We start from the raw sequence: 115,011 nt of genomic DNA, 5'->3' as shown, positions 1-115,011 counted from the left end.
CCAGAAGCGCAGGAAGTTATCAAATGCTACCGTCTCAAGGGGCAACGCCGGCAGCGACTGCATAAAGGGGGGATGCGCTTTGCCGCTGCCGGTTGCCGCGGGAAGCCATTCACTGGCGTAGCTGGGCCAGGGATTATCCGGCATAAAATTCTGCCTGGCAAAAGGCGTACGCCCGTGCAGGAAATGCAAATACTTCATCAGGTTACGCGCGCTGTCGTCCGGCTCCAGCTGGCTATCACCAGTCAGTACAAAGCTTTGGCCAATATATTCCAGCAATTCGCTCAGCAGCACCGAGGGGAAGCGCTCGCTGTTGTCCTGAATCGCCCGGCCAATATAGCTGATATAAAGACGTTGCCGCGCAGAAAGCAGCGCCTCAAGGAATAAATAGCGATCGTCATCGCGCCGGCTGCGATCGCCGCGTCGGCTCTGCTGACTCATTAAGTCGAAGCCCAACGCGGGCAGAGTTCGTGGATAAACGCCGTCGTTCATCCCCAGCAGACAGACAACCTTAAACGGGATTGAACGCATTGGCATCAGAGTACAAAAGTTTATCGGACCGGCCAGAAAACGCTGGCTAATCCGCTCGTTATCGAGCCGGCTGTTGAGATCGTCACGCAACAGCGTAATGGCAACGTCTTGTGGAAAGCGTGCCTGCAGGCCGTAGCTAATCATCTGCTGCCACTGCGATTCAATCAGAGTAAGGGCCGCCTCGCTGTCAGCATCCGTGATGAAGAAATCATCCAGCAGCATACGGCATAAAGGTAGCCATTCACTGAGTGAACGCACCGTTTTTAACCGGGATCGCCAGAGGCTGAGTTTTTCCAACAGGCTTGCCAGATTTCCCGCCAGTTCGGCCACCAAACCGCTGGATTCATCATAGGGCAATATGCCCTGCCATTGACCGGCTTCGCTATCCATTGCATAGCCTAACAGCATGCGCGTCAGGCCAAACTGCCAGGTGTGCTGGCCGTCTGGCGGAAGCTGGAGGTCGGCAACGCTGCTGTCATCCAGCCCCCAACGTATCCCGGACTCTTCCACCCACAGGCGCAGACGACGCCGATCCGCTTCCTCGATAGAAAAGCGCGCTGCTAACGCCGGAACCTCCAGTAGCGCCAGCACCTCTTCACTGCAAAAACGGCTCTCCGGCAGGCTGAGCAGCGAGAGAAATGCCGGAATAACCGGATGCGCCTGGCGCGCGCGCCGGTCGGAGATCGCAAAGGGTAAATAACGCTCGCCCGGAGCATTGCCAAACGCCGCCTGGATGAAGGGCGCATAGCTGTCAATATCGGCCACCATCACGATAATATCCCGTGGGGCAAGGGACGGGTCCGCATCCAGCAGCTGTAACAGGTAATCCTGTAGCACTTCAACTTCACGCTGTGGGCTATGGCAGAGGTGCAGCGAAAACGATTGGTCGTCAGGCGCCAGAACACGCTTCGCCTGACTGTTTTGCAATGCTGCGGCATCCATGCCGATGACCGCCCTGTCCTCCAGCTCCAGCAGGTCGTGCTGTAAATGGGTTAACAGACTATCCGCATCGATATCAACGAAAGCAGATACCTCGTTTGGCTCCAGTCCGGCCAGCAGATAGAGGTTATCGCGCCCCAGCTTGCCCCAGGATGCCAGTAGCGGGTTACTCAGGTTTTGTTCGCCGTCAGGATTGAATAGTGTGGTCGCGGCTTCCGGCTGGCGAAACTGCGGTATTTGCTGCTGGTTAAGGTAGTGACGGCGATGACGCTGCTGCAGGCGCGCCAGAAAAGCATAATCCTGAATATCGCCCCAGTAATGACGGCAGGGGTTAGTGAACATAAGATGCACATCAATATGGTTACCCAGCGCTTTTAACGCCTGCAGATAAACCGGAGGAAGCGCGGAAATCCCGCAGATAAACACCCGGTCTGGCAGCCCTTGCGGTCGCGATGCGCCGGGGGCGAGTCGCTCGATAAAGCGCTGATATAAATTGGCGCGATGCCAGCCTGACTGTTCCAGATCTGCGGTATAGGCAACCAGCTTGCGCCACAGGCTGGCCTGCCACTGCTGGGTCTGGTCGTCACTCAGATTAACGGCCAGCTCCCCTTTTTCCCAGGCGTTCAGCCAGTCCGGACGATAGACCAGATACTGGTCAAATAAATCCGCAACGCGGGTTGCCAGCTGAAACAGCTTGCGCTGGTCCTTATCATCGGTCAGATAATGCTGCAGCTGGCTAAAAGCAGGCTGCGTCAGCATCTCAGGCAGGATAGCCATCAATTTCCAGCTCATGCTGGATTTATTAAATGCGCTTTCCTCCGGGATACCAGACAGCACCCGGGTAAACATATCCCAGATAAAAGTCGCGGGCAGGGGAAACGTGATATTTGCCGCAATATCCAACTCCTGCGCCAGTGCCATCTGTAGCCACTGCGCCATACCGGGGCTTTGCACCAGCACCACTTCGTCGGCCAGCACGTCGGGCAGCGGTTGGGCCGCCATGATTCGGGCCGTCAGGGTTTTGAGCAAATCCAGCTGGTTGGAGTGATAAACGGTGAACATACCTTTTCCCGCGATGACTTAGTTATTTTTGCGCTGGCGGCTGCGCGGCGATGTCAGACCCTGCGCCTAAAGCAACCCCGGCGTTGACCAGCCCGCCAATAGACTTCGCCAGATCGGCGGGCATGGCAATAACCTTGCTGTTATTGCTGGTTGATAACGCCGCGAGGGTATCGACATAGCGCGTGGCCAGCTGATAGTTCAACGCCTCCTGTCCACCAGACATGCTAACGCTGTCAGCCAGCAGCTGGTTGGCATGCTTGGTCCCTTCGGCAAGAGAAACCGCAGCGGCAGCCTGGCGAACCGCCGCTTCCTGATCCGCTTCCGCCTTCAGAATGGTCGACTGCTTAACCCCTTCAGCCTCGAGAATTGCCGCGCGTTTTTTACCTGCTGCACGCGTTTCAATGGCTTTTCTTTCACGCTCTGCCGCCGCCTGCTGCTCCATCGCGACCTGCATCGAGGCGGAAGGATTAATGTCCTGGATCTCAATTGAACGAACGATAAGTCCCCAGTCGGTCATTTGATCGGCCATCATCCTCAGCAGTTCGCCCTTGATGACGTCCCGTGACGACAGGCTTTCATCCAAATCCATCTTACCAATGGTGGCACGCAGCGACGTCATGCCAAGATTCACCGTCGCTATCTCAAAATTCTCTACGCCGTAAGCCGCTTTCTGCGGATCGGCTATTTTCACAAAGCAGATAGCATTAACGCTGACCACCGCATTATCGCGAGTAATGACTTCCTGGGTTGGAATATCAAACATCTGATCTTTGGTTGACAGTTTATAAGCAACGTTATCAAGGTAAGGAATGAGAATATTCAAACCGGCGCTTAACGTAACGTGATACTTACCTAAGCGTTCAACGATCCATTGCTGTCCCTGCGGGACGATGCGCACGCATTTAAACAGCGTGACCAGTACGACGATTAATAAAATGACTATGGCAAATAATCCCACCTGCATTACACACCTCCACTTTGTTGATGTAATGACTGCGTGCGCGCAACGCGCACCAGATATTTTTCAAGCTGCTCTGTTACCACCACCCTGGTATCCGCCGGCAGGGGCTCATCAGAGACGCAGCGCCATTCGCTGGCGCCCATAACGGGTTTTTGCAATAACAAAAGCCCCTGTTGGGTTGAGGAACATCCACGCGCCAGCACGCCGATTTGCCCTGATAGCGAATCTTCTAATGCCTCGGGAGAATTATATTTTCTGTTATAGCGCGACCATAACCAACCACATAGCAACATGGCGATAATCCATAGTCCCAGCTGCCATTCAATGCTTAGTTCGGGCCAGATTAAAGCGACCAGTGCGGGCACTAACGCCGCAATCGCCATCCATAGGCCAAAAAAGGTCGTGGTCATTAATTCAACCAGTAAAAACAGGCCGCTGACGATAATCCACGCCCACCAGATAATGCTTATATCCATACCCCACCTCCGGCGATCTTCTGCTTTTAGCCCGAGTATATCGGCGACCCGCCGCGCAGAGAAGCCTTATCTTTTATTTTTCAGGGTGTTAGTTTGTCGCAAATCAGCTGATTAAGGCGGATGTTTTTTTGCCGCCAGCGCGTTGAAGCCTGATAGAGCTGACAACCTTGCGGCCCGGGACGACGCTGTAGATAAATAGCACGATCGCTGGCAGACAGTCCTTGTAAGCTCTGGCGCAGCGCCTGCCAGCGCTCCCGCTGCTGCCATTGCCCGGCGAACCCCTGACTCATCGCCTGCTGTCCCTGTAGTACTGCGCAAAGCGTCATATTCATTAACAGCAGCGCCAGCAGTACCTCCGGCAGGCTGAATCCATCCTGAGAATAGCTCACGGCTGGCAATCCTGCGTCAGAGGACAGTAATCTATCCAGCCGCGCGGCTTCGGCCTGAGCAGCCCCCGCCGCAGTTCAATCCAGCGCCAGACGCTGAGCGACCCCGCGCCGCTGTCGCCACGAATTACGCCCTCATTGCCCTCGCCGTTCATTAGCAGGCAGGCGCGCCAGGACAAGTGTGGGTAGAACTGGCAGTGCCAGCCCGCCGCAGCCCGCCAGTGGCGACGGATGCCCCACGCCAGCGCCGAACTGGCCGCCACCTGCTGACGAATAAAATGCTGCTCGCCCACCACGCTGAACCAGCCGGCAGAAAGCTGCCGCAGATTACCGTGCATCACCAATATCGCGGCCAGCATCAATATCATCACCATGCCAGAAGCACTACTACCCCTTTGTCGCAGCATCGCCGTTCTCCCTGGTCACCCATCTTTGGACCTCAACTTCAAGCGCTGGCCATCGCACCGAGCGCATTCTGAGACGAAACCACACGCGATCGCCCTGTACTTGCAAATTAAACGCAGTTATCCGCACGTTATGGGGATCGTTCATTTTTTCCCAGCCACTGCCATTACAGTCAGCGACCCCGCGCTGTGTTTCAAGATTGCCGGCGCGCAGACGGTAACCGTAATAGTCGCTGTATGCCGATGAGGGCGGTTCCCAGCGACCATCGCTGTTCTCATCCCAACGTATCAGCAGGCAATGCGCAGCGCTGAGGGTTAAGCCAGTGCCGGCACAGTCGCCATGACAATATCCCGCACGGCGCACGGCCTTCTCCAGGGAAAAAGCCAGGTAGTAGGCCTCATCGTGCAGCTGCGCCAGCATGGATTGCTGCAAATTGGCGGCAGTCAGCGCCGATAAAAATCGCCCGGCAAGCGGGAATAAAATAGCCATTAGCAGCAGAGCGATCAGCATTTCAATCAGCGTAAAACCCCGCTGATTGATCAGCCGCACGCCGTATCACCATCAGCACAGATACGAATTCGCCCGCGCGATGCCACCACGACACGCATCGAACCGGCGGCATTTTGCAGGATAAAGCTTCCCGGCCGCGCCACGTCGCGGCGTCCATAAAAACCAACGTCGGCAGTGGTAGCCTGCAAATGAACGTCCTGCCAGGGTGCGCACAAACGCTGTTCCGCCACCAGGTCGCTGTCTTCAATCCCCTCCAGACACCAGTCAGCGCCGGTTCGCCCCCGGATAAGCCAGTTGCTATTGTGCCAGCTCGCCGCCGAGCGCAGCCCGAGTAAAAACTGCCGCAGTTGGCTGGCGCTGTCCTGAAGGTGCCACTGCTGCTGCCAGCGTTGCCATCCCTGTACCGTGCCGACGGCAAGCAGGCTGGATATCAGCATCACAATTATCATTTCCAACAGAGTGAATCCGCCGCAGGTTAATTTACGCATGCCATTATTGTGACTGGCGAAGAACGTAAGCCCAGCGCCTGATAACGTTTTTGCGAGCGTGGCCGAAAGGAAAATACGTGCGGTTGAAAATGGCGAGGCTGACGCGGTGCAAGGCCGATAAATAGCCTGTATCTCAGTCTGAAAGCGATCCGGGAAGGAAAAAAAGGTATAACGTATTGATACGACTGATGCAGCAAAAAGCCAGCGCACGGTTACTCATGGCTGATTTAACCGCGCCGCGCAGTCGGATACACTCAACGCCGCGAATTAAACACAGGAAAACGCATGTCGCATCAAACCCAGCTGGTTGATATCAGCCAGCGCGTGCCTGGCGCCCGCATCGAACTTAAATACGCCAGCGATGATAATATTACCGGCAAGCCAATTTATCGGCATCCACGCGCCCTGCTACACGCTGACGCCGCGGAAAAATTAGCCCGCAGCGCCGCGATCGCCCGCCTCGCCGGGTTTACCCTGCTGATCTATGACGCTTACCGCCCGACGCAGGCCCAGGCTCATCTCTGGCACGCCTGCCCGGACCCGCAGTTTGTGGTGCCGGTAGAGATTGGCTCCAATCACAGCCGCGGTACGGCAGTGGATTTAACCCTGCTTGATGAGAGCGGCGAGGCGCTGGAGATGGGCGCAGGTTTTGATGATATGCGGGCTATTTCCCATTCATATAATCCCGATGTGCCTGTTGCTGCCCAGCGTAATCGTCTGCTGCTGAATGCGATTATGTTTGGCGCCGGCTTTGTCGGCATGGCAACGGAGTGGTGGCACTTTGAACTGCCCAACGCCCGCGACTATCCGCTGCTTGATGACCACTTTGACTGTTATCCGCTAACGCGGTAAAACCTCAGCGCCGCTGGCGCAGCCACTCATCGAGACCGGAGGCGAACAGCTGCCGGTCACGCTGGCTCAGCGACGCGGGACCGCCGGTCTGGATGCCGCTGGCGCGCAGGGTATCCATAAAATCACGCATCGTCAGACGCTCGCGAATGGTGGCTTCGCTGTAGCGTTCGCCGCGCGGGTTAAGCGCTACCGCGCCTTTTTCCAATACTTCAGCGGCCAGGGGAATATCGGCGGTTACCACCAAATCACCCGCCTCAACGCGACGGACGATTTCATTGTCTGCCACGTCAAAACCAGCAGCCACGCGCAGCGTGCGCAAAAAGCGCGATGCCGGCACCGTCAGCGGCTGATTAGCAACAAAGGTCACGGTGACCTGCTCACGATCGGCTGCGCGATACAATACCTCTTTGATGACTTTCGGACAGGCATCGGCATCAACCCAGATAGACATAACGTTTCCTTTACTGCGCGCTGGTGGGAATGATGGAGATTTTGCCGTTCTTTTCCAGAATGGCAAATTTAATCTGATCAATCCGCTCCAAACCCTGTGTGCTGCGCGCAGTATGCAGAATATCCTCTTCAGTAATTCCCGCCCGGCGGGCGCGCTTCGGTAGCAGCTTGCCGTGCTCAACCAGAATCAAGGCGCTGCCGTCAATTAACAGCTCCAGCCGTGGAAACCATCCTTTCAGCCTGCCAAAAGCGATATCAATGGTGATTAACGTTACAATGGTCAGCGACGCTCCGGTCACCGAGAAATCGTCGCCGAGCAGCGCCTGCTGCGTCGCCTCGCTGATAATCAACAGCAGGATTAAGTCAAACGAGGTCATTTCCAGCAGCGGACGCCGTCCGGCGATCTTCAGAACAATCATCAGCACAAAATACATGCTGGCAGCGCGTAGTACCGTTTCCATCTCAGCTCCTAAGGATAGATCCACTGGGAAAACTGCACTCTGGAACCTTCAGAGGTGCTTATCGTAATCGGATAATAGCCCGGCTTCTGGGGCTGCAGGCCTATCCATACCGAAGCGCCGTTTTCTACGCTGTCGCGCGGCCAGCTGATAGTCATTTGGTGATGCGTACTCACGGCCCGCAGCGGTTGAGGTTGCAACGTTTGAATCTGAAAGTTATCCATGGCTTCACTACTTAAGGTAAGCACCAGCGGCCCATTTCCAGTACGCAGCTCGCGGATAACCATCGACATGTCGCTATCGAACAGGCCAAATCGCTGATATTCCACCTGCAGGCGGCCATCGTCAGAGGTCAGAGTACGGTTACTGAGAAATCCCTTAGAAAACAATCCACAGGCACCCGCTAGCACAATAATCATCAGCAGGACTGCGCCAATACGCTGTATGCGCCATTCCAGCTGCTGCCAGGACATATTTTCCTGTACCGGGGAATGGCGGCTGCGTTCTTCATCAGGCTGATTGCGGCTCATTTTTTCTCCCATGCGCTGTCGTCTAAGTGTAGCCAACGCTGGCATCCAGCGCAGAATGACGTAAGCTGTCAGGCAATATTGCGCATGACAGAGAACTTCACGATGGAAAAGAAAATCGGTTTTATTGGCTGCGGCAACATGTCAAAGGCGATCATTGCGGGCCTGGTTAACGGCGGCCGTTTCGAGGCCAAAAATATTCTGGTGTTTGACCGTAAGGCAGCCACTAACCGGGATATGCAGCAAAAGTTCGGCATCACGCCGGGTAACAGCGCGGCACAGGTAGCGGCCAATGCCGATATTCTGATCGGCGCCGTAAAACCTAACGTGATGCTGTCGGTAATCAGCGATCTGACGTCCAGCATGAAACCCGATGCGCTGTTTATTTCGATTGCCGCCGGGGTCACGATTGCAACCCTGGCCTCGGTGCTGGGCGATGAGCGTAAGATAGTTCGCGCTATGCCGAATACGCCGGCGCTGGTTGGCGAAGGAATGACCTCGCTGACGCCGAATACCCACGTCAGCAGCGAAGAGATGCGGCAGGTACAGGAAATTTTCACTAGCTTCGGTAAAGCTGCCGTGGTGCCCGAATATCAGATTCACGCCGTGGTCGGCGCCAGCGGCTCCGCGCCAGCCTACGTTTTTATGCTGATTGAGGCGATGGCCGATGCGGCGGTGCTAGGCGGATTGCCGCGCGCGCAAGCGTATCAGTTCGCGGCGCAGGCGGTTAAAGGCGCCGCTGAGATGGTGCTGGAAAGCGGCAAGCATCCGGCAGAGCTGAAAGATATGGTCTGTTCTCCTGGCGGCACGACCATTGAAGCGGTAAGAACACTGGAAGAGAAAGGCTTACGTTCGGCGGTAATCGAAGCCATGCAGCGCTGCATGGCAAAATCTGAAGCGATGAGCCGTAATTAATCTCCGGCGCTGCGCCGCTTTCCGGGCACAGCGCAGCGCATCATGTTGCCAGAATATGCTCTTTGGCCTGTTCCATGGTCATTGGGTGCTGCATACGCTGTACCATATCCGCCGTCAAAGTATAGCGGCCGCATGAAGCCAGCGCTTGCAGATGCCCTTCCTGGCCATAAAGAGCGATAAAGTCTTTTTCTTGCAGCGAACCAAACAACCTGAACTCATCCCAGTCATCACTGCTGCCGAGATATTCATAGCGGGTGCCAAACTGTGTGGTCCAGAAAAAGGGAACCCGGTCAAACGAATGTTGCTGTCCCAGCATATTCAGCGCAGCAATTCGTCCCTGCTGCTGCGCGACGCGCCAGTGTTCGATATGCTGTTTTCCCTGCGAACCCGTCCAGGTGATGCAGTCGCCGACTCCCCAGATATCGGGCGCAACCTGTAAATACCGATCGGCTAACAGGCTGCCGTTATCCTCCAGTGGCAGATCATGAGTAAAATCACACGCCGGCGCGACGCCGGTTGCTAACAATACGGTATCTGCGTTAATGGTTTTTCCATTCGTCAGACGTACCGCCGTTACCCGATTATCGTCACCCTCCAGCGCCGCGATATCACCAGTAATAAAGCGCACACCGTTTTGTTCATGCAGATCGCGGAAATAACTGGCTATCTTATCGCCAAATATTTTCCTGAACGGTAGGGGATCGCGAGCAATCACCTGTACATCAATTTCCTGATTGCGCAGGGCAGAAGCTAACTCCATGCCGATAAAGCTATTACCAATAATGACCAGATGCTGAGAATCCTCAACCTCGCTGAGCAAGCCGCCAGCCTGTTCAATATTGCGTAAAATATGCACACCCGCCAGCTCAACGCCGGGAATTTCAGGTCGCACCGGCATACCGCCGCTGGCAATCAGCAGACGGTCGAACGGCAGGGATTTCCCGTCGCTAAACCACAGCGTTTTCTGTTTTGCATCCAGTCGTACGACACGGGTCGTACGACGCTCAACGTAGCGCTCGAAGTCAGCTTTCAGCAACCCTGGTACTTCATCCAGCCGCATTTTTCCGGCGGGAACAAACTTGGTTAACGCAGTACGATCATAAGGCGCCTGCGGCTCTTTATCGACAATGATCAGCTTACCGCCAAAACCTTCATGGCGTAGCGTCCAGGCCGCCGCGCTGCCCGCTGCGCCTGCGCCGAGTATAACCCAAACCGGCCAGTCACCGGGATCGGCCATCTGATTGCCCTTAGTAACAGCATCAATGTCCACTTCAACCTGTCCATGAGTAATGCGAACCTCATAACGCTTAAGATCGCTCAGCGCCAGCGGCTCCAGCAGCTGGCCACTATGGCTGTCGAACATTGCTTTATGCCAGGGGCAAATCAGCTTACCATCACACACTGCGCCTTCTTCAAGCGGCGCGCCTGCATGAGGGCACTTAGCCTGAAAAGCGCGGATATGCTCACCGTCACGCAGCAAAATAAAAGCCGTTTCGCCCAGTTGTTTCCTGACCGGTTTACCCTCCGACAGCGCGTTAAGCGCAATAACCTGTTTATAGCTCACGATATTGCTCCTCTTTATTCCCCGGCTTTACGCCAGATGCTTATGCTGACTATTAAGCCTGGCATTTATGGGGTTACTCGCAATCAGTGAGGTAAAAAAAGGCGATTAACCTGATGATTAATCGCCTGAGAGAACCCGGCTAGATGGCATCTATCCCTGTCATTGCACAACGGTAATCAGGCCTGTCAGGACGACAGGCCATGGAAAAATTAACTTTTCTTCAGACAACTGCTCATAAAGGTTTTACGGGCATCGCCTTTAAGCGCTTTTTTGCCCGCTTCGTTATTGCAGGTTTTCATTTTCATTTGCTGCGGCGTCATGCCAGCCATGTTGCTGTCTTTCTTCAGGCAGCCGCTCATAAAACTTTTACGGGCATCGCCTTTAAGTGATTGCTTCGACGCCATGGAATTACACTGGGTCATTTTTTCCTGCTGGGCGGATTTCTCCGCTGCTGCGGCGCTGCCTGCTGCCATCATCGCGCACAGAGCGGCCATTGCCAGTATTTGCATTTTCATCACATGTTTTCCTGTAATTGAGATAAAGCAATATTAATTGCAGGCTGGAATTGGCAATTTAGCAAGGTAATCAGATAAAAAATGCCGGCAGCCCGACATTCGTGGCGGCCGGCACAGCTGAAAGCCAGCGTGCGGAGCAATAATTTAAGCCGCCGCCGCCGCGCTTGTCATTGCGGTTAGCGCGGCCCCATAAAGAACCCGTGCGGACCACCATGGCCACCATGACCTCCGCCGCCCGGAGGCGGGAAAATACAGCCGCTTAACGCGCTGACCAACGCAACCAGAACTACCGCCTTTAATACACGACGCATATTGATGACCTTCAATGGAAAAGTTGCGCTGAGTGTAGGGAGGGCGGCAGACGGCTACAATGCAGAATACGCTGAGATCGTGCGCTATTAATGGCAGGTAACCATGCTTAACATTTCCCTGCTATAAAACTGGCGGCAAGCTGCAATACGGCGGTGAAGCAACATAATAGCGAGCGAAATTCCCTTTACTGTTTTGGGCGCTCGTTGCAATGTTAGCGCAACACATCAAAAGGATATGCCCATGGGTTTTCCCCCTACTCTAACGCTGCAACAGTGCCTCGCCCGTCGTGACTGGGAGAATCCTGGCGTATTGCATATTAATCGTCTTGCCAGCCATCCACCGTTCTCCAGCTGGCGCGATGAAACCCAGGCAAGGCAGGATACAGCCAGCGACCGCCGCCGTTCACTTAACGGCGAGTGGCGCTTTCTGTGGTACCCGCGCCCGGAAGTGGTGCCGGAAGGTTGGCAACACAGCGAATCAGAAGATAGCCAGCCGATTACGGTGCCAGGCAACTGGCAGCTGTCCGGCTATGACCAGCCGATTTACACCAACGTGCGCTATCCCTTCGCGGTTAACCCGCCGCGGGTGCCGGAGCTCAATCCAACCGGCTGCTACAGCAAGGCGTTTTCGCTACCAGAGGCGTGGCTGGCGTCAGGTCAGACGCGGGTTATTTTTGATGGAGTCAATGCTGCGTTTTATCTGTGGTGCAACGGCCAGTTTGTCGGTTACTCGCAGGACAGCCGCCTGCCTGCGGAGTTCGATCTTAGCGCGCATTTGCACGCCGGGAAAAATCGACTTGCAGTGATGGTATTACGCTGGTGCGATGGCAGCTACCTTGAGGACCAGGACATGTGGCGCATGAGCGGTATTTTCCGCGACGTTACGCTGCTGCATAAACCCCGGATACACCTGAGCGATATCCAGATTGAAACGCAGCTCAGCCCCGAATTAACCAGCGCTAATTTGCAGGTCGTTGCCTGCTGTTCCGCCGCGGTGCCAGCCGACTGGCGGATTCATGTCGCCCTGTGGCGTGACGATAAGCGCATTACCAGCCTGCAGCAACCATTGGGCAGCGCCATCATTGATGAACGCGGTCGCTATGACGACAGAACAACGCTTTCTGTAGCGGTAGAAAATCCCTTACTGTGGAGCGCTGAAACGCCCTGGCTTTACCGCGCGGTGGTCTCCCTGTGGGATGAACGACAGCAGCTGGTTGAAGCGGAGGCTTACGACGTTGGCTTTCGTCAGGTAACGATTGAAAATGGCCTGTTAAAACTCAACGGCCAGCCGCTGCTGATCCGCGGCGCTAACCGCCATGAGCATCATCCGCAGCACGGTCAGGTGATGGATGAAGCCACGATGGTGGCTGATATCCGACTGATGAAGCAGCATAACTTTAATGCCGTGCGCTGCTCTCACTATCCGAATCATCCTTTGTGGTACAAGCTGTGCGACCGCTACGGGCTGTATGTGGTGGATGAAGCCAATATTGAAACGCACGGTATGCAGCCAATGCGGCGTCTGGCCGACGATCCGCAATGGTTTGCCGCCTTCAGCGAGCGGGTAACGCGCATGGTGCAGCGCGATCGTAATCACGCCTGCATTATTATCTGGTCACTGGGTAACGAATCGGGGCACGGCACGACCCACGATGCACTTTACCGCTGGGTGAAAAGCAGCGATCCAACCCGGCCGGTACAGTATGAAGGCGGCGGTGCGGATAGCGCAGCAACCGATATTATCTGTCCGATGTATGCGCGGGTCGATCAGGATCAGCCATTTGCGGCGGTGCCGAAATGGGCGATAAAAAAGTGGATCGGTCTGCCGGGCGAAACCCGACCGCTGATTCTATGTGAGTATGCACACGCGATGGGCAACAGCCTTGGCGGATTCGATCGCTACTGGCAAGCGTTCCGGGCTTTTCCCCGCTTACAGGGCGGCTTTATCTGGGACTGGGTTGATCAAAGCCTGACCCGCGTTGATAGCAGCGGTAACCAATGGCAGGCCTATGGCGGCGACTTCGGCGATACGCCTAATGACCGCCAGTTTTGTATGAACGGCGTGGTATTTGCCGATCGCACGCCGCATCCGGCGCTGTTTGAAGCGCAGCGCGCCCAGCAGTTTTTCCAGTTTTCACTGGTCAACACCGCACCGCTGACTATCAGTATCACCAGTGAATATTTGTTCAGATGCAGCGACAACGAACGCCTGTGCTGGCGGATAGAACATAACGGCAATCCGGTCGCCAGCGGTGAAGTCGCGCTGGCGCTGGCAGCGCAGCAGACCGCAACCCTGACGCTGACAGAAGCGCCCGCGTTAAGCGATGAGCTGTGGCTGCACGTCAGTATTATCCAACCCGAAGCAACCACCTGGTCTGATGCCGGCTGCTGCGTGGCCTGGGACCAGTGGCGGCTGCCAGCCGCGCTGATGCTGCCGGAGAAGTCATCTGCCAGCATCGCTCCTACGCAGGAAAGTAATCACAATCTGTTGGCGATAGACGCTGGCAGCAATCGCTGGCACTTCTGCCGCCAGAGCGGCGACCTGCTGCAGTGGTTCCGGCACGATGAAGCGCTGTTGTTAACCCCGCTTCGCGACTGTTTTATTCGTGCGCCGATCGATAACGACATCGGCACCAGCGAAGCGGCGAACATCGATCCAAATGCCTGGGTAGAGCGCTGGAAGGCGGCGGGATATAACGCGCTCAGCAGCCAGCTGCTGGATTTTCACAGCGAGAGAACCAGCGGCGGGGTGATAATCAACAGCACCCAGGCCTGGCAGTCAGCGGGCAAAACGCGCTTTCTCAGCCGCAAGCGTTGGTTTATTGACGGCGAGGGAACCATTCAGCTGGAGGTTGACATAACCCAGTCCGGCGATCAGCCTCCGCCGGCGCGCCTGGGTATGCGCTGCCAGCTGCGTGAGGTGCCGGAGTCAGTCAGCTGGCTGGGCGCCGGACCGGAAGAAAACTATCCCGACCGTAAGCTGGCCGCGCGTTTTTCGCGCTGGCAGCGTCCGCTGAGCGCCATGTATACGCCTTATGTTTTCCCCAGCGAAAATGGCCTGCGCTGCGACGTGCAACAGCTCAGTTTTGGCCCCTGGCAGGTCGAGGGCAACTTTCATTTTTCCCTCAGCCGTTTCAGCCTTGAGCAGCTGCGCGAAACCAGCCATCGCCACTTGTTGAGTGAAGAACCGGGCTGCTGGCTGCATCTCGATGGTTATCATATGGGAATTGGCGGCGATGATTCATGGAGCCCGTCGGTTCATGACGACTACCTGCTTAGTGCTCCGCGCTATCATTACCGCTTTACCATCAGGCGGCTTCAGGACTAGATGGGCTGGCGCTGACGTTTACGGCGGCGCCAGCTAACCGTCAGCTGAATAAGGTTGATCAGCACCACCAGCGCCGTGGCGAGAAAGACCCAGCGAAAGCCGCCTACGGCAGAGACGGCCGAGCCGATAAGCGGTCCGGCGACGTTCCCCAGATACATAAACGACTGGTTGTAGCCAAATATGCGCCCGGTGACCTGATCGCTGGAAAAGCGCAGTAGCAACGCCTGCACGGCGGGCATCATTGCCCCATCAGCAAAGCCGAGGAGAAAACGCAAAATACCCAGTTGCCAGGCATTGCTTACCTGCGACATCGCCACGAACAGCACCGTCGTCAACGCCATGGCGGCAATCAGGATGCGCTGGGCGCCAATTCTGTCACCGATTTTGCCCAGCCCGGAGGCGGAAAGCAGCGCCGCTACGCCGGGAATGGCGGCGATCATGCCGCTGACAAAAGCGATGTTTTCTACCTCAGGTTCCAGCTGACGCACAAATAGCGTCAGGATTGGGCTGACAGAGCCGTTACATAGCTGAATAACCAGGGTGCTGAAAAATAAGCTGAACATCAGCACCGGATTGCTTAATGAACGAAATACCGCGCTGCCGCTGAGCTTTTCGCCTTTTTTAACCGGATGAAAATTGCTCTCTTTTATCAGAAAAAGCGTGACCAGAAAGGTAATCAGCAGCAGCCCCGCCGTCAGCAGGAAAACCGCTCGCAGCCCTACCCAGTCGGCCAGTAAACCGCCCATCAGCGGCCCCATTATCACGCCGCATATCTGGCCGGTTGATACGGTGCTTAGCGCCCAGTTACTGCGCTCGCGCGGCACCTGGGCGGCAACCAGCGCCATGGCGTTAGGAATATAACCGGAGGTCAGTCCCATCAAAGCGCGCAGCGCAAACAGCTGCCAGACGTGGGTTACAAATGCCTGCAGAAAAATGACCAATCCCATACCCAGCGCCGCGCGCAGCAGCATCAGCTTGCGTCCTTTACTGTCGGCCATGCTTCCCCACAGCGGCGACACAATCGCTGAAATAATAAAAGTTACGCTAAAAATTAATCCTGACCACAGAGGCAGCGACTGCGGGTCGGTTACGCCCAGCTGTTCAACATAGAGGGGCAAAAAGGGGATTATCTGACTGATCGCCAGACCGGTGAAGAAACAGCCAAACCAGATGGAAATAAGGTTAACTTTCCAGGATTCCATAATGGGCGCGGGAAATCAGCTTCAGAACAAATCAATAGGAACCTGAAGTGTACAATGATTAGCGACCGCATTATTTGCAAAAAAAGTTCCCAGCTAAACTTCAGTTTTTTATGCTGGCTATTTACTTTAAACCAAACAAAGGACCAGTAAAAACCGCGAATACCCTATTGCAGCACTTCATGGTCTGTCACGAGGTCAACATTTCAGCTCAACAGCTCGGCCGCCAGCTTTGCGACCAGCGTATTGGTTAGCAGGACCGGTATTCCCAGCAGTTTTTGCAGGAAATCACGGTGCTGCTGATGATAACCAAGGCAGTCGAGCACCACCACATCCGCCCCCTGCTCTTGCAGCAATAGCGCCGCATCCGCCAGCACGCCTTCGTCGTCTTGCCAGGGATTAGCCACCGCAAAACAGGGGCGCTTATTCAATCTGCGCCATTTACTCTGCTGATGTTCCAGACGCAGTTCATCAGATATAACGATGCCAACCTGATGCCCGTCAACGATGGCTTTTACCAGCGGCGGAAGAACGCGGTCGGGTTCCAGCACAATCGCCTGCCGGGTAACCAGCTTAAGCGGATAGCTATGGCAAAGTAGCAGGATCGTTTCTGCGCCCTCATCTTCCAGCGTGGTGATTTTTTCCTGCAATAAGTGGGTGATCTTTTTAGCGGAAAGCACCGCCAGTCGACTGACGTTTACCCGTACGCAAATCACCGGTTCACTCTCAGCGGCGGCATAACGCTGTTCGATTGCACTTTCACTCAGGCCGTCCAGCAGGCTGACATGGCGGATTGAAATCTCAGGCAGGTACTCCAGCAGCAGCGGATGAATATCACTGGCTGGCTCCGCGCCCAGACCAAGCGTTATCAGTTGTTGTGTCATGACAATATCCGCTGTTTCATCATGCAGACCAGCACGGGCGCTGACGTTAAAGGGTAATGATCAAGCGTAGCACGTCCTGCTATGCCGGCAGCGCTACAGACCGCCCAGCGGTGGAGCAACAAGGGGGGATGAAAAGCGTTTCAGTGGGTTAGTGGATAATTGTGATGAAAAAAATTTTATTACTGGCATCCCTGCCATACGAAATCAGATTTTATCGGCGTCTTCGTAGCGATCTTTGGCGTCCTGCGCTTCCCGCTCTGTTTCATGTTCGCTGATCAAGGAATCCGGTTTCGGATGATCCGCTCGCAGCTCATACCAGGTTACCGTTTTACCCGGCGGCCCCTTCTCAACGGGTACTATGCGCGCTTCACGGGGGTAAGGGGGTCTGCCCGGCATATGTCTCTCCTCTCGATTAGTTTCATCTGCTTGCTTCACAAAAGTGTCAACACTTCGGTGGCGCAGAGAATAAGTATAGACAATGAGAGAACGTTGAATCCCTGAGCGGAATTTTCCTGGCGCAGCAACGCTGCCGAGTCAGACCGCCCGCGCCGGTGACAGCGCATCCAGAATTTGCTGTACCACCTTTTCCGGTGGATGACTGGCATCAATCACATGATGCGCCGTTTGCTGGTACAACGCGTCGCGCTCGGTCAGAACCTGCTCAATCTCTTCAGCGATGGGACGCCCGGTCAGCGTCGGACGCTGCGCATCATGCGGGAAGGCCTGCAACCGCGCGGCCAGCGTTCCCGCCCCCGCATTAAGATACACCACCGTTCCTGACTGGCGCATAAAATGGCGATTGCGCTCTGCCAGCACCATGCCGCCGCCAGTGGCGACCACCGTCGAGGGGGCGCTCACCGCTATCAGCGATTCACTCTCCCGCAGACGAAACCCCTGCCATCCCTCAGCCGCAACGGTTTCCGCAACGCTGCGCTGCGTGACGTGTTGCAGATGATGGTCGGTATCGACAAAAGCATACCCCAGCGCCGTTGCCAGAGCCTGCCCTACCGTTGTCTTGCCGCAGCCGCGGGCGCCGATAAGATAAATGGGTGAGGTCATGATCGTGACTTCCTGTATTTCAAAACGATGATGCTGTTACAGCCGCCATAAGAGCGTCGCATGATACCGATATTTCTTACGCATCACCACCAGTAACGATAGTTTTACAATCTGTCGCCAGAGCTTAAAAAAACATGTTTAAAAACAGTCATCAATACGCGTTCAATTAACTTTACAACGGCGATATTAATGGTGAAACGGCAGTGCAACATTTGCTTACGCGCCGACAATTTACTTTCTTCACGCCATACTGAAAATAGGATGCTTAATGCCTGACCCGGAGGTTTATATGCAGAGCAACGAACAGCAGTTGATCGAGAGCCTTTTTACCCGTATTAAGCAAGCGGCGGCACAGTCCAGCCCGCGCGATGCAGCGGCAGAGCAGCTGATTGAACAGCATGCTCAGCAGGTTCCGGCAGCGCCTTACTATATGGCGCAGGCGCTTATTATTCAGGAAGCGGCAATGAAGCAGCTCAATGGACGCGTTGCCGAGCTGGAAGCGCAGCTTGCCCAGGCTCAACAGGCTCAGGCCCGACCGCAGCAAAGCGGCGGCTTTTTGTCTGGCCTGTTTGGCGCCGGCAATCGCCAGAATGCGTCCTCTGCGCCGCCGGCATGGGCCGCCCAACAGCAACAGCAATCAGCTTATAATCCGCCGCCGCAGCCTGCTCAGGCCGCCCCGCGTGGGACTGGCTTTTTGGGCGGTGCGCTGCAAACCGCCGCCGGCGTCGCCGGCGGGGTGGTGATGGCCGACATGCTGACCAGCATGTTCCATCATTCGCAGCCGCAGGAGATCGTGAATATCATTAATGAGCCACCGCTACCTCAGCAGGATTTTAACGCGGCTGATACCAGCTTTCTCGACCAGGGCCAGGGCGCAGACTGGCAGAACGCCAGCTATGATCCGGCTAACGCCAACGGATTTGCTAACGATAACGGATTCGCTAACGATAGCGGATTTGGCGATGACAACGGTTTCGATAACGACTATGGCAACGATTTCGATGATGACAGCTTTGTCTGACCGCCATCAGCTCATCTGGCCAGGCCTGAAACGACAAACCCCGGCGCTAATGGCCGGGGTTTTTATGGTGCGTTAAACCTGCTCAGCTTTTACACCGCAACCGGTGCTTTAATCGCCGGATGCGGATCGTAGCCTTCAATCTCAAAGTCATCAAAATGATAATCAAACAGCGACTGCGGCTTGCGCTTGATGCGCAGCGTTGGCAGTGACCGTGGCTCACGGCCCAGCTGCAAACGTGTTTGCTCAAGATGATTGCTGTAAAGGTGGGTATCGCCACCGGTCCAGACAAAATCCCCGACCTCAAGATCGCACTGCTGGGCAACCATATGCACCAGTAGCGCATAGCTGGCGATATTAAACGGCAAACCGAGGAAGATATCGCATGAACGCTGATAAAGCTGGCAGGAAAGCTTACCGTCAGCGACATAAAACTGGAAAAAAGCGTGGCAGGGCGCCAGCGCCATTTGATCCAGCTCACCAACGTTCCAGGCTGAAACGATGATGCGTCGCGAATCGGGATCCTGGCGCAGCTGCTCAATAACGTTGCTTAGCTGATCGATTTGCCGTCCGTCCGGCGCACCCCAGCTACGCCACTGTTTACCATAAACCGGGCCAAGGTCGCCGTTTTCATCGGCCCACTCGTCCCAGATGGAAACCTTATTGTCCTTCAGGTAGCCGATATTGGTGTCACCATTCAGAAACCACAGCAGCTCATGAATAATCGAACGCAAATGGCATTTCTTGGTGGTCACCAGCGGAAAACCATCGCGCAAATTAAAGCGCATCTGGTAACCGAATACCGACAGGGTGCCTGTACCGGTACGATCGTTTTTTGCCGTGCCCTGCTCCAGCACGTACTGCATTAATGCCTGATATTGCTTCATTTCTGTTCACCCAGCTGCGCGTCAGGATGACGACGATAAGCCCAGATAAAAATAATCAGGCCGGCAAAAATCATCGGCAAGGAGAGAATCTGTCCCATCGAGATATAGTTATCCAGGAACAGGCCCAGCTGCTGGTCCGGCTGACGGAAATACTCAACGATAAAGCGGAAGCAGCCGTAGCAGAACAGGAACAGACCGGAGACGCTGCCAACCGGGCGTGGCTTACGGATAAACAGATTAAGAATAATAAACAGCACCACGCCTTCCAGTGCCAGTTCGTAAAGCTGTGATGGGTGCCGCGGCAGCACGCCGTAGGTATCGCTGGCCATCAGCGCCCGATACTGCGCGTTATTGGCCGCCAGCACCAAATCCTCACTGCGTGAACCGGGAAACAGCATTGCCCACGGCAGCTTAGGATCGACGCGGCCCCAAAGTTCGCCGTTAATAAAGTTGCCCAGTCGTCCGGCGCCAAGGCCAAAGGGGATCAGCGGCGCAATAAAATCGGCCACCTGAAAAAAGGTACGCTTCGTGCGACGGGCGAACCACAGCATCACGCAAATAACGCCGATTAGCCCACCGTGGAACGACATGCCGCCGTCCCAGACTTTAAACAGGTAAAGCGGGTTTTCAAGGAATAACGGCAGATTATAAAACAGCACGTAGCCAATGCGGCCCCCCAGGAACACGCCCAGAAAACCCGCATACAGCAGATTTTCCACCTCTTCCTTTTTCCAGCCGCTCCCGGGTTTATTGGCGCGACGCACCGCCAGCCACATAGCAAAAACGAACCCCACCAGGTACATCAAGCCGTACCAGTGAAGCGAAACAGGCCCGATAGAAAAAATTACCGGATCAAATTTTGGGAAGGCCAGATAACCGTTATTCATCTTTCACCATTATCAACGTCAGCCCAATTCACGGGCTGCAACAGAGATTGCCCGACGCCAGGCGCCGGGTTAAATAAGCTGCCAGATAATACCACAGGCGTTACGCTGTAATTGTAAACTTTGTAACCTGTCGTAGCAGCATCAACGCCCGCCGCGCACCAGCCCGCCCAGCCCTTTGCTCTCCATAAAAGACGAAACGAGCTGGCGGACTTCCGAGGTTAGCTGCGCCTGTAGCCCACGCTCAGCAAGGTTTTGCGCTTCCAGCGCATCAATGTGGCGCAGCAGGTATTTCACGCGCGGAACGTTGCGGCCGTTCATGCTCAGATGGTAGTACCCCATGCCTATCAGCAACACGACGCTCATCGGGTCGCCGGCCATCTCGCCGCACAGGCAAAGTTCAATGTCAGCACGCTTCGCTTCGATAGCGATCATTTGCAGGGCGCGCAGCAAAGAGGGATGCAGGCTGTCATACAGGTTAGCTACCCGCGTGTTATTACGATCGACCGCCAGCAGATACTGCGTAAGATCGTTGGTGCCGACGGAGACAAAATCGACGCGCTGGCGCAGGTGCTGCAGCATGAAAAGCATTGAGGGCACTTCAATCATCACACCAATACGCGGCCGCGGGATGGCGTAGCCGAGCATTTCTTCTACTTCCTGCCCCGCCCTGTCAATCAGGCGGCGAGCTTCGTCGATCTCATCAATGCTGGTAATCATCGGCAGCAGAATACTGAGATTATTGCTGGCGACGTTAGCATGCAGCATGGCACGCACCTGAATAAGAAAGATCTCCGGCTGGTCAAGCGTCAGACGGATACCACGCCAGCCGAGGCAGGGATTCTCTTCGCTGATCGGCATATAGGGCAGCTGTTTGTCGGCACCGATATCAAGGGTGCGCAGCGTAACTGGCTTATCCAGAAAAAGCTGCAACATACCCTGATACTGCGCCACCTGCTCCTCTTCAGAGGGAAAGCCGCTTTGCAGCATAAACGGTATTTCAGTGCGATACAGGCCAATGCCATCGACCCAGTTGCCGATCGATTTTTCATGTTCCGCGCTGAGGCCGGCATTCAGCATTACCTTCACCGGCTCACCGCTTTTCAACTTACCGGGTAGCTCAACTACCCCTTCAGCCATTTTGCTCAGCTCGTTTTCCTGGCTGATTAAACGCTGATATTCCTGAACCAGCACGGATTCAGGATCGATAAGTACCTCGCCGCGATAGCCATCGACGATCAGCAGACGCCCTTTCAGCTGCGGCGGCTGAATATCCGCGCCCATCACCGTCGGGATCCCCATCGCCCGCACCAGAATCGCCGCGTGGGAGTTAGATGCGCCGTCGCGAACCACCACCCCCGCCAGGCGCTCGTGAGGCACCTCTGCCAGGGTAGTGGCCGTTAGCTCGTCGGCCACCAGAATAAATTTTTCCGGCCATGCGTAGGCCCCCTGCATTGAATCATCGAGATGAAAAAGCAGACGCTGCCCCAGCACCCTCAGGTCGCCAGCACGCTCACGCAAATAGCTATCCTGCAGGCTGGCAAACTGGGCGGCGAACTTTTCGATAACCTTTTTCACTGCCCATTCGGCCACCGATCCCTGATCGACCGCGCTGAACAGATCTTTTTTAAGCCGGGCATCGCTCAACAGGTGGGAGTAAAGATCGAAAATGGCGGCGCTTTCCTGCTGCACGCTGGCGCTGAATCTTTTACTGAAGCGCCTGAATTCACTTGCAGCCTCGGCGATCGCCAGCGAAAGCCGCTCGCGCTCGCGCTGCACGTCGAGGGTGGACGCCGCTGAAACGCTCTCCAGCGAAGGCTGAATGCTATCGACCCAGCCCTCAGCAACCGCCACGCCCGGGGCGGCTGCCAGCGCTTTAATTCGCGTCTGCCGGTACTGCCCAAACAGCGCGGCCAGCTGGGACTGCGACAGGATAGCGGCCATCTGCGTCGCCAGCGTGACCAGAAATGACTCTTCGCTTTCATCGAACTGGCGATGCTCACGCTGCTGCACCACCAGCACGCCCATCAGCTGACGACGGCTAATGATCGGCACGCCGAGAAACGAACGGAACTGCTCTTCTTTTACTGAAGGGATATATTTAAAGCTGGGGTGTTTTTGCGCGTCCGCCAGGTTTATCGGCTCCGCAAGACGCCCAACCAGACCGACGACGCCTTCATCAAACGCGAGAGCAACGGTGCGACCCTTGGGCTTTTTAAGCCCCCGGGTCGCCATCAGGTAATAGCAGCGACGTTCGTGATCCGCCAGGTAGACGGAACAAACCTCAGTGTCCATAGCCAGGCAGATTTCATTAACTAAAATCTCCAGCGCCTCATTCAAGCGCGACACGGCTGCCACTTTTTCAACGATTTCGCGCAACTGAGTGAGCATAATTTGCGTGGCTTATCCTCTCTTGCGTCGATTAACGGGCTGTCTCGGTGGCGGCGTCTCCTGTAAAGGCATAACGGCACTGGCAAACTCTTTCATCACCCGACGATAAACATCGCGCTTAAATGAGACAACCTGGCGAACCGGATACCAGAAGCTGACCCAGCGCCAGCCATCGAACTCCGGCGTACTACTGGTCTGCATATTGATATCTGCGTCATTGCACATCAACTGAAGAAGAAACCACTTTTGCTTTTGGCCGATACATACCGGCTTTGTATCCCAACGCACCAAACGTTTTGGCAGCTTGTATCGTAACCAGTTACGGGTTGACGCCAGCACCCGCACATCCTTGCGGTGCAAACCCACTTCCTCAAACAGCTCCCGGTACATCGCCTGCTCAGCGCTTTCACCAGGGTTGATACCTCCCTGAGGAAATTGCCAGGAGTGCTGACCAAAGCGTCTGGCCCATAACACTTGTCCCTGTCGATTACAGATAACAATACCAACATTCGGGCGGTAGCCATCATCATCGATCACTGGACTACCTCAAACTAATATCTGGATACGCTGATTGTTTCACACTCCTAAGGGGCGGTAAACCACTGCTTACAGCGGTGTGATACAGCTAACTTTTGGATAACTCGTAATTAAAAACCAAGTTATAAACAATATGCCGATCGTAAAAGCGCGGTTATGCACTTTTTCTGTGTATATCTTTGTGAAGAACTGACTTAACACATGGGGAAAACTTTCTTTTACTCTGGAAGATACCGCACAAAACATAAACACAACCACCTGAATAATAAATAAATAATTACAATATCAACGGTATTATCGTTTTGTAAACGCGGCGGGATCTTTGCGCCGTTTCCGAGCTGGTGAAAGATCGAACGCCGGTTTTTTTATCCACAGCGCCGGGTAAATAAACGCACAAACTCTGGCTAAATTCAGTAAAAAAAGTCGCCGTCAACCCTGTAAATTGAACCAGTGTTGCTTACATCTGTGGGTTATCCCATTTTTCTGTGGATAACCTGGTGTAAGATCCTGTTCATTGTCGGTGACTATCGGCACTAAGCGTCAGGAAAGAATGAAATCTGTCGCCCGAAGACGATAAAAAAACGCTATTTTTCATGCTATTATTTATTTATCACCTGCGATTTTCTTTACGGCCCATTTTTACTGAGTCAATCGCCTGTTTTTTAACCTGTCATAGGGCATTACATGGCTGCCGATATTACCCTGTTCCCCGCACCGGAAAATGAACAAGTACTTCTGGCAAGAGCACAGGCGCTGGCGGGTTTCAGCATGGGAGAACTGGCGGCCCGGGCCGGCATCGCTATTCCGCGCGATCTACGGCGCGATAAAGGCTGGGTAGGTATGCTGCTTGAGCTATGGCTGGGAGCCAGCGCCGGAAGTAAAGCGGAGCGCGACTTCGCCCATATCGGCGTTGAGCTAAAAACCATCCCCGTCGACGGCCAGGGACGTCCGCTGGAAACCACCTTCGTGTGCGTAGCACCGCTTACCGGCAATACCGGCGTCGTCTGGCAAACCAGCCACGTTCGCCATAAGCTGACGCGGGTGCTGTGGGTACCGGTAGAAGGCGATCGCTCTATCGCCCTCGCGCAAAGGCGCATCGGTTCCCCCCTGCTGTGGAGCCCGAATCAGGAAGAAGAATCGCTGTTGCAAAGAGACTGGGAAGAGCTGATGGATCTTATCGTATTAGGGCAGGTCGAACGTATAACAGCGCGCCATGGGGAAGTACTACAGCTGCGCCCGAAAGCCGCCAATAGCAAAGCGCTGACCGAGGCCATCGGCGAACACGGACAGCCGATTATGACGCTGCCACGCGGCTTCTATCTGAAAAAAACCTTCACCGCGCCGCTGTTAGCCCGCCATTTTTTATTATAAACATCTGCTGCAATGCTGCGTATAATCTTCGTTTAACTTTCGTTTAGGAATCCGTAGCGCACATGTTTGACTGGATTGCTGATCCCAACGCCTGGCTGGCATTAGGCACCCTGACTATTCTGGAAATTGTTCTTGGGATCGATAACATCATTTTCCTCTCACTGGTGGTAGCAAAGCTGCCGAAAAAGCAGCAAAACCGCGCCCGCCGCTTCGGCCTGCTGGCCGCGATGCTGATGCGTCTGGGGCTGCTGGCCTCAATCGCCTGGGTGGTTCAGCTAACCAATCCCCTGTTTAGCCTGCTGCAGCACACGTTTTCTGCCCGCGACCTGATTTTGCTGTTCGGTGGCCTTTTTCTTCTGTGGAAATCCAGTGCGGAAATTCATGAAACTATTGAGGGCCACGGTGCAGGCGAACAGAAAACCAATGTGCATTCTTTTGCCGGCGCTATTGTGCAGATAATGATGCTGGATATCATTTTTAGTCTTGATTCGGTTATCACCGCAGTGGGCTTATCGGACCATCTGATCATTATGATGGCGGCGGTAGTGATTGCGGTGCTGATGATGATGTTTGCTGCCAGAACCATCGGCGAGTTTGTCGATGCCCATCCATCGGTGAAAATGCTGGCGCTGGCGTTTCTGATCCTTGTTGGCTTTACGCTAATTCTGGAGAGTTTTTCCATTCACGTGCCAAAAGGCTATATCTATTTCGCCATGTTTTTCTCAATGGCGGTAGAAAGTCTGAACCTGTTGCGTAACAAAAAAGAATCTTCGTGAGCGAAAATGTCAATATCAGGGGGGAAATCACGGCAATTTTCGGACTGGTACCATTAATACGCAGAACTGAATCGGTGATACTACACTTGTTTTGATAAAACGTGCGCCAAGTGGGGAGAGAATTACATGAAGTGGATCGTCACCAGCTTAATAGCGACCTGCGCGCTATTACTTAGTGCCTGTAGCAGCAATTATGTTATGACGACCAAAGACGGACAGATGATCATGACCAGCGGTAAGCCGGTGATTGATAAGGAAACCGGTCTGGTAAGCTACGTTGATGAAAGCGGTCATGAAAAGCAAATCAACGGCGATGAAGTCTCCTCAATGATAGAGCGCTAACCGGCGACACAGACTCACAAGGCGGGCAGCTCAACGGGCTGCCCGCTAACTTTCCGTTAATTCCCCTCTTCACCGATAAGCGACCTGAAGCTATAGTCAAATGCCGGACAGCGCTTGTCCTCATCGTCTGAGAAGAAAAAGGAAGCCGGCAATGCAATATCACCGTATCCCCCATAGTACCCTCGAAATCAGTACATTGGGTCTGGGCACTATGACGTTTGGTGAGCAAAACAGTGAAGCCGACGCCCATGCACAGTTAGACTACGCCGTACAACGCGGCATCAACCTGATTGACACCGCAGAAATGTATCCGGTGCCGCCACGGCCGGAGACCCAGGGACGAACAGAGCAATATATCGGCAGCTGGCTGAAAGCGCGCGGTAACCGCGAAAAGCTGATTATTGCCTCTAAGGTCGCCGGTCCGTCACGCGGTAACGACGCGTCTATTCGCCCTGACCAGGCGCTGGATCGTAAAAATATCCGCGAAGCGCTGGATGCCAGCCTCAAACGGCTGAACACCGACTACATCGATCTTTATCAGCTGCACTGGCCGCAGCGCCAGACCAACTATTTCGGCAAGCTGAACTACCAGTACAACGATAACAGCGTGCCGGTCACGCTGCTGGAAAGCCTGGAAGCACTGAACGAACAGGTTCGCGCCGGTAAAATTCGCTATATCGGCGTCTCAAATGAAACGCCCTGGGGCGTAATGCGCTATTTGCAGCTGGCGGAAAAGCATGAGCTACCGCGTATTATGACTATTCAGAACCCCTACAGCCTGCTGAATCGCAGCTTCGAAGTCGGCCTGGCCGAGATTAGCCAGCACGAAGGCGTTGAGCTGCTGGCCTATTCAAGCCTGGCGTTTGGCGTGCTGAGCGGTAAATACCTCAATGGCGCTCAGCCTGCTAAGGCTCGTAATACGTTATTCAGCCGTTTTACGCGCTACAGTGGCGAACAGGCGCAGCAGGCTACCGCCGAGTACGTCGCGCTGGCGCGTAAACATAATCTCGATCCTTCGCAGATGGCGCTGGCATTCGTGCGCCAGCAGCCGTTTGTTTGCAGCACCCTGCTGGGTGCCACTACGCTTGAACAACTGAAGATGAATATCGACAGTTTTGATCTGACGCTGAATGAGGAACAGCTCGAACAGCTGGAGGCTATACATCGCCGCTACACCTTCCCGGCGCCGTAATCAGGCCTTGCCCGGAATCAGGTAATAAAAAATGCTTGCCAGAGATTAAGCTGGCAAGCATGGCAGGTCAGTAATAGTAATCGTCCGATACAGAGAAGTTATGCGCAGTTACTGTGACCTGTTAAGCCGGAAATATTCCGCTCAAACCTTAAACTTAGAAGCTAAGTTTGCTGGCCCAGCCACGAACCATTCTCACGCAGTTTTTAACCTTGTCTAAGGTGTTATCATCATAATCTTTCATATCGCCATAATCGCACAACGTTTTGCCATTAATCGGATTTTTTAAAAAGTCCTCTGCCTCTGACGCTATGCTTTCATTTTTTTGCATTGCTAAACATCTCAGATTTGTTGTTATCCGACGCATTTGCTGCATATTTACTTTGTTATCATCGATGACTTTGTCACAGGCATCAGTTAAATTTTCCGTTGTATCTCTTAGATTCTCCGGGTTATTAATAGCATCGCGAAGCGGAATGGTTTCAGAACCACCACATTTCCTTGCAAAATGAGTGTGTCCGGAGATTTCAGTCCGTTGACGTTTCAGCTCAGCGGCCAAATCGCTAAAGGACTGACTGCCCTTTATTGAACAGTAACTTGTCGCTGTGCTATTAGTCGTACTTTCAGCCAGTTGCCGATCGCTGGAATAAACACCATCACGCTTTGATAAAGGTAGCGTCTTTTTCAACTCCGTAAGCGAATTATGATATTTTGTCGCTTTGGCTATGTTGTATGACGCGTTAGCATTGACCACTTTACGTAGCTTATTTAACAGTAACGTTTCAGCAAAGGCGTAATTTTTAGGGCTTTTTTTTGCCATTGAGACAGCAGCTTCTGTACTATGAAAAACTCTACTTCTAATAAAATCGCTCACTTTCATCGTAATAAATTCCTTTATAGCCATAATACATTATCTGTACATTGCAAAATGAAAATTCAATTTTGACGTATTAGCGTCGAAAGTAGAAAATTGACCGTTTACTAAAAAATCGCTATTTAAGCATGGGCTCAATTAATATATTCCCCGCTTGCAGCGCCCAAAAAATGAAGTGCAAAGAAATGAAATTACACAAGTAATTACAATTGTTATTTCAAAAATTGCTTATTTGAATAACGCTACGCAGTGTATGCCCCCACGCATTACGCGTCGGGGCTTGCTCAAGCCTGAGATCAGACCTTAGCGGCTTAAAGACCGCACAGATTGACGCCTTTGCCATAGCCAGAGGCCGCCGACCGCCAGCGCAAACAGCACACCAAAGCCGACACCAGTGGCAACCGGTGGCGCCCCAAGCTTAATCGCCAGTGAATAAAGTCCCAGCATCAGCAGCATGGCGGTATTTTCACCAAGATTTTGCACCGCTATCGCATTACCCGCCCCGACTTTCACCTTCCCAATTTCCTGCAACAGCGCATTGAGCGGCACCACAAAAAAGCCCCCCAGCATGCCAATGATCACCAGCAGCAGCCAGGCGCTGTACGCATTGGTTTGCAGGGCGAAAATGCTTACCGCGATGCCAATCAGTATGCCAGCAGGCATGCAGCGGGCGACGGTTTTCAGCGTAACCAGCCGCGCCGCCAGCCCGGCGCCCAGCACGATGCCAACCGCCACCAGGGCATTCAGCAGGGTCGGCGTTTTATTATCGCTGACGCCAAGGGCAACCGGCACCCAAATAACCAGCAGAAAACGCAGGGTAACACCGGCGCCCCAGAACATGCTGGTGCCAACCAGTGAGAAGCGCGTCTGACCATCCTGCCAGAGCACCCGGCAGGCACTAAAAAACTGCGCCGACATCTCCCGTGGCCGCCATGAACGTGCCGGGCGCGCAGCTTGCAGTCGGGGGATCAGGATATTCGCCGCCACCGCCAGGCCGTAGGCTATGACGCACGCCGCCAGCGCGCTCAGCAGGTTAAAATCGGCCAGCACGCCGCCAGCCACGGATCCCAGTAAAATCGCAGCAATGGTGGAGGCCTCCATCAATCCGTTGGCTTTAACCAGCAGCTCATCGCGCGTCAGTTCGGTCAGAATACCGTATTTGGCCGGGGAGTACGCCGCTGCGCCGACGCCCACCAGGCTATAGCCGAGAAACGGGTTAAAGCCAAAGCAGATAATTAAGGCACCAAGCAGCTTCAGGCCATTGGAAAACATCATGACTCGCCCCTTGCTGAAGCTGTCAGCAATTTGCCCGACAAAAGGTGCAAGCAGGATGTAGGTAGCAACAAAGACTATCTGCAAAATGGGCTGGCTCCAGTCCGGCCAGAACTGCTGCTTTAACAGCGCCAGGGTGGCGAATAACAGCGCGTTATCGCCGAATGCAGACAAAAATTGCGCCGTCATCACCGCCAGCATCGGCCGGGAAATCAGCGCGGTTTTCGCGGGATCGAAATCAGACATTGGCTTCCCCACTGGTTTCCGCCATTGCCTTGAGCGCGACAAAATCAGGCTTACCGCTGCCCAACTGCGGCAGCTGCTTGAGATAACGGATATCACGCGGGATGGCCAGCTCCGGCGCGCCGCTTTCTCTGGCCGCGCGTTGCAGCGCATCGCGTTTGAGATCGGCATCGGTGGTAAACAGCACCAGCGCCTCACCGCGGTTACCATCGGGTTTAACCGTGGCGGCGTGCTGTTTTTCCGCCGAGGCTTTCAGCGCCAGCTGCTCGACAATCTCCAGTGAAACCATTTCGCCAGCGATTTTGGCAAAGCGCTTCACCCGCCCCTGAATCTGGCAAAATCCCTGGTCATCAAAGCGAACGATATCGCCGGTGTCATACCAGCCGGCCTCCATCTGCCCTTCGCCATTGTCCGCCTCTGGCGTTTCAAGAAAGCCCGGACGCTCATAGCGCAAATAGCCGTTCATAATATTAGGCCCGCGCAGCTGCAGGCGGCCGCCTTCTTCGATTCCCGGCACTGAAATTAACCGCGAATCCATCGCCGGCAGAATGCGTCCGACGGTGCCATTGCGCGCGGCCATCGGCACGTTAATCGCCACTACCGGCGCACATTCGGTGACGCCATAGCCTTCCAGAACGCGAATGCCGAACTTTTCAAACCAGATGTCCCGGGTTGTATCCTGCAGCTTTTCCGCGCCGGCGACCACATAGCGCAGCCGGGCAAAATCGTAGGGCTGCGCAAAGCGCGCATAGTTGCCAAGGAAGGTTGAGGTGCCAAACAGCACCGTACAATTGCGGTCATACACCAGCTCCGGCACGATGCGATAATGTAGCGGGCTGGGATAGAGAAAAGCCTGCGCGCCGGTCATCAGCGGCGTAAACAGCCCGACGGTCAGGCCGAAGGCATGAAATAATGGCAGCGCCGACATGAAGCGATCGCGCGGGGTAAAATCAGCAATTGTGCGGATCTGCTCAACGTTCGCCAGCAGGCTTTTATGGGAATGCACCACGCCCTTGGGTTTGCCTTCCGAGCCGGAGGTAAACAGCACCATGGCGGCATCTTCGGCTTTTTGCGGCAGCTGGGCCATGCGCGGAAACAGCAGACGGCTAAGGATCCACAGCTTATCGCCGGTGGTGACCGTATCGCGCAGATCCTCCAGATAAACCCAGCGCACCTGGCTGAGCGACTCGGGCAGGTGCCAGAGCTTACCTTTATCGAGGAACTGGCGCGAGGTAAATACCGTCCGCACCTGGGACGCCGTCAGCGCCGCTTCCAGCCCGTTAACACCGGCGCTGTAGTTGAGCATTGCCGGAACCCGGCCGCGCATCGTGGCGCCGAAAATAGCCGCTGCGGTCACGTTAGCATTCGGCAGCAGCAGGCCAATATATTCGCCCTGCCGGGTGTGACGTTCGAGAATACGTCCTACGCCCAGAGATTTCTTCAGCAGGCTGCGGTAGCTGTCCGGTTTGAAATTAATATCTTCCAGGCAAGGCTTAGCGCGACCATAGCGGATACCGGCTGCGAGGAAGGCCTCATACAGCGTTTCACGCGGACGTACCGCCATACGCGCTTCCATCATAATATGATGCAGATGCTCACCCGCCAGCCGTCGGCGATCGCGCGCGCGCGGCGCCTCGGGCATTGGTACCGAGGTGGGCGGCAAAATATTCAGGGTAATACGGGGAAAAAGGCGGCGTTTGAAAACGCCGGCCAGGCGACCAAAATGCGAGAACTCGGCACCCTCGATGCGCAGCGGCACCACCGTTGCCTGTGATTTGGCGGCCAGGAAGCCGGCTCCCTCGTAAATCTTCATCAGCGAGCCGGTCACCGTTATCCTTCCCTCCGGGAAAATAACCACCGGGCGCCCTTCTGCCACCAACCTTACCAGATATTTAATCGACATCGGGCGGGTGGGATTGAGGGGAACAAAATCAATAATCGGCTTCAGCCAGCTGATGTACCACTTTTCGCTGATACTTGAATAAATGGCAAATACCGGCTTGATAGGTAAAAACAGCCCCAGCAAGACCCCGTCGAGGAAAGAGACGTGATTAGGCGTAATCAGCAATTTCTCTCTTTTCAGTACCGAGAGATCGCCGCGTAACCGTACGCGAAACAGTATGCGCAACAGCACGCGCAGCAGGTTAAAAAGCATGCCTGATCCTTTAGCGAGTAATAAATTGCTACAGGATGCATGCTGACGCAACCATTGGCAATCAACGATTACCTGTCCTGTCCTTTTTTACTCGCTTCTGCGCGCTCTGCACCACGCTACGCCGCGATCGGCATGCGCAGCGGATTAACCGTGATCGTAGAGCGCATCCGGCACCACGTTCATATGCTTAAGCACCGCGCCGATAATATTGCCGAAAACCGGCGCCGCCACCGAGCCGCCAAAGTGATTTCCGGCGGTAGGATGGTTAATCATCACCACCAGCGCCACCTGCGGATTGCTGGCCGGGGCAACGCCGGCAGTATAGTTAATATAGCCGCCGTCATATTTGCCGCCCGCACCCAGTTTCTCCGCAGTGCCCGTTTTAATCGCCAGCCGGTAGCCCGGCACCGCCGCGCGTACGCCGCTCCCTCCGGGCAGCGCGTCACTCTCCATCATATGGACCACCGCGCGTACCGTAGACGCATTCGCGACCCTGGTGCCGAGAACCGGCGGCGTCACTTTGGTAATGGAAAGTGGGCGATAGATACCAAACGAGCCGAGGGTGGCGTATTCACGGGCAATCTGCAACGGCGTAACGCGCAGTCCGTAGCCGAAAGAGAAAGTGGCGCGCTCAATATCCGCCCAGCGCTGACGGTGAGCGGGGAAATAACCGGTACTTTCACCGGTCAGCCCCAGGCCGGTCGGCCTGCCGAGGCCAAAACTCTGATAGGTTTTTACCAACGCCTCCGCCGGCATTGCCAGCGCGATATGCGAAACGCCGATATCACTCGATTTTTGCAATATGCCGGTCATCGTCAGGCGCGGCCAGTGGCCGACGTCGCGGATGAGGTGACCGTTCACCCGATAAGGGGTGGTATCCAGCACTGAGTCCGGGCGCACCAGCTTACGTTCCAGCCCTTCCATTACCACCAGCGGTTTGACCGTCGATCCCGGCTCGAAGCTGTCGTTAATTGCAACGTTGTTCATCTGCGAAGCAGGCACGTTGGCAAAATTGTTCGGGTTGAAAGACGGATAAGAAGCCATACCGAGAATTTCACCGGTATCAATTTTTATCAGCACCGCCGCCCCCGAATCCGCTTTATTCAGCAGCACGCCATCGCGCAGCTTGCTGTAAAGCGTGTACTGATCAAACTTGTCGATGCTGAGCTGCACCGTCGGCGGCTGTTGCGGCGGCTCGTAATTGATCATAGAGATGATGTTACCGCTGCCATCCTGTCGGTATTGCTCGACACCCGGCGTGCCGCGCAGCAGTTTGTCGTAGCTACGCTCCAGCCCGGTCAGCCCCTTGTTATCGGCACCGACAATACCAATTAGCGGCGCCGAAGCATCGCTCATAGGATAGAAACGGCTGTCATCGTAAACCGAGCTGATACCCGGTAAATGCAGGCTGGCAATATCTTTGGCGATGCCCAGCTCAATTTTATGGCCCAGATAAAGAAAGCGCCGGGTGGGATTGGCGCTTATCTGCTTTGCAACTTCTTCCGGGCGCTCGCCGAGCGCATTGGCCAGATAGGACCATTTAGGGTCGGTAAAATCAGGATGAGACTCCATCACCCTCAACGGATCAGCGGTGATATCGCGCGAAGGCACGCTGAGTGCCAGGGTGTCGCCGTTGCGATCCAGCAGCGTGCCGCGATTGGTAGGCAGTACCACGGTACGCAATGAGCGTTCATCCGCCTGCTTTTCCAGCATCGGATGGTTGATCAGCTGTAAATCCGCTACCCGTGCCAGTAGCAACCCCATGCAGGAGAGTACGCCGAGGCAAATCAGACGAAAACGCATGGGATGAAATGGGGCTTTTGCCAGTTCCTTAGCAAGAATTTTTTTTAATTTGGGCATAGCGCTTCTACTGCGTTTAACGAGGAACCAGCTGAGAGTTATACAAAAAACGGCGCAGTGTTGATAGCGAAACTGTGTATCAGTTCGTGATAAGGGCGGCAGAGAAAAAAAAACCTGCGCATCTGCGCAGGTTGGTGTAACACGTGTTGATGTTCACCTATCAATACCTCTGGGATCTAAACTGTAGCAACAGCGCCGCAGCGTCTTCTACCTATGATTCGCAACCAATACCCGCAAAGTGTAACCAGCTATGAGATTTATCAATTACTTTGCAAAGTTTCCCGCCGCCGGACCTGCACCAGGCAACTCATCGCATTTGGTCCCTGGGTTAGCGACGAGGTACCGATATCCAGCGTTAACACATTAGGATTGCCGGCGCGATCGTAGGGCTGCCAGCTGCCGCCGAATCCCGGGTCGAACCAGGCGCCGGTGGCAATGGCGATCACCTTCGGCGTCAGGCCATCGGTAATCCGCACTCCGGCCAGCATGCGGCCGCGCGCGTTGAACACTTCAACCACTTCACCCTCGGCGATCCGTCGCTGACCAGCGTCATCGGGATGCATCCAGAGGGTTTCATGGCCAGCGGTTTTCGCCGCCTGCACCCCAGGCGTCGCATCCATCTGACTATGCAGGCGGTCGGCGGGCTGCATCGAGATCATATGTAAGGGGAAACCGGTGCTGTCGGCGTTACCCAGCCATTCCTGCGGCGGTCGCCATTCGGGATGGGGCGCAAAGTCTTCCAGCTTAAAGTCGTTAAGCGCGGCGCAGTAAAGCTCAATTTTACCGCTGGCGGTGCGTAGCGGATGTTGTGCAGGATCGGCGCGAAAATCCGCCATATAGACGAAGGGTTTTGCCGCCGCCGGCGCCTCAACGTAGCCCTGTTGCCAGAAGGTTTCAAAATCAGGCCAGTGGCTGCCTTTTTGCTGATGGGCCGCAGCGCTCTGCTGATAGAGCCGACGTATCCATGCCATTTCGTCGCGATCTTCAGTAAACAGGCTACGATAGCCAAGGCGCTCGGCAAGGTCGGCAAAAATATCAAAATCATTGCGCGCCTGGTGCTGCGGCGCGATAGCCTGGTGCATTGCCAGAACGTAGCGATCGCTGGAAGATCCGCCAATATCGTTGCGCTCCAGGCTGGTGGTGGCGGGCAGTACGATATCCGCCATGCGTGCCGCCGGCGTCCAGACGATATCCTGGACCACCACCGTATCCGGACGCTGCCAGCCTTCCACCAGCCGGTGCAGCTGCTGATGGTGATGAAACGGATTACCGCCCGCCCAGTGGATAAGGTGGATATCAGGGTAATGGCGCTGCTGACCGTTAAATTGATAACCTTTGCCGGGATTAAGTAGCATATCGCTGATGCGGGCAACCGGAATGGCCTGCTGCGCCAGCGGATTGACCCCGGTCGGCATTCCGGGACCGGCGGCGTCCAGTCGTGGGTTCCCCACCCCATTCATCGAACCATGGCCGAAAGAAAAGCCGCCGCCTGCAAGTCCTGGCTGGCCGAGCATCGAAGAAAGCGCGATCATCATCCAGTAGGGCTGTTCGCCGCGATGCGCGCGCTGAACGGCATAGGCGCAGGTAAGGAAACTTCGCCGTCCGGCCAGCTGCTGCGCCAGACGGGCAATGCGCGCAGCCGGAATACCGGTAATCGCTTCCGCCCACTGCGGCGTTTTACGCACGCCATCGTTTTCACCCAGCAGATAGGCGCGCAGCTGCGGATAACCCACGCAATGGGAGACCAGGAAATCTCTGTCGACCAGCTGCTGCCTCTCCAGTTCATAGCCAAGCGCCAGCATCAGCGCCACGTCGGTGTTAGGCCGGATGGCTATCCACTCGGCGTTGACGAAGGACGGACAATCATCGCGCAGCGGGCTGATATTAATAATCGGCGTTCCCTTGCGCGCCAGCGACTCCAGCGCCGGCTTCAGGCTGTGATCTCCCGCCCCGCCGGAAGCCACCTGGCCGTTTTTTAGCGCCAGACCACCGAAAGCGATAAATAGCTCGCAGTGCTCAATAACTTGCGGCCAGTCGGTTACCCGCCCGGTCAAGGGCTTGTAGCTGCCGATAACGTAGGGCAGAAAAAACTGCGCCGCTCCCCAGCTGTAGTTGCCTTGCTGGTCGATAGCGCCGCCGCCGGCAAAGTAAAAGCGGCGCACCAGGGTGCGAGCGTGATGCACCCGACCGGCGGAAGACCAGCCGTAAGAACCGTTAAAGATGGCATCGGCGCCGTAGCGCTCACGCACCCGCGTAATCTCCCCGGCAACCAGGTCGAGCGCGGTTTCCCAGTCCACGGTGACAAAATCTTCTCGTCCGCGCAGCGTGCGATCGCTGCCTTCACGCTCACGCAGCCAGGAGCGGCGCACCGCCGGCTGATGAATGCGCTGTGGCGAGTAAACCAGCTCAGGCAGCGTTTGCAGCATCGGCGACGGATCACGATCGGCAAAAAAAGGTTCACAGCGTAGCAGCCGCCCCTGCTCGACTACCGCATTAAACGCTCCCCAGTGAGCAAGATGTGGCACTTTTTTCATTCGCTATTCCCCTGCCAGACAACATCAGGCGAGGATAACAGCTTTCAATGCTGAATTCCCGGCGCCGCCGAACGCGGGATTTAACAACATTCTGTCGGCTTTGCGACGCCGCTGACATTCTGTCTGCTTGAAGTACATGGGAATTTCCGCAACACTGGCACAATGTAAACGTTTACCCAGGAACTAATTAGCGTATGGCCACGATTAAGGATGTTGCCAGACTCGCCGGGGTCTCCGTCGCGACGGTTTCCCGCGTCATTAACCACTCGCCGAAAGCCAGCGAAAGCTCACGCCAGGCCGTACTCAGCGCGATGGAGGAGCTGCAATATCATCCCAACGCTAACGCCAGGGCACTGGCCCAACAGTCCACCGAGAGTATGGGGCTGGTGGTATGCGACGTTTCCGACCCTTTCTTCGGCGCCATGGTTAAAGCGGTAGAGCAGGTCGCCTACCAGACCGGTAACTTTCTGCTGATCGGCAACGGTTATCATAACCAGCAGAAAGAGCACCAGGCGATTGAGCAACTTATCCGCCATCGCTGCGGCGCGCTTATCGTACATGCCAAAAAAATCCCTGATGCCGAGCTGGTGCCGCTGATGCAACAGATCCCCGGCATGGTGCTGATAAACCGCGCGCTGCCTGGATTTGAAAAACGCTGCATTGCGCTGGACGATCGTTACGGCGCCTGGCTGGCAACCCGCCATCTGATTCAGATGGGCCATCAGAACATCGCCTTCATCTGCTCAAACCATGATATTTCCGACGCAGAAGATCGCCTGCAGGGATATTACGACGCGCTTAAAGAACATCAGATAGCCGACAATGAGCGGCTGGTCGCATTTGGCGAACCGGATGAAATCGGCGGCGAGCAGGCCATGACCGAACTGCTTGGGCGTGGCAAAACCTTCAGCGCCGTAGCCTGCTATAACGACTCAATGGCGGCCGGCGCGCTGGCGGTGCTAAGTGATAACGGCATCGCGGTGCCGGAAGAAATGTCGCTGATTGGCTTTGATGACGTGCTGGTATCCCGCTATGTGCGCCCGCGCCTGACGACCATCCGCTACCCGGTGATTAATATGGCGCAGCAGGCGGCGGAACTGGCGCTGGCGCTGGCAAATAATCAGCCGCTGCCGGAGGTAACGAATATGTTCAGCCCGACGCTGGTAAGGCGCCATTCCGTCGGCGGTCCGGCCTGATCACAGCGGCCGGCGGTAAACACGCACCTTTTTATTCGGATAGTCCAGCGCTTCGCCCTGATACTCCCAGCCGAAGCGCTCGTAGTAATCGGCAAATGAGGCCCAGAGATAGAGGTTGCTGAATCCACGCGCGCTGGCTTCGTTGATCACCCGCTGCTGCAAGCGTTCGCTGACGCCCTGCCCACGATAGGCAGGATCGACATAGAGTGCCGCCAGCCACGGCCAGAGATCCTGACGGCTAATCAGATCGCAGCGCCACAGGCCAATCGTACCGATCACCCGTTCATCATCAAGCGCGATCCAGGTAACCGGCAAGTCTGCCCCGCGCAGGCTACTATCGACCACGCTGGCAAAAAAGTCCCGCGAGGTTTCATCTCCGAATGCCTGCGATTGCCACTCCACGACCGCATCGCGATAATGTGGCTCCGTATTCAACGGCAAAATACGCCAGCGCTTATCAGCCATAGCTACCTGCTTTCTTTTCTCTCTGGTTAATAAGCAATAATTGTATCAGAAGTGCGCTGAAGGATATGCGATCAGCGCTCAAGTGCCAGTAATTCATCGATAGTTTGCCGCCTGCGGATCTGACGCGCCTCCCCCCGATCAAACAACACTTCCGGCAGCAGCGGGCGGCTGTTGTAGTTCGAAGACATCGACGCACCATAGGCGCCGGTATCATGAAAAATCAGATAATCCCCTGTGCGCACCGCCGGCAGCGCCCTGGTTTCTACTTTACCCCCTTCCTGCTGGGTAAATACGTCGCCGGACTCGCACAGCGGCCCGGCAACCACCGTTTCCAGAGTCTTTGACTCATCAAGCGGCCGTCCATTACCCGCCAGCGCCGAAATATGATGGTAGCTACCGTACATCGCCGGTCGCATCAGATCGTTAAAGCCAGCATCGACCAGCACGAAATGACGGCTGCCCATATCCTTCACCGCCCGCACCTGGCTTATCAGCACGCCGGATTCCGCCACCAGAAAACGCCCGGGTTCAATTTCCAGCTTAACCGGATGGCCTGAATGGGCGGCGATACGCTGCCGGGCATTATCCCACAGGCCAAAATAGTGCTGGGTATCAATAGTTTCGCCGCCCGGCTGATAGGGAACTGACAGGCCGCCACCGGCGGAGATAGCTTCGATATCCTGTCCGCTGGCGATAACCTGCGCCACCATGGCATCGCAGACCTGCGCCAGGTGTTGATAATCAACCCCGGAGCCAATGTGCATGTGCAATCCCACCAGCTTCAGGTTATAGCGATGAATTGCTTCCAGCGCTAAAGGCAGGTCGCTATACCAGATGCCATGCTTGCTGTTTTCCCCGCCGGTATTGGTTTTCTGGCTATGACCGTGACCAAACCCAGGGTTAACCCGCAGCCAGACCCGATGGCCTTCTGAGACGGCGCCCAGCTGATGCAGCATATCCACCGAACCGGCATTTACGGCGATTTTTAGCCCGGCGACGCGCGCCAGGGTCGGTGCGTCAAGCACGTCGGCAGTAAAGACGATTTCGTCGCTCTGCTCGCCGGCCTGATAACCCGCGACCAGCGCGCGCTCAATTTCGCCGAGAGAGACCGAATCCACCTTCACGCCGGCTTCACGCATCAGCCGCAGAATATGCAAATTAGAGCAGGCTTTTTGGGCGAAGCGAATAACGTCAAAATGGCGCAGTTTATCGATTTGCTGGCGAATAATCTGCGCATCATAGGCCCAGACCGGTCCATCGTACTGGCGTGCCAGCGTCAGCAGGTTATCGCGGTTGAAAGGGTTATCGGCGTGGTCTGGCGAACGTGGCATAAAAATCCTCCTGAAAACAGGAGGCTATTACGCCACAGAAATATTGTGACGAAAAATATCTGTTTTATGCGATGCTATTCATATTTGATATGGATGAGTAAATAATGGCTGACGTCACCCTGAGGCACATAGAAATTTTTCATGCGGTAATGACGGCGGGCAACGTGACGGCCGCCGCCGGGCTGTTAAACAGCTCCCAGCCCACCATCAGCCGCGAACTGGCCCGGCTGGAAAAGCTGCTGGGTTTGCAGCTGTTTACCCGCAGCAAAGGGCGCCTGTTTCCTACGGCGCAAGGACTTCTGCTATTTGAGGAAGTACAACGCTCATGGTACGGCCTTGACCGCATTCTCAATGCCGCCGAAGGGCTACGCGCCTTCCGTCAGGGAGAGCTGTCGCTGGTTTGCCTGCCGGTATTTTCCCAATCGCTGCTGCCACTGCTGTGCCAGCCGTTTATGGCGCAGTACCCGGAAGTCAGCCTGAATATTATTCCCCAGGAGTCACCGCTGCTGGAGGAGTGGCTGTCAGCACAACGTTATGATTTGGGGCTCACCGAAACCACGCAAACACCGGCCGGAACGCGTCGCACAACGCTGTTTACCGGCAATGAGGTCTGCGTGCTGCCGTCGGATCATCCGCTGGCAGGTAAAGCCCAGCTGACGCCGCAAGATTTCCACGGTGAGCCTTATGTCAGCCTGTCGCGCCACGACAGCTACCGTCATTTGCTGGACGCCTTATTTAATCAGCATCAGGTGCAGCGCAGGATGATTATGGAAACCCACAGCGCAGCGTCGGTGTGCGCGATGGTTAAAGCCGGGGTCGGCATTTCGGTGGTCAATCCGCTGACCGCGCTTGATTACGCGGACAGCCGGCTGACGGTAAGGCGCTTTAGCATTGAAGTACCTTTTACCGTCAGCCTGATTCATCCCACCCATCGCCCGGCTTCAGCGCTGGTTAGCGCCTTTAGTGAACATCTGCAAACTCACATTGGTCTCGTTAAGCAGCGGCTGGCGCAGCGACTTACTCCGGGCAGGCAATAGTCGCCGTGTTGCCCCGCTGCGAGCGAAAGGTCAGCAGGCAGAGGAACAGCCCCAGCAGCGCCATTACCGCCGCCGCAACCGGCACTGCGGTTAAACCAAAACCGCCGTTAATCACCGCGCCACCAAGCCAGGCGCCAAAAGCATTGCCGATATTAAATGCGGCAATATTGAGCGTCGAAACCAGGTTAGGGGCATCAGCACCGTGGCGTACCACGTTGATCTGCAACCCCGGCACGGTAGCAAAGGTCGCCATCGCCCAAAGAAACAGCGTGATTTCCGCCAGCCAGAGCGCGTGGCTGGTCCAGCTAAAGGCCAGTGAAAACAGCGTAATCAACGCAAAGCTAAGGATCAGGCTGAACGACAGACGCCAGTCGGCCAGCCTTCCGCCCAGTACGTTGCCAACCGTCAGCCCGGCACCAATCAGAAACAGCGTCCAGCTAACACCGCGATTGCTGATGCCGGTTACCTGCAGCAGCAGTGGCGCAATATAGCTGAACAAAGCAAACATCGCCGCAGAGAAAAACACCGTCATCAGCAGCGACAGCAATAGCTTGCCGTTGGCTAAAGCGCGAATTTCGCTGGCCAGATGAAGGGGTTTCTCCTCACGATTAACCGGCAGGCTGACAAACAGCGCGATAAACGCCAGCAGGCCGATAGCGGTAACCGCCCAGAACGTAGCCCGCCAGCCGTAGAGCTGGCCAAACCAGGTACCCAGTGGCACGCCAAGCACGTTTGCCAGCGTCAGCCCGGTAAACATCAATGCCACCGCCTGCGCCTGCTTGTTGGGCGCGACCAGCCCGGCCGCCACCACGGCGCCGATGCCAAAAAAAGCACCGTGACAAAGCGCGGTTATTACCCGGGCCAGCATCAGCAAATGATAGCTGTAGGCCAGGGCGCAAAGCACGTTGCCGATAATAAAAATCGACATCAGCAGCAGCAGCGTGCGTTTACGCGGCAGATTAGCGGTGAGCAACGCCATGATAGGCGCGCCGATGGCAACACCCAGCGCATAGCCGCTAATCAACCAGCCGGCAGAGGGAATCGATACCGCCAAATCGCCAGCCACCTCCGGTAATAACCCCATAATGACAAACTCAGTAGTGCCAATGGCGAACGCACTCAGCGCCAGCGCCAACAAAGAAACAGGCATCTCACACGCTCCTGGTTTAATTTAATCAATGCAGACCATTGGTTTCAGCTGCATAAAGGAAATTGTTAAACAGATTTTTTTGATCTGCATCACATTCGAAGGGGATTTAAACACAGGAACGCAATGGTTTACAGCACGCTGACAGCAAGAAAGTATTGCCAGAAAGACAATAATCCGCCGCGACGCCAGCGGACGGCAAGAAAATAACGCGGCACAGGCGCCGCGCAGGTTAGCAAGAATAGCGAAACGACAGCGTCAGAAAGTCAGCGTCTTACCCCTCATTGAGCATGAAGTCTACCCCGGCGGCGGCATGGAGCGCGGCGGTATCAAATACCGGCAGCGGGCTTTGCTGTGCATTCAACAATAAACCGATTTCGGTACAGCCAAAAATCACGCCCTGCGCGCCCTGCTCTGCCAGCTGCTGGATAACCTGCTGGTAATAACGCCGTGAATCGTCCCTGAATTCGCCGAGGCATAGCTGGTCGAAAATTATCTGATTCACGCGCTGGCGCGCGGCCTCTTCGGGAACCAGGGTTTCGATACCCGCCTGGTGCAGGCGCTCGCGATAAAAAGGCTGTTCCATGGTGTAGCGGGTGCCAAGCAGCGCCACTCGCGTCATTTTCTGCTGATGAATTGCCTGGGCCGTGGCATCGGCAATATGCAGAAACGGCAGCCCGCTGGCGGCGATAATCGGTTCGGCAACTTTATGCATGGTATTGGTACACAGCAAAATACCTTCAGCGCCAGCCTTTTTCAGCGCTACACCGGCCTGCGCCAGCAGCTCGCCGGCTTTGTCCCACTCTCCGCGCTGCTGACAAAGCTCAATCTGATGGAAATCGACGCTCCACAACACCAGCTGCGCGGAATGCAACCCGCCGAGGCGCTGCTTAACACCCTGATTCAGCAGCTGATAATAGCTGACTGTCGATTCCCAGCTCATGCCACCAATCAGACCCAGCGTTTTCATATTTAGCTCCACTGTTTATCAAAATTATTCGGCCCTGTAGCCAATGGTTTCAGCCCGTTGGATTATCTGGCTTGCCGGGATGATTGCCCATTTGCTGCGCAGGCGGATCCTGCCAGCAGTCTTCCCGGGTGGCAGCATACTGCTGATTAAGCGGATACCAGATGCGGTTTTCCGCTTTGTTGCGCTCGCCCACCACCAAAAAATGCGCCTCTTCCTGCGTATTATTAATAAAGGTATGGCAAATTCCGGTTCCCGCTGGAAAAGCGACGGCGTCGCCGGGCTGGAGCCGCCAGAGTTCACCGTTAATCCACACGTCGGGCGTGCCCTGAATCACATAAGCGAACTCTTCTTCACTGCTTTCCGCGTGCGGATAGGACATGCGCCGCCCAGGAAGCAAACGCTCGTGGTGAATGCCGATGCGGGTCAGCCCCAGCCGGGCGCCAAGCGGAGAGCTAATCGTCATAAGCTCGGTGCTGTCGGGGTAATGGCCTTTATCCGGCTTTTCCAGCTCACGCCAGTGGCGAATAAACGCCGGCCGTTTTTTCTCACTCATGGTTCACTCCTTGCCGCCACCGACGTTACCGCCGATCGACGAATCTGCAGGGAAAAGAGGCGACCTGAAGCCCGTACTGGCTCAGGTATTAATCGTATCGTTGTTATTAATACCATCAGAGGCCACGACAGGCGCCGGGCGCAGATGGTTGCTGCAAGGTTGTTTAACAATCTATTAATATTGCATGTTCAAGGGGTAATTGGGAGCAACGCGTGCAGATTTATGATGTGTTTGGCCGCTATATCGGCGTGAAATCAACGCCCGATGGCTGGCAGGTTTTTCGGGTAGATATCAGCGAGCGTAAGTTTTCACGTTTATATGAAGTCGTCATCCCGGATGACGTTAGCGAAGATCAAATCGTCCGCTGGCTGGATGACATTTACCACGAGTCGGCAAGTGATAAGCATCCGCAGGTGAAGCGCATAGAATAAGGGGCGGAAAATTCCGCCCCTTGTAAAGGGAGATGAGGTTAATTGCCCTGCGGACGCAGCGCCGGGAACAGGATCACGTCGCGGATAGTATGGCTGTTGGTAAACAGCATCATCAGGCGATCGATACCAATACCGAGACCGGCCGTCGGCGGCATGCCGTGCTCCAGCGCAACAACGTAATCTTCATCATAGAACATCGCTTCATCGTCGCCGGCGTCCTTCGCGTTCACCTGCTGCTGGAAGCGCTCAGCCTGATCCTGCGCATCGTTCAGCTCGGAGAAGCCGTTACCGATTTCGCGCCCGCCAATGAAGAACTCAAAGCGATCGGTAATTTCCGGATTCACATCGTTACGACGCGCCAGAGGAGAAACCTCAGCGGGATATTCGGTAATAAAGGTCGGCTGAATCAGATGTGCTTCCGCCGTCTCTTCAAAAATTTCGGTCACGACCCGGCCCAGACCCCAGCTTTTTTCAACCTTGATGCCCAGCGTCTGCGCGATGGCAACGGCTTTATCAAAATTATCCAGATCGCTGAGTTCAGTTTCAGGGCGGTATTTTTTGATAGCTTCACGCATGGTCAGCTTCTCAAAAGGCTTGCCGAAGTCAAAGCGGTATTCGCCGTAAGGAACCTGAGTCGTGCCAAGTACGTCCTGCGCCAGGGTGCGGAACAGGCTTTCCGTCAGCTCAATCAGGTCTTTATAATCCGCATACGCCATGTAAAGTTCCATCATGGTGAATTCAGGATTATGGCGCGGCGAAATGCCTTCGTTACGGAAGTTACGGTTGATTTCAAACACCCGTTCAAAACCGCCGACCACCAAACGCTTCAGATAAAGTTCCGGCGCGATGCGCAGATACATATCAATATCCAGCGCATTATGGTGCGTAATGAAAGGACGCGCCGAAGCGCCGCCGGGGATCACCTGCATCATCGGCGTTTCCACTTCCATAAAGTCGCGGCCGACCATAAAGCTGCGGATTGCCGCCATGATTTTTGAACGTACCTGGAAGGTAGCGCGTGATTCATCGTTGGCAATCAGATCAAGATAACGCTGACGATAGCGCGTTTCCTGATCGGCCAGACCGTGGAACTTATCCGGCAGCGGGCGCAGCGCTTTGGTCAGCAGGCGCAGTTCGCTGCAGTGGATGGAAAGTTCGCCGGTTTTGGTTTTGAACAACTTGCCGCGCGCGCCGAGGATATCGCCGAGATCCCATTTTTTAAACTGCTCGTTGTATTCGCCTTCCGGCAGGTCGTCACGGGAAACATAAAGCTGAATCTGTCCGCCAACATCCTGCAGGGTAACGAAAGAAGCTTTCCCCATAATACGGCGGGTCATCATTCGTCCGGCTACGCTGACTTCAATGCCCTGCGCTTCCAGCTCTTCGTTCTGCTTATCATCCCAGGCGGCATGCAGCTTGTCGGAGGTGCTGTCGCGGCGGAAGTCATTGGGAAACGCGATGCCGCCTTCACGCAGCACGCTCAGCTTTTCACGACGCGCTTTCAGTTCATTGTTAAGATCGAGTGCGCCATCGGCACCCTGCGGTTGTTGTTCAGACATATCGGTTCCTTATAGCCCTGCTTTTAAGCTTGCTTCAATAAAACGATCCAGGTCGCCATCCAGCACGCTCTGGGTATTACGGGTCTCCACGCCGGTGCGCAGATCCTTTATACGGGAATCATCCAGCACGTATGAGCGGATCTGGCTACCCCAACCGATATCGGATTTGGTGTCTTCCAGCGCCTGCTTTTCCGCGTTCTTTTTCTGCATTTCAAGTTCATAAAGCTTTGCTTTCATCTGCTTCATCGCCTGATCTTTGTTCTTATGCTGAGAACGGTCATTCTGACACTGGGTAACCGTGCCGGTCGGAACGTGGGTGATACGCACGGCCGATTCGGTACGGTTTACGTGCTGACCGCCCGCGCCCGAAGCGCGATAAACGTCAATGCGCAGGTCGGCCGGGTTGATCTCAATATCAATGTCGTCATCCACTTCCGGGTAGATGAAAGCAGAGCTGAAGGAGGTATGGCGCCGACCGCCGGAATCGAACGGGCTCTTACGCACCAGACGATGGACCCCGGTTTCCGTTCGCAGCCAGCCAAAGGCATAGTCGCCCTGGATACGAATAGTGGCGGATTTTATTCCGGCAACTTCGCCTTCCGACTCTTCAATAACTTCCGTTTTAAAGCCTTTATCTTCCGCCCAGCGCAGATACATGCGCAGCAGCATATTGGCCCAGTCCTGCGCCTCAGTGCCGCCGGACCCCGCCTGGATGTCCAGATAGCAATCGGCGCTGTCGTATTCCCCGGAGAACATGCGGCGAAACTCAAGCTCACCCAGCTTCTTCTCAAGACCATCCAGTTCGGCAACCGCTTCGTTGAAGGTCTCTTCGTCTTCCGCTTCCACCGCCAGATCAAGCAGACCGGAGACGTCCTCCAGTCCTTGCTTCATCTGATCAAACGTTTCAACGATCACGTCCAGCGTCGAGCGCTCTTTGCCCAGCGCCTGCGCCCGTTCGGGTTCATTCCATACGTCGGGCTGTTCCAGCTCGGCGTTTACTTCTTCCAGACGCTCTTTCTTAGCATCGTAGTCAAAGATACCCCCTAAGAACGTCGGAGCGTTCAGTGAGGTCCTGGATGCGATATTTTACCGGATTGATTTCAAACATGACTTTGGGATCTTTTTTGATGGTCGATATGACAATGAAGTAACCTGTGATTTTACCCCAAAGTAGCGCAGGATTGTAGCGTTCTCATCGTTGCAAGATGGGCGATGAGGCTCCCTGACGCCAACGTTATCTTCCATCGATACTTAACCGGCGATAACACATCGAAACTGGAATTAATCGTGAACTCCGGTTCCACTGGGTAATAATATTATTCCTGTTTTTTCGCAAAGTCCTATTATTTTCATATCTAAACATTGGATTGGTAAATTCATCTGGCAACGCTATAGCGTTTACGATTAATGACATCACCAGATCGACCTGAACTATAAATAAACAAATAAATTCAATTAGTTAATTATAATTTAATCATAAAAAATAAAATGTTATTTAAATGATTATCATTTTAGTTGTTAGGGTAAATAATTGAATGAAGCATGGCGGTGAACGAGGGACATCATATTTAACAAGATGCCAACAAACAGCCGCTCACCTCACGCCGTCATAGGCCAATTATTTACGTTTTCGTTGATTATTTGTTGCTAGTAGCGGAAGGAGGACGGCATTCATCGTCGAATAACAGACCATCTGGCTGCCGCAGAAGGCAGAAACTATCTGCGGCAGTGACAGCTTACAGCGCCCAGAGATGCTCTACGATCAGTTGAAGATTGCGATTACCGCGAAACTCATTGATATCAAGCTTATAAGCCAGCTCAACCAGTTTGACGCTCGGGTCAGGCCAGCGTGTGATATCGACGTTAAACGCAATGGCATCCAATAAAGGACCGCCGCCAACGGGTTCAACCATTAGCTTGAGATGACGTTCCCCCACCAGGCGCTGCTGTAACAGTTTGAACTTGCCGTCAAATACCGGCTCCGGGAAAGCCTGTCCCCAGGGACCGCCTTCGCGCAGTAATTCTGCGGTTGCCAGCGTCATTTCCCGCGCGGATAACTCGCCATCGGACCAGATAACGCCCTGCAGCGCGGCCTCATCCAGCAGCTGATGCATCAGCGCAGAAAAATGCCGCCTGAAGTCGTCAAATTTAGCGGCTTCCAGCGACAGCCCGGCCGCCATCGCATGACCACCAAATTTCATGATCAGACCAGGATTCAGCGTGTCCAGCCGCTCCAGGGCATCACGCATGTGCAGCCCCTGAATGGAACGACCGGAGCCTTTTAACGTGCCATCGCCCGCAGGCGCAAAAGCGATCACCGGGCGGTGAAACCGCTCCTTCAGGCGCGAAGCCAGAATGCCGATTACGCCCTGGTGCCACTCCGGATGATAAATAGCCAGTCCGAGCGGCAACGCTTCGCTGCTGCGCTCAATGCTGTCGCACAGCGCCAGCGCTTCGGATTGCATCCCCTGCTCTATCTCTTTACGCGTCTGATTTAACGCATCCAGCTCGCCGGCCAGCATCCGCGCCTCAGCAAGGTCTTCCGTCAGCAACAGCGATACGCCAACGGACATGTCGTCGAGCCGCCCGGCGGCGTTCAGACGCGGACCTAAAGCAAAGCCCAGATCGCTGGCCACCAGCGAACGCATATCGCGCCGGGCGATCTCAAGGAGAGCCCGAATTCCCGGCCGACACTGCCCCGCACGTATCCGGCTCAGCCCCTGCCAGACCAGAATGCGATTATTGGCATCCAGCGGCACCACGTCAGCCACCGTGCCAAGCGCGACGAGATCAAGCAGCGCGGCCAGATTCGGCAGCTCGCTAACGCCGTCATCGCGCAGACGCGCACGCAAAGCCAGCATCAGATAAAAAGCGACTCCGACGCCCGCCAACGCACGCGATGGAAATTCACAGGCTTCAAGATTCGGATTAACAATGGCCGCCGCTGCCGGCAGGGTTTCACCGGGCAGATGGTGATCGGTTATCAGCACCGGGATGCCTTTCTGATTGGCGCAGTCAACGCCAGCATGGGAGGAAATGCCGTTATCTACCGTAACGATCAGTTCAGCGCCGCGGCTGGCGGCTTGCTCCACCACTTCCGGACTGAGACCATAGCCATCTTCAAAGCGATTGGGGACCAGAAACTGTACATTCCGGCCGCCCATACTGCGCAGCGCCAGTACGGTTAAAGCCGTGCTGGTCGCGCCGTCGGCGTCAAAATCACCCACAACCATGATGTTGAGATTATCCGCCAGAGCCTGCTGTAAAACAGCGCATGCGCGCTCAATGCCGTGCAGGCTGTGATACGGATGAAGAAATTTAACGCCGCGCTCCAGCTCCCTTAGCTGAGCAACGCCGCGCTGGGCATACAAACGATGAAGCAACGGAGAAAGTGACGTACTCTGCCAGCTGACCTCCGCCGCCTGACGACGGCGAAGTTGCGTAGTAAAACCCGTTGTCATTAGCGGCCGCTTTTCTGGCTGTCGAGGAAGGTTTTAAGTTCCTGCGGTCCCTGATAACCGGGGATCAGCGTGCCATTTTGCAGCAGGATGGCGGGCGTTCCCTGAATGCCATAAAGGATCCCCAGCTTGTACTGGCGGGCAAGGTCGAGATTACAGGAGGCCGCCTGCGGGGCGGTGCCTTTCATCGCCTCGTCAAAGGCTTTGTTACGATCGGCGGCGCACCAGATAGACGTCATCTGTTTTTCTACTTCGCCGCCAAGCCCTTCACGCGGGAAAGCCAGGTAGCGTACGGTAATACCCAGCGCGTTATAGTCGGCAATCTGCGAATGCATTTTGCGGCAATAGCCGCAGGTAATATCGGTAAACACCGTAATAACATGCTGCTCTTTCGGCGCCTTATAAACGATCATGTCTGCTTTCAGCGCATCCACTTTTTTATCAAGCAGCTGATTAGTGACGTTTACCGGCTGTGCGCCGCTGACATCATACAGCGGCCCCTGGATAAAATGCTTGCCGTCTTCGGAAACGTAGAGCACGCCGCTTTCCGACAGAACCGTTTTCATACCCGGCAGCGGCGAAGGTTGGATCTCAGTTTGCTTTAGTCCCAGCTTGCGCAGCGATTGCTGAATCGCTGTATCATCGGCGTGAGCTGCGCCGCCGGCCATTGCCAGCAAAAGAGAAAGCAGCAAATACGGTTTTTTCATGATAGTTCCTTTGTTTACATCCGTGTCGTTCTTCCGCGGCACTTCCGTACACGCTACGCTCGGGGATGATGCTGTTGATGTAACTGGCGCAGCCGCTCGGTCGCGACGTGCGTATAAATTTGCGTGGTTGACAGGTCACTGTGGCCTAACAACATCTGTACAACGCGTAAATCAGCCCCATGATTCAATAAATGCGTGGCAAAAGCATGGCGCAATACGTGCGGCGAAAGTTTCTCACCGTCAATGCCTGCCAGTGTGGCGTAATATTTGATTCGATGCCAGAAAGTTTGTCGCGTCATTTGCCGCGCGCGCTTACTGGGGAACAGCACGTCAAGCGTCTGTCCGTTAAGTAATAAAGGACGACCGTAGGCGATAAACTGCTCGATCCAGTACACCGCCTCTTCACCCAGCGGCACCAGACGTTCTTTATTGCCCTTACCGATGATGCGCACCACGCCCTGGCGTAAGCTAACGTCACTCAGCGTCAGCGCCACCAGTTCACTAACCCGCAGCCCCGTAGCGTAAAGCAATTCCAGCATGGCTTTATCCCGCTGTTCGATGGGATCGTCGCTGCCCGGCGCCTGCAGCAAGCGATCAACCTGTGCTTCGCTGAGATCCTTCGGTAACCGCTGCGGAAGCTTAGGCGATGACAGCAGCGCGCAGGGATCGTCGTCACGTATTTTTTCTCGCCACAGGTACTGAAACAAACGCCGCATGGCGCTCAGCTGGCGCGCAGAGCTGGTGGCTTTATAGCCCCCTTCCAGGCGTTCAGCGAGGAAGCTTTGCAGCGTCACGCTATCAACCCCGGTCAGGGTATGATTCTGATGGGCCAGCCAGTCGGTCAGCGTGCGCAGATCCTGGCGATAAGCGGCCAGCGTATTCTGCGCAAGGTTACGCTCAATCCACATCGCGTCGAGAAACTGTTCGGTTAACGCGCGATCGTCCATTTGCATTCCTCTACTTGGGTTGCCGAACACCATCACCATGGCGACATTCGTGCGCATTATGCCTCAGAAGCATGCAGTTCTGATACAATCGACGCAGGCGTATGATTTACAGAGTTGTTTTACCATGAAAATCGGTCTGTTTTACGGTTCCAGCACCTGTTACACCGAAATGGCGGCGGAAAAAATTCGCGAGATTATTGGCGAAGAGCTGGTGACGCTGCACAATCTGAAAGACGATTCCCCGGCCCTGATGGAGCAATACGATTTGCTGATTCTGGGGATCCCTACCTGGGATTTCGGCGAGTTACAGGAAGACTGGGAAGCTATCTGGACGGACATTCCGGCGCTTAACTTACAGGGCAAGGTCGTCGCACTTTACGGGATGGGCGACCAGCTGGGTTATAGCGAGTGGTTTCTCGACGCGCTCGGCATGCTGCACGATCTACTGATGCCGATGGGCGTCCAGTTTATCGGCTACTGGCCTAACGAAGGCTATGAGTTTATCAGCGCAAAACCCCTTACGCCGGATGGCAAGCAATTTGTCGGGCTGGCGCTGGACGATGTAAATCAGTATGACCTGAGTGACGAGCGACTGGCGAACTGGTGTGAACAAATTCTGACTGAAATGGCGGCAAAGCTGTAGTTTAGTCCGTCGCGACTGGATTAAGCAGCTGCAGTCGCAGCCGTCGCCAGTCGCGCGTGGACATACTGTCCCGCATCAGCCAGAGATTTTCACGGCCGCCGCTAACGCCGCGCAGCGTCAGCAGAATCGCCTGCTGACCTATCCAGGGGCGACGCACAATGCTCCACTGCCGATTACGCCAGTGTAGCTGCCTGCCCGGCAGCAGCGCGATTGCGCCTTCCCGACTGCTTATGCGACGCTGGCTGCGAATGGACTCCAGTACCACCAGAATAAGCAGAACGACCCACACTAAAGTATAATTTGTCGGCCAGGGCGCCAGCAGCAGCGCCAGCATCACTATACCGTGCAGCACCAGTGACAGCCACTGCGCGCGCCAGGAAACATAGAGTTCAGATTGCCACAGGGCCACGTTGCTGATTTCGCTCCTGAATCAGACTGACAATACGTTTAAGCCCGGAATCATCAGGTTCGCCGTGATTCATCAGCCAGTTAAAAAGATCCGGGTCCGGATGCTCCAGCAGCCGGATAAACAGCTGCTTGTCACCGTCACTCAGACTGTCATATTCATAACGGAAGAAAGGCATAATGGATATATCCAGCTCCAGCATGCCGCGACGACATGCCCAGTGAATACGTGCTTTATCATTAATATCCATAAACCCGCGGGCTCCTTCTGTACAAAATGATTGCCTAGTGTAGCGCTTTTTTATCCGCGCCATGAAGGACAAATCCTCGCTTTGCGCAGCTGGCCGCAAAGCCACAAAAATTTAGCGGTCATCACGCGATTTGTGCCACTAAGCAGGGAAACTGGTTGCAAAGGCAGTCAGCTATTTTACCATTAAAACAGATCTTACTCGTTTCTGACTGATTCAGGATAACACCATGACCCGTTTCGCTTTCCCTCCCCGTCAGCCGGTGGCCTCAGCACGGTTACCCCTTACGCTCATTTCTCTGGAAGAGTGGGCGCTGGTTAACGTCAGCGGGCCGGACGCCGTCAGCTATCTGCAAGGTCAGCTGACGCTGGACGTTGCCGCGCTGCAAAACAATCAGCACCGTCCGGTCGCCCACTGCGATGCCAAAGGCAAAATGTGGAGCAATCTGCGTCTGTTCTGGCGTGGCGAGCATCTCGCTTACCTGGTGCGTCGCAGCATCGAGGAAAAGCAGATAGCCGAACTGAAAAAATATGCGATTTTCGCCAAGCTGACTATCGCCTCCGATGACGACGCCGTGGTACTTGGCATCGCCGGCTTCGGCGCCCGCGCAGCGTTAAGCAACCTGTTCACCTCTGTGCCAGACGCGGAAAACCAGGTGGTCACCGAAGATGAAACCACGCTGCTATTCTTCAGCCAGCCGGATGAGCGCTTTCTGCTGGTTCTGCCGGCGCAAAAAGTCGGCGAGCTGCAGGAAAAGCTGGGCAAAGAGATTCAGCTGAATAACAGCCCGCAGTGGCTGGCGCTGGATATAGAAGCCGGCATACCCGTGCTCGATAGCGCGGCCAGCGAGCAGTTTATTCCGCAGGCAGTTAATCTTCAGGCGCTGGATGCCATCAGCTTTAAAAAAGGCTGCTATACCGGTCAGGAAATGGTGGCGCGGGCGAAGTATCGTGGCGCCAATAAGCGGGCGCTTTACTGGCTGGCGGGTCAGGCCGGTCGGGTTCCACAAGGCGGCGATGCGCTGGAGATGCAGATGGGCGAAAACTGGCGCCGCACCGGCACCATTCTCAGCGCAGCGCAGCTCGATGACGGACAGCTCTGGCTGCAGGCGGTGCTAAACAATGATTTAGACGCCGATACCGTGCTGCGCGTGCAGGGCGATGAGGGCGGCAAGCTGCGTATCCAGCCCCTGCCTTACAGCCTGACAGAAGAGAGTTGATATAGCGGGGGATGCAAATCCCCCGTTTTATTTGACGTACAGATAGATAGCAAAGAAGTGGCTGGCGCTGCCACCCAGTACAAAAGCGTGCCAGATGGCATGGTTATAAGGTATGCGCTCAATCGCGTAGAAAATTACCCCCAGCGAATAAATCACCCCGCCGATAGCCAGCAGCCATACGCTCCAGGGCGACAGCTTCATTGCCAGCTGATACACCATTATCAGCGATAGCCAGCCCATTGCCAGATAGGTTATTAACGATAGCGCCTTAAAGCGATGGGCAAATACCATTTTAAAAATCACCCCCATCAGCGCCAGCAGCCAGACCACGACCAGCAGGACATGCGCCAGCGTTGATTTAAGGCCAACCAGTAAAAATGGGGTGTAGGTACCGGCAATTAGCAGGTAAATGGCGCAGTGGTCTACCTTTTTCAGCCAGCGTTTCGCTCGCTCATAGGGAACGGCGTGGTAAAGGGTTGATGCCAGAAACAGCAAAATAATGCTGCCGCCATACAGCGAATAGCTGACGATGGCCGTGGTACCAGCCTTAAGCTCCACCGCCTGCATCAGCATCAGTACCAGCCCAATAATTCCCAGCACGCAGCCAATACCATGGCTAATGCTATTGGCAAGCTCTTCGGCCAGTGAATATCCCTTTTCCAGTGCAGAACTCTCGGCCATCCGCATATTCTCCGCTCAAATATATTGCTTCACCTACCTTTCGTCCGCGGCTGGCGAAAAACCCCGGGCGCTCAAAACGAAACCAGCTTACCTGAGTGCCATTTGAGTGTACAAGTGTACGCTAAAAAATAAACTGTAAGTTTTTGATGTCATCAACTGCGAAGAGAGAGGATGCATGCCACGCGCAGCAAGCCGGACTAATGTGCGACAAGCTGGCACGGTTTTATTGCACGCTGATGACAATCAGCGTGCATTTGTGCCGGGGATGGTGCGTTTTCGGTCTGCTATCGCAGGCTGCAAGAGGCGCGTTGAGCAAAGCCGGCAGATCTTTTAGCGCCCGCCTGCGGCGTCAATGATGCTGCCGGTCACATAGGATGCCTCATCGCTTAATAGCCAGGCAATGATGCGAGCGATCTCTTCCGGCTGGCCACCGCGCTGCATGGGAATCGCAGGCGCAATGCGATCGACGCGTCCGGCTTCGCCGCCGTCGGCGTGCATTTCAGTATAGATAAAGCCCGGCCTGACGCCGTTAACCCGGATCCCCTGAGCAGCCACCTCCAGCGACAGGCCTTTGGTGAGAGTATCCATGGCGCCCTTTGATGCCGCATAGTCGACATATTCGCCGGGGGCGCCGACGCGTGAGGCTGCTGAGGAAACGTTAACAATGGCCCCACCCTGACCGCCGCAATGGGTGCCCATGCGCTTTATCGCTTCACGACAGCAAAGGAAGGTACCCGTGACGTTGGTGGCAAAAGTACGGTTGATACGCGCAGCATCCAGCGTTTCAACGCGTCCCTGGCGAAATAAAATACCCGCATTATTCACCAGACCGGTGAGACGCGCGCCGCGCTGATCCAGTACGGCAAACATGTGCTCAACCTGCGCTTCCTCACTGATATCAGCCGCAACGGAAAACGCCTTACCGCCAGCGGCCGTAATGGCATCCACCACCTGTTCGGCGGCATCGGCGCGCTGCCGATAGTTAACTGCAATCTGGTGACCGCCAGCCGCCAGCAGCAGCGCCGTCGCCCGTCCGATGCCACGGCTGGCGCCGGTAATAAGAATGGTATCCATCGTGGTTCCGCTTAACATTTTGACAACAATGCCCAGCATATCGTCGGCCAGCAAAATAATCTACGGCCAGCCCGGGACATAAAAAAGCCCGGATAAACCGGGCTGAAAATTAAAATCCTGTTTACTGATAATCGCTCATCGGCACGCAGGAGCAGAACAGATTACGGTCGCCGAACACATCGTCGAGACGCTTCACCGCTGGCCAGTATTTATTCTCACTGCTCACCGGGAAAACGGCCAGCTCGCGGCTGTAAGGATGCGCCCATTCGCTAACCATCTCCAGCTGGGTATGAGGCGCATTAACCAGAGGGTTATCCTCAAGTGGCCACTCGCCGGCCTCTACGCGGTCAATCTCCATGCGAATTGCCAGCATGGCGTCGACAAAGCGATCCAGCTCAATTTTACTTTCAGACTCGGTTGGCTCAACCATTAAGGTGCCGGCAACCGGGAAAGACATCGTCGGCGCATGGAAACCATAGTCGATAAGGCGTTTAGCAATATCCAGTTCGCTGATACCGGTGCGCTCTTTCAGCGGGCGAATATCGAGAATACATTCATGGGCTACGCGACCATCGCGGCCGGTATACAGCACCGGATACGCGGAGGCGAGGCGCGTTGCAATATAGTTAGCATTCAGTATCGCCACCTGGCTGGCCTGCTTGAGCCCTCCGGCGCCCATCATGCGGATATACATCCAGCTAATTGGCAGGATAGAGGCGCTGCCGAACGGCGCCGCGGATACGGCCCCCTGCTGGGTCAGCACGCCGTCAATTTGCACCACGCTGTGACCAGGCACAAAAGGCGCCAGATGCGCTTTCACCCCGATCGGTCCCATACCGGGGCCGCCGCCGCCGTGCGGAATGCAGAAAGTTTTGTGCAGATTCAGGTGCGAAACGTCGGCGCCAATGTAGCCAGGCGTGGTAATACCCACCTGCGCGTTCATGTTGGCGCCGTCAAGATAGACCTGGCCGCCGTACTGATGAACGATCTGGCACACCTCGCGGATCGTCTCTTCATATACGCCGTGGGTAGAGGGGTAGGTCACCATAATGCAGGAGAGGGCGTCGCCAGCGGCTTCTGATTTTGTGCGCAGGTCGTGCAAATCGATATTGCCCTGTTTATCACAGGCCACCACCACCACGCCCATGCCGGCCATCTGTGCCGATGCCGGGTTAGTACCATGAGCGGAACTTGGGATCAGGCAGATATGACGCTGGCCTTCGTTACGACTTTCATGATAGCGACGGATTGCCAGCAGTCCGGCATATTCGCCCTGCGCGCCGGAGTTTGGCTGCATGCAGAGCGCATCGTAGCCGGTTAGCTGCACCAGCCACTGTGATAGCTGACCAATCATCTGCAGGTAGCCCGCCGCCTGATTCGCCGGACAGAACGGATGCAGATCGGCGAATTCCGGCCAGGTAATCGGGATCATTTCCGCCGCCGCATTAAGCTTCATCGTGCAGGAGCCAAGCGGGATCATCGCCTGGTTCAGAGCCAGGTCCTTTTTCTCAAGGCTATGCATATAACGCATCATCTCAGTTTCGCTGTGATGACGGTTAAATACCGGATGGGTCAGTATGTCATCCTGACGCAGCAGCTCAGCGGAAATCGACGGGGTTGCTTTCAGCAAGGCACCGTCAAGGGTATCAATATTAAGACCGTGGTCATCACCCAGCAAAATAGCCAGCAGCGTAGTGACATCTTCGCGGGTGGTGGTTTCATCAAGGGTAATTGCCACCGCATTCAGAACATCGGTACGCAGATTCACACCGAAGCTGAGCGCGCGGTCCAGCACCGCGGCCTTATCGGCCACCTCGACGGTAAGCGTGTCAAACCAGCAGGAGTGGCGGAGCGTCATACCGGACTGCGTCAGACCTGCCGCCAGAATATCGGCCAGGCGATGGATGCGTGTAGCAATGCGCTTCAGGCCAGCCGGTCCATGATAGACCGCGTACAATCCGGCGATATTAGCCAGCAGCACCTGAGATGTACAAATATTGGAGTTAGCTTTTTCACGACGAATATGCTGCTCGCGCGTTTGCATTGCCATACGCAGCGCGGTATTGCCTGCGGCATCGCGGGAAACGCCAATAATACGTCCCGGCATCGAACGCTTATGCTCATCGCGCGCGGCGAAGAAAGCGGCATGCGGACCGCCATAGCCCATAGGAACGCCGAAGCGTTGGGCGGAGCCAAAAACGATGTCAGCGCCCTGCTTGCCCGGTGCATCCAGCATTACCAGCGCCATAAAGTCAGCGGCGACGCTGACTATCACTTTACGCGCCTTAATATCAGCAATCAGCGCGCGATAATCATGTACTTCGCCAGTGGTGCCTACCTGCTGCAGCAGCACGCCGAACAGATCCTGATGGTCCAGCGCTTTATCCGCTTTATCCACCAAAATCTCAAAGCCGAAGGTTTCGGCACGGGTGCGCATCACGTCCAGCGTCTGAGGGTGAACATCATCGGCAATAAAAAACTTATTGGCCCCTTTCAGCTTGCTGATGCGTTTAGCCATCGCCATCGCTTCCGCAGCGGCGGTAGCCTCATCCAGCAATGAAGCCGAGGCTACGTCAAGGCCGGTCAGATCGATAGTTACCTGCTGAAAGTTAAGCAGCGCCTCAAGACGGCCCTGGGAAACCTCTGGCTGGTAAGGGGTATAAGCGGTATACCAGCCGGGATTTTCCAGCATATTACGCAGGATAACCGGCGGCGTCAGGACCGGGGTATATCCCATGCCGATATAGGATTTGTAACGCTGATTCTGACTGGCGATCGCCTTCAGCTCGGCCAGCGCCTGATGTTCGGTCAGCGCGTCGCCGATGGCAGGCGGCGCCGGAAGCTGAATATCCGCAGGCACAATGCTGGCGGTCAGTTCATCAAGGGAGCGGGCTCCTGTGGCCTGCAACATTGCCTCCTGCTGTTCGGCAGAAGGACCAATGTGGCGCTCAATAAAGGCACCGTTATGTTCAAGCTGGCTGAGTGTCTGAGTCATTAGCGGTCAATCCTGATACGGGCGTGAGTCTAAAGGTCGGTCTGTAGGTACGCCGGGCACTCGCGCCCGGCGTGGCAACACATTACTCTTCGATGGAAGCTTTATACGCATCCGCGTCCAGCAGCGAATCCAGCTCGCTTTCATCGCTGGCTTTGATTTTGAACAGCCATCCGCCGGCGTATGGGGCGCTGTTAACCAGCTCGGGCTCGGCTTCAAGCGCGCTGTTAACCTCGACAATTTCACCGCCGATCGGCGCGTAAATATCGGACGCGGCCTTTACCGACTCGGCAACGGCACAATCATCGCCTGCGCTGAAGGTGGCGCCGATTTCCGGCAGGTCAACAAACACCATATCGCCCAATAGCTCCTGGGCGTGCTCGGTAATACCGACGGTGAAAGTGCCATCGGCTTCTTTACGGACCCACTCATGGCTTTCACGATATTTCAGTTCATTTGGTACATTGCTCATTGCCTGGCTTCTCCTAAAAATAAAATTACTGGGCGACCGGCTTACCGGCACGAACAAAAACGGGTTTAGTCACTTTTACCGGCATCTCACGGTTGCGGATCTGAACGATGGCCTGTTCGCCAATGCCAGCCGGGACGCGCGCCAGTGCAATGCTGCAACCGAGCGTTGGTGAAAATGAACCGCTGGTAATCACACCTTCTGCTGCGCTGCCATCACTGGCGGTAAAACGCACCGGCAGCTCGTTACGCAGTACGCCTTTCTCCGTCATGATTAAACCGACCAGCTGCTCGGTTCCCTGCTCGCGCTGAGCTTCCAGCGCGGCGCGGCCAATAAAATCGCGTGATTCCGGCTGCCAGGCGATGGTCCAGCCCATATTGGCCGCCAGCGGTGAAACGCGCTCGTCCATTTCCTGGCCGTAAAGGTTCATCCCGGCTTCCAGACGCAGCGTATCACGGGCGCCGAGGCCGGCAGGCTTCACGCCGGCGGCTACCAGCTGCTGCCAGAATGCCGCCGCCTGCTGCTGCGGCAACGCGATCTCATAGCCAGCCTCACCGGTATAGCCGGTCGTGGCAATAAACAGATCGCCGGCCTGTACACCGAAGAAAGGCTTCATATCGGCGACCGCTTCACGCTGGGCATCGCTCAATAAGCTCCGCGCTTTTTGCTGGGCGTTGGGGCCCTGTACGGCGATCAGCGCCAGGTCATCACGTTCGGTCAGAGTAACGCCATAGCCTTCAGCATGACCGCGAATCCAGGCGAGATCTTTTTCCCGCGTGGCCGAGTTCACCACCAGTCGGAAATAATCCTCGGTCATAAAGTAAACGATCAGATCGTCGATGACGCCGCCCGAGGCGTTCAGCATGGCGGTGTAAAGCGCTTTACCCGGCTGGGTCAGCTTTGCCACGTCGTTAGCCAGCAGATAGCGCAGGAATTCACGGGTGCGCGCACCGTGCAGATCAACAATCGTCATGTGGGAAACATCAAACATGCCAGCGTCACTACGCACGGCATGGTGCTCATCCATCTGCGAACCATAGTGCAGCGGCATCATCCAACCATGAAAGTCCACCATGCGGGCGCCGCACGTCTGATGCTGTTCGAACAGGGGGGTATGCTGAGTCATCGTTATTTCCATTAGCCAAGATATTTTCAGCCCGGTTTGCGCTACGCAAACGTTACCTTTTCTCTGAAGTTACCATCGTTCGCGGCGGATAACCATAAGGTATACGAGGGCGAAGCCGGCTGACCAGGCCATCCCAGAGCCGCTATTCTCCAGGGTTTTTCACTGGATTACTGTGTTATTACGCACAAATGGCATGGTTTATGGCTCTGATTGCAGACCATTATTAAAGATAACGGCGTTTATAGCTGAAAAATAACTTCATAAAGTTGGCGTTCGCATTAAAAAATATAATGCGAATGGGCGGGTAAGATTAGATTATTTCAAATGAGTATGACAAACGAAGGTGTAAAAAAGGCCTGCATTGCAGGCCCTGAGGTAAGCGTTCTGCACCTAGCGCAGCCATTCAGGCAGATCGTGCAATCCCATGGCCTGTTTAACTAACTGCGGCTTTACGCCCGGCAGCCTGTCAGCCAGCGTCAGGCCGATATCGCGCAGCAGTTTCTTTGCCGGATTTTCGCCGGCAAACAGCTCGCGAAAGCCCTGCATGCTTGCCAGCATTAGCGCCGCGCTATGTTTGCGACTGCGCTCATAGCGGCGCAGATAAAGATGCTGGCCGATATCCTTGCCAGCGCGCTGTAAGCGGCGCAATTCGCCGATAAGCCCGGCGGCGTCCATAAATCCAAGATTCACCCCCTGCCCCGCCAGCGGATGGATGGTATGAGCCGCATCGCCGACTAATGCCAGCCGGTGGCAGGCAAAGCTGCGGGCGAAACGTCCCATCAGCGGGAAAACCTGACGCTCACTCTCCAGCGCACAGAGGCCGAGACGCGCATCCAGGGTAACCGTTAGCTGCTGATTAAACAGCGCCGCCGGCATCGCCTGCAGCCGGGCAGCCTCCTGCGGCGGCAATGACCAGACGATAGAACAAAGATGCGCATCGCTGAGGGGCAGAAACGCCAGAATACCCTCACCATGAAACACCTGACGGGCAACGGACTGGTGCGGCTCGTCAGTGCGGATGGTAGCAACCAACGCATGATGCTCGTAATCCCAGAATGAAAGCGGGATATCCGCCTTATCGCGCAGCCAGGAGTGAGCGCCGTCGGCCGCAACCATCAGACGGGCAGTCATCATGCTGCCATCCTGCAAGGTAATAAAAGCTTCGTTATCGCCAAACGCCACCTGCTGCAGGCTGGCGTTCGCTATTAGGGTCACGTCGCTCAGCTGGTCGGCGCGCTGCCACAGAGCATGGTGGATAACCTGGTTTTCAATAATGTGCCCGAGGTGGCTGATCCCCTGGTTGTCATCGTCAAAAGCAATATGCCCGAAGCTGTCTTTATCCCAGACATCCATACCATGGTAAGGCGCCGCACGCTGCGCGATGGCATCCCAGGCGCCCAGATGCTGCAGCAAACGCTCGCTGGCAGCATTAATTGCCGATACGCGCAGCTGCGGAGTCGGGTCGGTAAGCGGCGCAGGCGCCTCATCACGCTCCAGAACCGCAACCTGAAGACCGCAGCCCTGCAGACCGCAGGCAACCGCCAGCCCGACCATACCCCCGCCGGCGATGACAACATCATAAGATTGCATAGTCTCTCCTTAACGCGAAACCCAACCCAGCGTCCGATCGGCCAGCCGGCGACGTAGCAGGGGAAAATGATCCATCGCCAGCAGGCCAAGATTACGGCCCGCCACCAGCGGCAGATGATGATTGGCAAAAATACGCACCAGTCCGTCAGTAAGACTGATAGTTGCATCAGCATCAGACTGACGCCGCTGCTGGTAGCGCTGCAGCACAGCATAGCCACCGGGATCTTCACCGGCTCGCCAGGCGACGGTGAGCGTTTCCGCCAGCGACATAACGTCACGCAGTCCGAGATTAAAACCTTGCCCGGCGATCGGATGCAGCGTTTGCGCTGCGTTGCCCACCAACGCCAGACGATGCGCGATGCGCTGCGAAGCGCACTGTAACGCCAGGGGATAACTGGCGCGCTGACCAACGGCGGTAAAGGCGCCCAGTCGCCAGCCAAAGGCCTGTTGCAACCGGCGTAAAAAGGTGGCGTCGCTCCAGGCATCCACCTGCCCGCGGTGGGACAGCGGATGGCACCACACCAGCGAACTGCGTCCTTCTGACATGGGTAGCAGCGCCAGCGGTCCATATTCGGTGAAGCGCTCAAAAGCCCGCCCGCGATGCGGTTCGGAGCTGGTAACGTTGGCAATAACGGCCACCTGATTGTAAGGTTCCTGCTGCCAGCTCAGGCCGCAGGCCTCCGCAACGCCGGAACGACTTCCATCTGCCGCGATCAACAGCGAGCCGCTGACAACCGCACCACTGTCCAGCGTGACCGTTACCTGTCCGGCGTCACGTTCAACTTGTGCGACGCGATCCGGGCAAAGCAGTGATACGCCTGGCGCACGGCGCAACAGGCCAAACAGCCGCTGCCCGACGTCGTGCAGTTCCACGACCTGCCCCAATGCGCTGATAGCATACTCCTGCGCGTCGAGCGTCACGAAACCGGCATGGCCGCGATCGCTGACCTGCACTTCACGGATAGCGGTTGCCGCCGTCTGCAGATGCGACCAGATATTCAGCGCCATCAATTGCTGGCAGGTTCCTTCCGCCAGCGCAATAGCGCGGCCATCGTAGCCTGGATGGCGCTGCGAGTCCGGCTCACTGGCTTCAATAAGCGTAACGGGCAGCCTTCCCTGCGAAAGATGAGAAAGCGCCAGCGCCAGCGTGGCGCCGGTCATACCGCCTCCGGCGATTATTACCCGCATATTATTGTGCCGCCGCCATTAGCGCCTCGATCTCTTCCGCTTTTTTAACCACCGAATCCGTCAAATTTTCATTACCATTAGCGGTAATCACGATGTCATCCTCAATGCGAATACCGATGCCGCGATAGCGTTCTGGCACCTCCGCATCCGGCGCGATATACAGTCCCGGTTCGACGGTGAGCACCATTCCGGGCTCCAGCGGTCGATCGCGATCGACGCCATAATGACCGACATCGTGAACGTCAAGCCCCAGCCAATGCGACAGGCCGTGCATAAAGAATTGACGATGGGCCTGTTCAGCGATCAGCGTATCAACCTCTCCTTGCAAAATACCGAGCGCCACCAGGCCGGTAACCATAATGCGTACCACTTCCTGATTAACGCGGCGAATGCTGGTTCCCGGAGCAAACAGCGTCAGCGCTTTGTCGAGTGAGGCCAGCACGATGTCATAAATCTCACGCTGCGGCGCGCTGAATTTGCCGTTAACCGGAAAGGTCCGCGTAATGTCGCCGGCATAGCCGTAGAGTTCACAACCGGCATCAATTAACACCAGCTGGCCATCCTGCATCCGGCTTTCATTTTCCGTGTAATGCAGGATACAGCCGTTTTCTCCGGCACCAACGATGGTGTTATACGAGGGGAAGCGCGCCCCGTGGCGAGTAAACTCGTGCAGAATCTCGCCTTCAAGCTGATACTCGAAGTTTCCCGGGCGGCATTGCTGCATCGCGCGGGTGTGGGCCAGCGCGCTGATGCGTCCGGCTTCACGTAAAACCGCCAGCTCGCCCGGCGATTTGAACAGCCGCATCTCGTGAACTATCGGGCGCCAGTCCGTCAAGGTCGCCGGCGCCGAAAGGTTTTGCCGGCTGCCGTTGCGCAGGCGTTCAATAGCAGCGAATACCGCGCTGTCAGCGAAGCCATACAGTCCCTGAGCGTGATAAACCACGTCCAGGCCGTTCAATAGCTGCGGCAGCTGCTGTTCCAGCTCATCCCACGCCAGCGCCCGGTCGAGATTCAGGCGCTGCGGCGCCGCATCCTGACCGAGACGACGGCCAAACCAGATTTCAGCGGTTAAATCCCGCAGACGGTTAAACAACACCGTATGGCTGTGATTTTCAGCGCTCTTAATAATCACCAGCAGCGCTTCCGGCTCGTTAAATCCGGTCAGATACCAGAAGTCGCTGTTCTGGCGAAACGGGTACTCACTGTCAGCATTACGGGTGGCTTCCGGCGCGGCAAAAAATAGTGCCGCGCTGGCCGGTGCCATTTGGTCGACCAGCTGCTGACGACGGCGAACAAATTCTTGTGGTTGAATCATCACTACTCCTGAATCAATCCCTGAAACGCTGACACGCTATTCAGTGCAGGGTGGGCTTTTTCATTTCCACCGCCGTTGGCTGCGGGCGGCAAAAGGTTTCATGGCAAAGCAAGGCGGCGACCCGTACGTATTCGATCACCTCTTCCAACGACTCCTCCAGCTCTTGCTGGTCTTCATCTTCGTCATATCCGAGCTGAGCAATGGTACGCAGATCGTCAATAGCTTCGCCGGTTTCACCGGTTACCTTATCCAGTTTAGGCTGCGTGACCCCGAGGCCCAGTAAAAAGTGATTTACCCAGCCTGCCAGCGCATCGGCTCGATCAAATACTGTAACAATTTCATCGTCCGGTAGCAGCAGCTGAAACTCAAAGCTGTCATCTTCCAGCGTGGCGGTAATCGTACGATGAAGCTGTTCAACAGGCTGTTTCAGCGACTGTGAAAAAGCATTGCCTTCGTTAGTCAGATCGTAAATCAGTGCCTGCCAGCTATTATCACGGTTACCACCGCATACAATGCCGCTGATTAATCCGTGCATTTCCGCAGGCGTCATGCCGACCCCCTGCTGGCTGAGAGCGGAAGCGAGAGCGGCATAGCCTGGGACCATATTGGAAAGAGACATAGGTAATCATCATCGTTGACGGTTGGAGTTCGTGTTATGCTACCACCAGGTGGCTTACGGATTCCAGAAAGGGGGTTGTTTCTTCCCCCGGGGATATATATAGTGGCGTCCCTCGCAACCCATTGAGTGGAAAGGGCGTAGCGGGCGCAGTAAATCAGTCAGGAAGGTGGCATGTCTGCACAACCAGTAGATATACAGGTTTTTGGCCGTTCTTTAAGAGTAAATTGTCCGCCTGAACAGCAGGATGCGTTAAACGCAGCGGCGGAAGATCTTAATCAGCGGTTGCAAGATTTAAAAGTTCGCACTAGAGTCACAAATACCGAGCAACTGGTGTTTATTGCCGCGCTGAACCTCTGCTACGAACTGGCGCAGGAAAAAGGTAAAACGCGTGACTACGCCGCTAACATGGAGCAGCGCATTCGTATGCTGCAACAGACCATCGAGCAGGCGTTAGTTGAGCAAGGTCACATTACAAATCGCCAGGGTGCGAAGTTCGAATAACACGACATTGTCCATTGTGATACACTGACAGTGTTGTCAACTTTCTCTGAGATGTTTGCAAGCGGGCCAGTCCCCTGAGCCGATATTTCAAAAGCACAGAATGCGGCGCTCCGCGGTTTGTGCGCATGCCCGGTTCGTCCGGGAAGCCTGATAGCCGCGACGACGCATTCACCTTGAACCAAGGGTTCAAGGGTTACAGCCTGCGGCGGCATCTCGGAGATCCCCCTTACCCTTGTCGGGTACCCCATTTAAGTTGTCCTGAAGCCTTATCCGATCGTATTCTGAACAGCATCAACGCTGAACAGGAGATCGGCATGTCAGTTTCTCTGCGCGACCGCCAGGATATTCGTACTCATATGCGTCATCTGCGCCGCACGCTGCGCGACGATCAGCAGCAGCAAGCCGCTGAGCTGGCGGCGGAACATGCCATGGCGCTGCCGCAAGTACAGCAGGCGAGAAACGTGGCGATTTTTCTTTCAATGGACGGCGAGCTTAATACTCGTCCGCTGATTGCCCGCCTGTGGCACGAAAAAAAGCAGGTTTATCTGCCGGTCCTTCACCCCTTCTCTGCCGGACAGCTGCTATTTTTGCATTACGATACCGCAACCCCTCTGCATTTAAACCGCCTGCGCATCCCCGAACCGCCGCTGGACGTGCGCTGTCTGCTGCCGCTGAATAAGCTGGACGTGTTATTTGTTCCGCTGGTGGCCTTCGACAGCCTTGGACAGCGTCTCGGCATGGGGGGCGGCTTTTATGACAGGACGCTGCAGAACTGGCGCCAGCACGGATTCTATCCGCTAGGCCTCGCGCACGATTGTCAGCACGTGGAACGGCTGCCCAGCGCCAGCTGGGATATTCCGCTGCCAGCGGTGATTACGCCGGCGAAATTATGGCAATGGGAACTGGCAGGCAAGGTTAAATGACGGCCAGACCGGTGGATCCGGCCTGGCCGTTTTGACTTAATAAAGCAGGCGGGCTCTGATGGTGCCAGGGATAGCTTTCATCAGCTGTATCGCTTTTTCCGCCAGTTCCTCTTCCGCATCAATATCGATAACGACGTAACCCATCAGCGGGCTGGTCTGCAGGTACTGGGCGGCGATATTAATACCCTGCTCGGCGAAAATCTGGTTGATTGCTGTCAGCACGCCGGGACGGTTTTCATGGATATGCAGCAGGCGACTGACTGACTCGCCGTGCATCGGCAAAGAAACTTCAGGAAAATTGACCGCAGAGAGCGTTGAACCATTATCAGAGTATTTCGACAGCTTACCGGCAACCTCAAAACCAATGTTTTCCTGCGCTTCCTGAGTAGAACCGCCGATATGTGGCGTCAGCAGCACATTATCGAACTCGCACAGCGGCGAATTGAACGGATCGTTATTGGTGGCGGGTTCCACAGGAAATACGTCAATCGCCGCGCCTGAAAGATGCTTATTCGTCAGTGCCTGACAGAGTGCGGGAATATCGACCACCGTGCCGCGCGAGGCGTTAATCAGCAGCGCGCCGGGTTTAATCATCGCCAGCTCATTCGCGCCAATCATATTTTGCGTTGACGGCGTTTCCGGTACGTGCAGGCTAACCACATCGCTCATATTCAATAAATCGGACAGATGCTGAACCTGAGTAGCATTGCCCAAAGGAAGCTTGTTTTCGATGTCATAGAAGAAGACATGCATCCCCAGCGATTCTGCCAGCACGCCCAGCTGCATACCGATGTGACCATAGCCGATGATGCCAAGCTTTTTACCGCGCGCTTCATACGAACCCACCGCCAGCTTATTCCAGATACCGCGGTGCGCCTTGGCGTTCGCTTCGGGGATGCCACGCAACATTAACAGCAGCTCGCCAATCACCAGCTCAGCGACCGAGCGGGTATTAGAAAAAGGCGCATTGAACACCGGAATACCGCGCTTAGCGGCGGCGCCAAGATCGACCTGATTGGTTCCGATACAGAAGCAGCCGACAGCGACCAGTTTTTCCGCAGCGGCAAAAATCTCTTCGCTCAGCTGCGTGCGGGAACGGATACCAATAAAGTGCGCATCGCGTGCCGCCACTTTCAGCGCCTCGCTGTCGAGGGCGCCTTTATGAAATTCGATGTTGCTGTATCCGGCGGCGCGCAAGCTTTCCAGCGCGCTCTGATGAACGCCTTCCACCAGCAGAAATTTAATTTTGTCTTTTTCCAGTGATACTTTTGCCATTTCCCGACCCTATAAGCTGACTGCAAAAATGAATACTGGCCTTACTCCGCGTTTGCTAAGTTGAGTCACCGCAGTAATAAGACTGTCTTCTGTCAAAATAACAAAATTTTCGCCGTCAGCAATACGGCCCCCTGCCTGACGACTAGCATACTGCGCCCGCAGTAAGGCGGGTAACGACAGATAATGGCAATTTCATGACCGTTGGCAGAAACAATCGACTGGAAATGGCCATTTTGTGATATAAGTCACCAAAATGTGTCTGATAAATAAAATATCTTTTTTACTATAAAAAGCGCCGGGTGAAACCCTCGCAGAAATGCGACGGCTTCACCCGCAGCCGGCCAGATCATTTGCTGATGGTTCTTACCCCATCCGGACCGCCAATCAGCGCCACATCGGCGGCGCGCGCGGCGAACAGCCCGACGGTAACTACGCCGGGCAGCGCGTTAATCGCCCTTTCCAGCGCGTAGGGATCGACAATGCTCAGATTATGCACGTCCAGAATAACGTTGCCGTTATCCGTCACCACACTTTGACGATATTCAGGTAGCCCCCCCAGCTTAACCAGCTCCCGCGCGACATAAGAGCGCGCCATAGGAATAACTTCAACCGGCAGCGGAAATTTGCCCAGCACCGGCACCTGTTTCGACGCGTCGGCAATACAAATAAATTTATCGGCAACGGCGGCGACGATCTTTTCGCGGGTCAATGCCGCACCGCCCCCTTTAATCATTTGCATTTGGGGGTTAATTTCATCAGCGCCATCAACATAAACCGCCAGTCGATCGACGTTATTAAGATCGAATACCGGAATACCCAGGCTTTTAAGCTTCGCCGTCGAAGCGTCGGAGCTGGAAACCGCCCCCTCAATTTGATGTTTTATCGATCCCAGCGCATCAATAAAATGCGCGGCCGTGCTGCCGGTGCCAACGCCAACGATGGTACCGGGAGTAATATAATCCAGCGCCGCCCAGCCGACGGCTTTTTTCAGTTCATCCTGCGTCATCATAATTTAACCCATGCAGCCCGATAAAAGTGGCCTCAGTATAAAGAAGCTGGCAATAAATTACCTGACTGATAACGATAAATGCGTATTCCCTTCTCCTCTTCAGTTCAATAAGAAATAAACAGACCTTTTTTCATGAAAAATAAAAAACTATGGCATAGTGATAAATCGTTTTGCCAGATCCCACCTGAAGGAGACCCCACAACCCCATGAAACGCCCGGATTATCGAACGCTTCAGGCGCTGGATGCTGTTATTCGTGAACGAGGATTTGAACGCGCGGCGCAAAAGTTGTGCATCACGCAGTCAGCCGTGTCGCAGCGCATTAAGCAGCTGGAAAACATGTTTGGTCAGCCCCTGCTGGTTCGTACCATTCCCCCGCGCCCAACCGAGCAGGGGCAGAAGCTGCTGGCATTACTGCATCAGGTAGAGCTGCTGGAAGAAGAGTGGCTGGGAAATGAAAATGGCAGCGGCACTACGCCGCTGCTGCTGTCGCTGGCGGTTAACGCTGACAGCCTGGCGACCTGGCTGCTGCCGGCGCTAAAAAATGTGCTGAGCGATTCGCCCGTCAGGCTGAACCTGCAAGTTGAAGATGAGAGCCGCACGCAGGAACGCCTGCGTCGGGGCGAGGTGGTTGGCGCGGTCAGTATCCAGCCTCAGCCGCTACCGAGCTGCCTGGTCAGCCAGCTCGGTGCACTGGATTACCTGTTCGTCAGCTCGCCGGAATTTGCCGCCCGCTACTTTCCTAATGGCGTCACCCGCTCGGCGCTGCTGAAAGCGCCGGTGGTCGCCTTCGATCATCTTGACGACATGCATCAGGCTTTTTTGCAGCAGAATTTTGATTTGTCGCCTGGCAGCGTTCCCTGCCACATCGTTAATTCATCCGAAGCGTTTGTGCAGCTGGCCCGTCAGGGAACGACATGCTGCATGATCCCGCATCTGCAAATAGAGAAAGAGCTGGCGTCCGGCGAACTGATCGACCTGACGCCCGGGCTTTACCAGCGTCGAATGCTTTACTGGCATCGTTTCGCGCCGGAAAGTCGCCTGATGCGCCGCGTAACAGATGCCCTGATTGAGCATGGTCATCGCCTGCTGCGCCAGGATGCCGCCTGACGAAAAAAAGGCGCCTGAAGGCGCCCGGTTCTGCTGGCTGAGATGGCCAGACATTTGTGCTGGCCGTTCTGCCTGATTACTGATTATTCAGTTCAAACACCACATCAACCTGATCGTCGAAGTGGATGCTCTGCTGTTCATAGGTTTGCGCCGCAGAGGTTACCGCCGCTGAATCCGCCATTTTGAACATGCGCGTCATCGGAACCGGCTGATAGTTGGCTACGTGATAGCGAATGCTGTAGACCGGCCCCAGCTTGACATGAAAACCTTTGGCTAACTCATCAGCCTGCTCAGTCGCATTCTTGATGGCTTCTTCACGGGCTTTATCGCGATACTGCTGCGGGTTGGCTACGCCAAGATCGACGGCGCGAATTTCATTCAGACCGGATTTCAGCGCCCCATCCAGCAGGTCATTGAGCTTATCCAGCTTGCGCAGGGTTACCTGAACCTGACGCACCGCCCGATAGCCTTTCAGCTGTGATTTGCCATCTTTCAGATAATCATATTCCGGCTGAGTGCGCAGGTTTGCAGCATCGATATCTTTCTTTTCGATGCCCTGCTGCTTAAGAAAATCAAAATATTGCTGCACGCGGGAATCGGCCTGCTTCTTAGCCTCCGCCGCCTCTTTTGCCGATACGCTGACTTCAATCGTCAGCGTCGCGATATCCGGAGTGGCATCAACGCTCGCATGGCCGGAGGTAATTACGTGGGGTCCATTAGGCAACTCGCCTGCCTGGCTGATAGCAGGCATGATGCTCAAACCCAGAAGAGTGGCACATGCCAGGGCTTTCATTTTCACTTCAGTCCTCCTTGAAGAGAATTATCATTCACGGTAACCGCTGAGTTTGGCACAGCAGGCGGTCACGCAACATGGGTGATGCTCTGAGTTATGAAAGTGGGAAAAGTTCTGACATTATTGCCGGTTTACCCGGTTTTACAACATGGAAATCCCCTGCTGCGCCAGGCGCAAAGCAATAAACCACATAATCGCGCCCACCAGCAGGTTAATAATCCGCTGGGCCCGTTGGGAAACCAGCCGGGGCGCCAGCCATGAAGCCAGCAGCGCCAGGCCAAAAAACCACAGCAGCGAGGCGCTGATGGTACCGAGAGCAAACCAGGTGCGCTGTGCGGCCGGTAGCTGGCCCCCCAGGCTGCCCAGCACCACGAAGGTATCCAGATAGACATGCGGATTTAGCCAGGTCACAGCCATCATCGTCATCACGATGCGCCAGCGGCTCTGACGCAGCGTCTCAACCTGCAGCAGTTCAATTTCACGGCTAAACGCGGTGCGCAGCGCCCCCCAGCCGTACCACAGCAGAAAAGCCACTCCGCCCCAGGTGATCACCGTTAGCAGCAATGGCGAACGGGTGAGCAGCGCGCTGCCGCCAAAAACGCCGGCGCAAATCAGTATGATGTCGCTGAGCGTACACAGGCTGGCCGTCATCAGATGATACTGACGGCGGATCCCCTGATTCATGACAAACGCATTTTGCGGGCCAAGGGGGAGAATCAATGCGGCGCCCAACGCAATTCCTTGAAAATAAACAGCTAACATCCTGGTTCCTCACATACTTATCGACGTGAGGCAGTCTAGCCCGATACGATTATAAGATGAAATGGAAATTAATAATGCTGCATTAGCCGTGTTAATAATCAGCCAGCAGCAACTAAAACGGGCACCGCAGCGCCCGTTTTATTATCGGATTGTTGATTCAGAGCGGTTTTTCTAAACCTGTCTCTGACTGGCCCGGATTTTCATCAGGATTCTGCGTTTTGCTCTCCCCTTTGCTGTGATGCAAATGGACATCCATTTGTGGATAAGGAATGCCAATATCCTTCGCATCCAGCGCGCGTTTAAAGTTTTTCAGCAGGTCCCAGTAAACGTCCTGCAGATCGCCACTTTTACTCCAGCAGCGCACGACAAAGTTTAGCGATGAGGCCGCCAGCTCGTTCAGCCCAATCTGAATGCCCATATCCTGCAGAACGCGCTTATCGGCTTCAACCACGCCGCGTAGCAGAGCAATAACTTCGTCTACATCGGCTTCGTAAGCAACGCCGATAATAAACTCGTTACGCCGTACCGGTTCGCGGGAATAGTTGACGATATTGCCGGCAATGATTTTACCGTTTGGCACCACCACAATTTTGGCGTCGGCGGTCTTTAAGGTGGTCGAGAAAATTTGTACGCTAATTACGGTTCCCATTACGCCGCCCAGATCGACAAACTCGCCGGTGCGGAACGGTCGGAAGGTAACCAGCAGCACCCCTGCCGCGAGGTTGGAAAGCGCCCCCTGCAACGCCAGACCGACAGCCAGACCTGCGGCACCCAACACGGCAATCACCGAGGCCGTCTGCACACCCACCCGGCCCAGTGCGGCGATTAGCGTAAAAGCAATAATGCCGTAGCGCACCAGCGCGGAGAGGAAGTCAGCAACGGTTTTATCGACGCTGCGGCTAATCAGAAGCTTACTGATGCCGTTAGAAACGATACGCGCAACCATCATCCCGATAATCAGAATAACCAACGCCGCGAGAATGTTAACGGCGTAGCTCAGCAACAGCGCCTGATTGCGCGCCAGCCAGCCTCCGGCATGGTTTAGACTGTTAACAACGTTTAAATCATCCATTTTTGTACCCTGATTTTTATCCCCGTAGGAATAATGTGCCAATTAATGAAATGCTTAGCGTTAAGCCTATTTAAGCCTAAGCACAAATTGGTCATTCTGCCAGAGCTAGCGTCTGTTACGCCTGATAGTTGCTGATTATTCCACCGCCGATGCCTTCAGCGCACAAAAAAGCCCGCTCGATGGCGGGCTGGGCGCTAGAAATGAAGCCGCGACTGATTACAGTACGTCGACCGCATTTAGCTCTTTAAACGCCTGCTCCAGACGCGTCACCATTGAGGCCTGAGCATGACGCAGCCAGACGCGCGGATCGTAGTATTTTTTGTTCGGGCTGTCCGGTCCTTCCGGGTTACCCAGCTGGGCCTGCAGATAGCCTTCTTTCTGCTTGTAGTATTGCAGGATGCCGTCCCAGGTTGCCCACTGGGTATCGGTATCGATGTTCATTTTAATCACGCCGTAGCTGATTGATTCTTTGATCTCAGCAGCTGAAGAGCCTGAACCGCCGTGGAAGACGAAGTTCAGTGCGTTGTGCGCCAGGTTATGCTTTTTGCAAACATATTCCTGTGAGTCACGCAGAATAGTTGGCGTCAGCTTAACGTTACCCGGCTTGTACACGCCGTGAACGTTGCCAAAAGACGCGGCAATGGTAAAGCGCGGGCTGATGGCATTCAGCTTAGTGTAAGCGTAGTCGACGTCTTCCGGCTGAGAGTACAGCGCGGAGCTGTCAACGTGAGAGTTATCCACGCCGTCTTCTTCACCGCCGGTAACGCCGAGCTCGATTTCCAGCGTCATATTGAGTTTCGACATGCGCTGCAGGTATTTTCCGCACAGCTCGATGTTTTCTTCCAGAGACTCTTCAGACAGATCGATCATGTGGGAAGAGAACAGCGGCTTACCGGTGGCTTTGAAGTGCTCTTCGCCGGCGTCCAGCAGGCCGTCGATCCACGGCAGCAATTTCTTCGCACAGTGGTCGGTGTGCAGGATTACCGGCACGCCATACTGCTCGGCCATCAGGTGAACATGCTTCGCACCGGAGATAGCGCCGATAATGGCCGCCGCCTGCGGTTTATCAGACTTATAGCCTTTACCCGCGATAAACGCCGCGCCGCCGTTAGAGAACTGCACAATCACGGGCGCTTTAACTTTCGCCGCCGCTTCCAGCACGGCATTAATCGAATCCGTGCCGACGCAGTTAACTGCTGGCAAAGCAAATTTATTCTCTTTTGCTACCTGAAAAATTTTCTGTACGTCATCACCGGTGACAACGCCTGGTTTTACGAAATCAAAAATTTTAGACATGTTCATGTGTCCTGTTTCGTCGGCCGTGAATCCCCTTCCTCTTTCAGCACCAGCTGAAAGTTACCGGGTCTTTATGTTTCCTGGTAAGGACGGGTCGTAACCCGCCCTCAAATCTGATTACTGCTTAGCGCGCGCTTCCAGCATTGCAACTGCTGGCAGCTTTTTGCCTTCGACGAATTCAAGGAATGCGCCGCCGCCGGTTGAGATATAAGAGATTTTATCTTCAATGCCAAAGATATCGATGGCAGCCAGGGTATCACCGCCACCGGCAATTGAGAATGCATCGCTGTCTGCAATTGCCCTGGCGACAATCTCGGTGCCTTTGCGGAAATTAGGAAATTCAAATACGCCAACCGGACCATTCCACAGAATAGTTTTGGCTTCTTTCAGCAACTTAGCCATGGCCTGCGCGGTTTCATCACCGAAATCCATGATCTCTTCGTTATCTGCAACGTCGCTGACTTTTTTCACCGTTGACGGCGCAGTTTCAGAGAATTCCGTGCCAACGCGAGAGTCGGTCGGTACCGGAATATGGAACTCATCGCGCAGTTTTTTCGCCGCTTCAACAAAATCAGGCTCGTACAGCGATTTACCAACGTTGTTATCAATGGCAACGAAGGTATTGGCAATACCGCCGCCAACAATCACCGTATCAGCAATTTTTACCAGCGAGTTCAGCACGTCAAACTTAGTGGAGACTTTAGAACCCCCTACTACCGCGACCATCGGACGCGCCGGGTTAGACAGCGCTTTACCCAGCGCTTCCAGCTCAGCGGCCAGCAGCGGACCTGCACAGGCAACCGGCGCAAATTTTCCAACGCCGTGCGTTGAAGCCTGGGCGCGATGGGCGGTACCAAAAGCATCCATCACGAAAACATCACACAGCGCGGCGTACTGTTTAGAAAGCGCTTCATCGTCTTTCTTCTCGCCTTTGTTAAAGCGAACGTTTTCCAGCACGACCAGCTCGCCTTCAGCAACATCTACGCCATTGAGATAATCTTTCGCCAGGCGAACCGGCGCTGAGAGTTTACTTTTCAGGTGATTAACAACCGGCAGCAAAGAGAACTCTTCATTGTATTCACCTTCGGTCGGACGACCCAGGTGAGAAGTAACCATCACTTTTGCGCCTTGCTTAAGCGCTGCTTCAATCGTCGGCAGCGAGGCGCGAATACGTGCATCAGACGTTACTTTTCCATCTTTAACCGGCACGTTAAGATCGGCGCGGATTAGTACACGTTTACCTGCCAAATCCAGATCGATCATCTTAATAACAGACATAGTGAACCCTCTCGTTGATTCTCTTCAATTTTCGCAGGCGCAAACCGCACCTTACCTGAAACCACTGGTTGCCATTGCTAACGTCGTATCAAGCATCCGGTTAGCAAAGCCCCATTCGTTGTCGCACCAGACTAACGTCTTAATCAGGTGCCGTCCGCTGACCCGCGTTTGCGTACCGTCCACAATGGCGCTATGGGGGTCATGGTTAAAATCAATTGAGACTAACGGTAATTCCGTATAGTCAACTATACCACTAAATGCTCCCTGCGCTGCGCCGTGCAGTAATTGATTGACCTCGCAGGCCTGCACCTCTTTTTTCACACTCACGCTCAGGTCAATAGCCGTCACGTTTATGGTCGGCACGCGTACCGCAATCGCCTCAAAGCAGTCGCTAAATTTAGGAAAAATGCGCGCAATACCGGCAGCAAGACGCGTATCAACCGGAATAATTGACTGGCTTGCCGCGCGCGTGCGCCGCAGGTCGCTGTGATAAGCGTCGATCACCTGCTGATCGTGCATCGCCGAATGGATGGTCGTCACAGTGCCGGACTCAATGCTGAAAGCATCATCCAGTAACTTGATGATCGGAATAATACAGTTGGTGGTACAAGACGCATTAGAAACGATGCGGTGCTCTGGCTGCAGGTGCTGGTGATTAACGCCATAAACGACGGTGGCATCAAGGTCGTTAGCCCCAGGGTGGGAGAACAGCACTTTTTTAGCGCCGGCCTGCAAATGGGCCTCGCCGTCGGCCCGGCAGCCAAATACCCCGGTACAGTCGAGAACAATCTCAATGGAGAGCTCTTTCCAGGGCAGTTGCGCAATTTCCCGCTGATGCAGGATACGAATCGTATCGTCGCCAACCTGCAGAGTGTCTCGTTCCTGACGCACGTCCAGGGCAAAACGACCGTGGCTGGTATCGTACTTCAACAGATGCGCCATTCCGGCAGAATCGGCCAGCTCGTTAATCGCGACCACGCTTATTTCGGCGCGACGGCCGGTCTCATATAGCGCCCGCAGAACGTTGCGCCCAATACGGCCAAACCCATTAATGGCAATCCGAACTGTCATACCACTCCTGCCAACGCTATCCAGTCATTTTGCTGCCTAAGACTGAGGCCGCTGTCGCTATTTGTACAGTAATTTTTACCTGTAATCACTCAGGTAACGTTTCAAGCTCATCAGGCACAGCAGATACTGAACCGATTCAGCAATAATAAAGGAATTAAGGAATAACTGGAATGATTGCGGTCAAAAACGCTGCGATAATTAGATCTTCATCACAAAAGAAGATCTGGCTAAAAAAGAAGGAGGCCTGTTGGCCTCCTCCTGAAATCAACGGACTGGCCTCAGGCCAGTCCGGGCGTCAAGTCAAGCCACGGCAAATTATAAAATAGCTTTTGCCTGCGCGACAACGTTATCCACGGTGAAGCCGAACAGCTCAAACAGCTTCTCCGCCGGCGCGGATTCACCGAAAGTGGTCATACCCACCACGGCGCCATTCAGGCCGGTATATTTGTACCAGTAGTCGGCAATGCCGGCTTCAATCGCCACGCGAGCGCTGACCGCTTTCGGCAGTACGGATTCACGGTAAGCAGCATCCTGCTTGTCAAAGGCATCAGTAGACGGCATGGAAACCACGCGCACTTTAACACCTTCGCCGCTAAGTTTTTCCGCTGCGGCAACGGCCAGCTCGACTTCAGAACCGGTAGCAATCAGGATCAGCTGCGGCTGACCGTCACAATCTTTCAGCACATAACCACCGCGCGCCACGTCAGCCAGCTGCGCCGGAGTACGCGCCTGCTGCGCCAGATTCTGGCGTGAGAAGATCAGCGCCGTCGGGCCGTCATGACGTTCAATTGCATATTTCCACGCCACCGCTGATTCAACCTGATCGCACGGACGCCAGGTACTGATGTTCGGCGTAACGCGCAGGCTGGCAAGCTGCTCAACCGGCTGGTGCGTCGGACCGTCTTCGCCGAGGCCGATTGAATCGTGGGTGTAAACCATCACCTGGCGAATTTTCATCAGCGCCGCCATGCGCGCCGCGTTACGCGCATATTCGACAAACATCAGGAAGGTCGCGGTATAGGGAAGGAAGCCGCCGTGCAGGGCAATACCGTTGGCGATGGCCGTCATACCGAATTCGCGCACGCCGTAATGAATGTAATTACCGGCTGCATCTTCATTAATCGGTTTTGAGCCAGACCACATGGTCAGGTTGCTCGGCGCCAGGTCGGCCGAGCCGCCTAAGTATTCCGGCAGAATTTTACCAAAGGCCTCAATGGTATTCTGCGAAGCTTTACGACTGGCGATTTTCGCCGGATTGGCCTGAAGCTGCTCAATAAACTTCTGCGACTCGGCCTGCCAGCTATCAGGCAGCTGGTTGGTGGTGCGACGTTTAAACTCAGCAGCCAGCTCCGGGTAAGCCGCAGCATAGGCCGCAAAGCGGGTGTCCCAGTCAGACTCTTTTGCCTGACCAGCCTCTTTGGCATCCCACTGGGCATAAATGTCTGACGGGATCTCGAAAGGTGCGTAGTTCCAGCCCAGCTGCTTACGCGTCAGCGCGATTTCATCATCGCCCAGCGGCGCGCCGTGAGAATCATGGGTGCCGGCTTTGTTCGGCGAACCGAAGCCAATGACGGTTTTACACATGATAAGCGTTGGCTTATCGGTAACTGACTTCGCCTCTTCAACCGCTTTTTTGATGGCAGCGGCATCATGGCCGTCTACGCCACGGATCACATGCCAGTGATAAGATTCAAAACGTTTCGCGGTATCGTCGGTAAACCAACCTTCGGTGTGCCCGTCAATCGAAATACCGTTGTCATCATAGAAAGCGATCAGCTTACCAAGCTTCAGCGTGCCAGCCAGCGAGCACACCTCATGAGAGATGCCTTCCATCATGCAGCCATCGCCCATAAACACGTAAGTATGGTGATCGACGACGTCATGCTGCGGGCGGTTAAACTGCGCCGCCAGCGTGCGTTCAGCAATCGCCATACCAACGGCGTTAGCAACGCCCTGCCCCAGCGGACCGGTAGTGGTCTCAACGCCCGGCGTGTAGCCGTATTCAGGATGGCCCGGCGTTTTGGAATGAAGCTGACGGAAATTTTCCAGTTCTTTAATCGGCAGGCCGTAGCCGGTGAGATGCAGCAGGCTATAAATCAGCATCGAACCGTGGCCGTTGGACAGCACAAAGCGGTCGCGGTTAGCCCACAGCGGATTGGCAGGGTTATGGTTCAGAAAATCGCGCCATAATACTTCAGCGATATCCGCCATACCCATCGGGGCGCCTGGATGGCCAGATTTGGCTTTCTGAACAGCGTCCATACTTAATGCGCGAATAGCATTGGCAAGCTCTCTACGAGATGACATTTTTAACTCCCGGTCAGATTTATCGCTTCGCCGTCCTTAACTTATTGATATCAGGTAATTATCAGGCAAAGCTACAGAAGGTCGTTCAACAATGTACATGAAACAAGGGCTGGATGTACATGGAGCGAAGCGGTAAATCTGCGGCGAAGAATGCGCATTCAGACTGCCCCCAACAGGCCGGAAGCTAATAAATGATTATACTGCCTCTTTATTTCGCGTAGTTGCCCTTTGTCTCTACGCCATATTGCAGTCGTTATACTTGTTACCTGATGGGGAAAATATCATGAAAAAATCGCTGCTTACCGTCGCGCTCACCGCTTCGCTTCTGGCTGGATGTCAGAATGTTGATAATAATGCCCTGATGCAATCAGGCGCTCAGGCTTACCAGGCTATGGCGCTCAGCGATGCTCAGGTCAAAGAACTCAGCAATAAATCCTGCGAGCAAATGGATAAAGAGGCGCAGATTGCACCACCTGAAAGTCCATACAGCCAGCGATTGAGCAAAATTGCCGCCGCGCTGGGGGACAACATTAACGGTACGCCCGCTAACTACAAAGTTTATCTAACCAAAGACGTTAACGCCTGGGCTATGGCTAATGGTTGCATCCGCGTTTACAGCGGTTTAATGGATATGATGGACGACAACGAAGTGGAAGGCGTACTGGGTCATGAAATGGGCCACGTTGCGCTGGGCCATACCCGTAAAGCAATGCAGGTCGCTTTTGGTACCACCGCTGCGCGTACCGCGGCGGCGGCATCTGGCGGCATAATCGCCTCTTTATCGCAATCACAGCTGGGTGAGATGGGCGAAAAGCTGGTCAACGCGCAGTTTTCCCAGACTCAGGAATCTCAGGCGGATGATTATTCTTACGATCTGCTGAAAAAGCGCGGCATCGATCCACAGGGACTGGTTACCAGCTTTGAAAAACTGGCAAAGCTGGAACAGGGGCGCCAGAGCAGCATGTTTGACGATCACCCCCCCTCTGCTACGCGCGCTGAGCATATTAAAGACCGCATTGCCGCCGATAAAAAGTAAGCGGCAAAAAAACTTTTGCCATAAAAAAACTGCACCTTACTCAGTTGGGAGTCCAACTTTTAGGGTGCAGTCCAGTTAGCAGAGCTTGTGATTATTTACGGCCAAAAATATTATCGACCAGCGCGCCAAGGTGCTCGGTATTCAGCGTCCCTTGCGGACTGGCTTTATCAACCAATTCAGGCAGCACCTGCTGTAGATGGCTCAGCGCCCCTTCAGTATTGGTGCCAAGCTTATCCGCCAGTGACTGCAGTTCACTGTGATCAAACGCCGACTGAAGCTGACTAGCTTCGACCGACGTGTTCTCACCCTGCCCCAGCCAGCTACCGAGAATAGCGCCCAAGCCGCCCTGATGAAGCTTTTCCAGCACCGCCTGAAAGCCGCCCTGCTCCTCAACCCATTGCAGAACGGCATTCAGAACCTGCGATTCCTGGCTGTGAACGTCACTTTTCGCCTGGCCACCCGCGATATTTTTAATTACCTGATCCAATAATCCCATCGGCATCTCCTGTCGTTGATCGTCTCAACGTGGTACACGAGGGCCGCTGCGTACGGCCCTGCTTGCAGACAGTTATTCGTCTTCCAGATAAGTATAGCCATAAAGACCGGCCTCAAACTCTTCGAGGAATTGAGCGCGCAGCTCCTCATCAAGATCGGTCTGTTTAACCTGATTACGGAAGTGGGTCAGCAATTCATCCGGCTTCAGCTGAACGTATTCCAGCATATCGGCTACGGTGTCGCCTTCGTCGGAGATCTGCACTTCGAGGCTGCCATCCGCGAAGGCGAATACATCCACAGCCTCGGTATCGCCGAACAGATTATGCATATTGCCGAGGATTTCCTGGTATGCCCCAACCATAAAAAAACCAACCATCGGCGGGTTTTGCGGATCGTACTCCGGCATCGGCATGGTGGTGGCAATACCATCGCCATCAACGTAATGATCGATTGCCCCGTCAGAATCACAGGTAATATCCAGCAGCACCGCACGGCGCTCCGGCGGCTTATTCAGGCCTTCCAGCGGCATCACCGGGAATAGCTGGTCGATACCCCAGGCATCCGGCATCGACTGAAACAGGGAGAAATTGACGTACATTTTGTCCGCCATACGCTCCTGTAGTTCATCAATAATCGGGCGATGGGCACGATTGCTAGGGTCGAGGTGGTGCTCAATATAGTGACAAATGCTGAGATAAAGCTGCTCTGCCCAGGCGCGCTGAACCAAATCGTAGTGGCCCTGCGCATAACCGGTATGGATATCAAACAGGTCCATCTGGCTGTCATGCAGCCATTCACGCAGCGAACGGCGATTATTGGGTTCGTGCATCTCCTGCCAGGTATCCCACATGCTGAGCATCGGACGCGGCGCGTCCTTAGCCGGAGCGTGCGGAGTGCTGAACTCATTGCGCTCAACGCCGATAATATTGGAAACCAGCACGGTATGGTGCGCGGTAACGGCGCGGCCAGATTCAGTAATGACCGTTGGGTGTGGGAGACCATGCTCTTCGCAGGCATCGCCGATAGCCCAAATCACGTTATTGGCATATTCATTCAGGCCGTAATTGACCGAACAATCAGACTGCGAGCGGGTTCCCTCATAGTCAACGCCAAGGCCGCCACCCACGTCAAAGCACTGAATATTCACGCCCAGCTTCGCCAATTCGACGTAAAAGCGTGCGGATTCGCGAACGCCAGTGGCAATATCGCGGATGTTGGCCATCTGCGATCCCAAGTGAAAATGCAGCAGCTGCAGGCTCTCCAGCCGCCCGGCCTGGCGCATGATATCGACCAGTTGCAGCACCTGGGTGGCGGACAGACCAAATTTGGATTTTTCACCGCCGCTGGACTGCCACTTGCCGGAGCCTTGTGAAGCAAGGCGCGCGCGAATGCCAAGACGAGGCACCACGTTCAGCCGCTCGGCCTCTTCCAGCACCAGCTTCACCTCCGTCATTTTTTCCAGCACCAGATAGACTTTATGGCCCATCTTTTCGCCGATCAGTGCCAGACGGATATATTCACGGTCTTTATAGCCATTACAAACTATCACCGAGCGGGTCATGCCAGCATGCGCCAGCACCGCCATTAACTCCGCCTTGGAGCCAGCTTCCAGCCCCAGCGGCTCGCCGGAGTTAATCAATGACTCAATCACGCGCTTGTGCTGGTTAACCTTAATCGGGTACACCAGAAAATAATCGCCGCGATAGCCATAGGACTCACGGGCGCGCTTAAAAGCGGCGTTAATTGAGCGCAAGCGGTGCTGCAAAATTTGCGGAAAGCAGAACAGCGCAGGCAGGCGCTGCCCATCGGCCTCGCGCTCTTTTACCAGTTTCGCCAGGTCAACGCGCGCTTCCGGAACATCCGGATCGGGGCAGACGCTGATATGCCCCAGTTCGTTAACGTCATAATAATTGTTACCCCACCAGGCTATGTTATACGTCCTGAGCATTCTGCTGGCGTCCTTATCGTTCATCGCTACCTCCTGCATTGAGCGGAGTTCACCCTGTTCGCCTGCTGACGAACGCTTAATATTCTTCATGTCGTCAGACATCACGAACCTCTTATATTATTGTAAAACACCTAATCAGACTCCGTGAAGCGGTCGTGAAAACCAGTCAGGAATACTCCGAAGTTACGCTACTTCAGGAATATCGGAGCTAAAAGCCAGGCCAAGCTTAGCCTGCACGCGTGTCCGCCCCATGACCGCAGCGCGGAAATTGCATGAGGGACAATCAGGGAACAACAAAGGAAGAGCAATGCGGAGCGGCCGCTGTCATGGACCAAAAGAGAAAACGCCTGCTTCATTAGATTTATCACCTCCACATACAGAGCGGTATGCGGTTTATAAACGGGTGAAAACTGGCCGGATATGCCAGCATAAGCCTGCGGACGTTGGACGTACACCGCTCGACAGCGGCGTTTTATACCGCGAGCAGTGCTAAATTGCAAAAGCAAAATATGCCCTCAGCATCAGCGGAAAAAAATTATCCTTTCGACGTATCGGGTTACGTTTGCGCAATAAAAAACGCTGGCAATGGACTGACAGGGTCATTTAAAATAGCCATCCAGAAGTTAATCCGTCCATACAGATTAACTTCTACGCGTTTTGAACTGGTACTGCTGCTGGCTTTGCCTTAGGGGGCTTTGGCGCCTTGCCATTTGCTGTGCAGTCTTTTTCTCACCCGTTTAAGTAAGGTAAAGAATTAATGGCTAAACATCTTTTCACCTCAGAGTCCGTTTCAGAAGGACATCCCGATAAAATCGCCGATCAGATTTCTGATGCCGTGCTGGACGCTATCCTGGAGCAGGATCCTAAAGCACGCGTGGCCTGCGAAACTTACGTAAAAACCGGCATGGTGCTGGTTGGTGGTGAGATTACCACTTCGGCATGGGTCGACATTGAAGAGATCGCCCGTAATACCGTGCGTGAAATCGGCTATGTTCATTCTGATATGGGCTTCGATGCCAACTCCTGCGCGGTGCTGAACGCCATCGGTAAGCAGTCACCGGATATCAACCAGGGTGTCGATCGCGCCGATCCGCTGGAGCAGGGTGCCGGCGATCAGGGTCTGATGTTTGGTTACGCCACCAATGAGACCGACGTGCTGATGCCAGCGCCGATTACTTACGCGCACCGGCTGGTACAGCGCCAGGCCGAAGTACGCAAAAACGGCACTCTGCCCTGGCTGCGTCCTGACGCCAAAAGCCAGATTACCTTCCAGTATGACGACGGCAAAATCGTTGGTATCGACGCCGTAGTGCTTTCAACTCAGCATGCTGAAGAGATCAGCCAGAAAGCGTTGCAGGAAGCGGTGATGGAAGAGATCATCAAGCCGGTTCTGCCCTCTGAATGGATTAACGCCGCAACCAAATATCATATCAACCCGACTGGTCGTTTCGTTATCGGCGGCCCAATGGGTGACTGCGGCCTGACCGGTCGTAAAATCATCGTGGATACCTACGGCGGCATGGCGCGCCACGGCGGCGGTGCATTCTCCGGTAAGGACCCATCTAAAGTTGACCGTTCTGCGGCCTATGCTGCGCGCTACGTGGCAAAAAACATTGTTGCCGCCGGTCTGGCAGAGCGCTGCGAAATTCAGGTTTCTTATGCAATTGGCGTCGCAGAGCCAACCTCTATCATGGTTGAAACTTTCGGTACCGGTAAACTTCAGAACGATCAGCTGACCCTGCTGGTGCGTGAGTTCTTCGATCTGCGTCCGTATGGCCTGATTCAGATGCTGGATCTGCTGCATCCGATTTATCGTGCTACCGCAGCCTATGGCCATTTTGGTCGCGAAGAATTCCCCTGGGAGAAAACCGACAAGGCTGAACAGCTGCGCGAGGCAGCCGGTCGCTAAGCTTTATCTTTGTGGTAAAGGGCCGTTCATGACGGCCCTTTGATCCCGAACGGGGATTTCCTTCCTGCTTTCCTGATTTATTTCACCTGCGGTGGATTGTTTCGTTCGCCTAGCAGGCGGCTGATTTTTTCACCTGCGGTGGCGTGTTTCGTTCACCCTCCGTGGAATATTCCGTTCGCCTGAACGGCCAGTGGCATCGCTGCCCGACGCTGCGGGCGACCGGCAAGGGCCGTCAAACGTCACAGCCCCTTGACCCCGGACTTTCTGGCCGTTTCTGCGTGGCTGCGCCATTCCCTCGTTGCTTCAGCCAGCCTGACGGGCCGTTCGCGATGCGTTCCCGACGCAGCGCTTACTTTCGCCGCCTCCCTGCGGCTCACCCTGGCGGGCTTCATTCACTCGGCGCAGAAAAGCCAGGCTACGCAGGTTTGCGGAAAACGTCATCCGATTTTAATCGATAACGGCGTTGAGGCAGATTTGCTGATGTTCATCTGCGGTGGGCTGCGTATGCATGTGTTATTTCACCTCTGGTGGAATATTCCGTTCGCCTGAACGGTCAGTGGCATCACTGCCCGACGCTGCGGGCGACCGGCAAGGGCCGTCAAACGTCACGGCCCCTTGACCCCGGACTTTCTGGCCGTTTCTGCGTGGCTGCGCCATTCCCTCGTTGCTTCAGCCAGCCTGACGGGCCGTTCGCGATGCGTTCCCGACGCAGCGCTTACTTTCTCCGCATCCGTGCGGCTCACCCTGGCGGGCTTCATTCACTCGGCGCAGAAAAGCCAGGCTACGCAGGTTTGCGGAAAACGTCATCCGATTTTAATCGATAACGGCGTTGAGGCAGATTTGCTGATGTTCATCTGCGGTGGGCTGCGTATGCATGTGTTATTTCACCTCTGGTGGAATATTCCGTTCGCCTGAACGGTCAGTGGCATCACTGCCCGCCGCTGCGGGCGACCGGCAAGGGGCCATCAAACGTCATGGCCCCTTGACCCCGGACTTCCGGCAGTTTCTGCGTGGCTTCGCCCTTCCCTCACGCATGTAGCCCGCCGTACGGGCCGTTCGCGATGCGTTCCCGACGCAGCGCTCACTTTCGCCGCCTCCCTGCGGCTCACCCTGGCGGGCTTCATTCGCTCGGCGCAGAAAAGCCTGTTGGCGCTGGTTTGTGGGAAACGGCATCCGTTTTTTATTAAAAAGCCAAAACCAGGTTGCCGGCATTCAGTCCGGCGCAGACCAGGCTTTATTTTTTAGTCAAAGCGATGAAGAAGCTTACGGGGGAGGAGAAGGCCCGGCTGATTTCAGCAGACTCGTGGCCAGGGATGGCCACGCGTCAGGCCACACGGACGTGCTCGTGCCGGTGCGGAAAGCAGCCGGGCCTTCTGTGACCTGGGTACCGGGCTTGCAGCAATGAAGGTCTGCCGTTTGCGTAGTCTCACCACACGTATGTGCTGCTTGTGCCGGTGCGGAAAGCAGCCGGGCCTTCTATGACCTGGGTGCCGGGCTTACAGCGATGAAGGTCTGCCGTTTGCGTAGTCAGGCCACATGGATGTGCTTGCGCCGGTGCAAAAAGCAGCCAAGCCTTCTGTAACCGCAGTGCCGGACTTGCAGCCATGAAGAAGCGTCTGCCCGGCAGCATGTATCCATTCACAAATTGCCTTCTTCAGCCTCAAATATTTCTTTACCAACAACTGTCAAGTTTTCCGGCAGCATCTACACTTTATTCAGCTAGCCACTAATAATGATAGCGATTACAATTAGCAATTTATTGATTTATAAACTAATTAATAAAGTTTCAAAATCATTAAAAATGTAATATTGCGTTATTTTCAGCGTCATCTGATAGCCACTGACCGACATAGTGGCAAAATCACGCAGCTCGTTATCTCGCACTGGTTAATAATTCCGAAAATGGAGAAAAATGCTACTATCCAGTAGTTTTTGCAATGTAACCGATTACATTACTGTGATCCGTCGCACTTTCTTCACCGTCGGTTTTTCCTAACATTGATAAAAACAAGATGCCGTTTACTTACATGGAGGCGTTATGCCTGACTATAAAAAGACAAGCAAAACATCGAATAAAGCGATGACCTTTTTTGTTTGCTTCCTCGCAGCATTAGCCGGTCTGTTATTTGGTTTAGATATTGGGGTAATCGCCGGAGCGCTCCCTTTCATTGCAAAAGACTTCACCGTCGATGCCCACCAGCAGGAGTGGATTGTTAGCTCTATGATGTTCGGTGCGGCGGTAGGCGCAGTCGGCAGCGGCTGGATGTCTTCACAGCTCGGCCGTAAAAAAAGCCTGATGGCTGGCGCCATTTTATTTGTTATTGGCTCCCTGTGGTCGGCCATGGCGCCGAACCCGGAAATGCTGATTGCCGCACGCGTGGTTCTCGGCCTGGCCGTTGGCGTTGCTTCCTATACCGCGCCGCTGTACCTGTCGGAAATCGCGCCGGAAAAAATTCGCGGCAGCATGATTTCCCTCTACCAGCTGATGATCACCATCGGAATACTGGCTGCCTACCTGTCGGATACCGCCTTCAGCGCTGCCGGCGCCTGGCGCTGGATGCTCGGCATCATCATCATTCCGGCGATACTGTTACTGATTGGCGTCGTCTTCCTGCCAAACAGCCCGCGCTGGTTAGCAGCAAAAGGCAATTTCCGCGACGCACAGCGCGTACTGGATCGCCTGCGCGATACCAGCGAGCAGGCAAAGCGCGAGCTGGATGAAATCCGCGAAAGTTTGAAAATCAAACAATCGGGCTGGCAGCTATTCCAGAGCAACGGGAACTTCCGTCGTGCGGTATTCCTCGGCGTACTGCTGCAGGTAATGCAGCAGTTCACCGGTATGAACGTCATCATGTACTACGCGCCGAAAATCTTCGAAATCGCAGGCTTCACCAATACCACTGAACAGATGTGGGGCACGGTGATCGTCGGTCTGGTAAACGTACTGGCAACCTTTATCGCTATCGGTCTGGTTGACCGCTGGGGTCGTAAACCTACCCTGATCCTTGGCTTCCTGGTAATGGCTGCAGGCATGGGCATTCTCGGTACTATGCTACACGTGGGTATTCATTCTCCGGGCGCCCAGTACTTTGCCATCGCCATGCTGCTGATGTTTATCGTTGGCTTCGCCATGAGCGCCGGTCCGCTGATCTGGGTACTTTGTTCTGAGATCCAGCCGCTGAAAGGCCGCGACTTCGGTATTACCGTTTCCACGGCGACCAACTGGATCGCGAATATGATCGTCGGCGCAACCTTCCTGACCATGCTTAATTCGCTGGGCAATGCGCAAACCTTCTGGGTTTACGGCGGCCTGAACGTACTGTTTATCCTGATCACTATCGCTCTGATCCCGGAAACCAAAAACATTACGCTTGAGCATATTGAACGTAACCTGATGAGCGGTAAAAAGCTGCGCGACATCGGTCAGCAGTAGTCTCCGTGCAGAGGCCGCCCTCGCGGCCTCTGCCGATTGTACTTCCTTTCCTCCCGGCGTATCCTTGCCGCCATGAAATCTCCGCGACTCCCGATTGCAGTACAACAGGCGATAATGCGCGCGCTGCGCGATAATTTGCTGCGCGCAAATCAGCAGCTGGCACGCAACTATCCGCTACCCAATCTGAGCTATAGCCAGCGTGGAACGGCAGCCGGCACGGCGTGGCTGGAAAAGTGGGAAATCAAACTCAATCCGGTATTATTAATGGAAAACCAGCAGGCATTTATTGAAGAAGTCGTGCCTCACGAGCTGGCCCATCTGCTGGTCTGGAAACACTTTGGCCGCGTCGCTCCGCATGGTGCCGAGTGGAAATGGATGATGGAAAACGTACTGAACGTTTCCGCCCGTCGAACCCACCAGTTTGAAGTCGCCTCGGTGCGCAGCCGTACCTTTCCCTATTTCTGCCGTTGCCAGCAGCATCAGTTAACGATACGCCGCCACAACCGCGTGGTGCGCGGAGAAACCCGCTACCATTGCATGAACTGCGGCGACCCGCTCCAGCCAGGCCAGTTCAGCGCCGACTAAAAAAACATCCACTCCAAATCGATAATGGATTATTGCCCAGGCAGTTAATCTGCTACCCTGCGCCATTTCCGGAATTAATTGGTAATAAAAAGGAAATGACGTTAATAAATAAAGGATTCAGCGCGCTGATTCTGCTGCTGTCTGCATTACCCGCCGCTGCTCGCACCAGCCACTTCAGCCAAAATAACTTTTCCCAGGCAAAAACCTTCGCCATCAAAATTAACGCCGACGCGCCCGGCAGCTTTTACTGCGGATGCCGTATTCAGTGGAAAGGGAAAAAGGGCATTCCAGACCTGGCTTCCTGTGGCTACCAGCCGCGTAAAAGCTCGCAGCGCGCCGCACGCATTGAATGGGAACATGTGATGCCCGCCTGGCAGTTCGGTCACCTGCTGCAATGCTGGCAGCGAGGCGGCCGTAAAGCCTGTGCTAAAGCCCCGGACTTTCGCCGGATAGAGTCCGATTTGCATAATTTGCAGCCGGCGGTTGGTGAGATTAATGGCGACCGCAATAATTTTATGTACAGCCAGTGGAACGGCGGCGAAGAACAGTATGGCCGCTGCGAAATGAAAATCGACTTCAAAGGTAAACGCGCGCAGCCGCCAGCCCGCGCGCGCGGCGCCATTGCCCGCACATATTTCTACATGCGCGACCGCTATCATCTGTCATTATCCTCCCAACAAACCAGGCTGTTTCAAGTCTGGAATCGGCTGTATCCGGTGACGGTCTGGGAGTGTGAACGAAACCGGCGCATCACCCTGATTCAGGGCAACAGTAATCCGTGGGTGCAACAGGCTTGCCAGTAGTAAAACCCCTCCCCTACACTATGCAGCACAGCTAACAGACAACCGCGCAGTGCGTGGTTAAATACTTCAGGATGACCATGCGAATACCACGCATTTATCACCCCGAGCCTCTGACGGCGGAGACCGGAGTTACCTTAAGCGACGAGGCCGCCAGTCACGTAGCCCGCGTACTACGTATGCAGCCCGGCGACATGCTTACACTGTTTGATGGCAGTAATCTGACTTTTACCGCGCTGATTACCCATGCAGATAAAAAGCATGTCAAAGTACAGCTGCAAAGCATGCAGGAAGACGATCGGGAATCACCGCTACATTTACACCTCGGTCAGGTGATGTCACGCGGCGAAAAAATGGAGTTTACCATTCAGAAAGCCGTTGAGCTGGGCGTTAATGTCATCACGCCGCTGCTGTCCGAACGCTGCGGCGTAAAGCTGGATGCAGAGCGCCAGGCAAAAAAAGTCCAGCAATGGCGTAAAATCGCCATCGCCGCCTGCGAGCAGAGTGGACGCAACCGCCTACCTGAAATACGCGACGTGATGGCGCTGGAAGATTGGTGTGCCGAGCCGGATACGGGCCTTAAGCTTAATTTACATCCGCGGGCAAAACAGCGCATCAACACCCTGCCACTGCCGGTAACCAGACTGCGCCTGCTAATCGGCCCGGAAGGCGGTCTGAGCGAAGAAGAAATTAACCTGACAGCACATTACGATTTTACAGATATTTTATTAGGGCCACGGGTGCTGCGTACTGAAACAACTGCATTAACCGCGATTACCGCCTTACAGGTGCGTTTTGGGGATTTAGGCTGATAAACCATATTGTTCGTTGCACTCGACGCGAGCTGCGGCAAAAGGAGAACCACAATGATTAAGCTTGGCATCGTGATGGATCCCATCACCTCCATTAATATTAAAAAAGACTCCAGCTTTGCGATGCTACTGGAAGCACAGCGCCGCGGTTATGAAATTCACTACATGGAGATGAACGATCTCTATCTACGCGCTGGCGTTGCCCGCTGCCGGACCCGCCTGTTGCAGGTGGAGCAAAACTATGACAAATGGTTTGAATTCGGCGAACAGCAGGATATTCCTTTAGCCGACCTGAACGTGGTTCTGATGCGCAAAGATCCGCCCTTTGATACCGAGTTCATCTACGCCACCTATATCCTTGAGCGCGCCGAAGAGCAAGGAACCCTGATCGTTAACAAGCCGCAGAGCCTGCGCGATTGTAACGAAAAGCTGTTCACCGCATGGTTCGCCGATCTGACGCCCGATACGCTGGTTACCCGCGACGCCGACCGTATTCGCCAATTCTGGCAGCAGCATGGCGACATCATTCTAAAACCGCTGGACGGCATGGGCGGTTCATCTATTTTTCGCGTTAAGCAGGACGACCCCAATCTGTCTGTTATCATTGAGGGGCTAACCAACCACGGTCATTTTTACTGCATGGCGCAAAACTATCTGCCGGCTATCAAAGAGGGCGATAAGCGGATACTGGTGGTTAACGGCGAGCCGGTGCCATACTGCCTGGCGCGCATTCCCAAAAGCGGTGAAACGCGCGGCAACCTGGCGGCAGGCGGACGTGGTGAAGCCAGACCCCTGACCGACAGCGACTGGAAAATTGCGCGCAGCGTCGGACCAGCGCTGAAAGCTAAAGGGCTAATTTTCGTCGGGCTGGATATTATTGGCGATAAGCTAACGGAAATAAACGTAACCAGCCCAACCTGTATCAGAGAAATTGAAGCCGCATTTCCTGTCTCCATCACCGGTATGTTGATGGATGCAATTGAAAGTCATCTGGCCGGTTGAAAACCGCAACCGGCTGCTGCGCCATCAATGGTCTGACTGAGGCATGATGGCGCGCCAACTTGTGAAGACATGATTTTGAGAATGAATTTACAGCACCACTTTTTAATCGCAATGCCTGCGCTGCAGGACCCGATGTTTAAACGCTCGGTAGTTTATATCTGCGAGCATAATGACGAGGGCGCGATGGGCTTAATCGTTAACAAGCCGATGGATAACCTGACTATTGAAGGCATTTTGAAAAAGCTGAAGATAACCCCCGATCCGCGTGATGAAGCAATCAGCCTCGACAAGCCGGTATTTGCCGGTGGGCCGCTGGCCGAAGATCGTGGTTTTATTCTTCATTCGCCGCAGCGCACCTTTGCCTCCAGCATTCGCGTTTCCGATAACACGATGATAACCACCTCCCGTGACGTGCTGGAAACCCTGGGAACCCCGGAGCATCCGAAGCAGGTACTGGTAGCGCTGGGTTATTGCGCCTGGGAAAAAGATCAGCTGGAGGGCGAACTGCTGGAAAATGCCTGGCTCACCACGCCGGCTAACAGCCAGATTCTTTTCCAGACGCCGATCGCTGAGCGCTGGCGCGAAGCGGCGCGCAGTATCGGCGTCGATATTCATAATATTACCAGCGAGGCGGGCCACGCCTGACAGCCGATGAGTACCCTGCTGGCATTTGACTTTGGCACCAAAAGTATCGGCGTCGCCGTTGGACAGGCGCTGACCGGCACCGCGCGCGCCCTTACCGCGCTCAAAGCGCAGGACGGCATCCCCGACTGGAACAAAATTGAGGCACTGTTGCAGGAGTGGCGACCGGATGCGCTGGTCATCGGACTGCCGCTGAATATGGACGGCACCGAACAGCCGCTTACCGCCAGAGCGCGAAAATTCGCTAACCGGTTACATGGCCGCTTTGGCATCCGGATTGAGTTACAGGATGAACGTCTGAGTACCGTTGAAGCAAGAGCCGGCTTATTTGCCCGCGGCGGCTATCGCGCACTTAGCAAAGGCAGCGTTGACTCTCAGTCGGCGGTGATTATTCTCGAAGACTGGTTCGCTGCGCATTCATGACCCGCCACCAGCCCCGCCTTACAGCGCCGGGCCAGGCATTGTTCAAACGTCTGCATCCCCCACTGAGCACCGGTTTGCAGCTGCCCGGTTATCTGATGATTTTTCCCCTCGCGGATCAGGCTGGCGATCGCCGGCGTGTTAATCAGCACTTCATACAGCGCGATGCGCCCACCGTTTGCTGCCGGTAGCAGACGCTGCGCGATCGCCGCCTGCAGGCTTGCTGCCAGCTGAGCGCTTACCTGGGCTTTTTCTGTCGCCGAAAAGGCGTCAGTTAAGCGCTCAATCGCACCAGCTGCGCTGCGCGTATGCAACGTTGCCAGTACCAGATGGCCGGTTTCCGCAGCGGTCAGCGCCAGGCGAATGGTTTCCTCATCGCGCAGCTCTCCCAGCAGGATAACGTCCGGATCTTCACGCAGGGCCGCGCGCAGGCCCGCCGCAAAGGAGTCGCAGTGCGTACCGATCTCCCGCTGCTGTATCAGCGAATGCTCACTGTAGTGGATAAACTCTATCGGGTCTTCCAGCGTCAGAATATGCTTGTGCTGCTGTTGATTGAGCTGTTCAATCATCGCCGCCAACGTCGTCGATTTACCGCTGCCGGTCGCGCCGGTAACCAGAATCAATCCGTGAGGGCGCGCAGTCAGCGCCGCCAGCGACTCCGGCGCATAAAGCTGTTGCAGCGTTGGCGTTTCACTGGCAATTCGTCGCAGTGCCAGAGAAAGTCCCACGCGCTGGCGAAAAAAATTGGCCCGCAGGCGAATACCGCCGGCAAGCGCGATGGCCAGATCCACCTGGCCCTGCTGCTCAAGCTGCTGCCGTTGCTGGTCGTTCAGCCAGCTTGCGGCAAAGGTCTCCAGCCGCCGGGCGCTCATCACCGGTAGAGCTTTAGCTTCAGTCAGTTCTCCCTCGCAGCGCCAGCGCGGACGCTGCATGCTACAAAGGTGCAGATCGGAGGCATTTTGCTTTACACTAAGCGCCACGATTTCTTCAATTTCCATATATTCTCCTGACTATGACAGCAATTTCACACAATCTGGACCAGGTGCGGCAACGAATCACCCTTGCTGCGCAGCGCTGCGGCCGCGATCCGGCCGAAATTACTCTGCTTGCAGTCAGCAAGACCAAACCTGCGAGCGCGGTCGAAGAAGCCGCCCTGGCTGGCCAGCTTTGCTTTGGCGAAAATTACGTACAGGAAGCGGTGGATAAAATTACCTGCTTGAAAAACCCCGCCCTGATCTGGCACTTTATCGGTCCGCTGCAATCCAACAAGAGCCGTCTGGTGGCAGAAAATTTTGCCTGGTTTCATACTCTGGACCGGCTGAAGCTGGCGACCCGACTCAACGAGCAGCGCCCTGAACAGCTGGATGCGCTAAATGTGCTTATTCAGGTAAATATCAGTGACGAAAACAGCAAATCCGGCATCATGCTAAAAGATGTCGCCGGGCTGGCGCAGGAAGTGGCCCGGATGCCGCGGCTACGCCTGCGTGGACTGATGGCAATTCCGGCGCCGGAGAGCGATTATCAGCGTCAGCTGGCAGTTTGCCAGCAGATGGCTGAAGCATTCGCAAGGTTAAAAGCTGACAACCCATCCGTAGATACGCTTTCTCTCGGAATGAGCGATGATATGGAAGCCGCTATCGCCGCTGGCAGTACCATGGTGCGCATTGGCACCGCAATCTTTGGCGCGCGAAACTTCGCCTGAGCCAACACAACAATTACTGAGGAACCTCATGCTGCTGAAATTGTTAGACACCATCATTGGTCTGTATGTCATGGTGTTGCTGCTGCGCGTCTGGATGCAGTGGGCGCGCTGCGATTTCTACAATCCTTTCTCACAATCGGTGGTCAGGCTGACTCAGCCGCTGGTCAAACCGCTGCGCCGCATTCTGCCTCCTCTTGGCCCAATTGATACGGCGTCTCTGCTGCTGGCATTGGTTATCTGCATCCTGAAGTTTCCGCTGCTGCTGTCGCTACAGGAACACGTGCTGTTTTTTGACAAAATATTCCTGCTGGCGGGCGCATTGTCGTTGCTAAAAACCGCAGGCACGCTGGTATTCTGGATAGTGATCGTTCGCTCGCTGATGAGCTGGGTCAGCCAGGGCCGTAGCCCGGTAGATTATGTGCTGATGCAGCTGACCGAACCGTTAATGGAGCCAATTCGCCGCATCCTGCCGGCAATGGGCGGCATTGATTTCTCCGGGATGATCGTTATTTTGATCCTGTATATGCTGAACTACCTCGGCATGAACCTGTTTCCGCTGATCTGGTTCCAGATCTGATTATTTTACTTAACGCCTGGATACGCTATGCAAAAAGTCGTTCTTGCTACCGGCAACCCCGGTAAGGTGCGTGAGCTGGCCAGCCTGCTGGTCGATTTTGGCCTGCAGGTGGTCGCGCAAACCGAGCTCAACGTCGACTCAGCGGAAGAAACCGGTCTGACCTTTATTGAGAATGCGCTGATCAAAGCGCGCCACGCGGCGGCCGTTACCGGGCTGCCCGCTATCGCCGATGACTCAGGCCTGGCGGTGGACGCTCTCGGCGGGGCGCCCGGCATCTACTCGGCGCGCTACGCCGGTAGCGATGCCAGCGATGAACAAAATCTGCTGAAGCTGCTTGATGCAATGCGGGAAGTGCCTGACGATCAGCGCCAGGCGCAGTTTCACTGCGTGCTGGTTTATCTGCGCCATGCGGAAGACCCCACGCCGCTGGTGTTCCACGGCTGCTGGCAGGGAGAAATAACCCGCACGGCCGCCGGCACCGGTGGTTTTGGCTACGACCCCATCTTCTATGTGCCGACGGCAGGCAAAACCGCTGCCGGGATGAGCAAAGCGGAAAAGCAGGCGATTTCTCATCGCGGCAAGGCGCTAACGCTGTTACTGGAAGCGATGCGCAATGGCTGATTTGCCGCCGCTGAGCCTGTATATCCATATCCCCTGGTGCGTACAAAAATGTCCCTACTGCGATTTCAACTCGCATGCGCTGAAAGGAGAAGTACCGCACGACGAATACGTTGCGCATTTACTGCGGGACCTGGAGCAGGATCTCGACCTGACCCACGGACGTGAGGTAAGCACTATTTTTATCGGCGGTGGAACGCCAAGCCTGCTGAGCGCCACGGCGATGCAGTCGCTGCTCGACGGCGTACGTCAGCGCGTCGCGCTGGCAGCCAATGCCGAAATCACCATGGAGGCCAACCCCGGCACCGTTGAGGCCGACCGCTTCAGCGCCTATCAGCGTGCCGGCGTTAACCGCATTTCCATCGGGGTGCAGAGCTTTAGCCCGACGAAACTACAGCGGCTGGGGCGTATTCATGGCCCGGAAGAGGCCCGCCGCGCCGCCGCGTTGGCCGCCAGCCTCGGACTGCGCAGCTTTAACCTCGATTTGATGCACGGTCTGCCAGACCAGTCCCTGGAAGAGGCGCTGGACGATCTGCGCCAGGCCATCACGCTGAATCCGCCCCATCTTTCCTGGTATCAACTGACCATCGAACCAAATACGCTGTTTGGCTCGCGCCCGCCGCCGCTGCCGGACGATGATGCCCTCTGGGATATTTTTGAACAGGGCCATCGCTTACTGACTGACGCCGGCTATGTTCAGTATGAGACCTCGGCATATGCTAAGCCGGGGTTCCGCTGTCAGCACAACCTCAACTACTGGCGCTTCGGTGATTACCTTGGCATTGGCTGCGGCGCTCATGGCAAGCTCACGCAGCCGGATGGCAGCATTGTGCGCACCATAAAGACACGCCATCCACGCGGTTTTATGCAGGGGAAATACCGTGACCGGACCTATGAGGTCACTGCGGAAGACAAACCGTTTGAGTATTTTATGAACCGTTTCCGACTGCTGGAGGCAGCTCCGCGCAGCGAATTTACCCGCTTTACCGGTCTGGACGAAGCGCAGGTGCGTCCACAGATTGATGAGGCTATACGCCTTGGATATCTCAGCGAAAACGCCAGCCACTGGCAGGTTACGCAGCAGGGCAAACTGTTTCTTAATTCGCTGCTGGAACTGTTTCTTGAAGAAGCCTGATTCACCCGTAAGAGTCAGGCGCAGACGTTAACAACGTTACCAGTAAGCAGCCCCTCTTACGCCAGGTAACAGGGGCTAACCATTCAGAGGTGATACGCGCTATTTAAGCGCAGCAACCAGCCCTTTACGCTGACTTTCCAGCGACGTCACGCGATTACAAACCTCATGACCAAAGTTCTGGAAGTCCTGTTCCTGATTGCTCCACTCCGCCTGAATCGCCTGCTGCAGGCCGCCAAGATTGCCCAGCACCGCCTGCAGCGGGTTATTATTGCTACCGGTCTGTCGGGTACCCATTTCATTCAGGCTGTCCTGCAACACGCCGCCCATGGCGCTCTGTACCAAGCGTTCGCCGTCCTGGCGCACCTGCTCGATTGCCTGATGGTGGAACGTCAGCCCGTCGCTGCGATGCTCAATGATGCGGTTCATCTGCTGCTTAAGCTGCTGATCCAGCGAGGTCAGACGCGAGCGCACGTTACTGTCGGCGCCCAGCTTGTCAACGATGACTTTATCCAGCGCCTGACGTCCCTTCTCCAGTCGGGACGACGCGCCGTTATCTATCCATGGCAGATCGCGCCGCAGCGCCGCCTGATAGTCGATCGCTTTCTGACGCGTTGCCGCGTCGATCTTCTGCGGCTGACCATTGCTTTGTACGTCGCCCTGTGGGGAAATCAACAAATTGCCGTGGGCGCCGACAACCTGCACGCTCTGCGGTGAAATCACCACGTCATCCTGCGGATTTACGCTGCACTGATAATCCGCCTGCGCCTGGCCGGCGATCAGCGCCAGCGCGCCAAACATTGCCGCTTTACCCCACATAATTGCTCCTTGTACGCTGAAGATAGTCCCTTTCGATAGCAAGGGATTGCTGGTTAGTTAGTCCCACCACACGTCAAAAAGTTCGCTGACCTGCACGGACTCCAGCTTATGCGATTTAAGCCAATCGCTAACCCGCTGACGGTGTTCATCGGTACATTTGCCAATCTGCTGCAGACAAATTAACCCTTCCCACTGGCGATAGCCGCTGCCGTCAAAGGCCAGCCCGTTTGGATCAATCACTTCAACGATCAGGGCATCAACGATTGCATCGATATCTTCTTCGCTGGTGCTTTCAGGGAAAGTCCAGGCCACGGAGAATCCCAGTTCCTGAAACTCATCAATGTGCATTTTTTTACGGAGACGACGACTGCGTTTTGTAGCCATTATTTAATCCTCTCAAACATCAAATCCCAAACGCCATGACCGAGACGCTGACCGCGCTGTTCAAACTTCGTCAGCGGGCGCGAATCCGGCCGTGGCACATATGTCTGCGTGGCAGATTGATTACGATAGCCGCCGACGGTATTCATTATCGCCAGCATATGTTCAGCGTAGGCTTGCCAGTCTGTCGCCATATGAAATACGCCTCCTGGTTTGAGCTTGCTCAACACCAGTTCGGCAAAGGGTACCTGCACAATACGACGCTTATTGTGTCGCGCTTTATGCCAGGGATCGGGAAAAAACAGCTGAACCATACGCAGGCTGTTATCGGGGATCATCTTTTCCAGCACCTCTACGGCATCGTGGCACATCACGCGCAGATTGGTCACACCGGCTTCATGGGCGGAAGCAAGGCAGGCGCCAACGCCGGGCGAATGCACTTCGATCCCGAGAAAATTTTGATGCGGATTACTGCCAGCCATCGCGACCAGCGATGCTCCCATGCCAAAACCGATTTCCAGCACGACCGGTCCTTCATTGCCAAACGCTGCGGCCAGGTCAACAGGCTGCGGCGTAAACTCAATGCCGACCGTTGGCCAGTAGGTATCCAGCGCGTGCTGCTGTCCTTTAGTCAGACGCCCCTGACGACGAACAAAACTGCGCACTTTACGCAGCGGGCGACCGTTTTCGTCAAATTCCGGCGAAATGACATTATCAATCATGGTTGAGCCTGTGGTGAGCGGTTACGAAAAACGGGCATTATGCCTTTCGCAGGCAAAAACATAAAGACTCCCCGGCAAACCCTGCGGCCTTACTTCCAAACTCGTTAAGGCCCGACGGAAATCATCTTAGCTCCGATGGCAAAATCGCGATGAAATTTTGTAATGCAAAGTTCCGGTTTACAGCACCAACCGCCTGTGCTGGAATCCCTCACTCATTTTCCGGTTACACAGGATAGTATTGATGATGCTTGCCCCTCAGTTTTCGCAGCAGGTACTGGCGTGGTATCAGCGATTCGGGCGCAAAACCCTCCCCTGGCAGATTGAAAAAACACCTTATAAAGTCTGGCTTTCCGAGGTGATGCTGCAGCAAACCCAGGTTGCGACCGTCATCCCCTATTTTGAACGTTTTATGCAACGCTTTCCGACAATTAGCGATCTGGCAACGGCGCCGCTGGACGAGGTTTTACACCTCTGGACCGGTCTTGGCTACTATGCCCGCGCCCGTAACCTGCATAAGGCCGCCAAAACCGTAGCCGAACAACACGGTGGCGTTTTTCCACAAACCTTTGACGAGGTCGCGGCCCTTCCGGGCGTAGGGCGCTCCACCGCCGGCGCAATTTTGTCGTTAGCGCTGGGCCAGCATTATCCAATTCTCGACGGCAACGTCAAACGGGTACTGGCACGCTGCTACGCTGTCTCCGGCTGGCCGGGTAAAAAAGAGGTGGAGAAGCGTTTGTGGCAGCTGAGCGAAGAGCTAACTCCGGCGCAGGGCGTCAGCCAGTTTAACCAGGCGATGATGGATCTCGGCGCTATGGTTTGCACCCGCTCACGGCCAAAATGTGAAATTTGTCCGCTCAACGATGGCTGCATTGCCCGCGCTGCAGGCAATCCCGGCGATTATCCAGGTAAAAAACCTAAACAAACCTTACCGCAGCGCAGCAGCTGGATGCTGCTAATGCAGCATGAACAGAGCGTCTGGCTGGAGCAGCGCCCACCGGTGGGGCTGTGGGGTGGTCTGTTTTGCTTCCCGCAGTTCGCCAGTCGTGAAGCGTTGGCTGAGTGGATGGCCCAACGCGGACTGGATATTGGTGACACGCAACAACTGATTTCTTTTCGTCACACCTTTAGCCATTTCCATTTGGATATCATCCCCATGTGGCTGAAACCGCGCGTTTACCCTGTTCTCATGGATGAAGCTGCTGGTCTCTGGTATAACTTAGCGCAGCCGCCGGCAGTGGGGTTAGCCGCACCGGTTGAGCGTCTGCTGCAGCAGCTGCGCCAGCCGCAGCAGCTGGCGTTAACAACGCGGGCAACTTATGAGGAGCAACAATGAGTCGAACTATTTTTTGTACTTTTCTGCAACGCGAAGCCGAAGGGCAGGATTTTCAGCTCTATCCGGGCGATCTGGGCAAAAGAATCTATAACGAGATCTCAAAAGAAGCCTGGCAACAGTGGATGAGTAAGCAAACCATGCTGATTAACGAGAAAAAATTGAACATGATGAATCCAGACGATCGTAAAGTGCTGGAGCGGGAGATGGTTCATTTTCTGTTTGAAGGCAAAGACGTTCATATTGAAGGCTACACTCCGCCAGAAAAGTAACCCTTATCAGGCCCCGGATTGGGGCCGTTGAGCCAGGCGACGCACCGAACGATGAAAAAATTACTCAGTCTGCTTATCATTGCGCCGTTATTAATCTCCTGTTCCAGTTCGCATAAAAAAGATCGCTATCATCCGGAATGGGTTAAAGATACCAACGGCTTCGATATTTTGATGGGCCAGTTTGCCCACAATATCGAAAATATTTGGGGACTTAACGAAGTCCTGATTGCCGGTCCTAAGGACTATGTAAAATACAGCGATCAATACTACACTCGCAGCCATATTAACTTTGATGCCGGTACCATTACCGTCGAGACCATCTCTGGCACTGACCCGATGGCCAGCCTGCGTCAAGCGATTATTCAGACGCTGCTTATCGGCGATAACCCCAGTAATGTCGACCTCTATTCTGACGCCAATGACATTCAGATAAGCAAAGAGCCGATGCTCTATGGTCAGGTGCTGGATAATACCGGCCAACCCATTCGCTGGCAGGGCCGCGCCAGCGCCTTCGCCGATTATCTGATCCAGAATAAGCTACAAAAGCGCATGTCCGGCCTGCACGTTATCTGGTCAGTCACCATCCCGATGGTGCCTAACCATCTGGATAAACGGGCGCACAGATACTTGCCGATGGTACGCAAAGCGGCGGAAAAATACGGCGTCGATCAGTCGCTTATCCTTGCTATCATGCAGATTGAGTCAAGCTTTAACCCCTATGCGGTAAGCAACGCCGACGCCCTTGGTTTGATGCAGGTCGTGCAGCATACCGCTGGCGTGGATGTGTTCCGCATGGAGGGTAAATGGGGCAAACCGAGCCGTAGCTATCTACTTAATCCGCAAAATAACATTAATACCGGTACTGCCTATCTGGCGCTTTTGCAGGATAACTACCTGTCCGGCATTATGAATCCCTCCTCGCGCCGCTACGCGGTGATCACCGCTTATAACGGCGGTGCAGGCAGCGTACTGCGGGTATTCTCCAGTGATAAAAACCGGGCGTTTAGCATCATCAACAAAATGGCGCCGGACCAGGTTTACCGAACGCTGATAAACGATCATCCGTCGTCAGAGTCGCGCCGCTATCTGTATAAGGTCGACGCAGCGCAACGCAGCTATCACCGCTATTAGTAACCGCGCTCTCCCGGTATATTTTACTGCCGGGGGAGCGCTGCGCTCTGGCGCGTCAGGCGCTTAAACTCACGGGTGGTGGCAGTCAGCGCCAGCTCGGTCGGCAGACGCTCCATAGAACTGGCGCCGTAAAAACCATCGCACTGCGGGCAGTGCCCCATGATATAGCGCGCATCATCCGGCGTAGAGATCGGTCCGCCATGACACAACACAATGACATCCTCACGCAGCTGTTTTGCCGCCGTGGCCCATTGATTAATCAGCCCTACGCAGTCAGATAACTGCAAAGCGGTATGTGCGCCAATATTGCCCCCGGTTGTCAGCCCCATGTGCGCAACGATAATGTCTGCGCCTGCCTCCGTCATCGCTACCGCGTCATCGGCGCTGAACACGTAAGGCGTCGTCAGCATCCCCTTCTGATGGGCCAGACGGATCATGTCTACTTCCAGCCCGTATCCCATCCCGGTTTCCTCCAGATTAGCCCGAAAGTTGCCGTCAATAAGGCCTACGGTTGGAAAGTTTTGCACACCGGAGAAGCCTTGTGCCTTAAGGTCATCAAGGAATTTATCAAACAGGCAGAACGGATCGGTGCCATTTACGCCGGCCAGCACCGGGGTATGCGTCACCACCGGCAGCACTTCCTGAGCCATTTCCATTACAATCTGATTGGCATTGCCATAGGCTAACAGGCCCGCCAGTGAACCACGCCCGGCCATGCGATAGCGCCCGGAATTATAAATAACGATCAGATCGATACCGCCCGCTTCTTCACACTTCGCAGACAGGCCAGTGCCAGCGCCGCCGCCAATAATCGGCTCACCGCGGGCAATCATGCCATGAAATTTTTCCAGTATTTGCTGACGACTAATAGCTGTCATTGCTTAATTCTCCCTGCTAAATCCGTCGCGCAGCGCCTGAACCGCCGCTGCAGCAAATGCCGGATCGTTAATATTGTATGGCAGCCGCAGCAAACGGCGACGGCTGGTCTGTTGAAACGCTGCGTTAAACGCGGTACTGAATGCCTCCAGCGCCTGCGGCGACCAGAACGGCTGACCAGGCGCATCCAGCGCGGAAAAGCCGCCTTCAGGCAGCAAAAAGGTTAACGGTCCTTCGCATTTATTGAGCTTATGGGCGATCCAGCGCGCCAGTTCAGCATTCTCCTGCGGCGTGGTGCGCATCAGGGTGACCTGAGCGTTATGGTGATAAAACTGGCGTTCGGCATAGCGCGCCGGCACGGAATCAGGATGACCAAAGTTGACCATATCCAGCGCGCCGCAGGAGATAACCGCAGGTATCCCCGCCCGGGCAAGCGCATCGAAACGATCTTCCTTGCAGGCAAGTACGCCGTCGAACAGCAGGTCACAGACTTCGGTGGTTGTCAGGTCAAGCAGACCGCTCAGCATACCGCTGTCTACCAGCTTTTCCATCGCCCTGCCTCCGCTGCCGGTGGCATGAAAAACCAGGCAATCATATTCAGCCTCCAGCGCCGAACTCACCGCCTGGATGCAGGGGGTGGTTACGCCGAACATCGTCAGCCCCAGCGCCGGTTTAGCCTCTACTTGCTGCGGGGCAGCAAACTTCACGGCCCCGGCGATTTGATGGGCGGCATTAGCCAGCACCAGCCGGGAAATACGATTTAATCCCGCCACGTCAGTCACTGAATACAGCATGGCAATGTCACTGGCGCCGATGTAGGAGGAGATGTCACCGGAAGCCATCGTGGAAACCATTAGCTTGGGTATGCCAACGGCCAGGCTTTGCATCGCGGGCGTAATCAACGCGGTTCCACCCGAGCCGCCAAGGCCAATAATGCCGGCTATATCCTCACGCTGGCTAAGGAAATTCTGAAAAGCGACCGCCATCGCATCAATTGCCTGCCCACGGTCGCCGCAGAATACCTGCTGTTCCCCCTGCGGATGAAAGGCAGCAATATCCTCCGGCGTAAAGTCAGCGGCCAGCGGCGTGTTAAGCCGTTGAGTTGAAAGGTCAACCGTTAGCACTGCGACGCCAACGGCGGCAATACAATCGCGCAGATAAAACAGTTCACTTCCTTTAGTATCAGCCGTGGCAACGGCATAGATATACGCGGTATCTCCCTTCATTTTCGTATCACACCTTTGATTTAATCAAAAACAACCGGTTGATTTAATTAAAATAAACCAGATAGAGTTTATTATCTGACAACAAAAAAACTATAGGCCAAATCACGCCAATATCTTAGCAACTTATAAACCACCCCAATGAAATGCGTGTCTCATTTACAATCAACTAAACTTAATTTTGACTGATGCAGCGAACGGTACGCTGCTTGAATGACCAATATGCAACGAAACGAACGAGGTTATCGTGGAACACAAGGAATCCGCAGGAAGCGCAGCGTTATCAAACACCCGCGCACGTACACGCCAGTTACTGATCGACACCGCCATCCAGCTGTTTGATGAGGGTGCATTTCCTTCCGTCACTGAAGTTGCCCACGCGGCACGCCTTTCACGAGCTACCGCCTATCGCTATTTCCCCTCGCAAAGCGCCCTGGTTGATGCCGTGGTTAGCGAAACCCTGAGCCCAATCCAGCAGTGGAAGCCAGCCCAGACCGAAACCGGCGCGCGCATTGACGAGCTGCTGAGCTACGCTTTCCCGCTGATGTTAAAACACGAAGGCTCTCTGCGGGCAGCCCTGCACTTGTCGCTAACCCAGTGGGCGCAGTCACGGGCGCAACATACCATCGCGGCCAAAGACCGGCTGGTGCGCGGTAACCGTAAAGCCATGCTACAGATGGTGACCCGGCCGCTGCAAAAGGAGATGCCGCAAGAACAGGTCGACAGGGTCATTCAGGCACTGTCTCTGGTTTACGGTTCAGAAATATTTCTGGTAATGAAGGATATCTGGCACTGCGAAAATCAGCAGGTTGAAGATATGGGGAAATGGATAGCCAAAGCGATCATACGTCAGGCGCGCGAAGATGCCGCCCGCGCGGCATCCTGACGCTGAATAAGCGGGTAAACCCGCTTATTCGACCAGCATATTGGCAACCAGTCGGCTAACCCCCTGCTCGTCGCGTTCGACATACACGCCTTGCAGCTCCGGTGAGAAGCCTGGCAGCTGATTGATTCCCTCTTCCAGCGCCATAAAATAACGCTGCACCGCACCGCCCCACTCTTCGCCCGGTACCACGCACAGCACGCCGGGCGGATAAGGTAGCGCCCCCTCGGCGGCAATACGCCCCTGAGCGCTGGCAACCGGCACCAGCTCAACGTGACCACGAATATAGGCAGTATGCGCGTCCTGGGGATTCATCAGCACCTTTGGCAAACTCTCTTTGCGGAACATCGCCTTTTGCAGATCTTTAACCTGATAGCTTACGTAAAGATTATGCATCTCCTGGCACAGCCGCCGCAGCGTATAGCCCTCGTAGCGCGTCTGGTTTTTACGATACACCGTCGGCAGCACTTCACTCAGCAGCGCATCATCCTTAAGGTGTTGCTCAAACTGGCGCAGCATCGCCACCAGGTGCGCCATTTTCTCTTCGCTTTCGGCGGGCGTCAGCAGGAACAGGATCGAATTAAGATCGCATTTTTCCGGCACGATGCCATTTTCGCGCAGATAGTTGGCGAGAATGGCGGCGGGAATACCGAAAGGGGTATAGGCGCCGCTGGCGGCGTCAATGCCCGGCGTCGTCAGCAGCAGCTTACAGGGATCGACCAGATACTGGTCTCTGGCATAGCCTGAAAAGCCGTGCCAGCGAGCATCAGGTTCAAAGCTGAAGTAGCGGACATCGCTGGCAATCGCCTCGGTCGGCGCCTCATGCCAGGGCCGGCCATCTACCACATCGGGAATAAAGGGACGGATCATCTCGCACTGGTTCAGGATCGCTTTACGCGTCTCAATACCCAGCATCACGCACTCCTGCCATAGCCGGCGACCGGCCGGCCCCTGATGCATCCTGGCATTGACGTCCAGCGCCGCAAACAGCGGGTAAAACGGGCTGGTCGACGCGTGTAGCATAAAGGCATTATTCAGACGCTTATGCGGACAAAAGCGTTTCTGACCGCGGATATGGTTATCTTTCTTGTGTATCTGTGAGGTCTGGGAAAAGCCAGCCAGCTGCTTATGCACCGACTGAGTAACAAAGAGCCCCGGATCGTCAGGGGTAAGATCCAGCATCAGCGGCGAGCCCGCCTCCAGCACCGGGATAAACTGCTCGTAGCCCACCCAGGCCGAATCAAACAAAATATAGTCACAAAGGTGGCCAATGGTATCCACTACCTTGCGCGCATTGTAGACCGTGCCATCGTAGGTGCCGAGCTGGATTATCGCCAGCCGGAACGGACGGGCTTCCTGCGCCCTTTCCGGCGCCGTTTCAGCGATGCGCTGGCGCAGGTAAGCTTCATCAAAGCAGTGCGCATCAATACCGCCGATAAAACCGAATGGATTGCGCGCCGCCTCAAGGTAAACCGGGGTTGCACCGGCCTGAATCAGGGCGCCATGGTGATTGGACTTGTGATTATTGCGATCGAACAGCACCAGATCGCCGCGAGTCAGCAGCGCGTTAGTCACCACCTTATTGGCGCTGGAGGTGCCGTTGAGCACGAAATAGGTTTTGTCGGCGTTAAAAACCCGGGCCGCAAACTTCTGTGCATCCTTCGCCGATCCCTCGTGGATCAGCAGATCGCCCAGCTTAACGTCGGCATTACACATATCGGAACGGAAAATATTTTCGCCGTAAAAGTCATAAAACTGGCGACCGGCCGGATGTTTGCGAAAAAAGGCGCCGCCCTGGTGACCCGGGCAGGCAAAGGTGCTGTTATTCATCGAGACGTAGGTGGTCAGGGTATCAAAGAACGGCGGCAGCAGGCCCAACTCATATTCCGCTGCGGCGCTTTCTAATTCTGCTGCGTCATCCTCGCCACCGGCCAGAACCCCGGTCACCTCTGGCAGATTTTCCTGTCGTTCCCCCGCCTGCAAGGCGATAAACACCGGCAGGTCAAAGCCGGTGTATTTAAGCAGCGCCAGAATGCCGCTATGCGAGTCGGCGGAGGAGATAACCACCGCCGCAATATCGGTAAAATCCGTACTGTCGAGCGTTACCACCTGACGAGCGGTCTGAAGTCGCCAGGCCACGGAGGCGCTGGCTGCAATTTTTAAAGGAGTCATGCACAAATCCCTTACGGTCAAGGATGAGTGAGTGGCAGAACCACGGCAATGGGAAATAATCCCGATGAAAATATCTTAATATTAGCAGTGAGGTCAGCGGCTGCGGCTGTCAGGCGTAGTAACGGCAAATGCTTCCGTCATTAACGGCCTGGCAGCGAGCCGGTCCGGCCTCACCGAATAGAAAAATAGTTTAATGACAAGCTGTAGCCGTGCGGGGTGATAACTGCGCGCGATGGCATAAAAGGTCGGGGGCATAAGCTGTTGGTCAGCAGCATACCTTGCATTAGCTTGTCCTCAGTTGACAGGAAGAATCAGACAGGACGTCAAAATTTGCGCAATAATGGCACTTTTTCTGGCCCGCTTCAAGACGCTGAACGGGCAGGTTCACCGGGTTCAACCCGCTTCGGCGAGCGGCAATCAGACGTAAAAGGCCCGGAGGTTAAGGGTAAATATAAGGTGCTTCCATAGCCAGGGGCGTCGGTAAGAAGTCATAATGACAGCAGGATATGACTGGGGGATGGTGGAAAAGCGCGCGGTCAGGCAATATTTGGCAATAAAGCATTTGACGCCATACCGTCATTAAGGTTTAATGCGCCCCGTTGCCCGGATAGCTCAGTCGGTAGAGCAGGGGATTGAAAATCCCCGTGTCCGTGGTTCGATTCCGCGTCCGGGCACCATACATCGAAGCACACTGGTTAGAAGTGAGATCTCTAACGGGTGTCTAAACGAAGATGGTGTTCAAAGCAACGGTGACTGCATTTGCAGATGCATCATCCAAGATTGAACATAAAATCTTCAAGAAAGGGTATCAGTGGCTGCTAATGCCCTTTTCTCGTTGGCGTAAATAATTACAACCATTGTTGCATCTGTCAACCTCAGCTCAAGATTCGATAAATTTAGTCCCCCCCCAGCATTTGTCATTCGCGTCACTAGCTCAAACGTGGCTTAACCTGCCCGCTATTCGGTCTTCCCCTCCGGACATGCCAACCTTGTGAACACATTGCCTATCGATCAATTAATGAAGCTTTCATGGATATGGTAAAGAAACTTCTCTCATTTAGATAAAGCACAAATAATTTATTCCTGAGCAGACATCCGATATTTAAATTATGATTGAAGCCTCCAGGTATGACTGTTTTCCCTGCACGGCTGTCTCATTAGGACGATGATTCGCCTCAGATAAAGGCTATTTAATGAATAAGGAACTGTTATAACTTCGATGCCAAAATATGTGAACGACATGATGTCAGGAATTACTGATTATGACAAGTGAACACTTATAGATAGAGTCACTGTTTGATCAATATCTGAGAAAAAAGTACAGGTGGAATATTCAAAATGGATATTTCCAAGGGTGCCTGGCTATCCACACATGATGATATTAAAAGTAGATCGTACAAATTGATATGCACAATAAACTTAGTGCAATACTAATCCCAATTCCTTGAGCCGCCGATAAGGTTGAAGATATGCCAGCACTAGAGCACTTAAGATACGAATTCCCATGAGATAACAACATCATAAAAATAGATATCACCACGGCTAAAATTCCAAACATTGTGCTAATGAGTTCGTGATGCTGAAGCCCGGACTTACAAACTAAAAGGGATAAAATGAGCGTCCCCAACAAAGTTCTCTGCCATGCAAGTATTGTCCTTTCAGGCTGCAGTCCGGGATCTCTTAATGGTGGATTACCTTCCATAATAAACAGTTAGCAATGTAGCGATTAAGGTTGTCACGGATAAGCCTCCACTCAGCCAGATTATCATCTTTGGATAAGTCAGAGGATTGTCATGGCGCATTGCATTTTCATTTTCTGCCCAACGCCGATATGCATACCAGGATAACCCGGCGGATACAATACTTAATCCCATAACTAGTATCTCCCGGAGTATAATTGGAGTCAGTTCGGGAGCAAGTTGGTCTAGACCTACGGCAGCAGCCATAAAAGCAAGTGACGTTCGTATCCACGCCAGAAATGTGCGTTCATTTGCAAGGGTAAAACGGTAATCTGGCGATTTTCCACTCTTTTTCAAAATCATAGTTTTCTTTTTCTTAAAGTGGCTTCAGGAGAAGCCACAAATTATTCTTACGAGCATTAATTCATTAATATTCAGAGTCTACTGTTGAGAGGCGTAGTTATTTTCTGCTTGAGGTTTGTTGCCATCGTCAACGGCGCGTATATCACCCAGCCGTATAGTTAGAGACAATATAGCAACGAAAACAAATATCCCTATGATAGTTCCAAATATGGTCGAGTAAGAGTCACCAGACTGCATCAAAATATAGCCAAATAGCGCTGGTAGCATGATACCAGCCGTCTGGTTAGCAGCATTACATATTCCAGCAGCGGCACCAACCGTCTTAAGAGGGAAGTATTTGACTACCAGTATCAGACAAGTGGACTGCATAGTCCCTGCACCTACAAACGCGATGGTGCTGCACGCAACCGCTAAGGGTACGGTAGGGGCAACCAAAGTGCCCCAGCACCCCAGAGCGCCAATAATTGCGCTGACAAACATGAGGATTTTTTCCTTCCCCATTAGATATCTGTCTAACATATAGCCTGTAGCTAAAGTAAAAAATGCCGCACATATAGTTGGTAAAGATGCGGCAAATCCCATGACCTCCAACTTCAATCCCCGGACCTGCATCCAATAGCTAGGTAGCCACGAGTTCAGGCCAATGAGCAAAGAACCAAATGCAAAGTTAATAATAATAAATTTCCAGAAGTGAGGAATTCGAAATACGTCAAGATAATTAACTTTGACTCTCTCTTTTTTATCAGGCACCGCCATTCCCCGTGACGACCTCATAAAAATAATGGCCAGTACGAAACCAAACAAGCTGTAAATTATATAAACTGTTCGCCATTCAAAATGAAGAATAAGCTGAGTTGTTACCAGAGCACCCAAACCAATACCAAGCTTAGAGGACGCCGTTATAGTAGATTTTGCCATGCCGCGTTGATGCCTAGGGAATAGTTCTCCGACGATACGGGTATTCGTCGAAGGAAAAGCACCTTCACCAAGGCCAAACAGGATCAAGACACAAATGAGTGCTGACAACGAGCCCGTAAAAGCTAGCATGCCAGTAAATATTGACCACATAATCACCGTGCAAATTATAACAGGACGGGATCCGAATCGGTCAGCAAGGAAACCACCAATAATGTTCATTGGTACGTAACCAATGTAAAAACTGCTTATGGCCAGACCAAGTTCTACTCGGGAAATACCCAGATCGTGTGTCACCGGCACAGCTGCTAATGAAAGTAGGTTTTTATCAAACTTTGCCAAGATAATAAGCAAAATGTTTATAAGCATGATGCTGAGGATATTTTTCTTAGAAATCGTCATTTAACAATTCTCCGATCGCATAATAATAAATATTGCTGCGTAACTTCCAGATAACTCCTCAGCAATGTCGAAATGGCTTATATAAATTTCGAGGGCGCAGGTGTATATGGGATTGTATATCCTCCCTCAAGTAACTTCAGGCGCCCACCATTCTGGACTATGCGATCATATTGATTATTCTTTACAATCTTATCTATTAATTCAGGATTGCATATGCAGTAAAGTTTATGAATACATGTACTCAGAGCGTCAGCGTATTTCTCATTTTCAGCCAGATCACTGAATTCTCCTGGATCAGCATCAAGGTCAAACAACTGCGGCCTAAACCCGACGTAATAGATTAATTTAAAGTTTTTATATCGCACCATAAAGGTGCCAGTTACTGACCCTGATGCATGATATTCGCTGAAGACAACTCGTTCAGGATCGATAGTCCCTTCGCTGATAGTAAATAATGAAGTTCCTGGAAGGTCCGAGTCTTTTTTGGCATCAAGTTCCGCGCCCACTCCTTCGATAATCGTTGGAAACAAATCCACCATTGAAACCAGCGCATTTTCCTTCTTGCCTTTAGGCAAGTCTGGGCCTGAGACTATCATTGGAATAGAGACAGAGCCGTCATACATGGTGCTTTTAAACCATAGGCCGTGCTCTCCCAGAGTGTCGCCGTGGTCGCTGGTATAAATGATTCTGGTGTTTTCTGACAGGCCAGCTTCCTTAACGGCACCAATCACTCTCCCTACTTGATCGTCCATGAAGCTGCATAGACCATAATATGCAACGATAGCACGGCGAATTTCTTCCTGTGAAAAGTCTTCATACATACCAGAGATGTGCCGATACATATCCAGAGCAGGATGAGAAGGACGTTCACTGAGCGTATAATCTGCAGGCAATGAAATTTCATCCTCATTGTATAGATCATAAAATTCTTTCGGTGCAGTCAGGGGAAAGTGTGGTGTGACGAATGACACAAACAGTACCCACGGTTTTTCGTTATGACCTGCTTTATTTTGAATGAAGTTAACGGCGTCGTCCCCAATACTCTGGTCATAGCGGGTGTAACCAGTTTCGCCTCTGCCCGCGTCCTGAATTTTTTTTCGATTTGAAATTTTGGGTTCGAAGTTATCCCTTACAAGAGAAAACAGGTCGCCAGTGCCTCCTACTACGTGTAGAGAGTTTAACTGCTGACTGAAGCCATTGCTGTCCTCGTCTCTACGATAATGCAGTTTACCGATGGAAGTTACCTCATGCCCTTGTTCTATGAGCCGATGACCCCAGCTGTCTACTTCGCCGCAATAGGGCGTGGCATTGTCCCAGTGTCCGGTCTCATTAACATATCTGCCAGTGGCCAAGCTGGCCCGCGAAGGAACACAAATTGGGCTAGAACAGTAGGCATTGGTAAACCGAACACCGTTACTCGCGAGGCTGTCAATATTGGGTGTTTTAACAAGCTTATGACCGTAGCATCCACTCATTAGCTTGTTGTGCTCATCGGATATGATAACAATCATATTCATCGGTTTTGTGGTCATAAATCCTCCTCTTGTTAAGATTTGGTTACGATAATGAGTGTTAAATGTTTAAGTCTGTCACCCCGGTGACAATTTGATTGCTTTTGATGATTTTGCGACAGCCGTCCCACCTTAATTATCTACAGTGTCTGAATTGTTCGTTAAAGACTCCAAGAGATGTAAGCTCTATAAACAGTTAATTTAGGTGTTATAAATAATGAAAGACATCTACAACAAGGTTTTCATTGACAATAACAATGAGCTTATTGATTTCACGAACGAAACAATACGCAGGTATGGTGCGATAAAACACTATAACAAGGGAGAGTTCTTATTTAAGGAGGGGGATCTTCCTGGTTATTTATATGTTGTTAATACTGGATTGATAAAAGTATCTCAAAGTATCGGAACAGGCTCTGATATTACTTTTTTTCTTAAAACGGTGAATCAAGGCATTGGCTTGAGTGAGTCGTTACTAGGAACCAAAAGATTAAGGTATGCGCAGTGCCTGCTAGAAAGCACAGTAAGCGCGGTTTCACTTGTAGATCTGCTCATATTGAGCAGGGATCCTCGCTTTCTGCATGGATTACTGCTAAGAGTTGCCAAAAGCTACCTCCAGGTACAAAGTAATCTGGCGGTCTATACCCACCTTTCTTTGCGATTAAGACTGGCACATCTGCTCAAAAACATGTCGTCACCTGATGAACATGGAATATTAAGAATTGACGTAAATTTCAGCCATGAAGAATTATCGAATTTTATCGGTAGCAGTCGTCAGAAAACTACTCGACAGCTTAATGAATGGAAACAGCAAGGACTAATTACATATTCAAGAAAGGAAATTCTAATTTTTGATATTGATGCTCTTACTGAGCAATAATCTGGAAAATATGTATCGGTCCTTTTTATCTGTCCGGCCCATCATAAAAGAGGTAAGTATGAGTACACATTACGCCCCCCGTTTTCCCGGAATGGTATGGGTTCCTGGCGGACGCTTCATAATGGGTTCTGACAACTTTTATCCTGAAAAGCACCGCGTAGAAACTCGCGAATGTCAGGCAGCACTGGCTTCACTATGCCAATGGTAGTGTCGGTGGCGGCGAGTGCTATCAATTCCAGCATCACCGAGCGCGCGCCCTGCGAATCAATGATGATCACGTCGTACTCATTGAAAAGCGGATGCTGCAGCACGTTGCGCATGCGCAATCGACCATCCGGCGCGTGCAGCATGGCAGTAAGCAAATGGGCTTGCGGGTCGTTGGAAATGATGACGTCGAGATTAGGGATAAAGCTGTTGGAGATTATGTTGCTGGATTCACTGAGATCCACAGACTGCATCAGCAGCTCATAAATGCCGCAAGGCGCTTCGTAGGTGAGTTGATAAATGCTGCTGGCAGTGGGCTGGCCGAAGTCGCCATCGATTAAAAGCGTTTTCAGTCCTGCATCTGCGATGAAGCCACAGAGGTTTGCAGCTTGCGTAGATTTGCCTTCTCCACCTTTGGTGGAAATTACGGGAAGTATTTTCATCATGCACATCCGAAGTTAGTTCGGGTGTACACCTGCTTATTCCGTCAATGCCCGTTTACTGCATGAAATCCGGTGAAAAAATCAAACCTAAAGTTTCAGCAAGGGGATTGAAAATCCCCGTGTCCGTGGTTCGATTCCGCGTCCGGGCACCAATATTTTCAAGGGGTTGCACATGCAACCCTTCATTTTTCATAATACTTTCAGAAAACCCTTTCAGAATACCACCCTCTTCAGACTGCATAATTTTTCATTATCCAGGTTATCCATTACCGACTACTGTCTGTTGCGACCATCTATTTAAACCGTAAAACTTGAAACCTCCCCAACTGCCACTACGTTTAACGGGTGCTGATTTTTATCCAAAGGGGAAAATATGGATATTGCTGATGTGGCTCAGCTGCGTGAAGAAGCTATTCTGTCAGCCGCTATTGCGGCAAGGGAAACACCACTGACCAGCCCGGATGGCTTTTGCATCTGGTGTAAGGATGAGCCTGTAGTTGCAGGTACGGCTTTCTGCTCCGCCGAATGTGGTGAAGATTACGGTAAGTACCGCCGCGAAATGAAGCAGCGGATAAAAGGTGAGTGACAGATACACCTGCAACGGAGGGGGCCGGGACAAACAGAGTTTGTACCGGATGCGCGGAAACCTGAAGTGGGAGCTTTACGAGGAAACGCTACCCCCTGAGGCCGCGCCGGATGCCATCAGGGTTGACACCCACGGCTGCTTCTTCGGACAGGCCGTGCTCAGTCTGTTTTCATCATCACCCGGCCCTTTAGTATTTTCTTTAACGATTGATAATGCACTCACTGACTTGTTTTTGTGATTAATGACTCGATTTCGATCGAAAATACCGATCAATCAGTAATTAGTTTATGATTGGTTAAGCCTCCGTATGAACAATGGGGCGACCAGGTCATATCATTACGCAAGTAAACAATATTCGGAGCATCTGAAAAAATGAATACAAAGATTTACACAAAGAAAAAGCCGTTGGTGGTGGCGCTGTCACTGGCTTTACTGTCATCTTTGCACACCAGTTATGCGGCTGACAATACCATTTCAGACCAATTCTATGAAAACGCAGATGTAGTGGACTTACCAAATAATAGTGGTGAAAGTAATATTAAAACATCCTTCTTCTATGACAATTCAGCTCTAACCCTTGGTCAGGGTGCCGCATCAGAGGAAAATGAATTTCATGACAATACGGCACAGACATTAAGCGCCGCCAGCGCTTCGTCTGAAAGTGATGTTTTTCACGACAGATCATCACAGGATGTAGCCGGCGGTGCAACATCTACACACGCCAGTTTTTTTGATAGTGCAACCCAAAATCTCTACGCAGCTGGCTCATCTGTAGCTGGCAAGTTCAGTTCAAATTCCAAACAGTATGTTTCACTTGATGGAATATCAACTCAGGACTCCTTCACTGACAACGCAACACAGACGGTCCGCAGTGGCGGTTCAGCCTCTGGTGCCACCTTCTCCGGCAACGCCTCCCAGATACTGGAAGATGGCGCGCAATCAGAAAACACCAGCTTTAATGACAACGCCAGCGGCATTGTTGGCGCAAATGCCCGGATGCTGGGTAACACCACGCTGAACGGGAACGCAGTTCTGACAGCAATTGCTGCCTATCAGGCCCATGCAGAAGCCCGGCAGATAGATAATATTGCTATTAACCAGAACGCTCGTTTAAACATCCTCGGAGCCAATGACAGTGACAGCGCAAATGAAGTAACGGCGGGAACAATTACCATGAATGGGGGTACCATTCAGTTTGGTCATAATAACGGCATTGACAGCTACAGCACTCTAACTGCTGATACCGTAAACGGCTCAGGCGGCAACCTGATTATGAACGGCAACCTCGCCGACCATCATAACGACCAGCTTGTCACTGACAACATGTCCGGAAAATACAACATTCACCTGAATAACCAGGATTCAGGTAAAGAGCTTTCCGCTGGTGCGCTGAATGACCTTATCGTTGTTAATGGCAATAACAGCGCCACCTTTACTCTGGACGGTGGTGCTGACCAGGGCACACACAAAGTTATTGTGGACACCAAAAAAGACCCCGTCACTGGTAAAACCGTCGTGATGCTGGTCACTGACACCAGTCAGACCTCCCGCACCACCGATGCCGTTATGGGACTGGCTTCCGCCACTCAGTACATTTTTGATGGCGAGATGCAGGCACTGCGTACCCGTCGTGGCGACATTCAGCGTTTTGACCAGGGTGAGGGCGGCGTCTGGGGCCGTTATCTGCATAATTCCACCGACATAACCGCCGGTGCCGGTTCAGATTACCGGTTAGGCCAGAACGGCATGGAAATTGGCGGCGACAAAGTGTTTGATGTGGCTGAGGGTAAACTTTCAGTCGGCGCGCTGACCTCCTATTCTAAAAGCTCCGTGAAACAACGGGGCGACAGCAGCCCGGTTGCCAGCTACGGGGCGGGTCTCTACTCCACCTGGATGAGTCCGGCAGGCTACTATGTCGACGGCGTTATCAAATACAACCGCTTCAGCAGCGACCTGCGCACTCACACGGACCGGGGGCAGCTGGTGAAGGGCAGCTACGACCAGAATGGCTACGGTGCCGCGCTGGAAACCGGTTACCAGTTAACCCTGGGTGATGGCATCAGCGTCGACCCGTATGTGCGTGCCAGCTACTTCGCCGCGCAGGGCAAGGATATGGCGCTGAGCAACGGTATGAAAGCCGATATCGGTACCCAGAAATCAGCAAAAGGCGAGCTGGGCGTGTCCGTCGGTAAAGCCTTTGAAGCCCGCAGTGTGACCCTGAGTCCTTACGTGACGGCCGCGGTGGAGCATGAGTTCCTGAAAGACAACACCGTGACCTTTAACGACCGCTACACCTACAAAAACGACCAGTCAGGTACGCTGGGCAAGTTTGGTGCCGGCATGACCGCTCAGGTAAGCAAAAACGCCCAGGTGTTTGTGGAAGCGGATTATCGCAAGGGTAACAAGGTTGAAAGTCCGATTATGGCCAATGCCGGATTCCGGGTTAACTTCTGATTGTTTCAGCTAAATAACAACAGCCCCGGACATACCGGGGCGTCATAACCACCTGCAGTACATTCGTATTCATGATGCTCTTTATGCCCGGTCCCCGAAGCCGGGCTTTTTTATTCCGGTTATAAAAAACTGCCGCCCGGGTTACGCCGGCTTATCCGGCCACCGGATTTTCTCCGCCTCCGCCAGATTAACGCGGCTCAGCAGTACCCGGTACTTCTTCCAGGCTGCCAGCTGATTTTTTTCATCGTCCGTCGCCATATTCAGCTCCACTGCATCCTGAAGCGGGGTAATGTTGTCATTCGCCGTCTGCATAAACCGGCTTTTCTGGTTTTCTGCATCACGCAGCTGTGCCGCTTTTTCAGCCTCATCATCCTTCACCCACTTTTTGCCGTCCCACTTCTGATGCTGACCGTCGGGCGCAACTGAGGTAGTGTTGTCGGGCAGAGGCCCCGGCTCAGTAACGAATATTTGCATTCCGGTTTTAGTATCAAAAATCACCCTGCCCCGGTGGTCCTCTGCCAGTGACCATGCGGCCTTATCCGGGTCAAATACGGCCACATGAGCGGCAGGGATATCAGGCGGCGCAATGTCCGTGCAGTTTGCCGGCAGTCCGGTATGGGGCGGGATGTAAGCATCACCGGCGCCTATAAACTCCATGGTATCTGCACGCAGGTTATAGACTCGCAGGGTCTGTGCCTCTTCGCTCATTTTAAAGGTCATTTTTTTACTCCGTGGTGATGTGCGCCGGTATTGATAAAATAGCGATGGTCATGGCAACCCGCTAATGATGGCAGGATGCTGTGAGTGTGAGCGCCGGTATGGATGTAATGGTTATACCTGCCACATCTGCATTCTGGCGATTTGATGCTGTGAGTGTATTCACCGGAATAATGCCCGCGTCCGGAGTCTGATGTCGCACCATAAGTACCCGCGGCCATGCTGCCCCGGCCGCAACCGCAGTCACAACCCCGGCCCCGCAGGGGCCACATGTCCGGGTGCCAGTCTGTTGTTGCAGTGCATCCACAGGCCTTAACCACCGCCTGATGACGCTGTGTCGCATACTGCCAGCTGATGTCCTGTGCCGGTGAGATGACGCTCTGCCAGGCAAGCAGCATCTGCCGGGCCACACTCGCCGGTGGCACCCGCCCGTATCCGGCCCCCATCGCAGGGAACACCACCGTCCGAATCCTTCGGTCGTCGCTGGCATTCAGATTATGGTGATGGATGGCCAGCAGCGCCGCGCGGGTGGCGCTGTACACCGCATCAGTGCCGTCGATAATCAGCGGCACGCGCATGGTCGGGGCATGCACCAGCCACGGATGACGGGCGTTGCCGCTTTCAATGACAAATGCCGTGCCCACCGGCTGCTCACCCAGATACTCCCTGATAATATGCTTCTGAACCCTGGCCTGTAACTGCGTGCCGAAAAACGCCGTAATGGCCGCATCCACGCCGCCGTCCATCAGCCCGAAGCTGTTGGCGGCGCTGACCATGCAGTCAAAGTTGCCCACTGTTTCAAACGGACCGTGATGCACGGTGACGTCCGGTATAGCGGAAAACGCGCTGTCGAACGCCCGGGCCATCGCCGGAACCGGCGCGGAAAGAATCAGTTTAATCATGCAAGCCTCACAATGTAGTTAAACGCAATATTTTTAACGGTGTTTTCCGCATTGCCTGTCGCGTCAATGGTGGCGCTGTGACCGTGCGCGCCCATATCGATATAATGATTATGCGCACC

The 115,011-nt window shown here is 54.3% G+C and carries 107 protein-coding genes, 2 tRNA genes, 1 other RNA gene and 2 pseudogenes (1 of these 112 only partly in view); 40 read left to right on the top strand and 72 right to left on the bottom strand.

Going from position 1 to position 115,011, the window contains the following annotated elements:
• From recC to BTJ39_RS13030, 7 genes are all read right to left on the bottom strand, one after another.
• Positions 1-2,529: the 5' portion of an exodeoxyribonuclease V subunit gamma gene (gene recC, locus BTJ39_RS13060; RefSeq protein ID WP_078003142.1), read on the bottom strand. It extends 855 nt beyond the left edge of the window; the window shows 2,529 of its 3,384 coding nt (coding positions 1-2,529); the start codon lies at positions 2,527-2,529; its stop codon lies beyond the left edge, outside the window.
• Positions 2,530-2,551: 22 nt separating this feature from the next.
• Positions 2,552-3,493, bottom strand: a complete 942-nt coding sequence (locus BTJ39_RS13055; RefSeq protein ID WP_078003141.1) for an SPFH domain-containing protein — start codon at positions 3,491-3,493, stop codon at positions 2,552-2,554.
• Complete coding sequence (locus tag BTJ39_RS13050) at positions 3,493-3,966, bottom strand: NfeD family protein (RefSeq protein ID WP_078003140.1); 474 nt, start codon at positions 3,964-3,966, stop codon at positions 3,493-3,495. Before BTJ39_RS13050 ends, BTJ39_RS13055 begins: the two co-directional genes overlap by 1 nt.
• An 80-nt stretch (positions 3,967-4,046) precedes the next feature.
• Positions 4,047-4,355 (bottom strand): hypothetical protein, encoded by a 309-nt coding sequence (locus tag BTJ39_RS13045; RefSeq protein WP_078003139.1) that lies wholly within the window; start codon positions 4,353-4,355, stop codon positions 4,047-4,049.
• Positions 4,352-4,759 carry a DUF2509 family protein gene (locus BTJ39_RS13040; RefSeq protein WP_078003138.1) on the bottom strand — a complete coding sequence of 136 codons (408 nt, stop codon included), beginning with the start codon at positions 4,757-4,759 and terminating at the stop codon, positions 4,352-4,354. The genes BTJ39_RS13045 and BTJ39_RS13040 overlap by 4 nt, the downstream gene beginning before the upstream one ends.
• Complete coding sequence (locus BTJ39_RS13035) at positions 4,740-5,306, bottom strand: prepilin peptidase-dependent protein (RefSeq protein ID WP_241825909.1); 567 nt, start codon at positions 5,304-5,306, stop codon at positions 4,740-4,742. Before BTJ39_RS13035 ends, BTJ39_RS13040 begins: the two co-directional genes overlap by 20 nt.
• A complete protein-coding gene (locus BTJ39_RS13030; RefSeq protein WP_139356350.1) occupies positions 5,297-5,755 on the bottom strand; it encodes a prepilin-type N-terminal cleavage/methylation domain-containing protein in 459 nt (152 codons plus the stop codon). The genes BTJ39_RS13035 and BTJ39_RS13030 overlap by 10 nt, the downstream gene beginning before the upstream one ends.
• A 285-nt stretch (positions 5,756-6,040) precedes the next feature.
• On the opposite strand from BTJ39_RS13030, the gene ddpX reads away from it, so the two are divergent.
• Complete coding sequence (gene ddpX / locus BTJ39_RS13025; protein ID WP_078003136.1) at positions 6,041-6,607, top strand: D-alanyl-D-alanine dipeptidase; 567 nt, start codon at positions 6,041-6,043, stop codon at positions 6,605-6,607.
• Between the two features lie 4 nt (positions 6,608-6,611).
• Here the strand turns inward: ddpX and BTJ39_RS13020 are convergent, their stop codons facing one another.
• From BTJ39_RS13020 to BTJ39_RS13010, 3 genes are read right to left on the bottom strand one after another with little or no spacing between them, the layout of a single operon-like run.
• Positions 6,612-7,058 carry a YaiI/YqxD family protein gene (locus BTJ39_RS13020; protein WP_078003135.1) on the bottom strand — a complete coding sequence of 149 codons (447 nt, stop codon included), beginning with the start codon at positions 7,056-7,058 and terminating at the stop codon, positions 6,612-6,614.
• A 10-nt stretch (positions 7,059-7,068) separates the two neighbouring features.
• Positions 7,069-7,518: a DUF421 domain-containing protein gene (locus BTJ39_RS13015; protein ID WP_078003134.1), complete on the bottom strand. Its 450-nt coding sequence runs from the start codon at positions 7,516-7,518 to the stop codon at positions 7,069-7,071.
• A gap of 8 nt (positions 7,519-7,526) precedes the next feature.
• On the bottom strand, positions 7,527-8,045 hold the full coding sequence (locus BTJ39_RS13010; protein ID WP_078003133.1) for a hypothetical protein: 519 nt from the start codon (positions 8,043-8,045) through the stop codon (positions 7,527-7,529).
• A 102-nt stretch (positions 8,046-8,147) separates the two neighbouring features.
• On the opposite strand from BTJ39_RS13010, the gene proC reads away from it, so the two are divergent.
• On the top strand, positions 8,148-8,957 hold the full coding sequence (gene proC / locus BTJ39_RS13005; protein WP_078003132.1) for a pyrroline-5-carboxylate reductase: 810 nt from the start codon (positions 8,148-8,150) through the stop codon (positions 8,955-8,957).
• 40 nt (positions 8,958-8,997) lie between these two features.
• Here proC and BTJ39_RS13000 read toward each other — a convergent pair whose 3' ends face one another.
• Both BTJ39_RS13000 and BTJ39_RS12995 read right to left on the bottom strand, forming a co-directional pair.
• Positions 8,998-10,521: an FAD-dependent oxidoreductase gene (locus BTJ39_RS13000; protein ID WP_078003131.1), complete on the bottom strand. Its 1,524-nt coding sequence runs from the start codon at positions 10,519-10,521 to the stop codon at positions 8,998-9,000.
• 209 nt (positions 10,522-10,730) lie between these two features.
• The gene (locus BTJ39_RS12995) at positions 10,731-11,036 is read right to left on the bottom strand and encodes a PsiF family protein (RefSeq protein ID WP_078003130.1); all 306 of its coding nucleotides are present in this window, start codon (positions 11,034-11,036) and stop codon (positions 10,731-10,733) included.
• Positions 11,037-11,588: 552 nt separating this feature from the next.
• Here BTJ39_RS12995 and BTJ39_RS12990 point away from each other — a divergent pair.
• A complete protein-coding gene (locus BTJ39_RS12990) occupies positions 11,589-14,675 on the top strand; it encodes a beta-galactosidase (RefSeq protein ID WP_078003129.1) in 3,087 nt (1,028 codons plus the stop codon).
• On the opposite strand, the gene BTJ39_RS12985 is transcribed toward BTJ39_RS12990, so the two are convergent.
• From BTJ39_RS12985 to aroL, 4 genes are all read right to left on the bottom strand, one after another.
• Positions 14,672-15,877 carry a multidrug efflux MFS transporter gene (locus BTJ39_RS12985; RefSeq protein WP_078003128.1) on the bottom strand — a complete coding sequence of 402 codons (1,206 nt, stop codon included), beginning with the start codon at positions 15,875-15,877 and terminating at the stop codon, positions 14,672-14,674. The two genes, BTJ39_RS12990 and BTJ39_RS12985, sit on opposite strands and share 4 nt — an antisense overlap.
• A 203-nt stretch (positions 15,878-16,080) precedes the next feature.
• Entirely contained in the window at positions 16,081-16,758 is a 678-nt protein-coding gene (locus BTJ39_RS12980) for an AroM family protein (protein ID WP_078003127.1), read from the bottom strand.
• Between the two features lie 204 nt (positions 16,759-16,962).
• The gene (locus tag BTJ39_RS12975) at positions 16,963-17,154 is read right to left on the bottom strand and encodes a YaiA family protein (protein WP_078003126.1); all 192 of its coding nucleotides are present in this window, start codon (positions 17,152-17,154) and stop codon (positions 16,963-16,965) included.
• 138 nt (positions 17,155-17,292) lie between these two features.
• Positions 17,293-17,817 carry a shikimate kinase AroL gene (gene aroL / locus BTJ39_RS12970; RefSeq protein ID WP_078003125.1) on the bottom strand — a complete coding sequence of 175 codons (525 nt, stop codon included), beginning with the start codon at positions 17,815-17,817 and terminating at the stop codon, positions 17,293-17,295.
• A gap of 289 nt (positions 17,818-18,106) precedes the next feature.
• Here aroL and BTJ39_RS12965 point away from each other — a divergent pair, with 289 nt between their 5' ends.
• On the top strand, positions 18,107-18,838 hold the full coding sequence (locus BTJ39_RS12965; RefSeq protein ID WP_078003124.1) for a DUF2076 domain-containing protein: 732 nt from the start codon (positions 18,107-18,109) through the stop codon (positions 18,836-18,838).
• An 89-nt stretch (positions 18,839-18,927) separates the two neighbouring features.
• Here BTJ39_RS12965 and thyA read toward each other — a convergent pair whose 3' ends face one another.
• From thyA to rppH, 4 genes are all read right to left on the bottom strand, one after another.
• Positions 18,928-19,722 carry a thymidylate synthase gene (gene thyA / locus BTJ39_RS12960; protein WP_078003123.1) on the bottom strand — a complete coding sequence of 265 codons (795 nt, stop codon included), beginning with the start codon at positions 19,720-19,722 and terminating at the stop codon, positions 18,928-18,930.
• On the bottom strand, positions 19,719-20,609 hold the full coding sequence (lgt, locus tag BTJ39_RS12955; protein ID WP_078003122.1) for a prolipoprotein diacylglyceryl transferase: 891 nt from the start codon (positions 20,607-20,609) through the stop codon (positions 19,719-19,721). The genes thyA and lgt overlap by 4 nt, the downstream gene beginning before the upstream one ends.
• Before the next feature lie 141 nt (positions 20,610-20,750).
• The gene (gene ptsP / locus BTJ39_RS12950) at positions 20,751-22,997 is read right to left on the bottom strand and encodes a phosphoenolpyruvate--protein phosphotransferase (protein ID WP_078003121.1); all 2,247 of its coding nucleotides are present in this window, start codon (positions 22,995-22,997) and stop codon (positions 20,751-20,753) included.
• 12 nt (positions 22,998-23,009) lie between these two features.
• Positions 23,010-23,534 carry an RNA pyrophosphohydrolase gene (gene rppH, locus BTJ39_RS12945; RefSeq protein ID WP_078003120.1) on the bottom strand — a complete coding sequence of 175 codons (525 nt, stop codon included), beginning with the start codon at positions 23,532-23,534 and terminating at the stop codon, positions 23,010-23,012.
• A 684-nt stretch (positions 23,535-24,218) separates the two neighbouring features.
• Between rppH and mutH the strand changes: the two genes are divergently transcribed.
• From mutH to BTJ39_RS12925, 4 genes are all read left to right on the top strand, one after another.
• Positions 24,219-24,905, top strand: coding sequence for a DNA mismatch repair endonuclease MutH (gene mutH / locus BTJ39_RS12940; RefSeq protein WP_078003119.1), 687 nt, complete (start codon positions 24,219-24,221; stop codon positions 24,903-24,905).
• A 62-nt stretch (positions 24,906-24,967) separates the two neighbouring features.
• Entirely contained in the window at positions 24,968-25,681 is a 714-nt protein-coding gene (locus tag BTJ39_RS12935) for a TerC family protein (RefSeq protein WP_078003118.1), read from the top strand.
• 126 nt (positions 25,682-25,807) lie between these two features.
• Positions 25,808-26,023: a YgdI/YgdR family lipoprotein gene (locus BTJ39_RS12930; RefSeq protein WP_078003117.1), complete on the top strand. Its 216-nt coding sequence runs from the start codon at positions 25,808-25,810 to the stop codon at positions 26,021-26,023.
• A gap of 151 nt (positions 26,024-26,174) precedes the next feature.
• Positions 26,175-27,215 (top strand): NADP(H)-dependent aldo-keto reductase, encoded by a 1,041-nt coding sequence (locus tag BTJ39_RS12925; RefSeq protein WP_078003116.1) that lies wholly within the window; start codon positions 26,175-26,177, stop codon positions 27,213-27,215.
• 154 nt (positions 27,216-27,369) lie between these two features.
• Here the strand turns inward: BTJ39_RS12925 and BTJ39_RS12920 are convergent, their stop codons facing one another.
• The 5 genes from BTJ39_RS12920 to BTJ39_RS12900 form a co-directional block, all read right to left on the bottom strand.
• Positions 27,370-28,092 carry a hypothetical protein gene (locus BTJ39_RS12920; protein WP_139356349.1) on the bottom strand — a complete coding sequence of 241 codons (723 nt, stop codon included), beginning with the start codon at positions 28,090-28,092 and terminating at the stop codon, positions 27,370-27,372.
• Positions 28,093-28,389: 297 nt separating this feature from the next.
• Positions 28,390-29,604 carry a lysophospholipid transporter LplT gene (gene lplT, locus BTJ39_RS12915; RefSeq protein WP_078003114.1) on the bottom strand — a complete coding sequence of 405 codons (1,215 nt, stop codon included), beginning with the start codon at positions 29,602-29,604 and terminating at the stop codon, positions 28,390-28,392.
• A complete protein-coding gene (gene aas / locus BTJ39_RS12910) occupies positions 29,597-31,756 on the bottom strand; it encodes a bifunctional acyl-ACP--phospholipid O-acyltransferase/long-chain-fatty-acid--ACP ligase (protein WP_078003113.1) in 2,160 nt (719 codons plus the stop codon). Before aas ends, lplT begins: the two co-directional genes overlap by 8 nt.
• A gap of 144 nt (positions 31,757-31,900) precedes the next feature.
• Positions 31,901-33,616: a penicillin-binding transpeptidase domain-containing protein gene (locus BTJ39_RS12905; RefSeq protein ID WP_078003112.1), complete on the bottom strand. Its 1,716-nt coding sequence runs from the start codon at positions 33,614-33,616 to the stop codon at positions 31,901-31,903.
• 260 nt (positions 33,617-33,876) lie between these two features.
• Positions 33,877-36,150: a molybdopterin guanine dinucleotide-containing S/N-oxide reductase gene (locus BTJ39_RS12900; protein ID WP_078003111.1), complete on the bottom strand. Its 2,274-nt coding sequence runs from the start codon at positions 36,148-36,150 to the stop codon at positions 33,877-33,879.
• A 194-nt stretch (positions 36,151-36,344) separates the two neighbouring features.
• Between BTJ39_RS12900 and galR the strand changes: the two genes are divergently transcribed.
• Positions 36,345-37,346, top strand: a complete 1,002-nt coding sequence (gene galR, locus BTJ39_RS12895; RefSeq protein ID WP_078003110.1) for an HTH-type transcriptional regulator GalR — start codon at positions 36,345-36,347, stop codon at positions 37,344-37,346.
• On the opposite strand, the gene BTJ39_RS12890 is transcribed toward galR, so the two are convergent.
• Together BTJ39_RS12890 and lysA are read right to left on the bottom strand one after the other, a co-directional pair.
• A complete protein-coding gene (locus tag BTJ39_RS12890) occupies positions 37,347-37,811 on the bottom strand; it encodes a GNAT family N-acetyltransferase (RefSeq protein ID WP_078003109.1) in 465 nt (154 codons plus the stop codon). It lies immediately after the preceding gene.
• A 71-nt stretch (positions 37,812-37,882) separates the two neighbouring features.
• Positions 37,883-39,142 (bottom strand): diaminopimelate decarboxylase, encoded by a 1,260-nt coding sequence (gene lysA, locus BTJ39_RS12885; protein WP_078003108.1) that lies wholly within the window; start codon positions 39,140-39,142, stop codon positions 37,883-37,885.
• 104 nt (positions 39,143-39,246) lie between these two features.
• Between lysA and BTJ39_RS12880 the strand changes: the two genes are divergently transcribed.
• Positions 39,247-40,179: a LysR family transcriptional regulator gene (locus BTJ39_RS12880; protein WP_078003107.1), complete on the top strand. Its 933-nt coding sequence runs from the start codon at positions 39,247-39,249 to the stop codon at positions 40,177-40,179.
• Here BTJ39_RS12880 and BTJ39_RS12875 read toward each other — a convergent pair.
• The 3 genes from BTJ39_RS12875 to BTJ39_RS12865 all read right to left on the bottom strand — a co-directional run bounded on the left by BTJ39_RS12875 (position 40,160) and on the right by BTJ39_RS12865 (position 42,849).
• Complete coding sequence (locus BTJ39_RS12875; protein WP_078003106.1) at positions 40,160-41,329, bottom strand: MFS transporter; 1,170 nt, start codon at positions 41,327-41,329, stop codon at positions 40,160-40,162. The two genes, BTJ39_RS12880 and BTJ39_RS12875, sit on opposite strands and share 20 nt — an antisense overlap.
• A gap of 271 nt (positions 41,330-41,600) precedes the next feature.
• Entirely contained in the window at positions 41,601-42,296 is a 696-nt protein-coding gene (locus BTJ39_RS12870; RefSeq protein ID WP_078003105.1) for an amino acid racemase, read from the bottom strand.
• A gap of 49 nt (positions 42,297-42,345) precedes the next feature.
• Entirely contained in the window at positions 42,346-42,849 is a 504-nt protein-coding gene (locus tag BTJ39_RS12865) for a cupin domain-containing protein (RefSeq protein ID WP_078003104.1), read from the bottom strand.
• A gap of 212 nt (positions 42,850-43,061) precedes the next feature.
• Between BTJ39_RS12865 and BTJ39_RS12860 the strand changes: the two genes are divergently transcribed.
• Complete coding sequence (locus BTJ39_RS12860) at positions 43,062-43,280, top strand: DUF7661 family protein (protein WP_078003103.1); 219 nt, start codon at positions 43,062-43,064, stop codon at positions 43,278-43,280.
• 38 nt (positions 43,281-43,318) lie between these two features.
• Here BTJ39_RS12860 and lysS read toward each other — a convergent pair whose 3' ends face one another.
• The 5 genes from lysS to xerD all read right to left on the bottom strand — a co-directional run bounded on the left by lysS (position 43,319) and on the right by xerD (position 49,951).
• A complete protein-coding gene (gene lysS, locus BTJ39_RS12855) occupies positions 43,319-44,839 on the bottom strand; it encodes a lysine--tRNA ligase (RefSeq protein WP_078003102.1) in 1,521 nt (506 codons plus the stop codon).
• A gap of 9 nt (positions 44,840-44,848) precedes the next feature.
• Positions 44,849-45,947, bottom strand: a protein-coding gene (prfB, locus tag BTJ39_RS12850) for a peptide chain release factor 2 (protein ID WP_096777732.1) whose coding sequence is annotated in 2 segments (ribosomal slippage) — positions 44,849-45,871 and positions 45,873-45,947 — 1,098 coding nt in all. Because the reading frame shifts where the segments join, the coding sequence is not laid out codon by codon here.
• 628 nt (positions 45,948-46,575) lie between these two features.
• On the bottom strand, positions 46,576-48,300 hold the full coding sequence (gene recJ / locus BTJ39_RS12845) for a single-stranded-DNA-specific exonuclease RecJ (RefSeq protein WP_078003101.1): 1,725 nt from the start codon (positions 48,298-48,300) through the stop codon (positions 46,576-46,578).
• Complete coding sequence (gene dsbC, locus BTJ39_RS12840) at positions 48,300-49,004, bottom strand: bifunctional protein-disulfide isomerase/oxidoreductase DsbC (protein ID WP_078003100.1); 705 nt, start codon at positions 49,002-49,004, stop codon at positions 48,300-48,302. The genes recJ and dsbC overlap by 1 nt, the downstream gene beginning before the upstream one ends.
• 53 nt (positions 49,005-49,057) lie before the next feature.
• Complete coding sequence (xerD, locus tag BTJ39_RS12835) at positions 49,058-49,951, bottom strand: site-specific tyrosine recombinase XerD (RefSeq protein WP_078003099.1); 894 nt, start codon at positions 49,949-49,951, stop codon at positions 49,058-49,060.
• A gap of 124 nt (positions 49,952-50,075) precedes the next feature.
• On the opposite strand from xerD, the gene fldB reads away from it, so the two are divergent.
• Positions 50,076-50,594 (top strand): flavodoxin FldB, encoded by a 519-nt coding sequence (fldB, locus tag BTJ39_RS12830; protein ID WP_078003098.1) that lies wholly within the window; start codon positions 50,076-50,078, stop codon positions 50,592-50,594.
• A 1-nt stretch (position 50,595) separates the two neighbouring features.
• Here the strand turns inward: fldB and BTJ39_RS12825 are convergent, their stop codons facing one another.
• Complete coding sequence (locus BTJ39_RS12825) at positions 50,596-51,003, bottom strand: protein YgfX (RefSeq protein ID WP_078003097.1); 408 nt, start codon at positions 51,001-51,003, stop codon at positions 50,596-50,598.
• A complete protein-coding gene (sdhE, locus tag BTJ39_RS12820) occupies positions 50,984-51,250 on the bottom strand; it encodes an FAD assembly factor SdhE (protein ID WP_078003096.1) in 267 nt (88 codons plus the stop codon). The genes BTJ39_RS12825 and sdhE overlap by 20 nt, the downstream gene beginning before the upstream one ends.
• 226 nt (positions 51,251-51,476) lie before the next feature.
• On the opposite strand from sdhE, the gene ygfZ reads away from it, so the two are divergent.
• Positions 51,477-52,466 carry a tRNA-modifying protein YgfZ gene (gene ygfZ, locus BTJ39_RS12815; RefSeq protein WP_078003095.1) on the top strand — a complete coding sequence of 330 codons (990 nt, stop codon included), beginning with the start codon at positions 51,477-51,479 and terminating at the stop codon, positions 52,464-52,466.
• A gap of 27 nt (positions 52,467-52,493) precedes the next feature.
• On the opposite strand, the gene trhA is transcribed toward ygfZ, so the two are convergent.
• From trhA to BTJ39_RS12770, 9 genes are all read right to left on the bottom strand, one after another.
• On the bottom strand, positions 52,494-53,147 hold the full coding sequence (gene trhA / locus BTJ39_RS12810; protein WP_078003094.1) for a PAQR family membrane homeostasis protein TrhA: 654 nt from the start codon (positions 53,145-53,147) through the stop codon (positions 52,494-52,496).
• 330 nt (positions 53,148-53,477) lie between these two features.
• Entirely contained in the window at positions 53,478-54,221 is a 744-nt protein-coding gene (locus BTJ39_RS12805; RefSeq protein ID WP_078003213.1) for an SDR family oxidoreductase, read from the bottom strand.
• A gap of 121 nt (positions 54,222-54,342) precedes the next feature.
• Positions 54,343-57,216, bottom strand: a complete 2,874-nt coding sequence (gene gcvP / locus BTJ39_RS12800) for an aminomethyl-transferring glycine dehydrogenase (RefSeq protein ID WP_078003093.1) — start codon at positions 57,214-57,216, stop codon at positions 54,343-54,345.
• An 82-nt stretch (positions 57,217-57,298) separates the two neighbouring features.
• A complete protein-coding gene (gene gcvH / locus BTJ39_RS12795; protein WP_078003092.1) occupies positions 57,299-57,685 on the bottom strand; it encodes a glycine cleavage system protein GcvH in 387 nt (128 codons plus the stop codon).
• A gap of 25 nt (positions 57,686-57,710) precedes the next feature.
• Positions 57,711-58,808, bottom strand: coding sequence for a glycine cleavage system aminomethyltransferase GcvT (gcvT, locus tag BTJ39_RS12790; RefSeq protein WP_078003091.1), 1,098 nt, complete (start codon positions 58,806-58,808; stop codon positions 57,711-57,713).
• Positions 58,809-59,198: 390 nt separating this feature from the next.
• Positions 59,199-60,398, bottom strand: a complete 1,200-nt coding sequence (gene ubiI / locus BTJ39_RS12785; protein ID WP_078003090.1) for an FAD-dependent 2-octaprenylphenol hydroxylase — start codon at positions 60,396-60,398, stop codon at positions 59,199-59,201.
• 9 nt (positions 60,399-60,407) lie between these two features.
• Positions 60,408-61,586 (bottom strand): 2-octaprenyl-6-methoxyphenyl hydroxylase, encoded by a 1,179-nt coding sequence (gene ubiH, locus BTJ39_RS12780; protein ID WP_078003089.1) that lies wholly within the window; start codon positions 61,584-61,586, stop codon positions 60,408-60,410.
• Position 61,587: 1 nt separating this feature from the next.
• Entirely contained in the window at positions 61,588-62,901 is a 1,314-nt protein-coding gene (gene pepP / locus BTJ39_RS12775; protein WP_078003088.1) for a Xaa-Pro aminopeptidase, read from the bottom strand.
• 40 nt (positions 62,902-62,941) lie between these two features.
• The gene (locus BTJ39_RS12770; protein WP_078003087.1) at positions 62,942-63,520 is read right to left on the bottom strand and encodes a YecA/YgfB family protein; all 579 of its coding nucleotides are present in this window, start codon (positions 63,518-63,520) and stop codon (positions 62,942-62,944) included.
• A 171-nt stretch (positions 63,521-63,691) separates the two neighbouring features.
• Between BTJ39_RS12770 and zapA the strand changes: the two genes are divergently transcribed.
• The 3 genes from zapA to BTJ39_RS12755 all read left to right on the top strand — a co-directional run bounded on the left by zapA (position 63,692) and on the right by BTJ39_RS12755 (position 64,944).
• A complete protein-coding gene (gene zapA / locus BTJ39_RS12765) occupies positions 63,692-64,021 on the top strand; it encodes a cell division protein ZapA (RefSeq protein WP_078003086.1) in 330 nt (109 codons plus the stop codon).
• A gap of 40 nt (positions 64,022-64,061) precedes the next feature.
• Positions 64,062-64,245: non-coding RNA, 6S RNA (gene ssrS, locus BTJ39_RS12760), on the top strand.
• Positions 64,246-64,335: 90 nt separating this feature from the next.
• A complete protein-coding gene (locus BTJ39_RS12755; protein WP_078003085.1) occupies positions 64,336-64,944 on the top strand; it encodes a 5-formyltetrahydrofolate cyclo-ligase in 609 nt (202 codons plus the stop codon).
• Between the two features lie 36 nt (positions 64,945-64,980).
• Here the strand turns inward: BTJ39_RS12755 and serA are convergent, their stop codons facing one another.
• On the bottom strand, positions 64,981-66,219 hold the full coding sequence (gene serA, locus BTJ39_RS12750) for a phosphoglycerate dehydrogenase (protein WP_078003084.1): 1,239 nt from the start codon (positions 66,217-66,219) through the stop codon (positions 64,981-64,983).
• A gap of 346 nt (positions 66,220-66,565) precedes the next feature.
• Complete coding sequence (gene rpiA, locus BTJ39_RS12745) at positions 66,566-67,225, bottom strand: ribose-5-phosphate isomerase RpiA (protein ID WP_078003212.1); 660 nt, start codon at positions 67,223-67,225, stop codon at positions 66,566-66,568.
• A gap of 209 nt (positions 67,226-67,434) precedes the next feature.
• Here rpiA and BTJ39_RS12740 point away from each other — a divergent pair, with 209 nt between their 5' ends.
• On the top strand, positions 67,435-68,337 hold the full coding sequence (locus BTJ39_RS12740; RefSeq protein ID WP_078003083.1) for a LysR family transcriptional regulator ArgP: 903 nt from the start codon (positions 67,435-67,437) through the stop codon (positions 68,335-68,337).
• Positions 68,338-68,413: 76 nt separating this feature from the next.
• Here BTJ39_RS12740 and BTJ39_RS12735 read toward each other — a convergent pair whose 3' ends face one another.
• From BTJ39_RS12735 to tkt, 7 genes are all read right to left on the bottom strand, one after another.
• Complete coding sequence (locus BTJ39_RS12735) at positions 68,414-69,136, bottom strand: oxidative stress defense protein (protein WP_078003082.1); 723 nt, start codon at positions 69,134-69,136, stop codon at positions 68,414-68,416.
• A gap of 135 nt (positions 69,137-69,271) precedes the next feature.
• On the bottom strand, positions 69,272-69,892 hold the full coding sequence (argO, locus tag BTJ39_RS12730; RefSeq protein WP_078003081.1) for an arginine exporter ArgO: 621 nt from the start codon (positions 69,890-69,892) through the stop codon (positions 69,272-69,274).
• A 157-nt stretch (positions 69,893-70,049) separates the two neighbouring features.
• The gene (gene mscS, locus BTJ39_RS12725; protein ID WP_078003080.1) at positions 70,050-70,964 is read right to left on the bottom strand and encodes a small-conductance mechanosensitive channel MscS; all 915 of its coding nucleotides are present in this window, start codon (positions 70,962-70,964) and stop codon (positions 70,050-70,052) included.
• Between the two features lie 216 nt (positions 70,965-71,180).
• Positions 71,181-72,260, bottom strand: a complete 1,080-nt coding sequence (gene fbaA / locus BTJ39_RS12720; protein ID WP_078003079.1) for a class II fructose-bisphosphate aldolase — start codon at positions 72,258-72,260, stop codon at positions 71,181-71,183.
• Positions 72,261-72,377: 117 nt separating this feature from the next.
• Positions 72,378-73,538, bottom strand: coding sequence for a phosphoglycerate kinase (gene pgk / locus BTJ39_RS12715; RefSeq protein WP_078003078.1), 1,161 nt, complete (start codon positions 73,536-73,538; stop codon positions 72,378-72,380).
• A 51-nt stretch (positions 73,539-73,589) separates the two neighbouring features.
• Positions 73,590-74,609, bottom strand: a complete 1,020-nt coding sequence (epd, locus tag BTJ39_RS12710; RefSeq protein ID WP_078003077.1) for an erythrose-4-phosphate dehydrogenase — start codon at positions 74,607-74,609, stop codon at positions 73,590-73,592.
• A 315-nt stretch (positions 74,610-74,924) separates the two neighbouring features.
• A complete protein-coding gene (tkt, locus tag BTJ39_RS12705) occupies positions 74,925-76,916 on the bottom strand; it encodes a transketolase (RefSeq protein WP_078003076.1) in 1,992 nt (663 codons plus the stop codon).
• Between the two features lie 283 nt (positions 76,917-77,199).
• On the opposite strand from tkt, the gene loiP reads away from it, so the two are divergent.
• The gene (gene loiP / locus BTJ39_RS12700) at positions 77,200-77,952 is read left to right on the top strand and encodes a metalloprotease LoiP (protein ID WP_078003075.1); all 753 of its coding nucleotides are present in this window, start codon (positions 77,200-77,202) and stop codon (positions 77,950-77,952) included.
• Between the two features lie 91 nt (positions 77,953-78,043).
• Here the strand turns inward: loiP and BTJ39_RS12695 are convergent, their stop codons facing one another.
• Both BTJ39_RS12695 and speA read right to left on the bottom strand, forming a co-directional pair.
• Positions 78,044-78,448 (bottom strand): YidB family protein, encoded by a 405-nt coding sequence (locus tag BTJ39_RS12695; protein WP_078003074.1) that lies wholly within the window; start codon positions 78,446-78,448, stop codon positions 78,044-78,046.
• A 72-nt stretch (positions 78,449-78,520) separates the two neighbouring features.
• Positions 78,521-80,497 (bottom strand): biosynthetic arginine decarboxylase, encoded by a 1,977-nt coding sequence (gene speA, locus BTJ39_RS12690; protein WP_078003073.1) that lies wholly within the window; start codon positions 80,495-80,497, stop codon positions 78,521-78,523.
• 655 nt (positions 80,498-81,152) lie between these two features.
• On the opposite strand from speA, the gene metK reads away from it, so the two are divergent.
• From metK to ruvX, 9 genes are all read left to right on the top strand, one after another.
• Complete coding sequence (gene metK / locus BTJ39_RS12685; RefSeq protein ID WP_078003072.1) at positions 81,153-82,304, top strand: methionine adenosyltransferase; 1,152 nt, start codon at positions 81,153-81,155, stop codon at positions 82,302-82,304.
• A gap of 249 nt (positions 82,305-82,553) precedes the next feature.
• On the top strand, positions 82,554-82,853 hold the full coding sequence (locus BTJ39_RS12680; RefSeq protein ID WP_078003071.1) for a hypothetical protein: 300 nt from the start codon (positions 82,554-82,556) through the stop codon (positions 82,851-82,853).
• A 1,489-nt stretch (positions 82,854-84,342) separates the two neighbouring features.
• On the top strand, positions 84,343-85,737 hold the full coding sequence (locus BTJ39_RS12665) for a sugar porter family MFS transporter (RefSeq protein ID WP_078003068.1): 1,395 nt from the start codon (positions 84,343-84,345) through the stop codon (positions 85,735-85,737).
• Positions 85,738-85,809: 72 nt separating this feature from the next.
• Positions 85,810-86,322 (top strand): SprT family zinc-dependent metalloprotease, encoded by a 513-nt coding sequence (locus tag BTJ39_RS12660; RefSeq protein ID WP_078003067.1) that lies wholly within the window; start codon positions 85,810-85,812, stop codon positions 86,320-86,322.
• A 95-nt stretch (positions 86,323-86,417) separates the two neighbouring features.
• Positions 86,418-87,125: a deoxyribonuclease I gene (gene endA / locus BTJ39_RS12655; RefSeq protein WP_078003066.1), complete on the top strand. Its 708-nt coding sequence runs from the start codon at positions 86,418-86,420 to the stop codon at positions 87,123-87,125.
• Between the two features lie 77 nt (positions 87,126-87,202).
• A complete protein-coding gene (gene rsmE / locus BTJ39_RS12650; RefSeq protein ID WP_078003065.1) occupies positions 87,203-87,934 on the top strand; it encodes a 16S rRNA (uracil(1498)-N(3))-methyltransferase in 732 nt (243 codons plus the stop codon).
• Between the two features lie 54 nt (positions 87,935-87,988).
• Positions 87,989-88,936 (top strand): glutathione synthase, encoded by a 948-nt coding sequence (gene gshB, locus BTJ39_RS12645; RefSeq protein WP_078003064.1) that lies wholly within the window; start codon positions 87,989-87,991, stop codon positions 88,934-88,936.
• Between the two features lie 81 nt (positions 88,937-89,017).
• Positions 89,018-89,581, top strand: coding sequence for a YqgE/AlgH family protein (locus tag BTJ39_RS12640; RefSeq protein WP_078003063.1), 564 nt, complete (start codon positions 89,018-89,020; stop codon positions 89,579-89,581).
• Between the two features lie 6 nt (positions 89,582-89,587).
• Complete coding sequence (gene ruvX / locus BTJ39_RS12635) at positions 89,588-90,001, top strand: Holliday junction resolvase RuvX (RefSeq protein ID WP_078003062.1); 414 nt, start codon at positions 89,588-89,590, stop codon at positions 89,999-90,001.
• Here the strand turns inward: ruvX and BTJ39_RS12630 are convergent.
• A complete protein-coding gene (locus BTJ39_RS12630; protein WP_078003061.1) occupies positions 89,953-90,996 on the bottom strand; it encodes a type IV pilus twitching motility protein PilT in 1,044 nt (347 codons plus the stop codon). The genes ruvX and BTJ39_RS12630 overlap by 49 nt on opposite strands.
• Before the next feature lie 14 nt (positions 90,997-91,010).
• On the opposite strand from BTJ39_RS12630, the gene BTJ39_RS12625 reads away from it, so the two are divergent.
• The 4 genes from BTJ39_RS12625 to hemW are packed head-to-tail and all read left to right on the top strand — an operon-like array spanning position 91,011 to position 94,030.
• The gene (locus tag BTJ39_RS12625) at positions 91,011-91,700 is read left to right on the top strand and encodes a YggS family pyridoxal phosphate-dependent enzyme (RefSeq protein ID WP_078003060.1); all 690 of its coding nucleotides are present in this window, start codon (positions 91,011-91,013) and stop codon (positions 91,698-91,700) included.
• A gap of 28 nt (positions 91,701-91,728) precedes the next feature.
• Positions 91,729-92,277, top strand: a complete 549-nt coding sequence (locus tag BTJ39_RS12620; RefSeq protein ID WP_078003059.1) for a YggT family protein — start codon at positions 91,729-91,731, stop codon at positions 92,275-92,277.
• Between the two features lie 27 nt (positions 92,278-92,304).
• Positions 92,305-92,898, top strand: a complete 594-nt coding sequence (gene rdgB, locus BTJ39_RS12615; protein ID WP_078003058.1) for an RdgB/HAM1 family non-canonical purine NTP pyrophosphatase — start codon at positions 92,305-92,307, stop codon at positions 92,896-92,898.
• Positions 92,891-94,030: a radical SAM family heme chaperone HemW gene (gene hemW / locus BTJ39_RS12610; RefSeq protein ID WP_078003057.1), complete on the top strand. Its 1,140-nt coding sequence runs from the start codon at positions 92,891-92,893 to the stop codon at positions 94,028-94,030. Before rdgB ends, hemW begins: the two co-directional genes overlap by 8 nt.
• Positions 94,031-94,129: 99 nt before the next feature.
• On the opposite strand, the gene BTJ39_RS12605 is transcribed toward hemW, so the two are convergent.
• Genes BTJ39_RS12605 through trmB form a run of 3 tightly spaced genes read right to left on the bottom strand, consistent with a single transcriptional unit; the run spans position 94,130 to position 95,949 of the window.
• Positions 94,130-94,846: a YggN family protein gene (locus BTJ39_RS12605; protein ID WP_078003056.1), complete on the bottom strand. Its 717-nt coding sequence runs from the start codon at positions 94,844-94,846 to the stop codon at positions 94,130-94,132.
• A 57-nt stretch (positions 94,847-94,903) separates the two neighbouring features.
• Positions 94,904-95,230 (bottom strand): YggL family protein, encoded by a 327-nt coding sequence (locus BTJ39_RS12600; RefSeq protein WP_078003055.1) that lies wholly within the window; start codon positions 95,228-95,230, stop codon positions 94,904-94,906.
• Positions 95,230-95,949: a tRNA (guanosine(46)-N7)-methyltransferase TrmB gene (gene trmB / locus BTJ39_RS12595; RefSeq protein ID WP_078003054.1), complete on the bottom strand. Its 720-nt coding sequence runs from the start codon at positions 95,947-95,949 to the stop codon at positions 95,230-95,232. The genes BTJ39_RS12600 and trmB overlap by 1 nt, the downstream gene beginning before the upstream one ends.
• A gap of 244 nt (positions 95,950-96,193) precedes the next feature.
• On the opposite strand from trmB, the gene mutY reads away from it, so the two are divergent.
• From mutY to mltC, 3 genes are read left to right on the top strand one after another with little or no spacing between them, the layout of a single operon-like run.
• Positions 96,194-97,282 (top strand): A/G-specific adenine glycosylase, encoded by a 1,089-nt coding sequence (gene mutY / locus BTJ39_RS12590; protein ID WP_176110317.1) that lies wholly within the window; start codon positions 96,194-96,196, stop codon positions 97,280-97,282.
• Entirely contained in the window at positions 97,279-97,551 is a 273-nt protein-coding gene (locus BTJ39_RS12585; RefSeq protein WP_078003052.1) for an oxidative damage protection protein, read from the top strand. Before mutY ends, BTJ39_RS12585 begins: the two co-directional genes overlap by 4 nt.
• A 51-nt stretch (positions 97,552-97,602) precedes the next feature.
• Positions 97,603-98,682, top strand: a complete 1,080-nt coding sequence (gene mltC, locus BTJ39_RS12580) for a membrane-bound lytic murein transglycosylase MltC (RefSeq protein ID WP_078003051.1) — start codon at positions 97,603-97,605, stop codon at positions 98,680-98,682.
• A 23-nt stretch (positions 98,683-98,705) separates the two neighbouring features.
• Here the strand turns inward: mltC and BTJ39_RS12575 are convergent, their stop codons facing one another.
• Complete coding sequence (locus BTJ39_RS12575) at positions 98,706-99,560, bottom strand: phosphoenolpyruvate hydrolase family protein (protein ID WP_078003050.1); 855 nt, start codon at positions 99,558-99,560, stop codon at positions 98,706-98,708.
• Between the two features lie 3 nt (positions 99,561-99,563).
• Positions 99,564-100,784, bottom strand: a complete 1,221-nt coding sequence (locus BTJ39_RS12570; RefSeq protein ID WP_078003049.1) for a Tm-1-like ATP-binding domain-containing protein — start codon at positions 100,782-100,784, stop codon at positions 99,564-99,566.
• 244 nt (positions 100,785-101,028) lie between these two features.
• Between BTJ39_RS12570 and BTJ39_RS12565 the strand changes: the two genes are divergently transcribed.
• Positions 101,029-101,667, top strand: coding sequence for a TetR/AcrR family transcriptional regulator (locus BTJ39_RS12565; protein ID WP_078003048.1), 639 nt, complete (start codon positions 101,029-101,031; stop codon positions 101,665-101,667).
• A 24-nt stretch (positions 101,668-101,691) separates the two neighbouring features.
• On the opposite strand, the gene BTJ39_RS12560 is transcribed toward BTJ39_RS12565, so the two are convergent.
• Positions 101,692-103,836 (bottom strand): ornithine decarboxylase, encoded by a 2,145-nt coding sequence (locus BTJ39_RS12560; RefSeq protein WP_078003047.1) that lies wholly within the window; start codon positions 103,834-103,836, stop codon positions 101,692-101,694.
• Positions 103,837-104,437: 601 nt separating this feature from the next.
• Here BTJ39_RS12560 and BTJ39_RS12555 point away from each other — a divergent pair.
• Positions 104,438-104,513, top strand: a tRNA-Phe gene (locus BTJ39_RS12555).
• A 704-nt stretch (positions 104,514-105,217) separates the two neighbouring features.
• Here the strand turns inward: BTJ39_RS12555 and BTJ39_RS24570 are convergent.
• The 4 genes from BTJ39_RS24570 to BTJ39_RS12535 all read right to left on the bottom strand — a co-directional run bounded on the left by BTJ39_RS24570 (position 105,218) and on the right by BTJ39_RS12535 (position 108,727).
• The gene (locus tag BTJ39_RS24570) at positions 105,218-105,538 is read right to left on the bottom strand and encodes a DUF202 domain-containing protein (protein WP_078003046.1); all 321 of its coding nucleotides are present in this window, start codon (positions 105,536-105,538) and stop codon (positions 105,218-105,220) included.
• The gene (locus BTJ39_RS12545) at positions 105,528-105,878 is read right to left on the bottom strand and encodes a YidH family protein (RefSeq protein ID WP_078003045.1); all 351 of its coding nucleotides are present in this window, start codon (positions 105,876-105,878) and stop codon (positions 105,528-105,530) included. The genes BTJ39_RS24570 and BTJ39_RS12545 overlap by 11 nt, the downstream gene beginning before the upstream one ends.
• 78 nt (positions 105,879-105,956) lie before the next feature.
• A complete protein-coding gene (locus tag BTJ39_RS12540; protein WP_078003044.1) occupies positions 105,957-107,195 on the bottom strand; it encodes an MFS transporter in 1,239 nt (412 codons plus the stop codon).
• Positions 107,196-107,272: 77 nt separating this feature from the next.
• Positions 107,273-108,727 (bottom strand): sulfatase family protein, encoded by a 1,455-nt coding sequence (locus BTJ39_RS12535; RefSeq protein WP_078003043.1) that lies wholly within the window; start codon positions 108,725-108,727, stop codon positions 107,273-107,275.
• Positions 108,728-108,923: 196 nt separating this feature from the next.
• On the opposite strand from BTJ39_RS12535, the gene BTJ39_RS12530 reads away from it, so the two are divergent.
• A complete protein-coding gene (locus BTJ39_RS12530; RefSeq protein WP_078003042.1) occupies positions 108,924-109,586 on the top strand; it encodes a Crp/Fnr family transcriptional regulator in 663 nt (220 codons plus the stop codon).
• Between the two features lie 152 nt (positions 109,587-109,738).
• On the opposite strand, the pseudogene BTJ39_RS12525 reads toward BTJ39_RS12530, so the two are convergent.
• Positions 109,739-110,233: pseudogene (locus tag BTJ39_RS12525) on the bottom strand (ParA family protein); the annotation flags it as partial.
• Between the two features lie 49 nt (positions 110,234-110,282).
• Here BTJ39_RS12525 and BTJ39_RS24870 point away from each other — a divergent pair.
• The 3 genes from BTJ39_RS24870 to BTJ39_RS12505 all read left to right on the top strand — a co-directional run bounded on the left by BTJ39_RS24870 (position 110,283) and on the right by BTJ39_RS12505 (position 113,273).
• Positions 110,283-110,385 (top strand) — tRNA-Ser (locus tag BTJ39_RS24870).
• 221 nt (positions 110,386-110,606) lie between these two features.
• Positions 110,607-110,819, top strand: coding sequence for a hypothetical protein (locus tag BTJ39_RS12515; protein WP_078003040.1), 213 nt, complete (start codon positions 110,607-110,609; stop codon positions 110,817-110,819).
• A 372-nt stretch (positions 110,820-111,191) separates the two neighbouring features.
• Positions 111,192-113,273 carry an autotransporter outer membrane beta-barrel domain-containing protein gene (locus BTJ39_RS12505; protein ID WP_078003038.1) on the top strand — a complete coding sequence of 694 codons (2,082 nt, stop codon included), beginning with the start codon at positions 111,192-111,194 and terminating at the stop codon, positions 113,271-113,273.
• 141 nt (positions 113,274-113,414) lie between these two features.
• Here BTJ39_RS12505 and BTJ39_RS12500 read toward each other — a convergent pair whose 3' ends face one another.
• The 3 genes and pseudogenes from BTJ39_RS12500 to BTJ39_RS25410 all read right to left on the bottom strand — a co-directional run.
• Entirely contained in the window at positions 113,415-113,993 is a 579-nt protein-coding gene (locus BTJ39_RS12500) for a tail fiber assembly protein (protein WP_078003037.1), read from the bottom strand.
• Positions 113,990-114,892, bottom strand: coding sequence for a macro domain-containing protein (locus BTJ39_RS12495; RefSeq protein ID WP_078003036.1), 903 nt, complete (start codon positions 114,890-114,892; stop codon positions 113,990-113,992). Before BTJ39_RS12495 ends, BTJ39_RS12500 begins: the two co-directional genes overlap by 4 nt.
• A pseudogene (locus BTJ39_RS25410) lies at positions 114,889-115,011 on the bottom strand (phage tail protein); the annotation flags it as partial. The gene BTJ39_RS12495 and the pseudogene BTJ39_RS25410, both read right to left, overlap by 4 nt.

Origin of the sequence: Izhakiella australiensis (genome assembly GCF_002006995.1) — a bacterium.
Lineage (GTDB): Bacteria > Pseudomonadota > Gammaproteobacteria > Enterobacterales > Enterobacteriaceae > Izhakiella > Izhakiella australiensis.
This window is presented reverse-complemented; position numbering and strand designations above follow the sequence as displayed.

Excerpts from the sequence above, each read along its gene's own strand:
- thyA (WP_078003123.1), bottom strand. The coding sequence starts at position 19,722 with ATGAAGCAATATCAGGCATTAATGCAGTACGTGCTGGAGCAGGGCACG.
- epd (WP_078003077.1), bottom strand. The coding sequence starts at position 74,609 with ATGACAGTTCGGATTGCCATTAATGGGTTTGGCCGTATTGGGCGCAAC.
- BTJ39_RS12530 (WP_078003042.1), top strand. The coding sequence starts at position 108,924 with ATGAAAGACATCTACAACAAGGTTTTCATTGACAATAACAATGAGCTT.
- xerD (WP_078003099.1), bottom strand. The coding sequence starts at position 49,951 with ATGGACGATCGCGCGTTAACCGAACAGTTTCTCGACGCGATGTGGATT.
- mutH (WP_078003119.1), top strand. The coding sequence starts at position 24,219 with ATGGCTGCCGATATTACCCTGTTCCCCGCACCGGAAAATGAACAAGTA.
- lgt (WP_078003122.1), bottom strand. The coding sequence starts at position 20,609 with ATGAATAACGGTTATCTGGCCTTCCCAAAATTTGATCCGGTAATTTTT.
- lplT (WP_078003114.1), bottom strand. The coding sequence starts at position 29,604 with ATGTCTGATTTCGATCCCGCGAAAACCGCGCTGATTTCCCGGCCGATG.
- BTJ39_RS12990 (WP_078003129.1), top strand. The coding sequence starts at position 11,589 with ATGGGTTTTCCCCCTACTCTAACGCTGCAACAGTGCCTCGCCCGTCGT.
- BTJ39_RS12665 (WP_078003068.1), top strand. The coding sequence starts at position 84,343 with ATGCCTGACTATAAAAAGACAAGCAAAACATCGAATAAAGCGATGACC.
- mscS (WP_078003080.1), bottom strand. The coding sequence starts at position 70,964 with ATGGATGATTTAAACGTTGTTAACAGTCTAAACCATGCCGGAGGCTGG.
- BTJ39_RS12600 (WP_078003055.1), bottom strand. The coding sequence starts at position 95,230 with ATGGCTACAAAACGCAGTCGTCGTCTCCGTAAAAAAATGCACATTGAT.
- BTJ39_RS12980 (WP_078003127.1), bottom strand. The coding sequence starts at position 16,758 with ATGACACAACAACTGATAACGCTTGGTCTGGGCGCGGAGCCAGCCAGT.
- BTJ39_RS12740 (WP_078003083.1), top strand. The coding sequence starts at position 67,435 with ATGAAACGCCCGGATTATCGAACGCTTCAGGCGCTGGATGCTGTTATT.
- ptsP (WP_078003121.1), bottom strand. The coding sequence starts at position 22,997 with ATGCTCACTCAGTTGCGCGAAATCGTTGAAAAAGTGGCAGCCGTGTCG.
- BTJ39_RS12770 (WP_078003087.1), bottom strand. The coding sequence starts at position 63,520 with ATGTCTCTTTCCAATATGGTCCCAGGCTATGCCGCTCTCGCTTCCGCT.
- BTJ39_RS12620 (WP_078003059.1), top strand. The coding sequence starts at position 91,729 with ATGCTGCTGAAATTGTTAGACACCATCATTGGTCTGTATGTCATGGTG.
- ubiH (WP_078003089.1), bottom strand. The coding sequence starts at position 61,586 with ATGCGGGTAATAATCGCCGGAGGCGGTATGACCGGCGCCACGCTGGCG.
- BTJ39_RS12640 (WP_078003063.1), top strand. The coding sequence starts at position 89,018 with ATGAATTTACAGCACCACTTTTTAATCGCAATGCCTGCGCTGCAGGAC.
- BTJ39_RS12925 (WP_078003116.1), top strand. The coding sequence starts at position 26,175 with ATGCAATATCACCGTATCCCCCATAGTACCCTCGAAATCAGTACATTG.
- BTJ39_RS12575 (WP_078003050.1), bottom strand. The coding sequence starts at position 99,560 with ATGACAGCTATTAGTCGTCAGCAAATACTGGAAAAATTTCATGGCATG.
- BTJ39_RS12880 (WP_078003107.1), top strand. The coding sequence starts at position 39,247 with ATGGCTGACGTCACCCTGAGGCACATAGAAATTTTTCATGCGGTAATG.
- hemW (WP_078003057.1), top strand. The coding sequence starts at position 92,891 with ATGGCTGATTTGCCGCCGCTGAGCCTGTATATCCATATCCCCTGGTGC.
- BTJ39_RS12805 (WP_078003213.1), bottom strand. The coding sequence starts at position 54,221 with ATGGATACCATTCTTATTACCGGCGCCAGCCGTGGCATCGGACGGGCG.
- BTJ39_RS12585 (WP_078003052.1), top strand. The coding sequence starts at position 97,279 with ATGAGTCGAACTATTTTTTGTACTTTTCTGCAACGCGAAGCCGAAGGG.
- metK (WP_078003072.1), top strand. The coding sequence starts at position 81,153 with ATGGCTAAACATCTTTTCACCTCAGAGTCCGTTTCAGAAGGACATCCC.
- serA (WP_078003084.1), bottom strand. The coding sequence starts at position 66,219 with ATGGCAAAAGTATCACTGGAAAAAGACAAAATTAAATTTCTGCTGGTG.
- BTJ39_RS13020 (WP_078003135.1), bottom strand. The coding sequence starts at position 7,058 with ATGTCTATCTGGGTTGATGCCGATGCCTGTCCGAAAGTCATCAAAGAG.
- argO (WP_078003081.1), bottom strand. The coding sequence starts at position 69,892 with ATGTTAGCTGTTTATTTTCAAGGAATTGCGTTGGGCGCCGCATTGATT.
- BTJ39_RS12570 (WP_078003049.1), bottom strand. The coding sequence starts at position 100,784 with ATGAAGGGAGATACCGCGTATATCTATGCCGTTGCCACGGCTGATACT.
- dsbC (WP_078003100.1), bottom strand. The coding sequence starts at position 49,004 with ATGAAAAAACCGTATTTGCTGCTTTCTCTTTTGCTGGCAATGGCCGGC.
- aas (WP_078003113.1), bottom strand. The coding sequence starts at position 31,756 with ATGCTTTTTAACCTGCTGCGCGTGCTGTTGCGCATACTGTTTCGCGTA.
- BTJ39_RS12935 (WP_078003118.1), top strand. The coding sequence starts at position 24,968 with ATGTTTGACTGGATTGCTGATCCCAACGCCTGGCTGGCATTAGGCACC.
- BTJ39_RS12975 (WP_078003126.1), bottom strand. The coding sequence starts at position 17,154 with ATGCCGGGCAGACCCCCTTACCCCCGTGAAGCGCGCATAGTACCCGTT.
- zapA (WP_078003086.1), top strand. The coding sequence starts at position 63,692 with ATGTCTGCACAACCAGTAGATATACAGGTTTTTGGCCGTTCTTTAAGA.
- fbaA (WP_078003079.1), bottom strand. The coding sequence starts at position 72,260 with ATGTCTAAAATTTTTGATTTCGTAAAACCAGGCGTTGTCACCGGTGAT.
- gcvH (WP_078003092.1), bottom strand. The coding sequence starts at position 57,685 with ATGAGCAATGTACCAAATGAACTGAAATATCGTGAAAGCCATGAGTGG.
- trhA (WP_078003094.1), bottom strand. The coding sequence starts at position 53,147 with ATGGCCGAGAGTTCTGCACTGGAAAAGGGATATTCACTGGCCGAAGAG.
- BTJ39_RS12930 (WP_078003117.1), top strand. The coding sequence starts at position 25,808 with ATGAAGTGGATCGTCACCAGCTTAATAGCGACCTGCGCGCTATTACTT.
- BTJ39_RS12540 (WP_078003044.1), bottom strand. The coding sequence starts at position 107,195 with ATGACGATTTCTAAGAAAAATATCCTCAGCATCATGCTTATAAACATT.
- BTJ39_RS12625 (WP_078003060.1), top strand. The coding sequence starts at position 91,011 with ATGACAGCAATTTCACACAATCTGGACCAGGTGCGGCAACGAATCACC.
- lysS (WP_078003102.1), bottom strand. The coding sequence starts at position 44,839 with ATGTCTGAACAACAACCGCAGGGTGCCGATGGCGCACTCGATCTTAAC.
- loiP (WP_078003075.1), top strand. The coding sequence starts at position 77,200 with ATGAAAAAATCGCTGCTTACCGTCGCGCTCACCGCTTCGCTTCTGGCT.
- BTJ39_RS12495 (WP_078003036.1), bottom strand. The coding sequence starts at position 114,892 with ATGATTAAACTGATTCTTTCCGCGCCGGTTCCGGCGATGGCCCGGGCG.
- BTJ39_RS12995 (WP_078003130.1), bottom strand. The coding sequence starts at position 11,036 with ATGAAAATGCAAATACTGGCAATGGCCGCTCTGTGCGCGATGATGGCA.
- aroL (WP_078003125.1), bottom strand. The coding sequence starts at position 17,817 with ATGACCTCACCCATTTATCTTATCGGCGCCCGCGGCTGCGGCAAGACA.
- mutY (WP_176110317.1), top strand. The coding sequence starts at position 96,194 with ATGCTTGCCCCTCAGTTTTCGCAGCAGGTACTGGCGTGGTATCAGCGA.
- rsmE (WP_078003065.1), top strand. The coding sequence starts at position 87,203 with ATGCGAATACCACGCATTTATCACCCCGAGCCTCTGACGGCGGAGACC.
- galR (WP_078003110.1), top strand. The coding sequence starts at position 36,345 with ATGGCCACGATTAAGGATGTTGCCAGACTCGCCGGGGTCTCCGTCGCG.
- BTJ39_RS13055 (WP_078003141.1), bottom strand. The coding sequence starts at position 3,493 with ATGCAGGTGGGATTATTTGCCATAGTCATTTTATTAATCGTCGTACTG.
- BTJ39_RS13010 (WP_078003133.1), bottom strand. The coding sequence starts at position 8,045 with ATGAGCCGCAATCAGCCTGATGAAGAACGCAGCCGCCATTCCCCGGTA.
- BTJ39_RS12900 (WP_078003111.1), bottom strand. The coding sequence starts at position 36,150 with ATGAAAAAAGTGCCACATCTTGCTCACTGGGGAGCGTTTAATGCGGTA.
- BTJ39_RS12870 (WP_078003105.1), bottom strand. The coding sequence starts at position 42,296 with ATGAAAACGCTGGGTCTGATTGGTGGCATGAGCTGGGAATCGACAGTC.
- BTJ39_RS12605 (WP_078003056.1), bottom strand. The coding sequence starts at position 94,846 with ATGTGGGGTAAAGCGGCAATGTTTGGCGCGCTGGCGCTGATCGCCGGC.
- BTJ39_RS12660 (WP_078003067.1), top strand. The coding sequence starts at position 85,810 with ATGAAATCTCCGCGACTCCCGATTGCAGTACAACAGGCGATAATGCGC.
- gshB (WP_078003064.1), top strand. The coding sequence starts at position 87,989 with ATGATTAAGCTTGGCATCGTGATGGATCCCATCACCTCCATTAATATT.
- ygfZ (WP_078003095.1), top strand. The coding sequence starts at position 51,477 with ATGACCCGTTTCGCTTTCCCTCCCCGTCAGCCGGTGGCCTCAGCACGG.
- fldB (WP_078003098.1), top strand. The coding sequence starts at position 50,076 with ATGAAAATCGGTCTGTTTTACGGTTCCAGCACCTGTTACACCGAAATG.
- recJ (WP_078003101.1), bottom strand. The coding sequence starts at position 48,300 with ATGACAACGGGTTTTACTACGCAACTTCGCCGTCGTCAGGCGGCGGAG.
- BTJ39_RS12875 (WP_078003106.1), bottom strand. The coding sequence starts at position 41,329 with ATGCCTGTTTCTTTGTTGGCGCTGGCGCTGAGTGCGTTCGCCATTGGC.
- lysA (WP_078003108.1), bottom strand. The coding sequence starts at position 39,142 with ATGCCACGTTCGCCAGACCACGCCGATAACCCTTTCAACCGCGATAAC.
- pgk (WP_078003078.1), bottom strand. The coding sequence starts at position 73,538 with ATGTCTGTTATTAAGATGATCGATCTGGATTTGGCAGGTAAACGTGTA.
- mltC (WP_078003051.1), top strand. The coding sequence starts at position 97,603 with ATGAAAAAATTACTCAGTCTGCTTATCATTGCGCCGTTATTAATCTCC.
- trmB (WP_078003054.1), bottom strand. The coding sequence starts at position 95,949 with ATGATTGATAATGTCATTTCGCCGGAATTTGACGAAAACGGTCGCCCG.
- BTJ39_RS12500 (WP_078003037.1), bottom strand. The coding sequence starts at position 113,993 with ATGACCTTTAAAATGAGCGAAGAGGCACAGACCCTGCGAGTCTATAAC.
- pepP (WP_078003088.1), bottom strand. The coding sequence starts at position 62,901 with ATGATTCAACCACAAGAATTTGTTCGCCGTCGTCAGCAGCTGGTCGAC.
- tkt (WP_078003076.1), bottom strand. The coding sequence starts at position 76,916 with ATGTCATCTCGTAGAGAGCTTGCCAATGCTATTCGCGCATTAAGTATG.
- ddpX (WP_078003136.1), top strand. The coding sequence starts at position 6,041 with ATGTCGCATCAAACCCAGCTGGTTGATATCAGCCAGCGCGTGCCTGGC.
- BTJ39_RS12695 (WP_078003074.1), bottom strand. The coding sequence starts at position 78,448 with ATGGGATTATTGGATCAGGTAATTAAAAATATCGCGGGTGGCCAGGCG.
- BTJ39_RS13015 (WP_078003134.1), bottom strand. The coding sequence starts at position 7,518 with ATGGAAACGGTACTACGCGCTGCCAGCATGTATTTTGTGCTGATGATT.
- gcvT (WP_078003091.1), bottom strand. The coding sequence starts at position 58,808 with ATGACTCAGCATACCCCCCTGTTCGAACAGCATCAGACGTGCGGCGCC.
- BTJ39_RS12535 (WP_078003043.1), bottom strand. The coding sequence starts at position 108,727 with ATGACCACAAAACCGATGAATATGATTGTTATCATATCCGATGAGCAC.
- BTJ39_RS12560 (WP_078003047.1), bottom strand. The coding sequence starts at position 103,836 with ATGACTCCTTTAAAAATTGCAGCCAGCGCCTCCGTGGCCTGGCGACTT.
- rdgB (WP_078003058.1), top strand. The coding sequence starts at position 92,305 with ATGCAAAAAGTCGTTCTTGCTACCGGCAACCCCGGTAAGGTGCGTGAG.
- ruvX (WP_078003062.1), top strand. The coding sequence starts at position 89,588 with ATGAGTACCCTGCTGGCATTTGACTTTGGCACCAAAAGTATCGGCGTC.
- endA (WP_078003066.1), top strand. The coding sequence starts at position 86,418 with ATGACGTTAATAAATAAAGGATTCAGCGCGCTGATTCTGCTGCTGTCT.
- ubiI (WP_078003090.1), bottom strand. The coding sequence starts at position 60,398 with ATGCAATCTTATGATGTTGTCATCGCCGGCGGGGGTATGGTCGGGCTG.
- BTJ39_RS12920 (WP_139356349.1), bottom strand. The coding sequence starts at position 28,092 with ATGAAAGTGAGCGATTTTATTAGAAGTAGAGTTTTTCATAGTACAGAA.
- BTJ39_RS12515 (WP_078003040.1), top strand. The coding sequence starts at position 110,607 with ATGGATATTGCTGATGTGGCTCAGCTGCGTGAAGAAGCTATTCTGTCA.
- proC (WP_078003132.1), top strand. The coding sequence starts at position 8,148 with ATGGAAAAGAAAATCGGTTTTATTGGCTGCGGCAACATGTCAAAGGCG.
- BTJ39_RS12505 (WP_078003038.1), top strand. The coding sequence starts at position 111,192 with ATGAATACAAAGATTTACACAAAGAAAAAGCCGTTGGTGGTGGCGCTG.
- gcvP (WP_078003093.1), bottom strand. The coding sequence starts at position 57,216 with ATGACTCAGACACTCAGCCAGCTTGAACATAACGGTGCCTTTATTGAG.
- BTJ39_RS13030 (WP_139356350.1), bottom strand. The coding sequence starts at position 5,755 with ATGCGTAAATTAACCTGCGGCGGATTCACTCTGTTGGAAATGATAATT.
- BTJ39_RS13040 (WP_078003138.1), bottom strand. The coding sequence starts at position 4,759 with ATGCTGCGACAAAGGGGTAGTAGTGCTTCTGGCATGGTGATGATATTG.
- BTJ39_RS12755 (WP_078003085.1), top strand. The coding sequence starts at position 64,336 with ATGTCAGTTTCTCTGCGCGACCGCCAGGATATTCGTACTCATATGCGT.
- BTJ39_RS12965 (WP_078003124.1), top strand. The coding sequence starts at position 18,107 with ATGCAGAGCAACGAACAGCAGTTGATCGAGAGCCTTTTTACCCGTATT.
- BTJ39_RS12890 (WP_078003109.1), bottom strand. The coding sequence starts at position 37,811 with ATGGCTGATAAGCGCTGGCGTATTTTGCCGTTGAATACGGAGCCACAT.
- BTJ39_RS24570 (WP_078003046.1), bottom strand. The coding sequence starts at position 105,538 with ATGGAAGGTAATCCACCATTAAGAGATCCCGGACTGCAGCCTGAAAGG.
- speA (WP_078003073.1), bottom strand. The coding sequence starts at position 80,497 with ATGTCTGACGACATGAAGAATATTAAGCGTTCGTCAGCAGGCGAACAG.
- BTJ39_RS13050 (WP_078003140.1), bottom strand. The coding sequence starts at position 3,966 with ATGGATATAAGCATTATCTGGTGGGCGTGGATTATCGTCAGCGGCCTG.
- BTJ39_RS12630 (WP_078003061.1), bottom strand. The coding sequence starts at position 90,996 with ATGGAAATTGAAGAAATCGTGGCGCTTAGTGTAAAGCAAAATGCCTCC.
- BTJ39_RS12905 (WP_078003112.1), bottom strand. The coding sequence starts at position 33,616 with ATGCCCAAATTAAAAAAAATTCTTGCTAAGGAACTGGCAAAAGCCCCA.
- sdhE (WP_078003096.1), bottom strand. The coding sequence starts at position 51,250 with ATGGATATTAATGATAAAGCACGTATTCACTGGGCATGTCGTCGCGGC.
- rpiA (WP_078003212.1), bottom strand. The coding sequence starts at position 67,225 with ATGACGCAGGATGAACTGAAAAAAGCCGTCGGCTGGGCGGCGCTGGAT.
- BTJ39_RS12985 (WP_078003128.1), bottom strand. The coding sequence starts at position 15,877 with ATGGAATCCTGGAAAGTTAACCTTATTTCCATCTGGTTTGGCTGTTTC.
- BTJ39_RS12545 (WP_078003045.1), bottom strand. The coding sequence starts at position 105,878 with ATGATTTTGAAAAAGAGTGGAAAATCGCCAGATTACCGTTTTACCCTT.
- BTJ39_RS12865 (WP_078003104.1), bottom strand. The coding sequence starts at position 42,849 with ATGAGTGAGAAAAAACGGCCGGCGTTTATTCGCCACTGGCGTGAGCTG.